Source organism: Brevibacterium sp. W7.2 (assembly GCF_018137945.1).
Taxonomy (GTDB): Bacteria; Actinomycetota; Actinomycetes; order Actinomycetales; family Brevibacteriaceae; genus Brevibacterium; species Brevibacterium sanguinis.
In genome coordinates this window covers 2,181,826-2,297,168 of sequence record NZ_CP073089.1, presented here as the reverse complement: position 1 = coordinate 2,297,168, position 115,343 = coordinate 2,181,826, and the positions used below count along the sequence as shown (strand labels likewise).

Below are 115,343 nucleotides of genomic sequence, written 5' to 3'. Positions count from 1 at the left end.
ATGCCGAGCACGCCGACTACGTCGACCACGATGCGCTCCTCGAATCGATCGACACCCCCAAGGCGCCCGTCGCGTGCCTGCTCATCGACGAGGCGCAGTTCCTCGAACCCGAGCAGATCGACTCCCTCATGCGCATCGCCACCGAGCAGGGCGTGCCGGTGATGTGCTACGGCATCCGCACCGACTTCCGCACCCGAGCGTTCCCGGGGTCGGCCCGTCTCCTCGAGATCGCCCACACCCTCGAAGAGCTCAAGACGATCTGCCGCTGCGGTCGCAAGGCGATGTTCAACGGCCGCCTCGTCGACGGGGAGTTCATCTTCGACGGCGATCAGGTCGCCATCGACGGCAACGCCGTGACCTACGAATCGCTGTGTCCGCGCTGTTACCTCGCCTACTCCGGCGGTAGGCTGTTGGCGTAGAGACCCTCCCGCCGCTGTCCGATGCGGCGGCCGCAGTGCCAGACATCTGCCGATCCCGATTCCGACGATGAGGAGCCCTCATGCGCATCGCCCTCCACGCCTTCAATGACAATCCCGGATCTCCCGCGCTCGTCTTCGGCGATGCGCTGGGCACCCGGACTCCGCTGTGGGCGGCTGTGGCCTCCCGCCTCGTCGACGACCACCAGATCTTCCTCTCCGATCTGCCGGGTCACACGTACCCGGTGTCGAAGGAGGAGCTGAGCCGCGACTTCACGATCTCCGATCTCGCCGCGGGTCTCGTCACCTCGCTCGAGGACAAGGGCATCGAGTCGTTCACCTACTGCGGCGCCTCGATCTCCGGCGGCATCGGACTCACGCTCGCGCTCGAACACGCGCACAAGCTCACCGGGCTCATCGCGTGCGCCACGGCGCCGAAGTTCGGCACCGATGTCTCGTGGGCCGAACGCATCACCGAGGTGGAGAACGACGGCACCGCATCCCTGCTGCCCGACACCGCTGACCGCTGGTTCGCCGCCGGCTTCCTCGAGGAGGACATCGCGACGGGACCGGCGATCCTCACCGATCTCGCCACCGTCGACGATGCTGCCTACATCGCGTGCTGCAGGGCGCTCGCGCTCTACGACCTCGAGGGCAAGCTCGGCGGGATCACGACGCCCACCCTCTTCATGGCCGGCAGCCAGGATCCCGGCTGCACCCCCGAGGAGATGGGGAAGATGCGCGACGCCGTCGAAGGGTCGGAGCTCGCCGTCATCCCGGACTCCGCCCACCTCCTCATGGCCGAGCATCCCGAGTTCGTCGCCGACCGCATCCACTCGTTCATCGCCGGTCTCTGAGGGGGACGCCGAGACCGTGTCCCGGCCGTGACCTCACGGTCGAAGACAACTGTCGTGATTGTCGTTAGGGTGGAGACACAGGCCCCGTCCGCCAGCTCATAGAGGAGCTCACCGTGAACGACACCCCGTCGCCGCAGTCGACAGAGATCGCCGAGCAGTCACCGGGGGAGCGCGCCCCCGGCTTCCCGCTGCGGACGGTAAGAGTGCGGTGGACGGGCTTCTTCCTCGGCCTCATCCTCTGCACCCTCGTCTACGCGATCATGCCCGACACCGTCGAGCACAACGCGAAGCTCACCGCCGCCGTCGCCGTCCTCATGGCCGTGTGGTGGATGACCGAGGCCCTGCCGATCCCCGCGACCTCGCTCGTGCCGCTTGTCGCGTTCCCCGTCTTCGGCGCCGAGGTGGAGATGGCCGATGTCGGCGCCTCCTACGGCAATCCGATCATCTTCCTCTTCCTCGGCGGGTTCCTGATCGCCCTGGCGATGCAGCGGTGGAACCTCCACCGGCGCATCGCCCTCTTCACGCTCAGCCTCATGGGCAACAAGCCGGGTCCGATGATCGCCGGCTTCATGATCGCCACCGGTTTCATGTCGATGTGGGTCTCGAACACGGCGACCGCGGTGATGATGCTGCCGATCGGCATCTCTGTGCTCATGATCGTCGCGAAGGTCGTCGGCTCGGCGATGGTGACAGGGACGACGACCACCGAGGCGGTCCCCGGCGACCGTGAATCCGCGGACGATGCGACCGCCTCGGCGGACGGCACCCCGGACGGTTCCAGCGGAGACGGCGGCACCGGCGAGGTCGGCATCGGCCACGCCGTGAAGTCGAACTTCGGCACCGCGCTCATGCTCGGCATCGCCTACGCCGCCTCGATCGGCTCGCTCGGCACGATCATCGGCACCCCGCCCAACACGTTCCTCGTCGCCTACCTCAAGGACAACCACGACATCTCGATCGGCTTCGGCCAGTGGATGCTCGTCGGCGTGCCCCTGGCCGTCGTCATGATGGCGATCGCATGGTTCCTCCTCGTCAAGGTCCTCTTCAAGCCCGAGATCGACGAGATCCCCGGCGGCCGCGAACTCATCCGCGAGGAGATGGCCAAGCTCGGGCCGATGTCGACGGGCGAGAAGCTCGTCCTCGGGATGTTCATCCTCGCCGCGGTCAGCTGGATCTCGATCCCGCTGATCTTCGAGGACCCGCCGATCAGCGACGAGGGCATCGCGATGGTCATCGGCCTCCTCCTCTTCCTCATCCCCGGCGGCGCCCACCGCGGCGTCCGCCTCCTCGACTGGGAGACCGCGGAGAAGCTGCCGTGGGGCGTCCTCCTCCTCTTCGGCGGCGGACTCGCACTCTCCTCGCAGTTCTCGTCCTCGGGACTCACCGAATGGATCGGCGAGGTCTCGGCCGGGCTCGGCGCGCTGCCGCTCATCCTCATCGTCGCGATCCTCGCTGCGCTCATCCTCTTCCTCACCGAGCTGACCTCGAACACCGCGACCGCGGCGACCTTCATCCCCGTCGTCGGCGGTGTCGCCCTCGGACTCCAGCTCGACCCGCTCATCCTCACGATCCCGGTGGCGCTGGCCGCGACGTGCGCGTTCATGCTCCCGGTCGCGACCCCGCCCAATGCCGTCGCCTACGGTTCGGGCTACGTGACGATCGGGCAGATGGTCAAGGGCGGCATCTGGCTCAACCTCATCGGCATCGTCCTCATCACCGCCACCGTCTACCTGCTCGCCGTCCCGGTGTTCAACATCATGCTGTGAGGACAAGCACCATTGAGGCAGACTGGTGCCCATGGCTGAACTCTTCACCCCGATGACTCTGCGCGGACTGACCGTCGACAACCGGATCTGGCTCGCCCCCATGTGCCAGTACTCGTGCGAGAAGGAGGACGGCATGCCCGGCACGTGGCACCTCGTCCACCTCGGCGCGCGAGCGACCGGCGGCTTCGGACTCATCCTCACCGAGGCCTCCGCCGTCGTCTCCGAGGGCAGAATCTCCCCGCAGGACGCCGGCATCTGGAGCGACGCGCACGCCGAGGCGTGGAAGCCCGTCGTCGACTTCGTCCACTCACAGGGCACCGTGATCGGCATGCAGCTTGCGCATGCGGGCCGGAAGGCGAGCACGTACCGCCCCTTCGACGGCAACCCGCGCGGCACGGTGCCCGCTGCCGAGGGCGGGTGGCAGCCGCTGGGCGCGAGCCCGATCGCCTACCCCGGATACACCGAGCCGACGGAGATGACGGAGGCGGACATCGCCGAGGTGGTCGCCGCCTTCGCGGCGGCTGCGCGCCGGGCGATCGCCGTCGGCTTCGACCTCGTCGAACTTCACGCCGCCCACGGCTACCTGCTCCACTCGTTCCTCTCGCCCCTGTCGAACCAGCGCACCGACGGCTACGGCGGCGATCTCGCCGGCCGGGCCCGGATCCTCTACGAGACCTATGACGCCGTGCGCGAGGCCGTGGGGGAGGACGTTCCCGTGTTCGTGCGGCTCTCGGCGAGCGAGTGGGTGGAGAACGGCTTCGACATCGCCGAGGCGGTCGAGGTCTCCCGTGAGCTCGACGCCCGCGGGGTCGACGTCATCGACGTGTCCTCGGGCGGGAACTTCCCCGTCAAGGTGCCCGTCGGGCCCGGCTACCAGGTGCCGCTGTCGGCGGCGATCCGCGACGCCGGGGCGACGACGGCGACCGTCGGCCTCATCACCGAACCCGGGCAGGCCGAGACGATCCTCGCCTCGGGGCAGGCTGACGCGATCCTGCTCGCCAGGGTGGCGCTCCGCGAACCGGCATGGCCGCAGCGGGCGGCCCATGAGCTCGGCGTCGAGCCGGGACCGTATCCAGCACAGTACGTGAGGGGAAAATGGTGAACACGATCGAGACCGAACACGTCGTCATCCGATGGATCTCCGTCTCCGAGATGGAGAACAACGTCTATCTCATCACCGCCAAGGAGACCGGGGCGCAGGTCCTCATCGACGCCGCCGACGACATCGAGGCGATCGAGAGCCTGCTGGCAGCGGGAGCGGAGGACACGAGTGCCGAGCCGAGCCTGCAGGCGATCATCACGACGCACCGGCACTGGGACCACATCAGGGCGCTGCCGGAAGCGGCGAAGCGGCACCCGGATGCCATGACGATCGCCGGCGCCGCCGACGCCGAGGCGATCACCGAGGCCGAAGGCGTCGAGATCGCCCACACCGTCGATCATCTCGATGTCGGGGACTTCGGGGGATTCGTCCTCCAGGCGATCGCGCTGCGCGGGCACACACCGGGATCGATCGCGCTGCTGCTCCGCGACGGCGGACAGACGATCCTCTTCTCCGGGGACTCGCTCTTCCCCGGTGGTCCGGGCAAGACGTGGAGTCCCGAGGACTTCACCTCACTCATGGACGATCTCGACGAGAGGGTCTTCGAGCAGCTGCCCGATGACACGCAGGTGCTGCCCGGCCACGGTGCCCCGACGACGCTCGGTGCCGAGCGCGGCCAGCTGGGTCAGTGGCGCGAACGCGGGTGGTGACTGACTCCGACAGCGGTGACCGAGGGTCGATCAACATCACCAGCTCGGGACGGCGGTGAAGCCGATGATCGCCCACCCGATCGCGACGGCGAGGACGATGATGACCTCGATGTTCCAGCGCTCGGTGATCGTGCGCTCTCCCCGTGGGTTGGACAGCTGCTCGTCGCCGAGCCCGCGGAAGTGATCGAGCACGCCGTCGACGGCAGGGTTGGGGTTGTCGACGAGGCGCCGCGCGCCGGCGGCATCCTTCTCCATCTTCTTTCCGCGACCGGCGAGCGGCCATGAGGAGAATGTCTTCTCACGCGTCTCGACGCCGAGGCCGAAGTGCGTGTCGAAGCCGTCGACGAGGTTCCACGGCACCGTCACGGTCTTGAGCGGATTGACGAGCACGATCTCCTGGGGCCGCAGCTCGACCCGGGGGAAGCGGTAGAGCATCCACGCGCCGATGAAGAGCAGCACGGGAATCCCCGCGATCGCCAGGCCGCGCAACGTGAGGTCACCGACGACGATCGAGCCGACGCCGATGACGGCGATGATCGCGATGAGACCGAAGAGCACCGTCGATCCCGTGGTTCTCACAATTCGGGTCTCATCGGGTGTCATCTCACTGTCAGCCATCTGAACATCCTATCCATTGAGACTTTCAATTCGATGTATGTGAGCTGTGTCTCGAAACGGTAACGATTCCTCGAACGGCTCAGAATGTGGACTCAGTCACAGAGACCAGTGAATTAACTTTGAGGCAATCCATGTGAAAACATGAACGCGGTCACACTCCCGATGGCGGGACGAGTGGTCGGAACGCATCCCGAAACCGGGATGCGGGCACGATGGGCGCGAGCCCAGAGAACAACAAGGAGAGAACGTGAACAAGCGCTTCCTCGCAGCCGGAGCCTCAGTTGCCGCAGCAGCAATGGTGCTTTCTGCCTGCACCCCTCCCGGTGGCGGTAACGACGACCAGGCCTCGGACAACTCGATTCTCAACATCGGTTGGAACGAGTCCTTCCGCTCGATGAATACTCTGACGGCCAACGGCAATGCCGTCTCGAACGCCATTCTCACCTACATGATGAATGACAACTTCGGGTACTACGACGACAGCCTCGAGGTCCAGGACGGCGCGCTCGGCACGATCGAGAAGGTCTCCGACGATCCGCTCAAGGTCAAGTACACCTTCAACGACACTGCCAAGTGGTCGGACGGCACGCCCGTCGATGCCGCGGACCTCGCCCTGACGTGGGCCGGCACCTCGGCGAACTTCAACACTGTCGAGTCGAACAACAACGACGACGGCACCGTCAAGGAGAACGACGAGAGCACCGTCTACTTCGATTCTGCGACTGCCGGAGCGGGACTGGTCAAGGACTTCCCGGAGATCTCCGAGGACGGCAAGGAAATCACCTTCACGTACTCGAAGCCGTTCGCTGACTGGGCAATTCAGTTCGGCACGGGTGCCGACGGCGTTGGCGTGCCGGCGCATATCGTGGCGAAGAAGGCACTGGGCGAGGAGGACGCTGCCGCAGGCAAACAGGCGATTCTCGACGCGATCGAGAAGAAGGACACCGCTGCGCTGTCGAAGATCTCGAACTTCTGGAACACCGGCTTCGACTTCACCTCGATGCCCGAGGACGAGGATCTGCTCGTCCACAACGGTCCGTACAAGATCACGGACTTCCAGGAGGGGCAGTACATCACCGTCCAGCTCGATGAGAACTACTCGGGTCCGGTCGAGCCGAAGGTCAACACCATCACCGTGCGCTACAACGGCGATCCGATGGCGATGGTCCAGGCAGTCGAGAACGGCGAGGTCGACATGACCCAGCCGCAGGCGACCGCTGACGTCCTCGATGCTGCCGAAGGCATTGACGGCGTGACTGTCGACGCTGCCGATGGTGCGACCTATGAGCACGTCGATTTCACCTTCAACAACAATGGTCCTTTCGATCCGCAGTCGTACGGCGGCGACGAGGAGAAGGCGAAGCAGGTCCGTGAGGCCTTCCTCAAGACCGTCCCGCGTGCGGACATCGTCGACAAGATCATCAAGCCGCTCAATCCAGAGGCGGTCACTCGCGATTCCTTCTCGCAGGTCCCCGGTTCCCCGATGTATGACGGCATCGTCGCTGAGAACGGCATGGACGCCTACAACGCAGTCGACATCGAGGGTGCGAAGCAGCTGCTCGAACAAGTCGGCGGTGAGATCAAGCCGGTCCGCGTCATGTATGACAACACGAACGCCCGTCGCCAGCAGGAGTTCCAGCTCATCAAGGAATCGGCTGAGCAGGCCGGCTTCACGATCGAAGATGTCGGCGATGTCAACTGGGGCACCCGCCTCGGTGACGGCTCGTACGACCTCGCACTCTTCGGCTGGCAGTCGACGGGTACCGGTGTGACCGAGAACGATGCGAACTTCCGCACCGGAGCGCAGAACAACTACGGCGGTTACTCCAACGACAATATGAACGAGATCCTTGACAAGCTTCTCGTGTCGAAGGAAGACGAACAGCAGCAGCTGCTCATCGACATGGAGAAGCAGCTCACCGAGGATGCGTTCGGTGCGCCGATCTTCCAGTTCCCCGAGCTGACAATCTACAACGACAAGGTCAAGAACGTCAGTTCGACCTCTGTGTCGCCGACGATGTTCTGGAACTACTGGGAGTGGGAGACCAACTGATTCGCCTCTGATGCGATCGGCTTTTCACCATCTCAGCTGCTGTGGGGGTCACAACAGTGATCCCCACAGTGGCGTGCTCGCACAGACTGAATCGGACACACCATGATCAAGTTCATTCTCAGGCGCCTGTTGTCGACAGTGCTCGTTCTGCTCGTCGTCACCTTCGTCCTCTACCTGCTGCTCAACGTGGCGCTCGACTTCTTCTGGGACCTGCGCTCGAGCACCTCCCCGAACATCGAAGCGCTCTACGAATCGCGCATTCGCCTCCTCGATCTCGAGACCCCCGCGATCGTCCGCTACTTCAAGTGGCTCGCCGGCGCGAGCGGCTGCCTCGTCGGCCAATGTGATCTCGGCATCGCGTGGAAGAGCGGTCAGGAAGTCACCTACCTGCTCCAGGGCGCGATCGTCAACACCGTCAAGCTCATCACCGCGTCGACGATCGTCGCCATCATCCTCGGCATCGCCGTCGGCATGGTCTCCGCGATCCGCCAGTACTCGGGCTTCGACTACTTCATCACCTTCGTCTCGTTCCTCCTCTACTCGCTGCCCGTCTTCTGGGTCGCGGTGCTGCTCAAGCAGTACGGAGCCATCGAGATCAACAACTTCATCAACGATCCGACGCTGACCAGCTGGTGGCCGATCATCATCGGGTGCCTCGGCATGGGGCTCTTCTGGATGGGCGCCCTCGGTGGAGGCAAGAAGAGACGCATCATCACGTTCCTCGCCGCGACACTCGTCACGTTCGGCACGATCTACTACATCCTCGCGAGCGGATGGCTCCAGCAGCCGACGATCGGCGTCGTCGGGGTCGTGCTCATCGGCGTCGGCGCCGCGATCGTCATGACCTTCCTCTCGACGGGTCTGAAGAACAAGCGCGTGCTCTACGCCTCGCTGACGATCGCCGTCATCGGAGTGCTCCTCTACATGCCTCTCCAGTACCTCTTCTACTACCAGGAGATGAACTGGCTGTGGATGTTCGGCCTGTTCATCGTCACGATCGGCGTGGCGATCGCCGTCGGCCTTGCCTTCCGCGGACCCGATCCGTGGGACACCGCGCGGACGACGGTCTTCACCGCGGTCATCATCGCGGTGACGATCTTCGCCGACCGAGTCCTCCAGGGATGGACGGAATACTCGAACAGTCCCGCGATCAACAACCGCCCGATCGCGACGATCGGTGCCTCGGCGCCGAACGTCGACGGCGATTTCTGGATCACGAACCTCGACACGTTCACCCATCTCCTGCTGCCGTCGATCGCGCTCGTCCTCATCTCCTTCGCGTCGTACACGCGCTATACCCGCGGGTCGATGCTCGAGGTCATGGGACAGGACTACATCCGCACGGCGCGGGCCAAAGGCCTCAATGAGCGCACGGTGATCATGCGCCATGCGCTGCGCAATGCGCTGCTGCCGCTGGCCTCGATCATCCCGGTCGATGTCATCACGATGATCGGCGGTGCCGTGATCACGGAGACGATCTTCGGCTGGAACGGCATGGGCAAGCTCTTCATCGACTCGATGAGGCAGTCCGAGCTCGATCCGATCATGGCCTACATCCTCATCACGGGCATTCTCGCCATCATCGCCAACCTCGTCGCGGACTTCCTCTACGCCGTCCTCGACCCGAGAATTCGAGTGAACGCATGAGCATCGACAACAAGAACCAAGACACGGAGACGGGTCTCGAGCCCGTCGGCGAGAACGCGATCGAGACGAAGGAGACGGAAGGCCTTTCGCAGGGGAAGATCGTCTTCCGCAAGTTCATCCGCCACAAGGGTGCGATGGCGGGTCTCATCGTCCTCATCCTCGTGACGATCTTCGCCTACACGGCCCAGGGCATCGGTCCGATCCCCGGGTGGTGGATCTTCAACCACACGGCATCGGGGCCGATCGTCAATCCGGGTGGCGCCCCGACGTGGAGCCTGTCGAACATCTTCTCTCCCGGTGAGCATCCGTTCGGCCAGGACGAGATCGGCCGCGACAACTTCGCCCGCGTGATGAAGGGCACCCAGATCTCGATCATGGTCATGGTCATCATCGGTGTCGTGGCACTGATCATCGGCACGATCGTCGGGGCGCTGGCCGGCTACTATCGCGGCTGGGTCGATTCGGTGCTCATGCGCATCACCGACGGCTTCATCATCCTGCCCGTCATCGTCGTCGGCGCGATCCTCGGCAAGCTCGTCTCGGGCACCGGGGGAGCGATGCTCGGCCTCGTCCTCGGTGCGATCCTCTGGACCGGTCTCGCCCGACTCGTCCGCGGTGACTTCCTCTCGCTGCGCGAACGCGAGTTCGTCGACTCGGCGCGAGTGGCCGGAGCGAGCGACTTCCGGATCATGTTCAAGCACATGCTCCCGAACGCGATGGGTGTCATCATCGTCAACACGACGCTGCTGATGAGCCAGGCGATCGTCCTCGAGGCCTCGCTGAGCTTCCTCGGCTTCGGCATCGCACCGCCCGACATCTCGCTCGGACAGCTCATCAGCGAATACCAGACCTCGTTCGCGACGCGTCCGTGGCTGTTCTGGTGGCCCGGCTTCTTCATCATCATCATCGCGCTCTGCGTGAACTTCATCGGCGACGGTCTGCGCGACGCATTCGACCCGCGGATGAAGACGATCCCGAGCTGGCGGAAGATGAAGAAGGCCGAGCGCATGGCGAAGAAGGGGGACAAGTGATGACCGCACAGACCACAGCGGAGGCGACCGCCTCGGCGAAATCACCGATCCTCGACGTCACGGACCTGGGTGTGAACTTCTGGGTCAGCGACGAATGGTGGATGGCGGCCGAAGGACTGACCTACACGGTCAACGCGGGCGAAGTGCTCGCGATCGTCGGTGAGTCCGGTTCGGGCAAATCGCAGTCGAGCATGTCCCTGCTCGGTCTGCTGCCGTCGAACGGTCGGGCCACGGGGTCGGCGAAGCTCGGCGACACGGAGCTCATCGGACTGCCGCAGGAGCGCATGCAGCACATCCGCGGCAACGACATCTCTGTGATCTTCCAGGAGCCGATGACCGCGCTCAACCCGGTCTACACGGCAGGCTTCCAGATCGTCGAGACATTGCGCGTGCACATGAACATGGGACCGAAGGAGGCGAAGGAGCGCGCTCTCGAGCTCATGCGCCTCGTCGAGATCCCGGATCCTGAGGAGCGCTTCCACTCGTTCCCGCACCAGCTCTCGGGCGGTCAGCGGCAGCGCATCATGATCGCGCAGGCACTGGCGTGCCAGCCGAAGCTGCTCATCGCCGATGAGCCGACGACGGCGCTCGACGTCACGGTGCAGGCCGAGATCCTCAAGCTCATGCGCGAGCTCAAGTCGAAGCTTGACGCCGGCATCATCCTCATCACGCACGACATGGGCGTGGTGGCGGACATGGCAGACCGCATCATCGTCATGCGGGCGGGCAAAGTCGTCGAGTCGGGCACCGCCGATGAGATCTTCTACAACCCGCAGCATCCGTACACGAAGCAGCTCCTCGACGCGGTGCCCCACCTCGGCACCGAGATCGAGGGAGAGGCCTTCGGCACCGACATCAAGGACGTCGAGGTCGCGATCCACGATCTCGAGGAAGCCGAAGCGGACGAGTCCGCAGGCGACGACCTCGGTGCGGGATCGCTGGCCGATGATGACGCGGAGGCCACGCCCGCCTCGACCGGTGAGGCCGACCACCCTCTGATCGAGATGGACTCGACGGAGACGTACTACCATCCGGGGTCGCAGGCGGACTTCTCGAAGCCCTCTGCCCTCCAGCTGCGCGACGTCGCCATCGAGTACCCGGCGCTCGGGCGGAAGAAGGCCTTCCGGGCCGCCCACCACATCAATCTCTCGATCGCTCCCGGAGAGGTCGTCGGCCTCGTCGGCGAGTCCGGGTCGGGCAAGACGACGATCGGCCGTGCCGCGCTCGGACTCCTGCCCACGGTCGAGGGGGACATGCTCGTCAACGGGAAGAGCATCAAGGGACTCTCGAACAAGCAGCTGCGGCCGCTGCGCAAAGAGGTCGGGATCGTGTTCCAGGATCCCGGCTCCTCGCTCAACCCGCGTCTGCCCGTCGGCGAGTCGATCGGCGAGCCGCTCTACCTCCACGAGGGGATGAAGGGTCCGGCGCTCAACAAGAAGGTCGAAGAGCTCCTCCACGCCGTGGAGCTGCCGACGTCGATGCGCAACCGCTACCCGCACGAGCTCTCGGGCGGTCAGCGCCAGCGCATCGGCATCGCCAGGGCGCTGAGCCTGCGACCCAAGCTGCTCATCGCCGATGAGCCGACCTCGGCGCTCGACGTCTCAGTGCAGGCGAAGGTCCTCGACCTCTTCGAGAGCCTGCAGGCGCTCTACGGGTTCGCGTGCCTGTTCATCAGCCACGACCTCGCCGTCGTCGAACGCATCGCCTCGCGCATCGCGGTGATGCGCCACGGCTACCTCGTCGAGATCGGACAGAGCTCGCAGGTCGTCGCCAACCCCGTCCACCCGTACACGCAGCGCCTGCTCTCCGCGGTTCCGGTTCCGGATCCCAAGGAGCAGCGCAAGCGCCGGGAGGCCAGGGACGCGGTGCTCGAGGCGACGATGGACGCATAAGGGAGACCACCTCGGTGCCGGTGAGGCGGATCCGACGCGATGTCGAACGCGACGTCGCGACGGATCCGCCTCGCTGACTTCGCTGGCGATCTTCTGAACTGCTGGCACACGCCCTTCTGTGCAGATGTCATGCGCCTGTGAATGGGGAAGGGCGGTGGTGCGTATAATTGAGTGTCGGGTCCGTACCGGACCATTCTCCCTACCTTCAAAAGGCTATTGATGACTGAAGCTCCCATGCGCCGGGAAAACCGCCGCAACGTGGCAATCGTCGCCCACGTCGACCACGGCAAGACCACTCTGGTCGACGCCATGCTCCGGCAGACCGGTGTGTTCAACGAGCACGGTGACTTCGCCGAACGCGTGATGGACTCCGGCGACCTCGAGCGGGAGAAGGGGATCACGATCCTCGCGAAGAACACCTCGGTGCTCTACAACGGCCCCTCGGCCGGCGACGAGCCGATCGTCATCAACGTCATCGACACCCCGGGCCACGCCGACTTCGGCGGTGAGGTCGAACGCGGCCTGTCGATGGTCGACGGCGTCGTCCTCCTCGTCGACGCCTCCGAGGGACCGCTGCCGCAGACGCGCTTCGTCCTCCGCAAGGCCCTGGCCGCGAAGCTGCCGGTCATCCTCGTCATCAACAAGACCGACCGCGCCGATGCCCGCATCGACGGCGTCGTCGAGGACTCCCAGGATCTCCTCCTCGGACTCGCCTCCGATCTCGCCGACGAGGTCCCCGACCTCGACGTCGACTCCGTCCTCGACGTGCCCGTCGTCTTCGCCGCCGCGAAGGTCGGCGCCGCCTCGCTCGACCAGCCCGCCGACGGCGAGGCCCCGGACAACCCGGACCTCGAGCCGCTGTTCAAGACGATCATCGAGACGATCCCGGCCCCGGAGATCAACGCCGACGGCATCCTCCAGGCGCACGTGACGAACCTCGACGCCTCGCCGTTCCTCGGCCGTCTCGCCCTGCTGCGCATCTTCGGCGGCACGCTGAAGAAGGGCCAGCAGGTCGCCTGGGCCCGCGGCGATGCGATCAGCTCGGTGAAGATCACCGAACTCCTCGAGACCCAGGGTCTCGACCGGGTTCCCGCCACCGAGGCCTCCGCCGGTGACATCGTCGCCGTCGCCGGCATCCCCGACATCATGATCGGCGACACGCTCACCGACATCGACAACCCGAAGCCGATGCCGGCGATCGTCATCGACGATCCCGCGATCTCGATGACCATCGGCATCAACACCTCGCCGCTGGCCGGTCGCGAGAAGGGCACGAAGGTCACCGCCCGCATGGTCAAGGACCGCCTCGACGCCGAGCTCGTCGGCAACGTCAGCCTCAAGGTGCTGCCCACCGAGCGTCCCGACGCGTGGGAGGTCCAGGGCCGCGGCGAGCTCGCGCTGGCCATCCTCGTCGAGCAGATGCGACGCGAGGGCTTCGAACTCACCGTCGGCAAGCCCCAGGTCGTGACGAAGACCGTCGACGGCAAGGTCCACGAACCCTTCGAGGACCTCACGATCGACGTTCCGGAGGACTACCTCGGCGCCGTCACTCAGCTCATGGCCAGCCGCAAGGGCGTCATGTCGACGATGACGAACCACGGCACCGGCTGGGTGCGCATGGAGTTCACCGTCCCCGCCCGCGGCCTCATCGGCTTCCGCACGCGGTTCCTCACCGAGACCCGCGGCACCGGCATCGCGAACTCGATCTCCGCCGGATACGGTCCGTGGGCCGGGCACATCGAGTTCCGCACGAACGGCTCGCTCGTGGCCGACCGCGCCGGCGCCGTCACCCCGTACGCGATGATCAACCTCCAGGAGCGCGGCTCGTTCTTCGTGCAGCCGACCTCCGAGGTCTACGAGGGCCAGATCGTCGGCGAGAACTCGCGCGCCGATGACATGGACGTCAACATCACGAAGGAGAAGAAGCTGACGAACATGCGCTCGGCCTCCGCGGACTCCTTCGAGAACCTCGTCCCGCCCCGCAAGCTCACGCTTGAGGAGAGCCTCGAATTCGCCCGAGAGGACGAATGCGTCGAGGTCACCCCGAGCGCCGTGCGCATCCGCAAGGTCGAACTCGACCAGAAGGAACGCGCGAAGAACTACGCGAAGCTGCGCCGCCAGAACGCATGAGTGTCACCCCGCGCATCCTCTTCGTGCACGCTCATCCCGATGATGAGACGATCGCGACAGGGGGCACGATCGCCGAACTGGTCGCCGAGGGCGACCAGGTGACAGTGCTGACCGCCACCCGGGGAGAGGGCGGAGAGGTCATCCCGCCCGAACTCCGCGGACTCGAAGGCGATCGGGCCGGCCTCGCCGAGGTGCGGGAGACGGAGATCGCGGCGGCCATGCGCGCGCTCGGCGTCACCGATCACCGGTTCCTCGGCACTCGCCGAGGCGGTGCGGCGACCCTGCCCGAGCGTCGCTTCGAGGATTCGGGGATGGCCTGGGGGAGCGACGGCCACGCCGTTCCCGCCCCGACGATGCCCGCGGGGGCGCTCTGCGCGGCAGCGGTCGATGACGTCGCCGGCTACATCGCGGCCGTCATCGACGAAGTCCGACCGCATGCCGTCATCACGTATGCGGCCAACGGCGGCTACGGCCACCCGGACCATGTCCGCGTCCACGACGCGACGGTGGCCGCCGTCGAGGCGGCGACGTGGACGACGGGTCGTCTCCTCTTCGTCGAGGTCCCCGCCGAGGTGGCCCGTGCCGCTTTCGATCCCGCTCAGCCCGGATTCGCCGAGTCCGGGTTCGCGCCCGCGCAGACGATCCCGACGAAGGCCCCGAGCGGGCCGATCGCCGTCGCCCAGGACGTCACGCGCTCCCGGCCGGCGCAGCAGGCGGCGCTGTCGGCCCACCGCACGCAGGTCAGCGTCGGCGGAGACTTCTATGCGCTGTCCAACGGAGTGGGCACGAAGCTGCCCGACCACGAGTACTACTCGATCGGTGCGGGTACGCCGATCCCCGCCGAGACCGTGCAGGCGGGACCCGCTGTGCACGTGCTCGCCGGGCTCGACCTCGAAGCCATCGAGGACGAGAACGCCCTCGCCGGTCGTCGGCGCCGTCGGGAACCGAAGAAGCCCGGTGTCCTCGCGTTCATCCATGCGGGGCTGCTCGGGCTGCTCATCGGCTTCCTCGGCGGACTCCAGCACCTCAATGTCTCGGTCGTCCGCCTCGGCGAGCAACCGGTCATCCTTCCCTGGGGACTGGCCCTGGCGCTGCTCATGGCGGTCGCCGGGCTCTGGCACCTCAAAACGATGTATCGCAGCACCGGGCCCATGCTCGTCGCTGCGATCGTCATCGCTCTCCTCTCGTACATCCTCGGTCAGCCGCAGTGGCTGCCGGGTGCCGACACCATCGTCACAGGCACCCTGCGGTCAGTTGTCTGGCTGCTCGGCCCCATGATCGTCGCCGCGGTCTTCGCCTTCACCCCTGTGATGGGACGGGAGAAGCGCCGCGCGGGACGCACACGCTGAAGTTGGAAGACTGATGTCCACTCCCACCCTCTCCGGCGGCACCCCCGAATCCGGTGCCGAAACCGATAAGCGACGCAGCCGCCGCCCCTGGCTCATCGCCCTGTTCGTCGTGCTCGGCCTCGCCGTGGTCTACCTCCTCCTCGGGCTCTTCAGCGGCCGCATCGTCGCCCCCGGCACCACCGTGGCCGGGGTCGACATCGGCGGCAAGAGCGCGAGCGATGCGAGCACGACCCTCGAGGACGCTCTCGCCGACCCGATGACGCAGGACATCGAGCTCACCGCCGGCGAGTCGACGGCGACGCTCAAACCCGGGGACGCCGGCATCGGCGTCGATGTCGACGGGACGGTCGCCCGGGTCACCGGATTCACGCTCAACCCCACGATCCTCTGGGACCGGCTCTTCGGCGACGACGAGGTCTCACCCGTCGTCACCGTCGACGAGCAGGCGTTCACCCCCGCCGCGGAGGATGCCGCCCAGGCCCTCAAGGTCGACCCCGCCAACGCCGAGGTCACCTACGACAAGACGACGCCGACGGTCAAGGACGGCGTCGTCGGACAGACCGTCGAACCTGACGCGATCCGCACGGCGATCACCTCGGAGTGGCTGCAGCAGGACGGGCCGCTGGCGGTCGAGGCGACGAACGAGGACCCCGACATCACGACCGCGGAGGCCGAGGAGGTCGCCCAGGGATTCGCCACCGACGCCGTCGCCGGCGACGTCACGGTCAAGGCCGTGCCCGGCAAGGACGCGGACTCCGACGTCAAGGGCGGGGACCTCACGATCGCTCCCGAGACGATCGCGGACACCCTGAGCTTCACCCCGAAGGACTCCGCCCTCGTGCCGGAGTTCGACGCGAAGGAGCTGCAGAAGCAGGCGCTGGACGAGAACACGGAGATCGGCCGCCCCGCCAAGGACGCGACGTATGAGATCGTCGACGGCAAACCGAAGGTCGTCGCATCCGAGACCGGCATCGGCATCAAGGCCGACGACCTCTCGAAGGCCGTCACCGATGCGATCAACGGGGACAGCGCGGCCGCCGAGGTGACCCTGGCCTCCGTCGACCCCGAGTTCACGACCGAGGACGCGGAGAAGGCCGACGTCTCCCAGGTCGTCTCCGAGTTCAGCACCCCCTACGACTCCGACCCGAACCGCGACAACAACCTCCGCGTGGCCTCGAAGGAGGTCTCGGGCACCGTGCTCCAGCCCGGTGAGCAGTTCTCCCTCAACGACACCCTCGGACAGCGCACCGCGGCCAACGGCTACAAGCCCGCCGGAGTGATCTCGGAAGGGCAGATGAAGGAGGACTTCGGCGGGGGGGTCTCACAGGTGTCGACGACGCTGTTCAACGCCGCGTTCTTCGCCGGCTTCTCCCTCGACGAGCACCAGGCGCATTCGCGCTACATCTCGCGCTACCCCGAGGGGCGGGAGACGACGCTCGACTTCTCATCGATCGATCTCAAGTTCACGAACACGTCGAAGACGCCCGTCGTCCTCGACATGTACCTGGCCGACGGCAAGGTGAATGCGAAGGTCTTCGGCGTCAAGACCCTCGATGTCTCCTCCGATTCCTCCGGCCGCTACGCCTTCACCTCTCCGGCGACGGTGACGGAGTCGGGATCCTCGTGCAAGCCGCAGTCTCCGCGTGAGGGCTGGTCGATCAAGATCACCCGCACGATGAAGGAGATCGCCACGGGCAAGACGACGAAGGACTCCTTCGTCACGACCTACCGCCCCGTCAACAAGGTCGAGTGCAAGTAGGCGGGTGACCCGGCGGGTCACTCTGCGGGTCGGCTGAAGCCGGATCCGCGTGTGCCGCGCCTTCCGGCCCGGCTCAGCCGCGGCTGGCGAACCAGTATCGGTGGCGGATGCTCGCCCCGAGGGAGCCGAAGAGCTCGAGCGAGGCCGTGTTGCCCGCTTCGACATCGACGAGGTACGACCGCACTCCGCGCTGGGAGAGCAGCGCGGCGGCCGCCCGGACGACCGCGCGCCCGGCGCCGCGGCGACGCAGGTCGGGGCGCGTGACGAGGTTGGTGATGACGCCCCACTTGCTGCGCTCGACGACCCGGCAGGTCGCGACCATCGTCTGCGAACCGTCGGGGTGCTGAGCCCATGCGGTGACGAACTGGCACGGGTCGTCGGCTTCGATGAGAGCCCGGAGGGCCTCGGCGGAGCCGGGATCGCGCTCACTCGTCCACGCCGCATAGTGCAGCGGACTCGGGGTCTCCGTGACGTCGATGACGAGGCCGGGAGCAGCCGCCTCGGCGGGTCCGGCGGCACCACCGGCCGCCTCGGCGGTGGATCCGGTGAGCAGATGCACGGTCTCCGAGGCGGTGTACCCGCGGTCCGAGAGCAGCGGGCCGAGGCCCGCGCACACCGGGTCGAGGCCGGCGGAGTCATCGGACGAGTAGATCTGGACGACCGGCGGACGGTTCCTGGCGGCATACCACGCTTCGACGGCATCGAGGCCGTCCTCCCAGCTCAGCCCCGTTTCCGAGACGGGCAGGGCGCTGTTGGCCCGCCGGGTCACCGACTCCGAGCTGCGCAGCAGCCAGCCCTTCTGGAGGAGGCCGACGTCATCGCCGTCGTCGCTGCGGGATTCGTTGCGGAGGTTCTCCGCGTTGAGCCACGAGACGTCGGCGGGCAGCCAGGCCGCCGCCGAGATCCGGCGCAGGTCGACGGCGGAGACGATCTCGTGCGTGCGGCCCGACCGGGTCGGTGCCGGGGGGACCTCGTGGACGAGGAGGATCTGGTCGCGGAGGATGCGCACGGGACCGCGCTTCGTGTCGATCTCGACGCGGGACTCATCGGCGGCGGTGACGACGCCGAGCGCATCGGAGGTCGCATGGCTGTCTCCGGGGTCGAGCGAGTAGCGCACGACGACTCTCTTCCCGGGCTGCAGATCGTCCACGGAGTCCCTTCCCTCATCCTGTGATTCCTCAGTCCACCCTAGAGCAGACGGCGGCGGGCCGGGCGCAGGCGTGACCGAGACCACGGGGGTGCGGGGACCTCCCTGGGAGACTGGGCACGTGCTCAGGGCGTATGGTGGACTGGAGAGAACGACTTCAGTTTCCCGAGGAGCGCGAATCCGTGACGTACATCATCGCCCAGCCCTGCGTTGACGTGAAGGACAAGGCCTGCATCGACGAATGTCCGGTCGACTGCATCTACGAGGGGGAGCGCTCCCTCTACATCCACCCCGACGAGTGCGTCGACTGCGGCGCGTGTGAGCCCGTGTGCCCCGTCGAGGCGATCTACTACGAGGACGACGTCCCCGAGGAATGGTCGGAGTACTACAAGGCCAACGTCGAGTTCTTCGATGACATCGGTTCGCCCGGCGGTGCCGCGAAGCTCGGCAACACCGGCAAGGACCACGCGATCATCTCCGTCCTGCCGCCGCAGAACGGCTGAGGTGGACCGCCGCTTCGGGCTCGATCTGCCCGACTATCCGTGGGACAAGCTCACCGCGTACCGGGCTCGCGCCGCCGAGCATCCCGGCGGGGTCTGCGACCTCTCGATCGGCACCCCTGTCGACCCGACGCCGCAGGTCATCGAGGACGCGCTGGCCGCGGCCGGTGATGCCCACGGCTATCCGACGACGACGGGCACCGATGAGCTGCGCGCGGCGATCGCCGGCTGGTACGACACCTGGCACGGCGTCACCGTCGACCCTGCCACCGAGGTGCTCCCGACCATCGGGTCGAAGGAGTTCGTCGCGTGGCTGCCGACCCTGCTCGGCCTGCGGCAGCTGGGTCTGAGCGTCGCGTGCCCGCATGCGGCGTACCCCACCTACGAGATGGGGGCGACGATCGCCGGGGTCGACTGCGTCCGCCTCGACGCCGCTGAGATCCTCGCCGGTGCCTCGCTGGAGGGCATCGGTCTGCTCTGGCTCAACACCCCCGGCAATCCCACCGGTGCCGTCCTCGACCGGGACACCCTCGCCGAGGTGGTCCGCCGTGCCCGCGCAGCCGGAGTCGTCGTCGCCTCCGACGAGTGCTACGGCCTCCTCAACTGGGTCTCCGACGACCCCGCACCGAGCGTGCTGTCGGTGACCGAGGGCGACCACTCCGGGGTGCTCAGCGTCTACTCGATGTCGAAGCAGTCGAATCTCGCCGGCTACCGTGCCGCCTTCGTCGCCGGCGACGCCGACCTCATCGGCGATCTGACGAAGACGCGGAAGCACGCGGGGATGATCGTGCCTGCGCCGATCCAGGCGGCGATGGTCGCCGGACTGCGCGACGTCGACCACGTCGTCGAGCAGAAGGAGCGCTACCGGGCCCGGCGCGATCGGCTGCGTCCGGCGCTCGAGAGCTTCGGATTCCGCATCGACGACTCCGAAGCCGGCCTCTATCTGTGGGCGACGGCCGGGGTCGACTGCTGGGAATCGATCGGCGCACTCGCCGATCTCGGGATCGTCGCCGGACCCGGCGCGTTCTACGGCGATGCCGCAGCCTCGCATGTGCGGATTGCGCTGACGGCGACGGACGAGCGCATCGACGAGGCCGCGCAGAGGCTGCTCGCCGCCGCCGAATGAGGTCGCTCAGGCCGCTCTGATTTCACCCAGCCGCAACATGTCTGACCAGGTAGGACATGTTACCGGTCGGTATGCACTGGGTGCAGTGATTTTTCGAATCCTCAGGGAGTGGGTAGTCTTTGAGGGAACTGTGCAAGACGCCCCAAGAAGTTCTTGGGGTGGGTCGACGGTGAGGAGAACATATGCCGACCGAAGCGAATCTCAGGATTGCCGATACGGACCTGGCACTGCCAGAAGTGCCGGCCACTGAGGGCAACAACGGATATCGCATCGGCTCTCTGCTCAAGGAGACCGGAGCCGTCACCTACGACCCGGGATTCGGCAACACCGCATCGACCTCCTCGGCGATCACCTACATCGACGGCAACGCCGGCGTTCTGCAGTACCGGGGCTACCCGATCGAGCAGCTCGCGGAGAAGTCGAACTTCGTCGAAGTCTGCTACCTCCTCATCCACGGCGACCTGCCCACTCAGGAGCAGTACGATGCCTTCGATTCGCGTCTGCGCAAGCACACGATCGTCCACGAGGATCTGCGTCGGTTCTTCCGTGCGTTCCCCTACGATGCGCACCCGATGCCCATGGTTTCAGCCGCTGTCGCGGCTTTGTCGACTTTCTACCAAGATGACCTCGATGTTTTTGACGAGGAGCAGGTCGACACCTCGTCCTACCGGCTGCTCGCGAAGATGCCGACGATCGCGGCGCTCGCGCACCGGAAGAACATGGGCCTGCCCGTCATCCACCCGGACAACTCGCTCAGCCTCGTGGAGAACTTCCTCCGGGTGAACTTCGGTGTGCCGTCCGAGCCCTACGAGCCGGACCCGCTGGCGGTCAAGGCGATGGATCAGCTCTTCATCCTCCACGCCGATCACGAGCAGAACTGCTCGACGTCGACCGTCCGCCTCGTCGGCTCTGCCCAGGCGAACATCTTCCAGTCGATCTCCGCGGGCATCAACGCCCTGGCCGGCCCCCTGCATGGCGGTGCGAACTCAGCGGTGCTCGAGATGCTCCAGTCGATCGCGGCCTCCGACGACGGTCCGAAGAAGTTCATGGAGCGCGTGAAGAACAAGGAAGAGGGCGTGCGCCTCATGGGCTTCGGCCACCGGGTGTACAAGAACTACGACCCGCGCGCGAAGATCATCAAGAAGACCGCCGACGAGGTGCTCGCCCGCAACGGCGGCGACCCGCTGCTCGAGCTCGCGATGCAGCTCGAGGAGATCGCGCTGGCCGACGATTACTTCGTCGAGCGCAAGCTCTACCCGAACGTCGACTTCTACACCGGCCTGATCTACAAGGCGCTCGGCTTCCCGACGAACATGTTCACGGTGCTCTTCTCCGTCGGTCGCCTCCCGGGCTGGATCGCCCAGTGGCGCGAGATGATCAACGACCCCGAGACACGCATCGGCCGTCCCCGCCAGGTCTACACCGGCGCGGTCTCCCGCGACTACGAGGACATCAGCGAGCGCTGAGTTTCTCTCTCCACTCCAGCAGCCCTCCGGTTGCTCCGCCACCGTCCGTGGCTGAGCAACCGGAGGGCTGCTGTCGTCTGGGGTGATCGCGGTGCCGATCACAACTTGCAGCGCCGCTCACCACCCGGGGCGCCGATCACCACCAGGCACGCTTGAACTCACCGCAATTCCGACCACAACCCTGAGTGCCGCACACAACCTGCAGCGCGAGGCACACCGCGTGGCTCTCTGCACGCACACCCCGGAGTCGCGTCTCCTACGCGTGCACGGGTTGTGTGTGAAGCTCCGGGTGCGGGCTGCCAAAGCGGCTGCCCACTTCGCGCCCCGCAACCCGTTGAACAACCCGGAGTGCGATACACAACGCGTCGCGCGATGCACACCGCGTCGCGCGATGCACACCGCGTCGCGCGATGCACACCGTGGGGCTTCGCACGCACACCCCGGAGTCGCGTCTCCTACGCGTGCACGGGTTGTGTGTGAAGCTCCGGGTGCGGGGCTGCCAAAGCGGCTGCCCACTTCGCGCTCCGCAAGCCGATAAACACCCCAGAGGTCGTTGAACAACCTGCAGCGCGAGGCACACCGCGTAGCTTCGCATGCACACCGCGGAGTCGCTTGTCCTACGCCCGCACGGGTTGTGTGTGAACCTCCGTGTGCGGGGTTGCCAAAGCGGCTGCCGAATTCGCGTCCCGCAAGCCGATAAACAACCCAAAGGTCGTTGAACAACCTGCAGCGCGATTCACACCGCGTGGCTTTGCACGCACACCGCGGAGTCGCTTGTCCTACGCGTGCACGGGTTGTGTGTGAGGCTCCGGGTGCGGGGTTGCCGGAGCGGCCGCCCTCATCCGCGGTCGTTCGTCCTTCCGGCGGCCCGGCCGGGCAGCGCAGCGAAAAAGCCCTCCGGCACCGAGGCGATTGCTCGGTTCCGGAGGGCTGCCCACGAACCCGATCGGCGCGGGTGCGAATCGAGGTGCCGTCTTTCAGCGACCGCCTCAGACCTCAGTGGAGGTCGGGATTGAGCTCGATGCCCTTGGCCGAGCGCGCGATCGCCTCGACGGCACCGGTGACGGAGTTGCGGCGGAAGAGGATGTTGCTCGCTCCGCTGAGCTCGGAGGCCTTGACGACCCGCTCGTCGTCGCCGAGCACGCTCACGCGCGTGCCGGCGGTCAGATAGAGGCCGGCCTCGACGATGCAGTCGTCGCCGATCGAGATGCCGACACCGGAGTTCGCGCCGAGCAGGCTGCCCGTGCCGATCGAGATGCGGTGCGTGCCGCCCCCGGAGAGCGTGCCCATGATCGAGGCCCCGCCGCCGACGTCCGACCCGTCACCGACGACGACGCCCTGCGAGATGCGTCCCTCGACCATCGCCGAACCCAGGGTGCCGGCGTTGAAGTTGACGAAGCCCTCATGCATGACCGTCGTGCCCGGGGCCAGATGTGCCCCGAGGCGGACCCGGTCGGCGTCGCCGATGCGCACACCGGAGGGGATGACGAAGTCCGTCATCCGCGGGAACTTGTCGAGGCCGAAGACCGCGACGGGGCCGTTGGCGAGCAGCTTCGCGCGGGTGGCCTCGAAGCCCTCGGGCGAGCAGGCACCCGCCGAGGTCCACACGACGTTGGCGATGTGACCGAAGATGCCGTCGAGGTTGACGTCGTTGGGCACGACGATGCGGTGGGAGAGCGCGTGGAGGCGGAGGTAGACATCGGCCGCCGAGGCGGGGGCTTCGTCGAGGTCGATCGTCGTCGTCACCACGGTCGTCGTCGTTCCCCGGGCCGGATCCTCTCCGGTCAGCGCGTCGAGTCCGTCCTCGGACGCGAGAGCGGTGGCGGCCGCCTCGGCGTCGGTGAAATCGTCGGCGACGCTCAGGGTCGGGTACCAGACGGAGAGGACGGTGTTCTCATGCTGCGTGGCGAGTCCACGCGCGGAAACGATGCGTTGTGTCATGACCGCAAGCCTAGTCGGTGACCGCGGTACTAGGCTAAGCCGTATGACCGCTCATCCACCTGCTGAGACCACATCCGCCTTCGTTCCCGACGGCGACCTCGGCGAGTATCTGCTCGCCGCGATCGACGATCCGGGTGAGCTCACGGGCCGGCTGTGCGCGATCGAATCCGTCTCCGGCAACGAGGCGGCGATCACCGATGCCGTCGAGGCCGTGCTGCAGGCGATCAGTGCCGGAGACGGCCCTGACCTGGAGATCCTCCGCGACGGCGACACGATCGTCGCCCGCACCCGGCTCGGGCGCAGCGAGCGGATCGTCGTCGCCGGTCACCTCGACACCGTCCCCGTCGAGGGCAACCTCCCGCCCCTGCGCTTCGTCGGCACCGCCGCCGGCCCCGCGGGAGAGAGTGCCGAACCGCACCCCGGCCAGGGCGCACCGGGGACGTCTCCCGCCGAGGCGGCCGCCCCCGCCGAGGACATCGTCTGGGGCCGTGGGGCCTGCGATATGAAGGCGGGCGTGGCGATGCAGCTCGTCACCGCGGCAGCCCTGCGCAACCCGACGCGCGACGTCAGCTGGGTCTTCTACGACCACGAGGAGGTCGACGCCGCGCTCAACGGCCTCGGCCGTGTCGCCCGGAACCACCCGGATTGGTTGGACGGGGACTTCGCGATCCTCGGCGAACCCTCGAACGCGAGCGTCGAGGGCGGCTGCAACGGCACGATCCGCGTCGACGTCACGACCCACGGTGTGCGGGCGCATTCGGCGCGGGCCTTCATGGGCGTCAACGCCATCCACGCCGCCGCCGAGGTGCTCACCCGCCTCGCCGACCACGTGTCCGAGACGGTCACCGTCGACGGACTCGACTACCGCGAATCCCTGTCGGCCGTGGCGATCAGCGGGGGAGTCGCCGGCAACGTCGTCCCCGACGAATGCCGGGTCTCCGTCAACTACCGGTTCGCCCCGTCGAAGTCGGCGGCCGAGGCCGAGGGCTTCCTCCGTGAGCTCTTCACCGGCTTCGACGTCGTCGTCACCGATGCCGCGGAAGGCGCCCGTCCCGGACTCGACCGGCCGATCGCGCAGGACTTCCTCACAGCCCTCGGCGCCGAACCGGCCGCGAAGCTCGGATGGACCGATGTCTCGCGCTTCAGCGCGCTCGGGGTGCCGGCGGTGAATTTCGGCCCGGGCAACCCTCTGTATGCTCACAAGTCAGACGAGCATGTCAGGGTCCGGGAAGTGGAGGACGCGACCCGGGCGCTCGTGAGCTACCTCGAGGAGGGGTGAGACCGATGTCGACACACTCAGACACACCGGCACAGGCGCGATCCGACGCCGGACCGCAGGATGCTGGACCGCAGGAGAGCGCGCCGGCGCAGGACGGCGCACCGGCGCAGGCCGACGCCGCACCACAGGCCGACCCCGCCGCACCCCAGGATGGCGCACCGCAGGCCGCCGGACCGGCGCAGGACGCGGCACCGCCGCAGACCGACCCCGCCGCCCCGCAGAATGACGCACCACCCCAGCCCGAGCCCGGCGAGGACCCGCAGTTCTACAGCAAGGGCCCGCTGCGCCTGCGCGGCTCCCAGGTGCCGACGACGACGACCGATCAGCGTCTCCTCGAATCGCGCGGACCCTCGAACTGGGTCCATGAGGATCCGTGGCGGGTCATGCGCATCCAGGCCGAGTTCGTCGAGGGCTTCGGCTCGCTCGCCGAGGTCGGCCCCGCCGTCTCGATCTTCGGCTCCGCCCGCCTCGGCCCGCAGACGCAGGCCTACAACGACGCCCGGGAGATCGCGCGCCGCCTCGCGGAGAACGGCAATGCGATCATCACCGGCGGGGGACCGGGCATCATGGAGGCCGGCAACCTCGGTGCGATGGAGGCCGGGGGAGTCTCGATCGGCCTCGGCATCGAGCTGCCCTTCGAATCCGGCCTCAACGACTACGTCGAACTCGGCGTGAACTTCCGGTACTTCTTCGTCCGCAAGACGATGTTCCTCAAGTACTCGCGCGGCTTCGTCGTCATGCCCGGCGGCTTCGGCACCCTCGACGAGCTCTTCGAGGCCTTCACCCTCGTCCAGACCGGCAAGGTCACCTCGTTCCCCGTCGTCCTCTTCGGCACCGCGTACTGGTCGGGCCTCGTCGAGTGGATCAGGAGCACGCTGCTGGCCTCGGGCACGATCTCGGACACCGACCTCGACCTCTTCATCCTCACCGACGACATCGACGAGGTCGTCGCCCACATCGGCCCCGGCGGCTCCATCCCCGACGCCCCCGTGGGCGGCGCGGGCCCCGAACAGTGAGGGACCGCGCGCAGGCCCGACCCAGCGGCTCCGCCCGACCGGTCCGTGCCCGCAGCGTCCTCGACGACGCTCGGCCCGGTGCTCCCGTCATCATGGCCGTGGTCAACCGGACGACGGATTCGTTCTACGAATCCGCGGCGACCTTAGACGGTGCGCTGGCCGCCGTCGATGCCGCCGCCGAGGCGGGGGCGCGGATCGTCGACATCGGCGGAGTCCGCGCCGGTCGGGGGAGGGAGATCTCCGTGGCCGAGGAGATCGACCGCGTCGCCCCGGCCGTCACCGCCGTCCGGGAGCGCCATCCCGGCCTCCTCATCAGCGTCGACACGTGGCGCGCCGAGGTGGCCGAGGCCGTGTGCGCGGCCGGCGCGGGCCTCCTCAACGACACCTGGGCCGGCGCCGATCCCCGTGTCGCCGAGGTGGCGGCCGCCTTCGACGTCGGCCTCGTCTGCTCCCACACCGGCGGCCTGACCCCGCGCACCGACGCCCATCGCAGCCGCTACGGCCTCCATGCCGGCGAGGTCGTCACCGACACCGTTGCCGGGGTCGTCGCCCTCGCCGAGGCGGCCCAGCGGGCCGGGGTCGCCCCGGAGCGCATCGTCATCGACCCGACCCCCGACTTCGGGAAGAACACCTATCACTCGCTGCGCCTGCTGCGGGAGCTCACCCGCTTCCGCGACACCGGCTATCCGGTGCTGCTGGCGATCTCCCGGAAGGACTTCATCGGGGAGACGATCGGCGCGGCCGGACCCGCCGACCGACTGCACGGGACGATCGCGGCGACAGCACTGGCGGTCGAACGGGGCGCGGCGGTCATCCGCGCCCACGACGTGGCGGCGACCGCCGACGCGATCGCCGTGACGGTCGCGATCACCGGTGAGGCGCAGCCGCGGCACACGGTCCGCGGCCTCCGCTGAGACCGGCCCGGGCTGAGGACTGCCACTGCGATCGCCGCGGTCGCAGGCCTCCGCTGAGAGGGTTCGCACACGCCGACCTCCGGCGATGCTCAGGGTCGATGTGAAATGATGGGCTCATGCCATTGTGGATTGTCATCGGGGTCGCGGCGGCGATCTTCGTTCTCGTCATCGTCCTTGCCGCATCCTTCGAGCTCTTCAGCTCCGAGGCCGCCGAGGAGACCGATGCTGTGGCCGCCCCGCTGTCCGGCGACTTCACCGTCGAGGACGTCGATGAGCTGAGGTTCCGTCCGGCCCTGCGGGGGTACCGGATGGACGAGGTCGATGCGGCGATCGGCCGGCTGCGCGAGCGCATCAGCGAACTGGAAGCCGCGCACCGTTAAGCGATGAGCAGACCCGCAGACCTCCCCGGCATCACCCTCGTCCCCGAACTCTTCAACTCCTCCCGCCTCCACCGGGCCGGCGTCCTCTTCCTCCAGCTCCCGCTGTGGCTGCAGGCGCTGACCGTCTACGTCGCCTCGCGGATCGTGAGCATCTCGATCTTCGCCGCGGTGCTGCGCCGGCAGGAGGTCGCCGGCTGGTCGTCGAGCCCGGTGACGACGACGCTAGGCGACTTCCTCAACTTCTGGGACTCCGCATGGTACGCGCGCGTCGCAAGCGAGGGGTACCCCGCCACGCTGCCGGTCACCGAGACCGGTGACATCATCCAGAACCAGTGGGCCTTCTATCCTCTCCACCCGGCGATCACCGGGGAGATCGCGCGCCTGACCGGACTGAGCTACGAGGTCATCTCCCCGCTCGTGTCGACGATCGCCGCGGGCCTGGCCTCGATCGTCATCCTCACGCTCTTCCGCAAGTTCGTCCCGCCCGGCCAGGCGCTCACCGCACTCGCATTCGTCATGGTCTTCCCGCCCGCGGCGGTCTTCTCCACCGGCTACGCCGAATCGCTCACCCTCCTGCTCCAGGCCCTGGCCCTCCTCTTCGTCGTCGAACGCCGCTACCTCACCGCGATCCCCGTCGTCATCCTCATGGACCTCTCCCGGCCCATCGGGGTGGCGTTCTCGTTCTTCATGCTCTTCGTGCTCATCGACCGCTTCCTCCGCCGCCGGACCGATCCGTACCCGCTCGGGGAGGTCGTGCGCTCGTGGACGCTCGGCGTGCTCTCGTGCGTCGCGGCTCTTCTCCACCCCGTCCATGCGTGGCTGACGACGGGGTCGATGACGGCCTACACCGACACCGAGGCGGCCTGGCACACCGGGACATCGTCGTACTTCGTCCAATGGCTGGGGGCGGCCAACGGCCTCGTCGGTCCGTTCGGACCGCTCCTCCTCTTCGGCGTCATCGCCGGGATGCTCGCCCTCATCTTCTCGCCCGCGGGTGCGCGGATGGGTCGGACGCTGCAGCTCTTCTGCACCGCCTACGGGCTCTACCTGCTCATCTTCTTCACCCCGCAGACCTCGACCCTGCGCCTGCTGCTGCCGCTCTTCCCGATCGCGCTGACCCTGGCGGCGGTGCGCTCGCGCGGGTACCGCGTCGTCGTCATCGCGGCGTTCATCATGCTCCAGATCGTCTGGGTGGGCTACCTCTGGCACTTCACTCCGCCGTCCGACCTGCCGCCGTGATCTGCGACAATTTCGGCAAGTGTCCCCGTGCGAGTGCGGTTCATGGAATAATCGGACTATCACAGTGGGCTGATCGTGTGATCTGTTCACTCTGTTCAAACAACGAAAGGTTGCGCCCACATGGCAGCTCAGAAACCCCGCACCGGCGACGGACCTCTGGAAGTCACCAAGGAAGGCCGCGGCATGGTCATGCGGCTTCCGGTGGAGGGCGGTGGCCGACTCGTGATCGAGCTCAGCGCTGACGAAGCGACGGCTCTGCACGACACCCTCGCGGAGACCCTGGGCATCTGACCAGCAGCACAGCCCGCACGAGAAGCAGCAGAGACGATTCGTCTCTGCTGCTTCTCTGTCTCTGCCGCTTATCTGCCTATCGGGGAGCCTGGCCCGCGGGTGCGGGAATGGATCAGCGCCACGTCTTCTGCACGGCCAGCAGGCCCTCGCCGATCGGCAGCAGGACGCGTTCGAGGCGCTCCTGGGCAGCCAGCCGGTTGAGCAGACCCCGTGCGGCCTGCGTGCGCGCGGACCGGTCGACCGGGTCGGCGACGCTGCCGGCGAGCAGCGTCTGATTGATGACGAGGAGCCCCTGAGCGTCGAGGAGACGCAGCGCCGGTTCGATCATCCGCTCGAGCCCGACGGGGTCGACGTCGAGGAAGACGAGGTCATAGGCGCTCGGGGCAAGGCGGAGGAGGACATCCTCGGCGCGTCCGCTCATCAGTCGCAGCCGCCCGGGACGGATGCCGGCGAGGTCGATGAGGTCGCGGGCGGCACCCTGCGCGGTGGAGTTCGTGTCGATCGAGGTGAGTATCCCGGCGTTCGGCATGCCGCGCAGCAGTGCGAGCGTCGACGTCCCGGTTCCCGTGCCGACCTCGACTGCGGCGACGGGGCCGAGGAGGCGTGCGAGCAGGGTGAGGGTGGCCGAGGTCGTCTGGGACACCGGGCTGATCCCGTACTCGTGGGAGAGGGTCCGGGCGGCGTCGAGCAGCGCGTCAGGTCCGTTGTACTGCTCGGCGAACGTCACATCACCGGCATGCTCACGTGACAATCGACCCCTCGCTTTCCGCTGCTGCTCAACCGTCAGTCTAACCGCTCCTCCGGGTCTCTTCCGTGGCGCGCCCACAGCGCGTCGAGATCCTCTGGGCTGAGAAACGCCGAGGTGAGCGCCTTCTCCTGGGTGTGAGCGGTGGCTTCGGCCCGCCAGTGGTCCCGGGCGCGTCCGAGCAGCGGTGCCGGCAGCGCACCGGCGGCGTTGACGACGCGCCACCAGGTGACGTTCGCCCCGTACTCCTTCATCACACGGCCCACGTAGCGGGGCGAGCAGGAGGCGACGACGCCGACGGTGCCGTAGCTGACGACGCGACCGGACGGCACGAGTTCGACGATGCGCAGCACGCGTTCGACGACGACCTCGTCCACGGCTTCTCTCCTTGCGAACGGGGACACGACCTGAGAACGAGCATACGTCTCAGCGGCGTTAGAATGGAGATCATGTTTGGCGTCAACGGCACCGAGATGGTCATCCTCGTGATCGTCGCTCTCGTAGTGATCGGCCCCAAACGCCTCCCCGAATACGCCCAGAAGCTGCGCGACCTCGTGCGCCAGCTCCGCCGCATGGCCGAGGGCGCGAAGGACAACGTCAAACGCGACTTCGGCGACGACTTCAAGGACGTCGACTGGCAGAAGCTCGACCCGCGCCAGTACGATCCGCGTCGCATCGTCCGCGAGGCCCTCGTCGAAGAGGATTCGGCGATCCGTGAGGCCAAGCGCCGGGAGGAGCTCGCCGCTCCCGCCGTCCAGGACGACACGGAGAGCTCGGACGGCACGTCCGGTGCGGGCGCCGCGGGGGGAGCTGCAGGCGGGGCTGCCGGTGCCGCCGGGGGCGCTGCCGCAGCGGCATCGCCGATCGAGCGGTTCCAGGCGCAGCATGTGCGCCGCAATCGCGCCGAGGCGGCCCCCTTCGACTCCGAAGCCACCTGAGCCGCCTCGGCGTCACCCCCGAGCCGTTGCTCGCAGGCCGGCTGCTGCCCGCCGACCGTCCGGCGCACGCCGACCGCTGCTGAGCACAGACCAAGGGCCCCGTCACGTCGGTGACGGGGCCATCAGTCTGCGCGCAGCGCGCCCGCGAGCAGCTGATCCTGCACGGCTGACCGCCTCAGCGCCTGACCGGCTGCAGTGCTCCTGCGCGCAGCGCGCCTCAGTTGCGGTGGACGGCGGGATGTTCGGGGTTCGAGCACAGGGCCGTGGAGTACCCCCGGCAGAAGTACTCGGCACCGCTCTCCATCGTCTTCTCCGAGAAGAGATCGGACACGGTCACGGCGTAGAGCCCCTCATCCGCGATGGTCTTGAACACCTCCGGTGCCGCATCGATCGTCGTCGGATGGATCGAGTGCATGAGCACGACCGAGCCGGGCTTCGCCGCGGCGCGGACGGCGTCGACGATCATCGACGCGCTCTTGTGCCGCCAGTCCTCGGTGTCGACGTCCCACATGATCGCCGGATGGTCGATGGCCTTCGCCGAGGCTTTCGACATCGCGCCGTAGGGCGGGCGCATGACGGTGACCTTGCCGCCGCCGGCCTTCTCGATCGCCTTGTCGGTGTCGCCGATCTGCTTCTTCACCGCGTCAGGGCTCTCCTTCGACAGCTGCGGGTGGCTCCACGAGTGGTTGCCGAGCTCGTGTCCGGCCTCGGCCATGCGACCGACGACCCCGGGATTGTGCTCGACGTTCTTGCCGAGGAGGAAGTACGTGAGACGGATCTTCGCGTCCTTCGCATCGGCGAGCAGCTTGTCCTCGATCGACGTCTCTCCCGGACCGTCGTCGTAGGTCAGGGCCACGCACGGCAGCAGGGCGCACGAGTAGTCCGGGTCGCGCTCATCGGCCCCCTGCGGCAGGTTGACGGGGGTGTGCAGCGCTGTCGTCACCGTCCGGCCGAGAGCGGTGAGATCATCGGTGTCCACCGGCTCGCCGCCGACGGTGAGTGCACCGGTCTCATCGGCGCCGATCGCGCCTGGGTCCGTCGTCGTCGTGAAGAGGTCGGCGGCTTCGACGGTCGTGTCCTCGGCGAGGTCCGTGACGAACACCGTCGTCGCTGCGGCCGGCGCCGAGGCGGGCGTCGAGTTCGGGGCGGGCGTCGAGGTGCCCGGGGCGCCGAGCTGCGGGCTCTTCGGTGCGCGGTTCTCCGTCACGGCGCTGACGAGGTAGTCACCGCCGGCGGTGAGGACCCGGTTGCTGTAGTCGACTTCCCCGCCGGTGGTGCCGGGGGTATTCGCCGAGGCGGTCGGCTGCGTCGATGTCGAGGCGGTCGGGTTCGCTGCGGGTGCGGTGAACCTCGAGGCCTCCCACCGCTCGGCGGGGTCGGTGACGACGGGGCTGAAGGCCTTGCGGTCGCCGAACGCGCCGGCGGATTCGAAGCCGCCGAGGACGACCTTCTCCGTGGCAGCGGCCAGGGACTTCGCACCGGGCAGACCGAAGAGGTGCGCATCGGAGCTCGGCGTCGTCTTCGCATCGACGACGGCGTAGCTGCGCAGCGCCGACGTGAGCGTCTGCAGATTGTCCTCGGCGGTCGACCGCTGCGCCTGAGACGCGGACGAGCCGTCGCGGGTGCCGTCGGCGACGACGCAGCCCGACAGGAGGGTGAGGGCAGCGGAGACGGCGGTGAGGGCGGCGAGGGGACGCAGGGCACGGCGACGCGAAGGGAATGTCAAAGAGAGGTCCTAAAAGCGACTGTGGGGGATGCTCGCCGTCCAGTCTAGAGGACCGCCCTGACACGCGAACGACAGCGGCAGTCAGGCCTCTCACCTGCTCTGATGGGTCTCACCAGCACTGACGGGGACGCTGCGGGAGCGTCGTGAGACAGATCTCAGGGCAGAGATCACACCGGAGTTGCACGATTGTGATCACCGATGACGAGCAGTGACAACGATGTGACGTGATCGTCGGCGTGTCGTCACACGGGGCTGAGGCCGAGCGAGCGCCCGGAGAGGCCGCGCGAGCGCTGCGCGAGGCGCTCGGCCAACGAGTCGAACGCCTGCGCGGCAGGGGAGTCGGGACGGCTGAGCACGACGGGCGTGCCCGCATCGGAGCCCTCCCGCACGAGGGTGTCGAGGGGGATCTGCGTGAGCAGCTCCACCTCGGTGTTCGTCGTCGCGGCGAGATTCTCGGCCACGGTCTGCCCGCCGCCGGTGCCGAAGACGTCCATCCGGGTGCCGTCGGGCAGCTCCATCCACGACATGTTCTCGATGACCCCGGCGATCGGCTGGTTCGTCTGCGTGGCGATCGCACCGGCCCGCTCGGCGACCTGCGCCGAGGCCTGCTGCGGGGTGGTGATGACGAGGAGTTCGGAGTTCGGCAGCAGCTGCGCCACGGAGATCGCGATGTCGCCGGTGCCCGGGGGCAGGTCGAGGAGCAGGATGTCGAGGTCGCCCCAGAAGACATCCGTGAGGAACTGCTGGAGGGCGCGGTGGAGCATCGGTCCCCGCCACACGACGGCCTGGTTGCCGGGGACGAACATCCCGATGCTCATCACCTTCACGTCGTGGGCGACCTGGGGGATGATCATGTCGTCGACCCGGGTGGGCTGCCCGGAGAGGCCGAGCATCGTCGGGATCGAGAAGCCGTAGATGTCGGCGTCGACGAGGCCCACGCGCAGACCCTTCGCGGCCAGCGCCGCGGCGAGGTTGGCCGTCACCGAGGACTTGCCGACCCCGCCCTTGCCGGAGGCGACGGCATAGACCTTCGTCAGGGACTCCGGCTTCGCGAACGGCACCTCCCGGGTGCCGCCGGGGCCCTGGAGCTTCTCCCGCATCGCGGTGCGCTGTTCGGGAGTCATCGTCCCGAGCTCGACGACCACCTCGGTGACGCCCTCGAGCCGGCCCACGGCCGCCTCGGTGTCGCGGGTGATCGTGTCCTTGAGCGGGCAGCCGGAGATCGTGAGGAGAACGGTGACGGTGACGGTGCCGCCGTCGACGGCGATGTCGGAGACCATGTCGAGGTCGACGATGTTGCGCCGGATCTCCGGGTCGATGACGGTGGTGAGGGCCTCCCTCACGGCGTCGATGGTCGGGGCGCTACTCATCAGCGGCCTCCCTTCGTGTCGCGCGGGCTGTGATCATCTGCTCCGCCGCTGTCCTTGGCGGCGTCCTCTTCGAGCTCCTTGAGCAGATCCTTGAGCTCGGAGCGGATGAAGTCGCGGGTGGCGACCTCGCGCATCGCGATGCGCAGGGCCGCGACCTCACGGGCGAGGTATTCGGTGTCGGCGAGGTTGCGCTCGGCCCGCTGCCGGTCGTGCTCGAACTCGACGCGGTCGCGGTCGGCGCTGCGGTTCTCGGCGAGCAGGATGAGCGGGGCCGCGTACGAGGCCTGCAGGGAGAGGATGAGGGTGAGCAGGGTGAAGTTGAGCGAACGCGGATCGAACTGCACCGCCTCGGGCAGCAGCGTGTTCCACAGCAGCCACACGGCACAGAACACCGTCATCCCGACGAGGAACGCCGGGGTGCCCATGAACCGGGCGAACGCCTCGGCGCCGCGGCCGAAGGTCTCCGGGGAGATCGCGAACCGGGGCAGCTTGCGCTTCGAGGAGCGGGGGACGTCGAAATCGTCGGTCGGCATGGTTACCCCCTTCTGTGGTCGTCGCGGCCGGTCGTGCGCCAGTCCTCGGGCAGCAGCTCGTCGAGGACGTCATCGACGGTGACGACGCCGATGAGTCGGTCGTTCTCGTCGGTGATCGGCACCGACACCAGATTGTACGCCGCGAGGAACTTCGTCACCTCGGCCAGCGGGGTGTCCGGCGGCATCGGGTCGACCTCGGTGTCGAGCATGATGCCGACCGCCTCGTGCGGCGGATGGCGCAGCATCTCCTGGATGTGGACGAGGCCGAGGTACTTGCCGGTCGGGGTCTCGATGGGCTGGCGGCACACGAAGATCGCCGCGGCGAGCGCCGGCGGGAGGTCCTCGCGGCGGACGTGGGCGAGCGCCTCGGCGACGGTCGTCTCCGGGGTGAGGATGACCGGTTCGGTCGTCATCAGACCACCGGCGGTGTGCTCGTCGTAGGAGAGCAGGGTGCGCACGTCCTCGGCGTCGTCGGGCTCCATGAGCGTGAGGAACCGCTCGGCCTGTTCGTCGGTGAGCTCGCCGAGGAGGTCGGCGGCGTCATCGGGCTCCATCTCCTCGAGGACGACGACGGCTCTCTCCGTGTCGAGGGCGGAGAGGAGTTCGACCTGGGTCTCGTCCGGGAGCTCCTCGATGACGTCGGCGAGGCGTTCGTCGTCGAGGGCGCGCGCGACCTGGAGGCGGCGTTCGGGGGTCATCTCGAAGAGGACGTCGGCGAGGTCGGCCGGCTTCGTGTCCTGGTACGCGGCGATGAGCTGCGTGGCTTCCTGATCGTGGGCGGAGTCCGCGGGATGGTCGGCGTCCGTCCAGGAGATCTGCATCGTCTCCCCGCGCCGGCGGAACGCGGAGAAGGCGCTGCTGCGCTCTTGGACGCGACGGACGAAGAGGCGGGTGACCTCCCAATCGCGGTTGACCTGCTGTTCGATGCCGACGTCCTCGATCTGGACGGGGGAGTCGTCCTCGCGCAGGCGCAGGCGGCGGTCGAGGAGGTCGTTGACGACGAGGGTCTCCGAGCGGCGCTGCTCGAACCGGCGCATGTTGACGAGTCCCGTGGTGATGACCTGACCGGCGTCGATCGAGGTCACCCTCCCCATCGGGACGAACACCCGGCGGCGTCCGGGCACCTCGACGACGAGCCCGATGACGCGCGGGTACTGGCGCATCGTCGTGCGGTAGACGATGACGACGTCGCGCACGCGGCCCACCTGATCGCCGAGGGGGTCGAAGACCGGGGCGGAGATGAGGCGGGCGACGAAGACGCGTTTCGAGGAGCCACTCATATCCTCAAGCCTACTTCGTGGTCACGCCCTGGGCGGCGTCGTCCACATCACGTCCCGGTCGCCAAGTCGTCTTGTCGCCGGACTGCAGGATTCGCCGGCAGCGTCGTCGGACCGTGTCAGCGAGTGCAGGTGTGCCTGATGCGCCGTCCGGCCGTGCCGCCGAGGTGGATCCGGCTCGAGATCCCGCGAGATTTCGAGCGCGATCCACCTCGCTGGCGACCTGACTGGCATGCGGAGGGCGGCAGGCCGGGCGCTGTTGCGGCGATCGCCTGGCCGCTGTCGATGCGGCGTCTGCCCGGGCGCTGCTTCAGGGAATGGCGGCGAAGGCGGCCGTAAACGCGGGCGCGAGGTCGGTCAGGGTCGGCGGCTGGTCCCAGGACGGGTCGACGGGGACGGCGCTGACGGCGGCATCGATCATGGCGAGGGTGATCGCATCGGCCGCGGCCGCGTGGATCGAGACGAGGTCAGGTGTCGCCTCGGCGGCCAACGGCACCGTGCCCGTGCTGATGGCGAACACCGTATCCCCGTCGAAGTGGGTGTGAGAGGGAAGGATCGCCCGCGCGATGCCGGCGTGGCAGCTCGCGGCCATCCGCGTCGCCTGCGCCGGGTCGAGGGCGGCATCGGTCGCGACGACCGCCAGGGTCGTATTCGTCGCCGAGGTGGATGCCCCGGAGTCCGGGGCATCCGCGCTTTCGGGATCTGCCGCGGTCTCCGGAATCGGCAGCCCGGGCACGGGAGGAAGGTCCCACCCGAATGCGCGGAGGAGGGGAGAGGCCCAGAGGGTGCCGTCCGGGGTGCCGATGGTCCCGAGTGCGTTGAGTGCGACGAGGGCTGCGACGGTGTGTCCGCTGGGCAGGCGCAGCGCGAACGACCCGAGGCCGCCGCGCATCGTCTGAAACCCGATCCGCGCCCCGCTGGCCCCGCCGACGCTGCCTCTCACACTGGAGGCGCGGTCCGCGTCGTCACTCGCGCCCGCGCCGTCTGTCGGGTCCGCGCCGCCAGAGCCGCCGGTGCCGGCCGCCGCGAGAGCCGCCCGCACGGCCGCCGCCCCCTCAGCGGGTGTCGGCGGGGCGACGGGACCGGTGCCGCGGCCGAGGTCGTAGAGCGCGGCGGCGGGGACGAGCGGGATGACCGTGCCCGGCAGGTGAGGTGCGGGAAAACCCCGACCCGCCTCGGCGAGGGCCTCCGACACCCCGGCGACGGTGCGCAGACCGATCGCCGATCCGCCGGTGAGGACGATCGCATCGGCACCGTAGGCATGGGTGCCCGGAGCGATGACATCGGTCTCGTGCGTCGCCGGACCTCCGCCGCGCACATCGACGCCGACCGTCGATCCCGGCGGCGGCACAAGTGCGGTGACACCCGAGAGGCGCTGCCGGGTGAAGTCACCGGCATGCCCGAGTCCGATCCCGGGGATCTCGAGGATGCCCCGCCCGCGGATCGGGGTCGGGATCATCGACCCTGGACCCAGGCTTCGATCTCCTCGCGGGTGCGGGGGAACCCGGCGGAGAGGTTCTCCACTCCGTCGGCGGTGACGAGGACATCGTCCTCGACGCGCACGCCGATGCCGCGGAACTCCTCGGGCACGAGGAGGTCGTCGGCCTTGAAGTAGAGGCCGGGTTCGATCGTGAAGACCATGCCGGGTTCGAGCACGCCGTCGAGGTACATCTCCGCCCGTGCCTGCGCACAGTCGTGGACGTCGAGACCGAGGTGGTGGCTTGTGCCGTGGACCATCCACCGGCGGTGCTGCTGACCCTCGGGGGAGAGGGATTCGGCCGCGGAGACCGGGAGGAGACCGAACTCCTCGAGCCTCGCGGCGATGACCTCCATCGCCGCCTCGTGGAGTTCGCGGAAGCGCACGGTGCGCTGCGTGTGCTCGGCGGCCACGGCGAACGCGGCATCGGAGGCGTCGAGGACGGCGTCGTAGATCTTCGCCTGCACCTCGGTGAACGTGCCCGACACCGGCAGGGTGCGGGTGATGTCAGCGGTGTAGAGGGAATCGGCTTCGGCTCCGGCGTCGACGAGGACGAGATCGCCGTCGACGACGGGTCCGTCGTTGCGGATCCAGTGGAGGGTGCACGCATGGTTGCCCGAGGCCGCGATCGTGTCGTAGCCGATGCCGTTGCCGTCGGAGCGGGCGGCGGTCTCGAAGGCGGTTTCGATGACGCGCTCGCCGCGGCGGTGGGCGACGGCCTGGGGCAGGGAGGCGACGACGTTGTCGAAGCCGGCGCGGGTGATCGCGACGGCCTCGCGCATCGCCTCGATCTCGTGGTCGTCCTTGATGAGGCGCAGCTCGGACAGCGCCTGGGCGAGCTCGGCATCCCCGGCCTCCGAGGTCTCGAGGTCGGCCTGGACCTGTGTGCGGGCGAGGTCGATGACCGAGTCGATGCGGGTGTCGGCTGCGCGCACGAGGCGCACGGAGATCGCCCCGAGGTCCTTCGTGATCGCATCGTCGACGGTCGCCGAGTTCGCGGTCGCGATGCCGGTCATCGTCGCCATCGCCTCGAGATCGGCGCGCGGGCCCACCCAGTACTCGCCGTAGCGGGCGTCGGAGAAGAACTCCTCGGTGTCGGCGCCGGCGCGGGGACGGAAGTAGAGGGTGACGGCGTGCTCGTCGCCTTCGGGTTCGAAGACGAGGACGGCGTCGGGTTCGGAATCGGCTTCGAGGCCGGTGAGGTGGATGAACGCCGAATGGGCGCGGAACCGGTAGTCAGTGTCGTTCGACCGGACCTTGAGTCCGCCGGCGGGCACGACGAGGCGCTCCCCGGGGAAGGCCGCGGAGATCTTCGCCCGTCGCTCAGGGGTGAACCCGGCGGCCGCGAGCGCCTCGGCGTTGAGCGGGGTGCGATCCCAGCCCTGCGAGACGAAGTCGCGGAATGCGCGGGAGCTGGGACGGTGCGAGCGGTTGTTGACGCGGTCGTTGATCGGCTGGTCGGTCTCCGTGCTGTCTGTCATGCCTCCATTCTAGGCACGCGGTCAGGACGGCTCCGGCGAGTGGATAGACTTGAGGGCATGGTCATCGATCTCCATGCACACACGGCGTTCTCGGACGGGACACAGAGCCCGTCCGAACTCGTTTCCGAAGCCTCGATGGAGGGCATCGACGTCGTCGGCATCACTGATCATGACACGACCGCAGGATGGGCTCCCGCCGAGGAGGCGGCCCGGGTCTACGGCCTCGGCCTCGTCCGCGGGATGGAGATCTCGTGCCGTCATGAGGGCATCAGCGTCCATCTCCTCTCCTATCTCCACGACCCGTATGACACGGGCCTGGCCAGCGTCGTCGAGGAGACCCGGCGGGCCCGCCTCGACCGGACCCACCTCATCATCGATCGGCTCGCCGAGGACTATCCCATCGACATGGACGCCGTGCTCGCCGTCGCCGGCGAGGACGCGACGATCGGGCGCCCCCACATCGCCGATGCGCTCGTGGCCGCCGGGCTCGTCGAGACCCGCTCGGAGGCGTTCGCCTCGATCCTCTCGAGCCACGGGAAGTACCACGTCACCCTGCCGACGATCGACCCGATCACCGCGATCCGCCTCATCGCCGAGGCGGGGGGTGTGTCCGTCTTCGCCCATCCCCGGGCGGCGATGCGGGGTCTCGTCGTCTCCGATTCCGCGATGGCCGACTTCATCGCCGCGGGACTCGACGGACTCGAGGTCGACCACCGGGACAACCCGCCGAACGAACGCGAGATCATGCGCCGGCTCGCCCACGACCACGACCTCATCGTCACCGGGTCGAGCGACTATCACGGCACGGGCAAGCCCAACCGCCTCGGCGAGCATTCGACGTCCGAGCACATGCTCGCCAAACTCCTCGACCGTGCCGCGGCCAGGCCCGGGGGAGTCGAGTTCATCCAGGGGTGAGCGCGGAGTCAGCGCCCTCGATCAAGCGATAGACGCGTGCACGGCCCGCTGTCCGCACTGCCGCGTGATCGAGCGGGGGTCGACGGGTGCGGGCTTCTTCGGCAGACGACGAACGCCCCGCCGCAGAGGACTGCGGGCGGGGCGCCGGGGGTGCCGGTCTCACTCGGTGCCGGTGTCCGAGGCCTCGGCACGGCTCGTGCGACCGACGGGCTTGCCGCCGCGGGTGCGACGACGCTGCCGGTTGCGGCGGGGCTTCTTCGCATCGGTATCGGTCGCGGAGTCGCCGCCGCGGGAGTCCGAGGAGTCGCCGCGACGGGAATCGGACGGGGATTCGCTCTTCTCCCCGCTGCGCCGACGACGGGCCGGGCGCTTGTCCTCACCGACGTTGTCGGAGGATTCGCCGTGCTTGTGGGGCAGACGCCCCTTCGTGCCCTTCGCGATGCCGAGGTCGGAGAAGAAGTGCGGGGAGGTCGAGTACGTCTCCGCGGGCTCGTCGTGCTCGAGGCCGAGGGCCTTGTTGATGAGCCGCCAGCGGGGCATGTCATCCCAGTCGACGAGCGTCACGGCGGTGCCGGAGTTGCCCGCGCGACCGGTGCGGCCGATGCGGTGGACGTAGGTCTTCTCGTCCTCGGGGGACTGGAAGTTGACGACGTGGGTGACATCGTCGATGTCGATGCCGCGGGCGGCGACGTCGGTGGCGACGAGGACGTCGACGGTGCCGTCGCGGAACGACTTCAGCGCCTTCTCCCGCTGCGCCTGCCCGAGGTCGCCGTGCAGCGCCCGGACGGCGAAGCCGCGGTCGGAGAGTTCGGCGGCGAGCTTGTCGGCGGTGCGCTTCGTGCGGGTGAAGATGATCGTCCGCCCGCGGCCCTCGGCCTGGAGGAGACGGGCGACCATCTCGCTCTTGTCCATCGAATGCGCGCGGTAGACGAACTGCGTCGTGTTCTTGCCCGTGAGCGAGAGGTCCTCGTTGTCATGGGCGCGGATGTGGGTGGGGCGATTCATGTAGCGGCGGGCCAGGGTGATGACGGCGCCGGGCATCGTCGCGGAGAAGAGCATCGTCTGCCGGTTCGCGGGAACGGCGTTGATGATGCGCTCGACGTCGGGGAGGAACCCGAGGTCGAGCATCTCGTCGGCCTCGTCGAGGACGACGGTGCGGACCTTGTTCAGCTTGAGCACCTTGCGGCCGTAGAGGTCGAGGAGGCGTCCGGGGGTGCCGACGACGACGTCGACGCCGGCCTTGAGGGCGTTGATCTGCGGATCGAAGTCCTTGCCGCCGTAGATCGTGATGATGTCGATGTCACGCTGGCTCGACGCGGTGACGAGGTCCTGGGCGACCTGCTTGGCGAGCTCGCGGGTGGGGACGACGACGAGCGCCTGCGGCAGGCGCTGACCGGTGTCGGCCGCGCCGTCCTCGTCCTTGCCGACCACGCGCTGGAGGAGGGGAATGCCGAAGCCGAGCGTCTTGCCCGTTCCGGTCTTCGCCTGCCCGATGATGTCGGCGCCCGAGAGCGCGACGGGAAGCGTCATCGCCTGGATCGGGAACGGGTGGGTGATCCCGGCCGCTGCCAGGGAGGCGACGATCGGTCCCGACACCCCCAGATCAGCGAAATCGGCGTCTGTGTCCGCCATGTCTCAAACTCCTTTTGGCGCCTTCGCGCCCGTGCTGGATGCGAACCGGTACTCTTGAGCTATGCCCGATTCTTACCCCTTGGCCAGTACTGATGCTGCAACGCTTGCGCTGGTCGCGTACGGTGAGCTCACCGCCTTCGAGAGAATGGCGACCAATGCGTCCACGGCTGTGGAGCTCGACGACACGGTGACGCTGTCACGGCTGGCATCGCACTCATTCTCGCACTTCGAAGAGCTTTCGCAGCGCATCAGTGAGTCGGGCCAGGATGTGATCGAACTCTGCAGGATCTTCGAGCCGACATTCTCCGTGCTGGCGGAGAGGACTCGTCCCCGTGACTGGTACGAGAGCCTCATGAAGGGCTTCGTCTTCGACGGGATCATGAACGACTTCTATCGCATGGCGGCCGATAAGCTCGCAGAACCCGAGCACAGCCTGGCAATTGCTGTTCTCGATGATACACGGGCCGCCGACTTCGTCCGCAATCGGCTGACCGCCGACGTCGGCGAGGACACGCAGCTGGCCTCCCGGCTCGCCCTGTGGGGACGCAAACTCGTCGCCGAGACCCTCGGCCGCGCCCGGCACCTGCTCACCGACCCGGTCCTCGGCATCGACGAGGCCGTCATCGTCGAGGCGATCCCCGCGGTCACCGCGAACCATTCCCGCCGCATGTCGGCCCTCGGCCTCGTCGCATAGGTATAGGTGTCGCATTGGCATAGGTGGAGACACGGCAGAGGCCCGGTCACGATGACCGGGCCTCTGCGCTGTCCGACCGCCTCAGGCGACGCCGAAGCCGACGCGTCGGGAGGTCTCGCTGCCGAGTTCGATGTAGCCCAGCGCCGTCGACGGCACGAAGACCTGGCGGCCCTTCGTGTCGGTGAAGGTGAGCAGAGCCTCGGCCTTGACCGCTTCCTCGATGCGCGTGGCGAGGTCCTGGGCGGACTCGTCCGTGTCGAGGACGATCTCACGCGGGGACTGGCGGACGCCGATCTTGATTTCCATTGTTCTCCTTAACGCGGTGGTAGTCGTCCTCAGCTTAACGTTGCCCTCGCCCCGGTTTCTTCCCGCCTCGCAGGGGTCGGCGCTCGGCTCTCAGCGAACGCGAACGACCGCGGGTGGAGCCGACGGGCGCCCTGTGGGAGCATCGCCGGGTCCGCCCACCGTCCCGGTCGGACACCGTGAGCGGTCCTCAGCGGGTGTGGGTCGCGAAGGAGGAGAGTCCGCCCCAGCTCATCTGGGTGAGCAGGTCGACGGTCGCATCGATGTCGAGTTCGTGCGTCGCCTCGATCTGCTTGATGACGACCTCGGCGGTGCCGATGAGCGTGCGGCACAGCAGATCCGCGTCCGCGTCGTCGAGATCGGTGAAGCTCTGGAGCGCACTGACGATGCGGGCGACGGTGCCCTCGCGCATCGTGCGCACACGCTGCTGCGCCTCGGGCTCGTAGACATCGGAGTTGAAGAGGATGACGAACTCCTCGCGATGGGAGATCGCGAAGTCGAAGTACGCCCGGTAGGTCGCGCGGATGCGCTCGCGGGGGTCATCGGTCGAGTTGAGCGCCTGCGCGACCTGTCCGGCCAGGTGCGCGGCCGAGTGGTCGATGAGGGCGAGGTAGAGGTCCTGCTTCGACGCGAAGTGCTGGTAGAGGACCGGCTTCGACACGCCGGCCTCCTCGGCGATCGTGTCCATCGACGTCGTGCGGTATCCCCGATTGGCGAACACGGCGCGCGCCACCCCGACCAACTGGTCACGGCGCTGTTCACGGGGCATTCTCTGCTGCGGACTCGGCATCCCCCAATCCTACGCGAATCCGCCCCGCGACCCGGCAGCGATCACCGTGTCAGAGGTACATGATGGAATACGGGTATGGATGACCTGGCACCCGATCACTCGGCGACGCTGTCCGCGGCGCTGCTCAACCGCGAATCCGCCGCCGTCATCGGACGGCCGGGGACGGGGAAGACGACGCTGCTCGAGGCGGTCTACGGCCGTCTCGTCGAGTCCGTCGATCCCTCGTCGATCCTCGTCCTCACCCCCAACCGCGACCATGCCGACGTCCTGCGCAACACTCTTCCCGTCCCCGCCGAGGCGATCCTCCGGGCCGCTCCGGCCCGCAGCATCTCGTCGTTCGCCTACGGCATCGCCCGCGCCGCCCACGCGACCCGCACCGGGGAGGAGCTCGAGTTCGTCTCGGGTGCCGACCAGGACGTCTTCCTCGCCGATCTCCTCGCCGGCCACGAGGCCGGTCACGGACGCACCCCGAACTGGCCGTCCGACATCACCGCCGAGGTGCGCGCCACCTCGGCGTTCCGCACCGAGATCCGCGACGTCCTCAACCGGGTGATGGAGTTCGACTTCGGGGTCCGGCTGCCGCCTGCCGATGAGCACGGGGAGTACGTCTTCGACGCCGGTCGCAGCGCCTTGGAGCGGGTCCTCGCGACCCACCCCGACCCGCGGTGGGAGGCGGTCGCTGCGGTGCTCGAGGAGTACCTCGGGATCATGAGCATGCCCGGATACGGGGGCATCGATGCGGCGACGGTGCTCGCCCGCGCGGCTTTCGAGATCCTCCGTGAACCCGCCGAGGTGACCGCCGGGCGGCCGTGGTCGTTCTCTCCCGATCGGGTGCCCTCCGTCGTCCTCGCCGACGGGGTCCAGGACTTCCCCGCCGCCAGCTGGGGCGTCCTCGAGCAGCTGCGCGAGCGCGGGACTGCGCTCGCGCTCTTCGGCGCCCCGGAGACGGTGACGGGCCGCTTCCACGGGGCCGACGCCTCGGTGCTCGACCGGGCGGCCTCCGATGCCCGGTTCGAAACTCTCGTCCTCGACCGCGTCGTCGACACCGAGCCCGAGCTCGCGGCCGTCGCCGACGGATTCGGTGCACGGATCACCACCCGGTGGGGACTCGGGCACATGCCGCGTCCGCTCATGTCTGCCGCGGGGGAGGACGGGGTGGGGGAGGACACGGCTGCGCCCGCCGGGTCGGAGCTCACGGCGGACGAGGCCGCGGCGGACGAGGCCGTCGAGACCCATGTCTTCGCCGGTGCCGCGTCGGCTCACCGCTACCTCGCCCGACGCATCGCCGAATTCGTCGCCGCCGGGCACTCCCACTCCGATGTCGCCGTCATCTGCCGCAACGCGTCGACGGCACGAGTGACCGCCGGCGAACTCCGCGCGGCGGGCACGCCGACGGCGACGATCGTCCAGCCCCTCAACGTCGATCCGGCGACCGCGCCCCTGCTCGACCTGCTCACCCAAGCGCCCGGCCTGGGCGACGACGACACCCTCACCCGGGTCGCGCTGTCACTGGCCGGCAGCGTCTACATCCGCCTCGACGCCGTGCAGCTGCGCCGCTTCCGCCGCCTCGTCCGCAGCGCCTATCCGGCCGCCGACAGCACGGCGTCGCTGGCCGCAGCGCTGCGCGACGCCCCAGCGGACTCACCGATCCCGGGACTGTCGACGCTGTCCCGGATGATCAGTGCCGCCGCCGACCACGCCGATGCGGACCCGCACACCGCGCTCTGGGCGATCTGGGAGGCCGCCGGCGTCGCCGAACGCTGGCAGACCGAGGCGCTGCGGGACCCCGACGGGATCTCCGGCGCCCACCTCGACTCCGTGCTGCGCCTCTTCACCCTGGCGGAGAAGATCACCGACCGCGGCGGGTTCACCGCCCGCTCGTTCGCCGGCATCGTCGCCGAGCAGGACATCGCCCAGGACTCGCTCGCCCGCACCTCCGGGTTCGCCGACCACGTCCAGGTCGGCACCCCGGCCTCGCTCGCCCACCTCCGTGTGCCCTGCGTCATCATCACCGACGTCAACGAGGGGGTGTGGCCCAACCCGAAGCTGCGCGGCGGCATCCTCGGACTCGGCGACCTCACTGCGCTCCTCGCCGGCGACGACCCCGTCACCGCGGACCCCGGCTACCATGCGCACGCCAAGCGCACGAACCTGCGCGAGGAAGCCGAGCTCTTCTACACCGCCCTGACGCGGGGCCGCGACCGGATCATCGTCACCGCACTCTCGGACTCCGAGTCCGCGCCCTCGGCGTTCTTCGACGTCATCGCCGCAGCCACGGCACGCGGCACCGCCTCGACCGACGGATACACGCTCACCGACGAGGATGAGCTGCCGCCCCTCGATCTCGCCGAGATCGCCGCGCTGGCCCGCTCCCAGCTCCTCGAGGCCGCCCGCGACGCCGCCGGTGAGGGAGGCGATCCGGCGCCGGCAGCCGCCGCGGACTGGGCGGCCCTGTCAGCGGCGCTGACAGCCGCGGTTCCCGGATTGCGCGCACCCGGACAGTGGCGGGAGGCCGAGGACGTCACCTCGACGGCACCGCTGTTCACACCCGACGACGACGTCACCATCTCCCCGTCGCAGGTCGAGACGTTCTCCGACTGCTCGCTGCGCTGGTTCCTCACCCGCCACGGCGGCGACCGGGGAGGGACGACCGCGCAGAGCATCGGCACGATCCTCCACGCCGCCGCCGAACACCATCCGACCGGTCCGACCTCGACGATCAGGGAGTACGTCGAACGCGAATTCGCCACCCTCGAGTTCGCCACCGACTGGGAGCGCGAGCGGGAGCACACGGCCGCGATGGCCATGGTCGACCGCCTCGGCGAGTACATCGAGGACGCCCCCGGGTCGGTGCTCGGCGTCGAAGCCCAGGTTCATGCCTCCGGTGTCGACGACCTCGGGCAGGAATGGACGATCACCGGTCGGCTCGACCGGGTCGAAGCGACTGCCGACGGGGTGCGCATCGTCGACTTCAAGACGGGGCGGAACGTTCCCGCCGGTGCCGACATGCCCCGGCACGCCCAGCTCGGCGTCTACCAGGAGGCCGTCGACTCCGGGACGCTCACCCTGCCCGACGGCCGGGTCGTCGACGTCGAAGCCGTCGGCGCCGAACTCGTCTTCCTGCGCCGGACGAAGTCGACGAAGCGGCTGCAGGGCGCGGTGAGCGCCGACGAGGACCCGGACTGGGCGCGTGAGCTCATCGGTGAGGTCTCGACGAGGATGCGCTCGGCGGACTTCCCGGCCCGCGTCGACCCGCCGAAGTGCCTGAGCTGTCCCGTGCGATCGTCGTGCCCGGCGATCGGCCCCCACATGCTGGAGGATTCCTGATGAGATTCAGCGCCGACGACCTCGCTCGGCTCACCGCCGCCGATCCGACGCGCGCGTTCGGTCCGAGCCCCGAACAGCAGCGCATCATCGAAGCCGATCCCGCCCAGACGATGAAGGTCACCGCCGGCGCCGGATCGGGCAAGACCACCGTCATCTCCCAGCGCGTCGTCTGGCTCGTCGCCAACGGGCACGTCGCGCCCGAGGAGATCCTCGGCCTCACCTTCACCCGCAAGGCCGTGGGGGAGCTCGGCAGCCGCATCCGGGTGCTGCTCTCGCGCCTGCGGCACAACCTCGGCGAGGGCAGCGACCTCGCTCTGCCGGGACTCGACTATCCGACGGTGTCGACCTACAACTCGTATGCGGCGGCGATCGTCGGCGAGCACGGCGCGAGCATCGGCATCGAACCCGAGACCGTGCTCCTCGACGAGGCGGGTGCCCACGCGATCGCCGCCGAGGTCATCGATGCCGCGTCCGCCGAGGCGGTACCCGGCAGCTATGCGCGGGACACGATGATCGCCGACATCATCGCGTTCGCCGGGGCGATGAACGACCACGGCCGTGATGTCGCGGAGGTGACCGACTACCTTGAGGCGTGCCTGCGGGCGCTCGTGTCGAGCAAGGGCAAACCCGTCGACCCGAGCGGTCGGCGTCGGAAGCTCGAGGAGAAGATCCGCACTGCGGCCCTGGCCGGGGAGTACATGAGTGCGAAGCGCCGTCACCTCGCCATGGACTTCTCCGATCAGGTGCGGTTCGCCCAGCGCATCGTCGACGAGGTGCCCTCAGCCCTGGCGGCGGAGCAGGCGAGGTGGAGGATCGTCCTCCTCGACGAGTTCCAGGACACCTCCGTCGCGCAGCTCACGCTGCTCTCCACCCTGTTCTCGACGACCGCGGTGACCGCCGTCGGCGATCCCCGGCAGGCGATCTACGGCTGGCGCGGCGCCAGTGCCGACAACATGATCCGCTTCGACGCGGACTTCACCGACGTCGAGTCGCTGACCCTGAGCACGAGCTGGCGCAACGACCGGACGATCCTCGACGTCGCCAACCGGGTCGCCGACGGGCTCACCGGCAGCCGGGAGACGCCTCTGACGACCCGCCCCGACGCCGGGGTCGGCGACGTCGTCGTCGACGTCTCCTCCGGCGCACACGACGAGTCGTTCCTCACCGTGGGGCTGCGCTCGCTCACCGAATGGGCGGCCGGACTGCCGGAGGGCGCCTCGACTGCGGTGCTGTGCCGCAAGCGCGCGCACTTCGCCCCCGTCACCGCCGCGCTCGAGACCGCGGGCTTCGCCGTCCACGTCCATGGGTCCTCCGGCCTGCTCAGCGACCCGTACGTCGCCGACCTCCGCGCCGTGCTCAGCGCCGCGGTCGATCCGCTGGCCGGGGACGAGCTCATGCGGCTGCTCAGCGGGCGGCTGCTCGGCCTCGGCGCGACCGACATCGCCGCGCTCTCGGCCTTCACCCGACGCCAGGCGAAGGGTCGGGAGACCGCAGCGAGGTTGCAGGCCGCCGGCGGGGGAGAGCTGCTCGCCGAAGCCATCGACGTGCCGACGATCGTCGAGGGCCTCGACGAACTCATCGACACCCCCGCCGTTCGGGCCACCGGGCTCAGCGACACCGCCCGCGAGCGTCTCGTCCGCTTCGCCCGGGCTCTGCGCGCGGTGCGGGCGGGCACCGGCACACTCACCTCGGTGGTGCGCACCGCGCTGACGGAGACGGGCATCGACTCCGACATCTGGGCGCTCGGCGACGCCCTGCGCCGGGTCCACCGCCAGGCGATCGACGGGTTCCTCTCCGCCGCCGCCCAGTACTCGGCGACCGCCGAGCGGCCGAGTGTGCCCGGCTTCCTCGAATGGCTCTCGCTCATGGAGGTCAAGGACGCGCTCAGCGCCGCCGAGCCGACCGTGGCCCCCGGGGCGATCAACGTCATGACCGTCCACGCCTCGAAGGGACTCGAGTTCGACGCCGTCGCCGTTCCCTCGCTCGTCGTCAAGGACTTTCCGACCGAACCCCGGGACAAGGAGGGGTGGATGGGACGCACCGCCCTGCCCTATCCGCTGCGCGGGGACCGCCGGCACCTCGTCGACTACGACCTGCGCAGCGCCGAGTTCGAGACGAAGAAGGAACTCGACGAATGGGTCAGCGAATTCATCAAGCCAGCCGTGGCCGAGGCGCATGAGCAGGAGGAGCGGCGGCTCGCCTACGTCGCGTTCACCCGCGCCAAGCATCATCTCTGGCTCGGCGCCGAGCTCATGGGATCCCGGTCCACCCCCGACGAGCTCTCCCCGTTCCTCCGTGAGGCCGCCGAGGCCGCAGGGCTCAACCCGGAGATCCCCGACCCCGCGGAGGAGTCCGCGGCGGATCGGATCGAGACGACGGTGTGGCCGGTGCCGCGCAGCGAGCGGGTCGCCATCGCCGAACGCGCCGGGCGCTGGGTGGAGGCCGCCGGTGACATCGACCTCGAGACCGTCGCGCGCGGGGACTCCCCGGTGGCCGTTCTGGCCAGGCGCGCCCAGGCCATCCTCCGCGCCCAGGAGCCGGCGGCGGAGGGACGACTGCCCGACCGCCTGTCGACGACGGACCTCGTGTCGTGGCGGCGGGACCCGGAGGAGTTCCGCACGCAGACGCTGCGTCCCGTGCCCGAACCCCCGAGCCGGGCGGCGGAGATCGGCACGAGCTTCCATGCCTGGGTCGAGCGGCACTTCGGACAGGCGAGCATCGACATCGATGAGCTCGAGACCGTGCGGCCGGCCGACACGGCGCAGCTCACGCGCCTCCAGGAGACGTTCCTCGCCTCGGACTTCGCGCGTCGGCAGGCGGCGGAGATCGAGATGTCCTTCGAGCTCGTCCTCGGCCGGTTCCGGGTGCCCGGGAAGATCGACGCCGTGTTCATCACTGGTGACCATGCCGAGGTCGTCGACTGGAAGACGTCGAAGAGGCCGGACGCGGAGACGCTCGAGGTGATGAAGTGGCAGCTGGCGCTCTATCGGTTCGCCGTCCAGCGGGTCCACCCCGAGGTCACCGAGGTGACCGGGACGTTCTACTTCGTCGGCAGCGACGACGTCGTCAGCTTCTCCGACCTGCCCGAGGAGGATGAGGTGATCGCATGGCTGGCTGCCCACGACTGAGCGCGAGCGGGTGAGTGCGGGCGGACACCACTCGAAATGGGAGCATCGGAGAGCGCCCGAGTGCGCGCGAGTCAGCTCCGCTCGGTGCTGCCTGACCGCTCAGTGCTGCGCGCCTGCGCGGAGTCCCCGGGCCGCTCAGCCGTCGGGGACGCCGTCGCCTCGTCAGCGTCGTCCGCTGACTCGGACTGGGCCGTTGACTCCGCCGCGGGCGTCGACTCCACCGCGGACGTCGACGGACGCCGGCTGCCCGTCGCGTGAGGCTCATCGGCGGTCGACCCGCCCGGACCGGAGGCCGATGACGGCCCGGCGTGCGACCCCTCGGCCACATCGTCCGACGACACCGGCGCCGTCGGCACATCGGAGCCGTCAGGGTGCAGAAGCACCTGATCGAAGGACGTGAGGAGGTCGGCGGCGTCCTGGATCGCCTCCTCGTCGCCGGAGTCGACCGCTTCGAGGAGCCAGTCGAGGACGGCGAACTCGGCGAGGAGTTCGGCCCGGGTGACGATGTGGTCGTCCGCGCGGGGCCGTGAGCTGCGGTACTCGGTGAAGAACGTCGGCACCGCGGCCGGATCGATGAGCGCGGAGGCTGCGGCGAGATCGATCGCCGGATCCGAGACCCGGATCCGTCCGATCTCCGAGAGGGCGAGCACCCGTTCCTCATCGGTGTAGACGCTCGACTCGTCGATGGCGCCGTGGATGGGCGTGGCGAGGAAGTGCCAGAGCGCGACCTTCTCGAACTCCTCCTCCCAATGCTGGAGGAGAGTCGACGGCACCCGTCCGGTGGCCGCGGCCTGATCGAGGCGGTCGAGGATCTGGAACTGGAAGCGGGAGGGCTCCTCGACGGGGAACCCGGCGTCGGAGATCGGCTCCGGGGCGGCCGAGTGGAGCGTCGCCAGCGTCTGCGCCAGCGAGCTCGCCCGCGCGACATCGGCGATCGGCTCGTCACCGACCGGGGCACCGGGAAGCGGATCGGCGAGGGTGACGGTGACCGCCTTCTCGGTCGCGAAGAGCTTCGGTTCGACCTCGGTGATCGCCCGCAGATGCGGCCACGTGAAATCGGCGTGCGGATAGGCGAGATCGTAGATCCGGGCCGCCTCGGCGATCGACCCCGTGTCAGCGGACCGGTCGACGCGGGTGTGCGCCGTCGCCACGTACTCGGTCTGGCCGTCGCCGATGAGAATCCTCACTCCCGCATCGAGGGAGGGCAGCGGTGTCCATGTCGTCGGGGAGAAGTCGTCGAGCATCGTCGCCGCGACCGCTGCCAACTTGAGCGCCTTCGTATCCACCCTTCCCAATCTACCGTCTGCGCCCCGCCCAGGCCGGGGATTGGACCCCTACGCGTGTCCGCCGCGTCAGACCCCTGAGCTATCGTGGAATCCATGGAACCGCTGCCCATGATCACGCCCGTCAGCCTGGCCAGGAACGGCATCGACCGCGATCATCTCACCCGCGGGGCAGACGGCGATCTCACCGAGGTGTGGGCCGGCGGACCGGCCGCGGTGTTCGAGCATCGCGGGTCCCTGCTCGTGGCCGGCGGCGGCCTCTTCCGCGCCGCCCGCGACCTCGTGCCGCATGGTCAGACGGAGATCTACCTCGGCCGGGATGCCGCGGACCAGCGCTACATCGGCATCGGGCTCACCGACGAGGGGCGCAGCGTCCTCGACACCGCCCTGGCCACGGCCCGCGATCGCGACGCCACCGACCTCCTCACCGCCCCCGGTTCCGGCATCGACAGCACCGAACCCGTGTGGCTGCCGCTGCGCGAACTCGCCGACGCCCTCGACGACGTCGACGTGTCCCTGGCCTGCGAACTCGTCGCGCTGAGCAACTGGCACCGCGCGCACACCCATTCCCCGCGCACCGGCACCCCCACCGAGGTGGTCCACGGCGGATGGGTCCGCCGCGATCCGGAGACCGGCAGCGAGCACTTCCCCCGCACCGACCCCGCGATCATCGTCGTCATCGTCCACACCGACCCAGACGGCGTCGAACGGGTCCTCCTCGGCAACAACGCCGCATGGCCCGCCGACCGCTACTCGCTGCTCGCCGGCTTCGTCGAACCCGGAGAGACGCTCGAGAACGCAGTGATCCGCGAGGTCTGGGAGGAGGCGCACGTCACCGTCGTCAATCCCCGCTACCTCGGCTCGCAGCCGTGGCCGTTCCCCTGCTCCCTCATGCTCGGCTTCTCCGCCGAGGCGGAGTCGCTGGACGTCACCGCCGACGAAGCCGAGATCACCTCGCTCAAGTGGTTCACGCGGGAGGAGCTGAAAGCGGACATCGCCGCCGGACGCGTGGGCACCCCCGGCACCGTCTCGATCGCCGGCCAGCTGCTGTGGTCGTGGCTGGAGAGTCGGTGAACGCTCGCGCCGCCGACCTCCTCGCCGCCCTCGACGACGAGCAGCGGGCCGTCGCCACCCATTTCTCCTCCCCGGTCATCGTGCTCGCCGGCGCCGGCACCGGCAAGACCCGGGCGATGACCCACCGGATCGCCTACGGGATCGCCACCGGGGTGTTCCCCGCCAATCACGTCCTCGCCCTCACCTTCACCGCGAAGGCCGCTGGGGAGATGCGCGCCCGTCTGCGCTCCCTCGGCGTACCGGCCGTCCAGGCCCGCACCTTCCACTCCGCGGCTCTGCGCCAGCTGCGGTTCTTCTGGGACCGCTTCGCCACCGGCGACTTCCCCCGGATCATCGAGAACAAGGCGGGAGTCCTCGGCTCGGTCATGCAGGAGCTCGGCCACGAGGTCAGCCGGGAACTCGCCCGCGACGTCGCCGCGGAGATCGAGTTCGCCGCCGCCTCCCTCCTCGGCGTCGCCGACTATGCGACGAAAGCCCAGGCCAGGGACCTGCCCGGTGATCTCAGCGTCGAGGACATGGTCCGCATCGCCGAAGCCTACTCGGAGGCGAAGACCCGCGGTCGCCTCCTCGACTTCGACGACGTCCTCCTCGTCCTCACCGGCGTCCTCGCGGAGTATCCGGCGATCGCCGCCGAAGTCCGCGAGCAGTACCGGCACTTCGTCGTCGACGAGTTCCAGGACGTCTCCCCGCTCCAGTTCGATCTGCTCTCCCGGTGGCTGGGGCCGCGCGACAACCTCTGCGTCGTCGGCGATCCCGCGCAGACGATCTACTCCTTCGCCGGGGCCGACGCGTCCCTGCTCGAGGCCCTGCCGTCGCAGCTGGCGGCACCGGAGACGATCCGGCTCGTGCGCAACTACCGGTCGACGAAGGCGATCGTCGCGACCGCGAACAGCCTGCTCCGCCACACCTCGCGCACCGCCCTGACCCTGCGGACGGACAACGCCGAGGGCACGCAGCCGCGGATGACCGAATATCCCACCGACGACGCCGAATCGCTCGGTGTCGCACGGGCGATCGCCGCCGAGGTGACGGCCGGTCGCCGTCCCCGTGACATCGCCGTCCTCTTCCGCACGAACGGGCAGAGCCCGGCGTATGAGCAGGCGCTGACGGCGGCCGGGATCCCCTACGTCCTGCGCGGCGGGGAGCGCTTCTTCGCCCGCAAGGAGGTCAAGGAGTCGATCCTCATGCTACGGGCCGCGCGCGCCGCCGCGGGAGCGCGACCGCTGCCGGAGATCGTCGCCGAGGTGCTCGTCTCCGCCGGTTACACGCGGACCCCGCCGCCGGCCGGGGCCAGCCGCCAGCGCTGGGAGTCGCTCAAGGCGATCGTCGACCTCGCCGAGACCCATCAGGCCGGCAGCGCGCTGCCGGTGCCGCTCGAGGACTTCCTCGCCGACCTCGCCGATCGTGCCGAACACCAGTTCGCACCCGACATCGAGGGGGTCACGCTCGCCTCGTTCCACGCGGCCAAGGGCCTCGAATGGGACAGCGTCCACCTCGTGGGCCTGAGCGAAGGGCTCATGCCCATCAGCTATGCGCAGACCCCGCGGGCGATCGCCGAGGAGCGCCGTCTCTTCTACGTCGCGCTCACCCGTGCCGGTCGCGACCTGTCGCTGAGCTGGTCGCTGGCGCGGCACGAGTCGAAGCAGAAGCCGCGGCAGGCCTCCCGCTTCCTCGGTGAGCTCGGCCGGCTCGAGGAGGCGCCGGGTCAGGCGCGGCGACCGGCGACCACGGTGCGGACGAACCGGTGCCGGACGTGCGGGAAGGTCCTCGTCTCCCAGGTGGAACGGGCTCTGGGGCGCTGCGCGCACTGTCCCGCCGACGTCGATCTCGAGCTGCTCGATGCCCTGCGCCGCTGGCGGGCGCGCGTCGGACTCGAACAGGGGCTGCCGCCGTATCTCGTGCTCACCGATGCCTCGCTCTCGGCGATCGCCGAACTCCACCCGCGGGACCTCCCCGGACTGGCGCGGATGCCCGGCGTCGGGGCCACGAAGCTCGAACGCTACGGTGAGAGCCTACTGCGCCTCCTCGTCGATTAGGGTCAGCCCGGGTGCGGGGACGCGGCAGTGGCACTGCGGGTGGTAGGAGAGCGCGTCGTCGTCGACGGCGCCGGAGCGCAGATCCACCCGGCGGCGCACCGGCTCCGCCTCGGTGAGGAGGGCGGCCCGGAGCACGAGGACGAGGTGAGCGGCACCGAGCGCGGGAGCGAGCGGATCGGCGAGGTCATCGCGGTCGGTGAGCGCGCGGATGCGCGGGTACTGGTCGAACCACCCCTCATCGGCGTCACGGAGGAGCAGGCACGCACAGACGGTGCACGGGGTCGCGCCGGGACGGACGAGCCCGGTGATCTCGACGGAGAACTCACCGGCCACGACCTGACAGTGGTCGACCTCCCGATCGACGAGCCACGTCGCAGTGTGGAGATCGGGAACGAGATGCGACGTCGTCACGACGATCGGATCGGCAGTGAGATCGAGCTCGTCGATGCGGGTTGCGGGAGTGACGGCGAATCCCGCTCGCGACAGCTGCTGGACGACCGCGACGCGCAGCGGGCCGAACACGCCGAGCGGTCGGGCCGCCAGCGCCGCGGCGGCCTGATCGGGGGAGCGGCCGAAGAGGCGAGCGGTGGCGAGGAGATTCGTCCCGCGCCGCACGGCAGCGGCGTCGGAGTCCTCGGGAATGAGCACCCCCGCCTCGTCGAGCAGGGTGAGCAGTGACGTCGCCCGGGCGAGGTCGACGCCGAGGTCCTGGGCCCGGGTGTGGAACTGGCCCGATCCCAGACCCATCCGCAGGTCGTCGATGAGGGAGGCATCGGCGGGGAGGAGGCCGTCGATGAGCACCGGGTCCTCGACACCGAACTGCAGGCACGCGGCGCTCCGCCATGTGATCGGAACACTGGGACAGATCCGCAGCATCATCCACCTCGCCTCCGTGTCGGGAGACCCAGACTAGTGAATGGAGGCAGGCCGCGCCACGGTGTGCGCAGATCTGTGGAAAACCTTGTGGAAAAACGGTTGAGGACAGGCCGAAAACGCTGTCCGACTTGCCCTCAACCGCATAGTGCCCCAGGCGCTCGCGGTGACTCGTGCGGCTTCCCCTTCCGCACGCATCTCCGGGTTTTCCGGGGTCAAACATAGAACCTATTCCCCATTCGCGGCCCCGTCAATGGCGCTCCGCGCCGCGCTTCGGCCCCATCCTGTGGATAACGTGTGGACAGGTGTCGCTCGTCTGTGGAGGAGGCGCGGATCCGGCGTCGCGGCCGATGTGCCGAGGAGGCGATGAATGCGTAGGTCACTTGAGATTCGAGTGATGATCCGGCGGCGTCGGCGTCTGTGGACGAACGCCGACCGGTCCCGAAAAGCGATACTCAGGAAACTCACAAGTAATCTCGTGTCCGTGGTGTTTCCTATCATGGTGGGATGACTGAGCGGGAGCGGTGGACGGAAGACGGCGTGCTGCGGGCGATCGCCCGGGGAGAGATCGTGGTGCGCCGCTCGGCGCGACGGAAGAAGACGATTGCGGTGTCGAAGGAGATCGACACGTACGTGCTCAGCGCGCCGACGCGCTACAGCGTCGAGTCGAACATCGCCTCCCTCACCGACCTCTTCAATCGGCTGGCGGCGAAGGACCATTCCTCGGCCGCCGACCTCGCGGAGATCGCCGAGGAGCTCAGCTGCCGGTACTTCGGCGGGCGACTGCGTCCTGCCTCGATCAGGTGGGTGACGAACCAGAACCTCAGCCGGTGGGCCTCGACGACGACGTCATCGGGGGACATCCGGATCTCCCACCGCCTGCAGTCCGTGCCGCGCTGGGTCCTCGAGACCGTCATCGTCCACGAGCTCGCCCACCTGCAGATCGGGCCGCACTCGAAGGAGTTCCATGCTCTCGCCGACCGGCATCCGCGGCAGGCGGAGGCGAAGCTCTACCTCGACGGCTTCAGCGCAGGGGAGCGGTTCAGCCGCGGCCGGTGATCACTCAGCGGCCGTCTGCGGCGTGCGCCGCGACGGTCGCGCGGTAGAGCTGCGGCAGCCGGGTGACGAGGTCGGGCATGAGGGCGGCGGGCAGCTCGGCGATGGGGAACCACGCGACGTCGAGTGACTCAGCGGAGACGGCCGGGTTCTGCCCGGCCGAGGCGACCGCGCCGTAGACGACGTCGAAGTGCCGCCGGCACGTGCCGAAATCACCGGCGAGATCGTGGACGTGGAGCTCGAGCGGGACAGGGGAGACCCACTTGAACCGCTCGAGGCCGCTCTCCTCGATCGCCTCCCGCCGGGCGGCGTCGCGCAGGCTGACATCGCCGGATTCGAGATGGCCGCCGAACTGCATCCAGGCGCCGGCCCGGCGGTGATGGTTGAGCAGGACCGCCTCGGTGTCGGGGTCGACGACGAGGCAGCTCGCGGTGACGTGCTCGCTCGTGCCCGCGCGCACGAGCGCCGAGGCGCCGCGGGACTCGAAGAGCCCGGCGAACGCCTCGGCGAATCCACTCGTGTGCGCGGTGCGCGCGACCTCGTCACGCGCCGTGGAGAGCGCGATCATTCACTTCTCGTCGCGGTCGGTGTCGTTAGTCCCGTTGGGCCCGGGGCCGTCGGAGTCCGCGTCGGATCCCTCCTCGGCCTCGGAGGACGCTTCCCGCTTCGACGCGGACGTGTCATCCGTCTCCTCGTCACTCGACGTCGGGTCCGCCGAGGCGGCGGAGCCGGCTGCCGAGGAGTCGGTGCCGGCTTCCTCCTGCGAGTCGGAGTTCGTGCCTGCCTCACCGGCCGACGACGGGGTCGCACCGTCGGTGCCTTCGGCGAGGATGCGACTGAGCGCCTCGTCGAGCGTCGAGTCGCCCGCCCATTCGGCCTGACGGCGTTCGCTGTAGCCGAGCGGATCGTCGAGGTCCTCGGTCGTCGGCAGCAGGTCGGGGTGGGTGAAGACGTTGTCGCGCGCCTCGGCGCCGCCCTGCGATTCGAGGTAGGCGAAGAGAGCGGCGGCATCGCGGAGCCGACGCGGATTGAGCTGAAGGCCCACGAGCGTCGAGAAGGTCTTCTCCGCCGGTCCGGCCGTCGCCCGTCGCCTCCGCAGCGCTTCGCGGATCTGCTCGCGGGCCGGCAGCTTGTCGCTCGCGGCGAAGACGACGACGTCGACCCAGCCGGCGATGACGGCGAGGAGGTTCTCCAGCGTCGTCAGCGCCCGCTTCTGCTCATCGGTCGTCGGCGGGTTGAAGAGTCCCTGGCGGATGTTGTCGCTGAGATCCGAGATGTTCGAGGGATCGATCGACGAGGCCATCTCCTCGATCTGCGAGGTGTCGACCTTGAGCCCCTGCGCGTACCTCGTCAGCGCGGTCTCCACCTGGGCGGCGAGCCACGGGGCGCGTTCGAAGAGGGCGAGATGGGCGAGCTCCTGGGCGGCGAGGTAGATGCGGACCTGGGAGATGTCGACGTCGATCTCCTCGGCGAAGGCGGCGATGTTCGCCTCGACGAGCACGGCCTGATCGTGGGGGAGGAGGGGCAGGCCCACCTCGGTGCCGGTGAGCACGCTCTCCGACAGGGCGCCGACGGCCTGGCCGATCTGCATCGCGAACATCGAATCGCTCATCGTCGAGAACATCGACGAGGCACCGGCGAGGATGCTCTTCATCTCCTCGGGCACCTGCGTCTGCAGGGTGTCGGTGAGCGCCGTCGACATGTTCTCCTTGATCGGGAGGACGAACTTCTGCCATCCGGGCATCGTCCGCTTGACCCAGTCGGCGCGGGTCAGGGTCGCAGTCGCGCGGTTGGCCACGGACAGGTCGGTCGCCTCGGCGAGCCAGAGTTCGGAGAGGCGGAACGCATCCGTCGCGGCATGCGCGGCGTCATCGCTGACCGCGGGATCCGGCGAGGGCACGCTGCGCAGCGCGATCTGCGTCGCCTGCGCGCTCGGGTCGGCTCCCTGGCCGAAGAGACCCTGCATCTGGCTCATGATCGTCGCCATCATCGCCGGGTCGATGTTGAAACCCTGCGGACCGGAGGCGCCCTGGCCGGGACCGCCCGGATTGCCGGGACCGCCCTGACCGAAGAGCATTCCGAAGATCTGCTCGAACGGGTTCTGCTCGTTGCTGTTGTCGTTGGACTTGTCGTCGCTCATGGTCTCACGCGCCTTCGAGAATCGTAGTCATCACCACGTTAACCTCGGGACATGTGCGAAGCTTCCCAATCGCGCGAAGTTTCGCTCCATGTTCGCACCCGGCGAAAGGGGTGCGTGTTCGCACCGGGCGTAAGGAGTCTGAGAAGTCGCGCGTCACCTTTCAACTAGACTGGTGACGCGGTGCACCGAAAGGAATCCATGTCAGAGAATGCCCCCCGAGCGGTGCCTGTCCAGGCACCCGCCCCACGGAGCCGATCCCGTCGACGCTCGCCCCGTTTCGCCACCTCGGCGGGGGTCATGACCTACCTGCTCATCGCGCTGGCCGTGCTCATCCCGATTCCCTACATGCTGCAGCTGCCCGGGCCGGTGTTCAACACCCTCGGCGACTACCAGGGCAAGCCCATGATCAGCGTCTCCGGTGCCCAGACCTACCCGACGAGCGGTGAGATCGACATGCTCACAGTGGCCGTCAGCGGCGGTCCCGGTCGCGACACGTACGCGACCCAGGCCCTCGGCGCGCTCATCGACGGTGAGGAGACGGTCGTGCCCACCGAGGCGTACTACCCGCTCGACACGACGCGCGAACAGGTCACCGAGGCGAACACGGTGGAGATGACATCGAGCCAGGACGTCGCCGTCGCCGCGGCCATGGGCGAACTCGACATGCCCTACACCGTCGACCTCCTCGTCGACGACGTCACGCCCGGATCCCCGGCCGAGGGCAAGCTGAACAAGGGCGACCGCCTCGTCTCCGTCAACGGGACCTCGCTCGAGAACGACTCGGCGGCTCCTGCGACGATGAGCGCGACCGTGCAGGACTCCGACACCGTCGATCTCGTCGTCGAGCGCGACGGCTCCGAGGTCGATCTCAGCCTCGACCCGGCGACCATCGACGGCCGCAATGCCATCGGCATCATGATGCGGCAGCAGTTCGACTTCCCGGTCGACGTGTCCTTCAACGTCGAGGGGATCGGCGGGCCCTCGGCCGGGACGATGTTCGCCCTGGCGATCGTCGACGAGCTCACCCCCGGCTCGATGACCGGCGGCAAGCACGTCGCCGGCACCGGCGAGATCGATCCCGCCGGCACCGTCGGCCCCATCGGCGGGGCCCGGCAGAAGGTCGCCGCCGCCACCGCGAAGGGCGCCACGCTCTTCCTCTCACCCGCCGAGAACTGCGCCGAGGTGATCGGGGCCGCCGACCAGTCGCAGATCACCGTCGCCCGCATCGACACCCTCGACGACGCCCGCTCCGCCGTCGAAAGCTATGCCACCGGAGACACGTCCCAACTGAAGTCGTGCACGTCCGGTGACACCACCAACGAGAAAGGTCAGCAGTGAGCACCACGTCCTCACCCTCCTCCGCGAAGATGCCCGGATCAGGATCACGGCGGTCGCCACTGCTGCTGACACTGGTGTCGGTGGCGATCCTCCTCGTCGCCTTCATCGCGTTCACCCAGGTCTACACCGAGGTCCTGTGGTTCGGTCAGCTCGGCGCCTCCGAGGTCTTCCGCACGATGTGGTTCACCCGCGGCATCACGTTCGCCGCCGGCTTCCTCGTCATGGCCGTGCCGGTGTGGCTGAGCCTCCACCTGGCCTACCGCAACCGTCCCGTCTACGCCCCCACGACACCGCGGCAGGAGAACCTCGACCGCTACCGTGAGGCCATCGAGCCCCTGCGTCGGGTCGCGACCCTGGCGATCCCCGCCGTCGTCGGCATCCTCGCCGGCATCACCGCCTCGGCGCAGTGGAACGTCGTCCTCGAATGGATGAACTCGTCGTCCTTCGGGGAGACCGATCCGCAGTTCGGCATCGACAAGTCCTTCTATGTCTTCGTGCTGCCCGGCCTGCGCCTCGTCGGCGATCAGCTCGGCATGGCGCTCGTCCTCTCGCTCATCGCCGCTCTCGTCGCCCACTACCTCTTCGGCGGCATCCGGCCCGGCGAGCAGCGCGGGGTCATCCTGACGAAGACCGCGCAGTGGCAGATCGGCATCACCGTGGCCGTGCTCGTCCTCGTCCAGGCGGGACGTCTGTGGCTGAGCCGCTACGACCGGCTCACCGGGTCCGGTGGCATCGTGCCCGGCGCGACCTACGTCGACGACAGGGCGGCGCTGCCGGCGATGGCGATCGTCGCGATCGCGGCCGTGCTCGTCGCGCTCCTCTTCGTCTACACCGCGTGGAAGGGCAACTGGCGGATCTCGATCATCGCCACCCTCACCCTCCTCGTCCTCGGCGGCGTGTCGATCATCGCCTACCCGGCGCTCCTGCAGCAGTTCCAGGTCAACCCCTCGCAGCAGAGCCTCGAGTCCGAGTACATCCAGCGCAACATCGACGCCACCCGTGAGGCCTTCGACTTCAACGACATCGAGGTGACGCCGTACGAGCCGAGCACGAGCGGCGAGGCGGGCGCCCTGCGCGCCGATGCCGAGACCGCGGCCTCGATCCGTCTGCTCGATCCCAACCTCGTCTCCGACACCTTCCGCCAGCTGCAGCAGGTCCGGCCCTACTACTCGTTCCCCGCGCAGCTCGACGTCGACCGCTACAACATCGACGGGCAGATGCGCGACACCGTCATCGCGGTGCGCGAACTCAGCCCGAGTTCGGTGAACAACCAGAGCTGGTACAACCGGGCGATCGTCTACACGCACGGCTTCGGTGTCGTCGCCGCCAACGGCAACCAGCGCAACCCCGACGGCGAACCGACCTTCATGGAGTCCGACATTCCGCCGCGCGGTGACTTCCCCGAGTACGAGCCGCGGGTGTACTTCGGTGAGAGCTCCCCGGAGTACTCGATCGTCGGCGGTCCGGAGGGATCGACCCCGCGCGAGCTCGACTACCCGTCCGATGAGGACAGCGGCTCCGGTCAGGTCAACAACACCTTCCAAGGCGACGGCGGCCCGTCGGTCGGCAGCATCTTCAACCGCCTCGCCTACGCCCTGAAGTACCAGGACGAGCAGATCCTCCTCTCCGACGCGGTCAACGCCGATTCGCAGATCCTCTACGAACGCCACCCGCGCTCGCGTGTGGAGAAGCTCGCCCCGTTCCTCAAGATCGACGGCGACCCCTACCCGGCGGTCGTCGACGGGAAGATCAAGTGGATCCTCGACGGCTACACGACGGCGAAGGACTACCCGTACTCGACCCCGCAGCCCCTCCAGGAGGCGACCGAGGACTCGACGACCGCCTCGGCGCCGGGAACCGTGGCCACTCTGCCGGACGAAGAGGTCAACTACATCCGGAACTCCGTGAAGATCACCGTCGACGCCTACGACGGTTCGGTCGACATGTACCAGTGGGATGAGAACGATCCCGTGCTCAAGACGTGGATGAAGATCTTCCCGGGCCTCATCAAGCCGGCCTCGGACATGTCCGGTGACCTCATGAGCCATGTGCGGTACCCGGAGGACCTCTTCAAGGTCCAGCGCGAGCTGCTCACCCGCTACCACGTGACCTCCGCGAGCGAGTTCTACACCGGCCAGGACTTCTGGGCCCTGCCGACCGATCCGACGCGCCGGGCCAACAGCGGACTGACCCAGCCGCCGTTCTACATGACTCTGCAGATGCCGGGTCAGGAATCCCCGTCGTTCTCGCTCACCAGCTCCTACATCCCCGCGCAGTCCTCGGAGGGCCAGTCGCGGAACAACCTCACGGGCTTCCTGTCCGCGGATGCGGATGCGGGGTCGACGCCGGGTGACATCGCGGAGAGCTACGGCAAGCTCAGGCTCCTCCAGCTGCCGCGCAACACCACTGTGCCCGGTCCCGGCCAGGCGCAGAACAACTTCAACACCGCCCCTGATGTCCAGCGCAGCCTCAACCTGCTGCGGCAGGGCGAGTCGCAGGTCCAGAACGGCAACCTGCTCACGCTTCCGCTCGGCGGCGGTCTGCTCTACGTCCAGCCGGTCTACGTCCGGTCGGCCGGTGACACGTCCTACCCGCTGCTCCAGCACGTGCTCGTCGCCTTCGGTGAGAACATCGGGTTCGCCCCGACCCTCGACGAGGCGCTCGACCAGGTGTTCGGCGGTGACTCCGGCGCACAGGCCGGTGACGCCGGCACCGAGGGCGGAGGCGGGACCTCCGGCTCCTCGGGCGGCGACGGCGGCGGTGGCGGACAGCCCACCGACCAGGGCCTCAACGAAGCCCTGCAGGAGGCGCGCCAGGCCATGGAGGACTCCGACGCCGCACTCAAGGCCGGAGACTTCGAGGCCTACGGCGAAGCACAGGACCGCCTCAAGCAGGCGATCGACGATGCGATCGCCGCCGATCCCTCGCTCGCCGAGGACGGCGGGGCGACGGCACCGCCCGAATCGCCGGCACCCGATCAGGGAGGCAACTGACCCGACGCGGGAGTGAGCCCGCAGCTCGGCTGACACGACGGCCCCGGAAGGAGACATCCTTCCGGGGCCGTCGTCGTCGGGGGACTGGCTGCGGGGGACCAGCTGCGCGGACCGCTGCTGCGGGGAGCCGGTTGGGAGAACCGGCTGGGTCGGGGACCGCTACTGTGCGAGGTATCCGTCGAGGTCCTCGACGACCTGCTTGGCCCCGATCGGCCCGAGTCCGAGGAACCACACGTCGTCATCGACGCGGTAGGCTCTGCCGTCCCTGACCGCCGGCAGGTTCGTCCACTGGCTCGTCTGCAGCGCCTCGGTCTCCCCGGTGGCGCCGGGTTCGCCGTAGCTCGAGTAGAAGATGACGTCACCGTCGGCCTCGTCGAGCTTCTCGGGGGAGATCTCGACGGCGAGTTCATCGACGTTCTGGGTCTCGGGACGCGCGAGGCCGGCATCGGCGAGGATGACGCCGATGAGAGAGGCATTGCCGTAGAGGCGCAGCTTCCCGGGCATGAACCGGACGAGGGAGATCGTCGGATCGCCGGTCACGGAGTCGCCCAGGGCCTTGACCTCACGTCCGTACTCGTTGAGCTCGGCCGTCGCCTCCTCTTCGAGGCCGAGGGCGTCGCCGACGAGGAGGAAGTTCTCCTTCCAGGGGAACCCGGGGCGGATGGAGAAGACCGTCGGCGCAATCGCCTCGAGCTCGTCGTAGAGCTTCTCCGCACGCAGCTGGCTGCCGAGGATGAGGTCCGGTTCGAGCGAGGCGATCTTCTCGAGGTCGAGTTCGCTGATCGTTCCGACCGTCTCCACGCCCTGCGTCTCCTCGGCGAGGTAGGAGGGGACGGGCTGTGCGCCCTCGGTCGTCACCATGCCCACGGGGGTGATGCCGAGGGCGAGGACATCATCGAGTTCTCCGGTGTCGAGGACGACGACGCGTTCGGGCCGCTTCTCGATCTCCGTGGTCCCGAGCGCATGGTCGACGGTGCGCGGGAACTCGCCGGGCGCGGCGTCGCTGCCGAGTGCGGCGGTCTTCTCATCGGCGGTGCCGAACTCCTTGCCGCCCGCCGCGACGTCGGTGCTGCCGGCGGAGTCGCCCGCGGAATCGTCGGCCGCCGCGCAGCCGGAGGCGAGGAGGGTCAGAGTGAGCAGAGCGGCCGCAGCGGAGAGCGCGCGGGAATGCTTGGAAGTTTTCACCAGGTTAGTCTAACCTCACCTCGCTGGGGCGTGCGTGAATGAGAAGAACCCCCAGCCAGATGAACTGACTGGGGGTTCTGCCACTGTGGTGGCGGGGGGAGGATTTGAACCTCCGACCTCCGGGTTATGAGCCCGGCGAGCTACCGAACTGCTCCACCCCGCGGCGTGGTCTCAACATTACACGAGCGTAATTCCTGCGCAAAATTCTCGTCGCGTGACCTTTGCCACAAGGTAACCTTGGGTTCACTCGTCCGCCCGAGGGTGAGGGGAGGTCTGCGGGGTCGCTCACGCTGCGGCGCGCAGAGCTTGTATATAGTTGAAAACTGAACTATAGTCATCCGCGTACTTCAAATTTCAACCATAAGGAGAAGCAGAGATCATGACCGCACTTCCCAAGGGACTCACCGCCGGCACCTGGAACATCGATCCGAACCACTCCGAGTTCACCTTCACCGCCCGCCATGCCGGCGTGTCGAAGGTCCGCGGCAACTTCGAGGACATCTCCGGCACCGTTGAGGTCGGCGACTCCCTCGAGGACAGCTCGGTGACTGCCGAGGCCGTCGTCGAGTCGATCAACACCCGCAACGAGCAGCGCGACCAGCACCTGAAGACGAGCGACTTCTTCGCCGCCGACGAGCACCCGAAGCTCACCTTCAAGTCGACCGGAGTCAAGGCCGAATCGGGCGAGGACTTCGAGCTCGAAGGCGAACTGACGATGCGCGGCGTGACCAAGCAGGTCGCGTTCGACAGCGAGTTCCACGGTGTCGCAACCGACCCGATGGGCAACGAGGTGGCCGGTCTCACGGCGTCGGCGACCGTCGACCGCAAGGAGTTCGGCATGGAGTTCTCGGCCGTCCTCGGCGGCGGCGAGCTCCTCGTCTCCGACAAGATCAAGATCGTCCTCGACCTCGAGCTGACGAAGGCCTGATCGCTGCCTGCGACAGTGCCGACCGCATGACGAAGGCGGACCGCTGAGGCGGTCCGCCTTCGTCGCGTCCGGGACCGGTGAATGGACATCGAGGGCGGAGGCGCTGCGACCCTCCACCGGCGGACGGTCGCTGGACAAGGATGGCAGAACTGCCGGGCGGCCGGACGAGGGAACTTGCGCGTCAGCGGCGCAGCAGGTCCGGATCCGTCCGCAGTGCCGCGGCCAGCAGGGCGATGCGCCGGGCACCCTCGTCGACGTCGGTCGGGGACTTGCAGAACGAATACCGGATCGCACTGCGGTACGTCTGTGCGGCAGTCGATCCCGGCCGGCAGAGCGCCGGCACGGGGATGCCGACGACCCCGTGCTCCCGTGCGAGCAGATCATTGAGGGCGAACGCATCGAGCTCGGTGAGCGCGGCGAAGTCGACGACCGTGAAGTACCCGGCCGCCGGAGTCGACACGGCAGCGCCCGGCACGCTCGCACACGCGGGAACGAGCACCTCGGCGCGGGCCCGCAGCGATTCCCGATTCATCGCTGTGAACCCGCTGCCGGACTCGAGAACGCGAGCGAGGCCGATCTGCATCGGCCCGCCCCCGGTGAAGGTGAGGAACTGCTTGACCGCCTGGATCGCCTCCCGCACCGGCTGCTCGGCGATGACCCAGCCGAGCTTCCACCCGGTGATGTTCCAGCTCTTGCCCGCCGAGGAGACGGTGACGACACGGGAAGGATCGCTCACCGCGACGGCCGGGGGAACATGGTCGGCGGGGGCGAGGATGAGCTCCTCGTAGACCTCATCGGTGAGGATCCACGCGTCCGCGGCCGTCGCCGCGTCCCCGATGCGCGCGAGGTCGGCAGCGTCGAAGACGAAGCCGGTCGGGTTGTGGGGCGTGTTGACGATGATGAGGGACACCGGGGGAGCGGAGGTCATGACGCGGTCGAAATCCTCCCAATCCGGGTGGAATCCGCCGTTCCCATCAGGGAGGATGGGCACCGTCGAGAGCTCTGCGCCGGCCGCGGCGACGGCCGCAGGATATCCGTCGTAGAACGGCTCGAACGTCACGGCACGACCCCTGCGGGGGACGAGGGCGAGCACCGCCGCCGTCAGCCCCTCGGTGGCTCCGCAGGTGATGAGCACGTCAGCGGGGTCGACTGACTGGCCGAAGTCCCGGGCCCGCTGTGCGGCGACGGCCTCCCGCAGAACCGAGTGGCCCTGACCGGGGGCGTACTGGTTGAACCCCTCGTCCATCGCCGCGGTCGTGGCGGCGATGAGCTCCGGTGGAGCGTCGGTGCCCGGCGCGCCCTGACCGAGGTTGACCGCGCCGGTGGCCGCCGCCAGTGCCGTCATCTGGCCGTAGATCGTCTCGGCGATCGCGCCGTCGCTGCCGATGAGGCCGGCGGCTGCGGCCATCTCCCGCCACAGCGGCGCACGGTCGAGGTTCGGCCTCGTCCGATCCCGGTCCATGTCAGAATCCCTCCGGAGCCACGCGGCCGAGGGCGTCGAGGACGGTCTCGTGGAGGAGGCCGTTCGTTGCGACCGCATTGCCGCCGAACGGTCCCGTCACGCCCGTCGTGCTCGTGAAGGTGCCGCCGGCTTCGATGACGATCGGGACGAGCGCCCCCATGTCGTAGAGCGCGAGCTCGGGTTCGCACGCGATGTCGACCGCGCCCTCGGCGACGAGCATATAGGAGAGGAAGTCCCCGTATCCGCGGGTGCGCCACAGCCGGTCGGTCAGCGCGATGAATTCCTCGCGGACACCGAGGTCGCGCCAGCCGCCCAGCGACGCGAAGGAGAGAGACGCATCGGCGAGGTCCCCGACCTCGGAGACCGTGATGCGACGGGCCGGGCCCCCGATCGCCGAGGCGAAGGCCCCCGAGCCGGCGGCCGCCCACCACCGCCTGCCGAGCGCTGGAGCAGAGACGACGCCGACGAGCGGAGTCTCACCGTCGTAGAGGGAGATGAGGGTCGCCCACACGGGCACCCCGCGCACATAGTTCTTCGTGCCGTCGATGGGATCGATGATCCAGCGGCGCGAGGAGGTCCCGTGCGACCCGAACTCCTCACCGAGGACGCTGTCGTCGGGACGGGTCAGGCGCAGGCGGTCGACGATCGCCTCTTCGACGGCCCGATCGCATTCGGTGACGGGGGTGAGGTCCGGTTTCGTCTCGACCGTGAAGTCGGCGGCGACGAAGCGGGAGAGGCTCAGGGAGTCAGCGAGGTCGGCGAGGTCGAGTGCGAGGTCGAGGTCGTTCATCCCTCCACTCTAGCCAGCGTTCGACAGCAGCCGGCGCAGCGACTCCAGCCGTGAGACCCCGCCCGGCCCGGCCCGGCCCTCGGCCACCCACGAGTCGAGGCGGCACCCGGGGGCGTCGGCGAGATGGGTGCAGCCGCGCGGGCACTCGGTGGTCGCCTCGGTGAGCTCCGGGAACGCCGCGATGAGACCGTCGCGGTCGACGTGGGCGAGTCCGAAGCTGCGCACGCCGGGGGTGTCGATGAGCCAGCCGCCGGTCGTCAGGGGCAGGCACACGGCCGACGACGACGTGTGCCGACCGCGGCCGGTGACGTCGTTGACGTGGCCGGTGGCGCGATCGGCGGCGGGCACGAGCGCGTTCGTCAGCGTCGACTTGCCGACCCCGGAATGGCCGACGAGGACGCTGATGTGATCGGCGAGGCGACCGGCGACGGCGTCATCGGAGAGCGTGCCGTCCTCGCGCAGCCCCGAGGAGACGATGTCGACGTCGGCCATCGAGAAGCGGCGCTCGATGTCCGCGGCGGGGGCGAGGTCGGTCTTCGTCACGACGATGAGCGGGGTGATCCCCGCATCGATCGCCGCGGCCAGAGCGCGGTCGATGAGGCCGTAGGAGGGCTCGGGATCAACCGTAGCGGTGACGATGCCCATGATGTCGACGTTGGCGACGATGACGCGCTCGGTCGGGTCGGTGTCGTCGGCGCTGCGGCGCAGCAGGGTGCGGCGCGGAGTGATCTCGACGAGGCGCGCGAGCGTGCCTTCGTCGCCCGAGGTATCGCCGACGACCTTGACGATGTCACCGGGCACGACGGCCTGACGGCGCAGATGCGATGCCCGCACGGCGGTGACGGCCCGGCCGTCCTCGGGAAAGGCGCCGGCGTCGTCGGCCAGGACGATCCGATAGCGTCCCCGGTCGACGGCGGTGACGAGGCCGAGCGCCGCGGAGTCGTGGCTCGGACGGTTCTTCGTCCGCGGCCGCGACCCTTTGCGGTTGGGCCGCGGACGATAGTCCTCGTCACGGAAGATGCGCGCCATCTCAGGCCCCGTGGCCCAGCATGTCCTCCCACAGGAGGGTGAACTCCGGCAGCGTCTTCGCCACGGTGCCGGCATTCTCGATGACGATGCCCTCGGCGACGAGCGCGAGGACGGCCCCGGCCATGACCATGCGGTGGTCGTGGTACGTGTGCCAGGTGCCCGCACCCGGGCGGGCGCCCGTGATCGTCAGCGCCGCGGGCTCCTCGTCGACTCCCACGCCGAGGGCGGTGAGCTCCCGGGTCAGCGCCGCGAGCCGGTCGGTCTCATGGCCGCGCAGATGCCCGATCCCGGACAGGTGCGAGGTGCCGGGGGCCACCGCGGCGACAGCGGCGACGACCGGGGTGAGCTCGCCGACGGCGGAGAGATCGAGATCGACGGGACGCAGGCGCTGGGGACCGCGCACCCGCAGACCGTGCCGATCGAGGTCGACGGCGGCGCCGAACGCCTCGGCGATGCGGCGGAAATCATCACCGGCCTGGGTCGTGTGCGCCGGCCACCCGGTGATCGTCACCTCACCGCCGGTGACGAGGGCAGCGGCGAGGAAGGCCGCCGCGTTCGACAGATCCGGTTCGACGACGACGTCGAGGCCGCGCGGCAGGCCGGGTTCGACGACCCAGTGCTCGTCCTCGGGTTCGCTGACGTCGACGCCGGCATCGGCGAGGACCTCCAGCGTCATGTCGACGTGAGGGCGGCTCGGCACGGCCTGCCCGGTGTTGCGCAGCTCGAGTCCCAGCGGCATCGCCGGAGCCGCGAGCAGGAGACCGGAGACGAACTGGCTCGACGCGCCCGCGGCGATCTCGAGGTGACCGCCGCGCAGGGCGGAACCGGCATGGATCGTCAGCGGCAGCGAGTCTCCGGTCGCGGTGATGTCCGCGCCGAGGCGGGTGAGCGAATCGATCGTCACGCCCATCGGCCGCACCCTGGCCTGCTCGTCGCCGTCGATGACGACCTCACGACCGGTGGCCGCCGCGATCGGGGGCACGAAGCGCATGACGGTGCCGGCCAGGCCGCAGTCGACGACCGCAGGCCCGGCATCGGCCGCGGCGGAGAAGTCGATGGGAGTCACGTGGAGCGCCCCGTCGACCTCGGTGATCTGCGCGCCGAGGCTGCCGAGCGCGGCGATCATCAGCTGCGTGTCCCGGCTGGCGAGCCAGCCGCGGATGACGGAGTCGGACTCCGCGAGCGCGGCGAGGACGAGATAGCGGTTGGTCAGCGACTTCGAACCGGGGACCGTGACGACGGCGCTGACCGCGTCGGGCGCCCGCGGCGGACGCCAGTCACCGGTGACGGGCAGGGGAGGCTCAGTCGACGCCAAGGGCACTCATTGCCTGCTTCGACGTGTTCTCGACTGAGGACCAGAGGTCCTCGGCGGCATGCTGCGTGCGCCACCACAGGCCCGGCTTGCCGTCGGTGTCGACGCTGGCGAGCAGCGCGCCGCCGAGCATCGAGGTGCGGGTGAGCGTGCGTTCGAGGCGCTCGCGCTTCTCCTCCTTCGACGTCGCCTTCTCCGCGGCGATGCGCTCACCGATGGTGTCGAGCAGGTAGGTGCCGACGAGCACCGAGGCGCTGAGCCGGGGGAAGCGTCCGATCGCCAGCAGCGAGCCGGCGGCGACCTGGGCGGCGCCGGTGGCTCGCGCGACCGTCGTGGCGTCGAAGGGGATGTCGACGCGCTTGCGCGCCTGGGCGAGCAGCGGGCCGATCGAGGCGGTGGCCGCTTCGGGGTGCCGGAGACGGCTGATGCCGTTGCTGATGTAGCCGGCGGCGAGCATGGGGCGGGCGATGAGACGAATGGGAGACACAGGGTTCCTTTCTGCGACTGTTGTCGGGCATCTCACCCGCAAGCATAGCCGCTGTCGGGGAATATCGGGACAGCGCCGAAACGTTGACAGGACAATGCGAATGACCGGTCGAGCGCCGTGGCCCACCAGGGGTCCGCGGGTGCTGTCACACAGGCCGGGTGAGGAGGACTTTCGTGAGTGCCACTGCCGTGTTGGAGAGAACGGGCGTACCATTGTCGGTGATGACCGAATCAGTCAAAGAAGTCGACGAAACCGAGGCCGAGCGCTCGGCCCGTTTCGAGCGCGACGCTCTCGAATACCTCAACCAGCTCTACGCCGCGGCCCTGAGGATGACACGGAATCCCGCCGATGCCGAAGACCTCGTGCAGGAGGCGTATGCGAAGGCCTACGCCGCCTTCCACCAGTACACTCCCGGCACGAATCTCAAGGCGTGGCTCTACCGGATCCTCACCAACACCTTCATCAACAACTACCGCAAGAAGCAGCGCCAGCCGCAGGAGCACGGCAGCGAGGACATCGAGGACTGGCAGATCGCCCAGGCCGCGAGCCACACCTCCTCCGAGGGCCGCTCGGCCGAGCTCGAAGCCCTCGACCACCTGCCCGACTCCGACATCAAGGACGCCCTCTCGGCCCTGCCCGAGGACTTCCGCATGGTCGTCTACTACGCCGATGTCGAAGGCCTGCCGTACAAGGAGATCGCGGAGATCATGGACACCCCGATCGGCACCGTGATGTCGCGCCTGCACCGCGGCCGCCGGCAGCTGCGCGAGATGCTCGCGGAATACGCCGCCGATCGCGGCTTCGGCACCAAGGACGCCGAGGGAGGTGCGAAGTGAACAACGGAGACTGCTGCGAGAGCATGCGGGCTGAATCCCTCATGCGCATCTACCATTACCTCGACGGGGAGCTGACGACGACCGAGATCCGCGAGATCTCGATCCATCTCGAGCACTGCCCGGCCTGCCACGACGAGTACGAGATCGAAGCGATGCTCAAGGAGGTCGTGCGCCGGTCCTGCGGTCGGGAGGAGGCTCCTCTGGGACTCAAGGAGAAGATCCGGCGGCGCATCGCCGTCGAGCAGGTGCGCTGGCAGCGCTGAGCGCACCGAGAACGAAGGCGGGGAGAGTCATGATGACTCTCCCCGCCTTCGTCGTGCACCCGGTGGTGCACTCACTTCTCAGCTGTTCGGACGCTTGCCGTGGTTGGCATTCGAACGACGGCGATCGCGGCGCTTGCGGCCTCGCTTGCTCATAGCGGTTCTCCTTCGATTGGACGGTTCATTGTTTCACGTTCCCGTGACCGGGACCAAGTCCACGGCACGCGTGTGCGCACCGGATGCCCGGGAGGCGACGACTGCCCGTCCGGCCCGGACTCAGGCCCGGTCTCTCAGGCGTCGTCGCCGATGACGTCGCGCACACCCAGCCACGGGAACCAGCCGCGATGGAGGACGAGCCAGGCGAGCAGCCCGTACCCCTCCTGGGCGGGCAGCCGGTCGTGGGACGAGGCGAGCTCGCGCTGCCACACGGGATGACCGTGGAGCGGCGTGAACGTGTCGACGTAGGCGATGCCGCGGCGCTTCGCGACATCGGAGAAGCTCGTGTTGAGTTCGGCGATCCCGCGGTTGCGGTCGGAGCCGTGGTCCGGGGGAGGGCCGATGACGAACGCGGAGACCTTCCGCGACAGCGCCTCGTCGAGGACATTGGCGACATCGAGGCGGGCCCGGGCGACCGAGCGCCCGGAATCGAGGTCACCGGTGCCGAGGGCGAGGACGAGGCGATTGTCGCCCTCGGGGCTGAAGCGCAGGGATGCCTCGGCCATCGCCCGCGAGTGGAGGCCCGCGGAGTCCTCGCTGCCGACGGCCAACGGGTAGACGCGCAGGCCGGGCAGACTCGGCAGGGTCCGTGCGGTGACTCTGCCGACCCAGCCGAGACCGCGGCCATCGCCGTGGCCGGCGACCAGGGGGCCACCGACCACGGCGATCGTCGTCGAGGTCTCCGAGCTCACTTCTGGAGGACCCGCCCGACGACCTCCTGCTGCTGGAGTTCGTGCACGTTCTTCAGACCCGTCGCCGTCGACGCCGAGGCGGGACGGGAGACGAGGGTGAGATCGCGCCCACCGAGGAGGGGAGTGAGGTTGAGGGCCATGAACGGCCACGCACCCTGGTTCTCCGGCTCCTCCTGCGCCCACACGAGCTGGGCATCGGCCGGGTAGCGGTCGAGGACCGCGGTGATCGCCTCGTCGTCGAGCGGGTAGAGCTGCTCGACGCGCACGAGCGCGGTCGTGTCGTCGCCGTTCTTCTCCCGCTGCGCCAGCAGCTCCCAGTAGAGCTTGCCGGAGACGAGCACGATCTTCTTCACCTTGTCCGCGTCGACGGCCGGGTCGTCGATGATCGCCTCGAACTTCCCGGAGGTGAAGTCCTCGGGCGAGTTCGCCGCCGCTTTGAGGCGCAGCATCGACTTCGGGGTGAAGACGATGAGCGGCCGCTTGTTCGGCGTCAGCGCGTGACGGCGCATGAGGTGGAAGTACGAGGCACCCGAGGACGGGTAGGCCACGGTCATGTTCGACTCCGCGCACAGCTGCAGGTAGCGCTCGATGCGCGCCGAGGAGTGGTCGGGTCCCTGACCCTCGTAGCCGTGGGGCAGGAGCATGACGACACCGGAGTTCTGCTGCCACTTCTGCTCGGAGGAGGAGATGAACTCGTCGATGACCGACTGCGCCCCCTGGGCGAAGTCGCCGAACTGCGCCTCCCACGCCACGAGGGCGTCCTTGCGCTCGACCGAGTAGCCGTACTCGAAGCCCACGGCCGCGTACTCGCTCAGCAGCGAATCATAGACGTAGAAGCGGGCCTGGTCGTCGCTGAGGTTCTGCAGCGGCGTCCACTCGTTGCCGTTGACGGAGTCGATGAGCACCGAGTGGCGCTGGACGAACGTGCCGCGGCGCGAATCCTGGCCGGCCAGACGGACGGGGACGCCGTCCATGAGGAGCGAGCCGAAGGTGATGAGCTCGGCGAAGCCCCAGTCGATGCCGCCGTGCAGCGCCATCTCCTTGCGCTTCTCGAGGAGCGCGCGCAGCTTCTTGTGGACCGTGAAGCCCTCGGGGATGTCGACGAAGGCATCGCCGATGCGGGTCAGGGTCTCCGCGCTGATCGCCGTCGAGACGTCGTTGAGCGCTTCGATGTCGCTGGGCTGATGCGGGGCGTTGAACGCCGTGCCCTTGCCCGAGCCGGACTCCGCGGCCTTCGTCTCGGCGAACGCGGACTCCAGCTTCGACTGGTAGTCCTTGAGCGCCTCGGCGGCCTCATCGTCGGTGATGCACTTCCTGCCGACGAGGGATTCGGTGTAGAGCTTGCGCACCGACCCCTTCTTCTCGATGAGGGAGTACATGAGCGGCTGGGTCATCGACGGATCGTCGCCCTCGTTGTGGCCGCGGCGGCGGTAGCAGACGAGGTCGATGACGACGTCGCGGTTGAACTCCTGGCGGTACTCGAAGGCGAGGCGGGCCGCGCGGACCACGGCTTCGGGGTCGTCCCCGTTGACGTGGAGGATCGGGGCGTTGATCGACTTCGCGATGTCCGTGCAGTAGAACGACGAGCGCGCCGAGGCGGGCGGCGTCGTGAACCCGACCTGGTTGTTGATGATGATGTGGATCGTCCCGCCCGTGCGGTAGCCGCGCAGCTCGGAGAGGTTGAGCGTCTCGGCGACGACTCCCTGACCGGCGAAGGCGGCATCGCCGTGGACGAGGACGGGGAGCACGGTGAAGCCGGACTCGCCCTGGTCGATGACGTCCTGCTTGGCGCGCACGATGCCTTCGAGGACGGGGTCGACCGTCTCGAGGTGGCTGGGGTTCGCGGCGACGTAGACGTTCGTCGAGTTGCCCGAGGGCGAGGTGAACGAGCCCTGCGTGCCGAGGTGGTACTTGACGTCGCCGGAGCCCTGGACGCTGTCGGGCGACATCGTGCCGTCGAACTCGCGGAACATCTGGGCGTAGGACTTGCCGGCGATGTTGGTGAGCACGTTGAGCCGACCGCGGTGGGCCATGCCGATCGCGACTTCCTCGAGCCCGGCGTCGGCGGACTGGTTGAGGACCTCGTCGAGGAGGACGATCGCGGACTCGCCGCCTTCGAGGCTGAAGCGCTTCTGCCCGATGTACTTCGTCTGCAGGAACGTCTCGAACGCCTCGGCGGCGTTGAGGCGACCGAGGATGTGGCCCTGCTCCGACCGGGTGAACTCCTGGTGGGGGACCTCGATCTTCGCCTGGAACCAGCGGCGCTGCAGCGGGTCGGCGATGTGCATGTACTCGAAGCCGATCGTGCGGCAGTAGCTCTCGCGCAGCAGGCCGAGGATGTTGCGGAAGGGCATCATCGGCTTGGCGCCGAATCCGCCGGTGGGGAACTCGCGCTCGAGGTCCCACAGGGTCAGGCCGTGCTGATTGATGTCGAGATCCGGATGCGAGCGCTGCCGGTAGACGAGCGGATCGATGTTGGCCATGAGGTGGCCGCGGGTCCGGTAGGCGTCGATGAGCTCGATGACGCGGGCGGTCTTGTTGACGTCGTCCTGGTCCTCGGCGGAGACGTCGGGCACCCAGCGCACCGGCTCGTACGGCAGGCGCAGGGACTCGAAGACGTCGTCGTAGAAGCCGTCCTCGCCGAGCAGGTAGCCGTGGACGAGCTTGAGGAACTCGCCGGAGCCGGCGCCCTGGATGACGCGGTGGTCGTACGTCGAGGTCAGGGTCAGCACCTTCGAGACGGCGAGGTCGTTGATCGTGCGCTGGCTCGCGCCCTGGAACTCGGCCGGGTAGTCGAGTGCGCCGACGCCGATGATCGCGCCCTGGCCCTTGGTCAGGCGGGGTATCGAGTGGACGGTGCCGATGCCGCCGGGGTTCGTCAGGGACACCGTGGTCCCGGCGAAGTCGTCAGCGGTGAGCTTGCCCTTGCGGGCCTTGTCGACGAGGCCGTCGTAGGCGTCGACGAACTGGCGGAACGTCAGGGTCTCGGCGGCCTTGACGTTGGGGACGAGCAGCGAGCGCGTGCCGTCCTTCTTCGGCACGTCGATCGCGAGGCCGAAGTTGACGTGGGCCGGGGAGACCATCGCCGGCTTGCCGTCGCGCACGTCGTAGGAGACGTTCATGCTCGGGAAGTTCTTCAGCGCCCGGATCACGGCGAAGCCGATGAGGTGGGTGAAGGACACCTTGCCGCCGCGGGTGCGCTTGAGGTGCGAGTTGATGACGATGCGGTTGTCGATGAGCGCCTTGGCCGGCAGCGCGCGCACCGAGGTCGCCGTCGGCACTTCGAGCGACTCCTCCATGTTCTTCGCGATGAGCTTCGCGGGGCCGCGCAGCGGGGTGATCGTCTCTTCGGGGGCGGGCTGGGGCTCGAGGTCCTTCGTCGTGACCTTGGGAACGGACTTCGTCTCCGCCTTGAGCGTCTCGGTCTCCGCCGAGGAGGGCGAGACCCCGCGCGAGGTCTCCTTGTTCGCGGGCACTGAGTCGGGGCGTTCGGCGGTGGCGGCCTCGGTGCTCTGCGGTGCGGCAGCGGCATCCCCGGCCTTCTTCTCCGCCCGCGGCGCGGACTTCTCATCCGTCTTCGCCGTGGAGCTCGTGGACTGGGGTGCGGAATCCGCAGCCGAGGAGGATGCGGAGGAGGTCGTCTGCGCCGACTCCGCTCCGTTCGCCTTCTCGTACTCGTCGAAGAACGGCCACCAGGACTTGTCCACAGAGTTCTTGTCTGACTTAAACTGTTCGTACAGTTCCTCGACCAACCACTCGTTCGACCCGAAGTCGTCGACGGTGCGGTTCGGAGTATTGACGGACACGGCGTTGATCGCCTACTTCCTGTTCAAGAATTGCTGCAATACGACACACACCAGCGTAACGCGATGTGCCTGCGAATGTGCACATAGGGGACAATAGTGTTATGCGTTTCATTTCACACCAACCAGAACACGATCTCACGTATTCCGACGTGTTCCTTGTCCCCAATTCCTCGTCGCTGACCTCGCGTTTCGACGTCGACCTCACCTCCACCGATCCGACAGGGTCCCCGACCCCCATCGTGGCCGCCAACATGACCGCCGTGTCGGGGCGGCGGATGGCGGAGACGATGGCCCGCCGAGGCGGTCTGGCAGTGCTTCCCCAGGACATCCCCCTGACCGCGGCCGAGGACACGATCCGCTGGGTCAAGAGCCGTGATCGGATCTTCGAATCCGCGCTCCGCTTCTCACCCGAGGACACCGTGCTCTCCGCGCTCCACGTGCTCGGCAAGCGCGCCCACGGATTCGGCGCCGTCGTCGACGGATCCGGTTCCCTCGTCGGCGTCATCGACGCCGCGAACCTCCGCGACGTCGACCGGTTCACCGCTGTCGGCGAACTCACCGAGACCTCCCCGCAGGTGATCAGGGCCGACGAGATCGACTGGGCCGACGCCCACGCGCTCGAAACGCTGTTCGAGACGATGAACGACGCGCGGACCTCCTACGCCGCGGTCGTCGACGACGCCGGGCAGCTCCTCGGCGCGCTGACGCCGAAGTCGCTCCTGCGCTCCTCGATCTACACCCCCAACCTCGACGCGGACGGAAATCTTCGGATCGCCGCGGCGATCGGCGTCAACGGCAATGCCGCCCAGCGCGCCGAGGCGCTCGTCGCCGCCGGCGCCGACGTCCTCGTCGTCGACACCGCCCACGGCCATCAGGCCAAGATGCTCGACGTGCTCACCGCCGTCGCCGACGCCGACCTCGGGGTGCCGATCGTCGCGGGCAACGTCGTCACCGCCGATGGGGTGCGCGATCTCGTCTCCGCCGGGGCCCAGATCGTCAAGGTCGGCGTCGGGCCGGGCGCGATGTGCACGACGCGGATGATGACCGCCGTCGGCCGCCCCCAGTTCTCCGCCGTCGCCGAATGCGCCGCGGCCGCCGCCGAGCTCGGCGCGCACGTGTGGGCCGACGGGGGAGTGCGCTACCCGCGCGACGTCGCGCTGGCGCTGGCCGCCGGGGCCTCCCAGGTGATGATCGGCTCGTGGTTCGCCGGCACCCACGAATCCCCGGGCGACCTCCTCGTCGACGGCGAGGGACGCCGGTACAAGGAGAGCTTCGGCATGGCCTCGGCGCGTGCGGTGGCGAACCGGACGCGGACGGAATCGGCGTTCTCCCGGGCCCGCAAGGGACTGTTCGAAGAGGGCATCTCCTCGTCGACGATGTACATCGACCCTGCCTCACCCGGCGTCGAGGACCTCCTCGACTCGATCACCTCGGGGGTGCGCAGCTCGTTCACCTACGCCGGTGCGCAGAGCCTCACCGAGTTCGCCGAGCGGGCGAGCGTCGGCGTCCAGAGCGCTGCCGGGTACGAAGAGGGTCGACCGCTGGCGGGAAGTTGGTAAGATCGGTCCATGCTCAGTGACAGTCCCCGCCGGCGGGAAGCCGGCGCCCCAGACGACGATCCTCCTCTGACAAGGGTCGTTGGCAGAGTTGACACTCGCATCGAGGTCTCGTCACGCGGGGCTCGTCACTGATGGAATGGCTGTACCTGGCCCTCGCCCTCCTTCTCATCTGCGGCACGGGCATCTTCGTCGCCGCCGAATTCTCCCTCCTCACCCTCGACCGGCACACCGCTGACAAGGCCGTGGCCGACGGGGTCGTCGGCGCGAAGACCCTGCGGCAGTCGATGACGCATCTGTCGACGCAGCTCTCGGCCGCTCAGGTCGGCATCACGATCACCACGCTGCTCACCGGCTACCTCATGGAGCCCTCGCTCGGGCGGATGCTCTCACCGGTCTTCGAGTCGTGGGGTGCGGGCCCGGGACTGGCCGAGCCGATCGCCCTGGCGATCGCCCTCATCATCTCCACGGTGCTGTCGATGATCTTCGGCGAACTCGTGCCGAAGAACCTCGCGATCGCGATTCCGCTCGCCACCGGGCGCATCGCCGCCCCCATGCAGTACGTCTTCTCCGTCGTCCTCAAGCCCGTCATCGCGTTCCTCAACGGCACGGCGAACAAGATCCTGCGGGCGATGGGCATCGAGCCGCAGGAGGAGGGCACGGTCGGTCGCTCCCCGGAGGAGCTGACCTCGCTCGTGCGCCACTCCGCCGAGGAGGGAGTGCTCGACGAGCAGACCGCTGACCTGCTCGAGCGCACCCTGTCGTTCTCCGAGCGCACCGCCGAGGACGTCATGACCCCGCGCACCCGGATGTCCTCGGTGACGAAGGACACGACGGCGCGCCAGATCATCGAACAGGCCCGGGCCACCGGGTACTCGCGGTTCCCCGTCGCCGGCGAGGACAAGGACCACATCCTCGGCGTCGTCCACGTCAAACAGGCCTTCGCAGTGCCCCCGGCCAACCGCGACGACGCCTACGCCGGGGGACTGATGACCGAGGTCACCGAGATCCCCGAGACCCTGCGCCTCGACCCGCTGCTCATGGAGCTGCGCGGCAAGGGCATGCAGATGGCCGTCGTCGTCGACGAGTTCGGCGGCACCGCCGGGGTCGTCACCCTCGAGGACGTCGTCGAGGAGCTCGTCGGGGAGGTCGCCGACGAACACGACCGGATGCGGGTGGCCGCGAGGCCGGTCCGCGACGGTTCGTGGATCGTTCCCGGGCAGCTGCGGCCCGATGAGATCGAGACGACGATCGGGCTGACGATCCCCGAGGACTCCGACTACGAGACGATCGCCGGCTTCGTGCTCAAGGAGCTCGGCCGGATCCCGGAGCCCGGCGACGAGGTGCGCACACCCGATGCCCTCATCCGGGTCGAGCGGATGCACGGGCGCCGCATCGAGCGGCTGCGTGTGGTGATGCGCGCCACCGACGCCGAGGCCTACGACGCCGCCGACCCCCGGACCCGCGAGGCGAGCGACGCCGCCGAATCCCAGTCCACCGAGGCGACCGACGCTCGTCATCAGGACGCCCGCCACCGCGCAGCGGGAGGTCGGAAGCATGAGCTCTGATTGGCTCGGACTCGTCTGGCTCGTCGTCCTGCTGCTCGGCAACGCGTTCTTCGTCGCCTCGGAGTTCGCGATCGTCGCCGCCAAGCGCTCCCAGGTGGAGCCGCGCGCAGCCGCCGGGTCGGGGGCCGCGAAGACGGCGCTCTATGCGATGGAGCACGTCTCGCTCATGCTCGCGATCTGCCAGCTCGGCATCACCGTGTGCTCGCTGCTGCTCGGCAACGTCTCCGAGCCGGCGATCCACCATCTGCTCGCCGGACCGCTCGCCGGACTCGGGATCCCCGAATCCGCGGCGTCGACGATCTCGTTCATCCTCTCCCTCGGCATCGTCACCTACCTCCACGTCGTCATCGGCGAGATGGTGCCGAAGAACATCGCGCTGGCGACCTCGGGCCGGGCCGTCATGCTGCTCGCCCCGCCGCTCGTCTTCCTCGCCCGGATCTTCGGCTTCGTCATCAAGCCGCTCAACGGTCTCGCGAACGGGGTGCTGCGCCTCATCGGCATCCAGCCGCGTGACGAGGTCAATGAGGCCTTCACGATCGAGCAGGTCGAATCGATCGTCGCGGAGTCCAAGCGCGAGGGCCTGCTCAACGACGAGACCGGACTGCTCAAGGGCGCTCTCGAGTTCAGCGACAAGACCGCCGCCGACATCATGGTGCCGATGTCCGATCTCATCACGATCAGCGCCGAAGTGACCCCCGACGAACTCGTCACCCTCGTCGGGCGCACGGGGTACTCCCGCTACTTCGTCGTCGACGAGGACGGGTATCCCGGGCACTACCTCCACATCAAGGACGTGCTCTACTCCGAGCGCGACACCGAGCCGGTGCCGGCGAAGCGGTTCCGTCCCCTCTTCACGGTCATGGCCGACGACGAGGTCGAGGAGGCGCTCGCGCAGATGCAGAAGGTCGGCATCCACGTCGCCCGCGTCCTCGACGCCGACGGCGAGGTGCTCGGCGTGCTCTTCCTCGAGGACGTCCTCGAGGAGCTCGTCGGCGAGGTCCAGGACGCGATGCAGCGGGGACGGTTCGGCAGCTGAGGTGAGCTTCGTCTCACGCGGTGGCCGAGGTCACGGCCGAGGCGTGGTCTGTGTAACGAAATGTAACGAACAGGGTGTGCCGGGTAACATCCCGGGTGCTGTCCGGCCGCTCCGACACGGTCATCGGTGCAGGTCACACCCGAGAAAGTGGAATTAAATGACATTCTGTAACAATGCCGTTATAGTGTTGTGACATAAGCTTTTCTCTCGTTGCGCAGGCGACGGGCATGCAGCACAGCAGACGACAGTATGGAGTGATATGTCGAGTGATTCCTCGACCGCAGTGGCACCGGTCCGCCGGCGCGATCTGCGCAAACAGCACACCGCTTCGAGCGCCTTCTCCCGCGACACCCCGTCGCAGCCCCGGGCAGCAGCCCCGTCCACCACTCTCTCTCCGCGCCGCGCCGCGATGGCCGCCGAGGCCAAGGCCGCGGCCGGATCCCCGCGCCGGGCGGCCATGGCCGCCGAATCGCGCGGCACCGGCACCCTCGCCGCGTCCCTGAGCGACCGCGGCTCGGACGGAGCGCTCCTGCGCTCGGTCCGCCGCAAGCGGGTGACCACCGCCTCGGCGCTGGCCACCGTCTCCGTCACCGGCACCGCGATCGCCGCGGTGATGATCGCCGGCAACATGAGCGGTTCGCAGGAGGTCAAGGTCGACACCTCCGCGGCCGAGGCGCAGACGCGCAGCATCAACGCCGAATCGGTCTCCGCGGACATCCCGGAGACCGATGAGACGACGAGCATCGAGATCGGCGCGCCCAGCGCGAAGCAGAACAAGGCCGAGGCCGCGTCCCGCGCGATCGAGAAGACCGTCCTGCCCGGCTGCTCCGGTGAGGCGCCGTCGGGCACCCCGTCGAATGGCGAGCTGCCCGAGGAGTGGCTGTGCAGCGTCGGCGTCGGCGATCACAAGCTGCGCTCGGACGCCGCCGTCGCCTTCGCGGAGATGAACGCCGCGTTCAAGAAGGAGACCGGCAAGGACATCGGCATCACCGACTCCTACCGCTCGCTCGAGGGTCAGATCTCCGTGGCCGCGCGCAAGCCCGGCTTCGCCGCGCGCCCGGGCACCTCCAACCACGGGTGGGGCCTGGCGCTCGACCTCGACACCTCGAACTACGCGTGGCTCGAGGCCAACGCCGGCAAGTACGGCTGGGAGAACCCGGACTGGGCCAAGGCGAACTCCTACGAGCTCTGGCACTGGGAGTACGTGCCCGGTCGCAAGGACATGAAGGGCTCCTGAGCCCTCACCCGCTCCGCCGCCCGACACCGTCGGGCGGCGTTTTGGGTTCACCTCGCAGTCGGTGATAGCATGACATGCGTTGCCCGCGTAGCTCAGTGGATAGAGCGTCTGCCTCCGGAGCAGAAGGTCGTAGGTTCGAATCCTGTCGCGGGCACAGCGATCCGCCCATCTCAGTCGCTGAGGTGGGCGGTTTCTCGTTCTCCCCTCCGGTCAGCCAGACGATGAGGACAGTGATGACGACGACAACCGACACCGAGGTGGTGCTGCGGGCCCGCGGCCTGCGCAAGAGCTTCGGCCGCGACGACACCGCGGTGACCGCGCTCGATGACATCAGCGTCGACTTCGACTCCGGTCGGCTCACCGCGATCATGGGTCCCTCCGGGTCGGGCAAGTCGACGTTCATGCACGTCCTCGCCGGACTCGACCGCGTCGACTCGGGCGAGATCCTCATGCGCGGTGAGGACATCACCGCGCTCAACGACCGCGAACTCACCCAGCTGCGCCGCGACCGGGTCGGCTTCATCTTCCAGGCCTTCAACCTCGTGCCCACGCTCAACGCCGAGCAGAACATAGATCTGCCCGTGTCCCTGGCCCGCGGCACCATCGACACCGCCTGGAAGGCGGAGATCGTCGAGCGCCTCGGCATCGGCGACCGGCTCAAGCACCGTCCGCATGAGCTCTCCGGCGGTCAGCAGCAGCGCGTCGCCGTCGCCCGTGCGCTGCTCACCCGCCCCGACGTCGTCTTCGCCGACGAACCGACGGGCAATCTCGACTCCCTCTCCGGCGCCGAGGTGCTCGACCTCCTCCACGCCGCCGCCTCCCAGTACGGGCAGACGATCATCCTCGTCACCCACGATCCCGCCGCCGCCGCTCACGCCGACCGGGTCGTCCTCCTCAAGGACGGACGCGTCGGGGGAGAGATCACCTCGCCGACCCCGCAGGCGGTCGCCACCGGACTGAGCGAGCTGAGCGGACAGTGATCGCCGTCGCCTTCGCGCAGATCCGAGTCCACTTCGCGCGGTTCACCGCGATCGGGCTCGGCATCGCGTTGGCGGCGGGCTTCGTCTCCGCGACCCTCATCATCAGCGCCTCGCTCGATGCCAGCGTGCGCGACGGCATCAGCCAGTCGTACGCCAACGCCGACCTCGTGCTCATGCCCGAGACGGGAGCCGACCTCGACCCCTCCGCGGTCGCCGCCTTCAGCGACGACCTCGCCGCGCAGCCGGGGATCGGCGCCGTCGACGTCGCGGCGAGCGCGATCGCCTCGGGCCGCAGCGACGCCTTCGCCGACACGGATTTCGCGATCTCTCCGACCCCGGTCGATCCGGGTCTCGACACCTTCGCCGTGCGCGAGGGAACCCGGCCGCAGGCACCGACCGACCTCGTCGTCGACTCCGGAACGGCCGCCGACCTCGGACTGGGCGTCGGTGACGTCGTGCGCTTCTCCACCGCCTCGGCGCGCATCGACACCGACGCCGAGGAGATGCCGATCTACCGCGCCCCGCGCAGCGCCGTGACCGACTTCACGGTCGTCGGCATCGCCGAGATGGGGGAGGACCCGACGCTCGCCGGCCTGCCCCGGGCCCTGACGACGGCGGCGAGCTACCGCGAGCACTTCGCCCAGATCGGCCGGGTCTCGGCGATCCAGATCGACCTCGACGCGGATGGCGTCGACCCCGCGGCGGTGCGCACCGGGGTCGATGCGTTCCTCGCCGACTCCGCCCTGCGCGGGCAGCTGCAGACGCTCAGCGTCGACGAGGCGATCGACCGGCAGGTCGCGGAGTTCTCCCAGGGCAGCAGCTTCATCGCGTGGATGCTGCTCGGCTGCGCGGGGATCTCCGTCGTCGTCGCCGTCCTCGTCGTCTCGAACACGTTCTCCGTCATCGTCGCCGGCCGCCGCCGCGAGCTCGCCCTGCTGCGCTGCCTCGGCGCCTCCCGGCGGCAGCTCTACGGGTCGGTGCTCGTCGAGGGACTCGTCGTCGGCCTCGCCGGGTCGGTCGTCGGCGTCATCGCGGGGATCGGGGTCAGTGCCGCGCTCATCGCCGTGGCGCGGCGCTTCTGGGAGAGCGAGTTCGCCTACGTCTCGCTCTCGGTGCCCGGCTGGGCGCTCGTCGTCGGCGTCGTCGTCGGCGTCATCCTCACCCTGGCCGCGACCGTCCGGCCGGCCCGCAGCGCGATCGCCGTGACGCCCCTCGAGGCGCTTCAGCCCTTCGATGTCACGGGCGCCCCGACCCGCCAGTCACGGGCCCGCGGGGCGGCCGGCTGGGGGAGCATCGCGATCGGGGCGGTGAGCATCGTCGCCGCACTGATCTTCGCCGCCGGGTCGAGTGCCTGGATCGTCGTCGGCGCCGTGGGCGGCGCCCTCGTCGTCGTCGGGATCGTCCTCTGCTCGGGTCAGATCATCCCGCCCGTCGTCTCGTGGATCGGGGATCTCGCCGTCACCCCGTGGGGGCTGCCGGGCCAGCTCGCGACGCTCAACACGCTGCGCAACCGCCGTCGCACCGGCTCGACCGCCGCGGCCCTCGTCATCGGCGTCACCCTCGTGTCCACCCTCGTCGTCGGCGGCATGTCGACGAAGGCGACGCTGAGCGCGGGACTCGAACAGCACTTCCCGATCGACGTCGCGGTGTCGCTGGGCAACGGCACCGATGCGACGACGCTGAGCGACATCAGGGACATCGACGGCGTCGACACGGCGGTGCTCGCCTATCACGGGCAGGTCGTCGACGACGAGGCCGAGCTCTACATCCTCGATCCCGGATCCGCCGAGGCGCTCCTCGGCGACGCCGCCCCGCCTCTCGTGCCCGGCCGGGTCACCGTGCCCGCCGACTATCCGCGCGACACCGTCGTCGTCCGCGGCCTCACCGACGCCGCATTTCCCGTCGAACGCGCCGGCGAGTCGACCCGGGCGTACTTCACGACCGCCGACGTCGGCAACGCCATCGGGATCTCCCCGGCCGCGACCGCCGTGCTCATCACGCTCACCCCCGACCAGAGCGTCACCGACATCCTGCGGATCCGGCAGGACGTCGCCGAGGCGCTCGATGTCCCCACCGACGAGGTCATCGGCTCAGCCGTCGACCGCGGACTCTTCTCCCAGGTCATCGACGTGCTGCTCCTCATGGCCGTCGGCGTCCTCTTCGTCGCCGTCCTCATCGCCCTCATCGGGGTGTCGAACACGATCAGCCTCTCGGTCATCGAACGGCGGCGGGAGAACTCGCTGCTGCGGGCGCTCGGATTGAGCCTCGCCCAGCTGCGCGCCCTGCTCGCGTTCGAGGCCGTGCTCATCTCCGTCGTCGCCGCACTCATCGGCCTCGCCCTCGGCGGGGCCCTCGGCATCGTCGCCACCCGGCTCATCACCGCCGACTTCTCGAACGCCTTCGTCGTCGACTGGTCGCTGCTGGCCTCGGCGGGCATCCTCGTCGTCGCCATGCTCGCCGGCATCCTCTCCGCCCTCGCTCCGGCCCGACGCGCGGCCCGGCTCTCTCCCGTCGAGGGCCTCAAGCAGGAGAACTGAGTCCGCTGGACGGCCGGCACGACGTGACCCCGCTGGGCGGTCGGCGGCAGGGACAGTGGTAGAACGGCCTCTATGAGGGCTGCCTGGACGACCGCGATCATCCTGCTCGGCATCGTCGTCGCCGCCTTCAACCTCCGTCCCGGTGTCACGGGTCTCTCGCCGCTGCTCGATCTCATGGGCACCGAGATCCCGCTGAGCGCCGCGTTCCTCGCGATCATCGGGATGCTGCCACCGCTCCTCTACGGGGTCGGCGGGTTCCTCGCCCCGCGGCTCGTCTCCCGGTATTCGGCGATCACCGTCAGCCTCGTCGCGATGATCATGATCGCCCTCGGCCTCGGTGCCCGCGCCCTCGTGTCCTCCCCGACGCTCTTCCTCCTCCTCAGCGTCGTCGCGCTCCTCGGCATGGGATTCGGCAATGTCGTCGTGCCCCCGATCGTCAAGTCGCACTTCCCCGACCGGGTCGCTCTCATGTCGACCGTCCACGTCGGTCTGCTCCAGCTCGGCACATTCCTCCCGCCGCTCGTCGCGGTCCCGCTGGCCAGACAGTTCGACTGGCGGGGCTCGCTGCTCGTGTGGGTCGCGTGTGCGCTCGTCGCCGTCGCCGTGTGGGCGGTCATCGCCGTGCGCAGGCCCCCGGCCCGGGCGACCGTGACCGCGACCGTCGTCGGCGGCGCCGAGCTGCGCCGCCTGCTGCGGACCCCGCGGGCCTGGGCGCTGATGACGATGACGGGGATGACGTCGTTCAACAACTTCATCCTCTTCACCTGGCTGCCCCCGCTGCTCACCCGCGCGGGATTCGACTCCGCCTTCGCCGGGGCCATGCTCGCCCTCGTCACCGCCGTGCCCCTCGTCCTCGGCTTCGTCCTCCCGGCGCTCACGGCGCGCCTGCGCAGCGCCGCCCCGATCGTCATCGCCTTCTGCTTCAGCCTCGCGGCGGGCTACATCGGTCTCTGGCTCGCCCCGCAGGCGGCCCCGGTGCTGTGGACGGTGCTCCTCGGCATCGGCATCTCGACGTTCCCTCTCGCTCTCACCCTCATCACCCTGCGCTCGGCGACCCCGGGGGCCTCGGCGGCCCTCGCCGGCTTCGTCCAGGGCGGCGGCTACCTCATGGCCGCCACCGGGCCGCTGCTCTTCGCCCTCCTCGTCGAGAGCTTCGACACCCTCACCCCCGCGATCGTCCTCGTCCTCGCCTCCGTCGTCCTCAAGCTCGGCGTCACCATCCCGGCGAGCCGACCCGGGCACATCTGAGCATGCGGACGATTCGGCCGGTGTCCGCCGCCCCGAGTACGCTGGGGACGTGACCCCGGAACAGCTGCACGTCGTCCTCGCCGAGGCGGCTCTGTCGACGCTGCGCCCCGCGGAGGATCCGGCCCCCACCGGCACAGATGCTCTGCCGTCCGACGGGTCGTCACCCGGCAACGCGCCGGCACCAGGCGCAGTGCCGACCGGCACTGTGCTGCGACGCGGCGGTGACGTCGCCGCGGGGGACTGGCAGTCCAATCTGCCCCTGCGCCTGGGCACGCGAGAGCCGCTGTCGACGGCGGAGTCCATCGCCGAGGCTGTCGCCTCCCACCCGGACATCGCGTCGGTCACGGTCACCGGTCCGGGATTCCTCCGCATCGTGCTGGAGACCCCCGCCCTGCTCGGCACCGTCGCGCAGGTCGCCGCGGGCCGTCACCTCGGCGATCCCGGTTCCGGAGCGACCCTCGCCTCGTCAGACCGCCTGATGGAGCCGGCCAGTCTTGGAGTCCTCGACGCCGATGCCCTCCGCTACGGGTCCGCCCGCTCGCGGACCGCGACCGTCCTCGCCCGTGACGTCGAGCTGCTTCGCACGGCCGCTCCAGCCAACCCGCTCCACCGCGTCCAGCACGCCCATGCCACCGGGCGTCGCCTGCTCCGCCGCGCCGCTGCGGCGGGAATCCGCGTCGCCGCGGGACTCGCTGTGGACGAGGCAGAGCATCGCACGCCGGACGTCACCCTCGCTCCCGCCGACCGTCAGCTCGCGCTGCGGATCACCGAGGCCGCAGGAGTCCTCGCCCGGGCGACCGGAACTGCGACGACCGCATCAGCCGCGACCGGCGGGCACGCCGATACCGGATCCCAGCCGGACGGCCCACAGCCGACCGGCAGACACGCCGACACTCGATCCCAGTCGGACAGCCCGCAGCCGACCGGCAGGTACGACGGTGCCGGCAGGCACGCCGACACCGGCAGGCGGCCGGGGGAGTCCCTGCGCTCGGTGACCGCCGTCCTCGAGGACCTCGCCGCGGCCCTCACCGCATGGTCGGCGGCCGAGCGCGCCATCGTTCCGACACTCGATGCCGACATCACCGCCGTCCACGCAGCTCGCTGCGTGCTCGCGGCCGGTGCGACCACGGTCCTCGCCACAGGACTGCGACTGCTGGGCGTCACCGCCCCGGAGAGGATATGAATGCCCGCCCACATCGCCGGTCAGCTCCATGCGACCCCCGCACCCGTGTGGCTGCCCTACCCCGACGACGTCAACGCCGTCATGCCGAGCCTCTGGTCGGACAACGTGGCCAAGGGCGACGACGGTGTGCTCACGATCGCCGGGCACCCGGTGACCGAGCTCGCCGAGCGCTTCGGCACCCCGACCTTCGTCTTCGACGTCGATGACTTCCGCTCCCGTGCCGGGCTCTACCGCGATGCCTACGCGGCGGCGTTCGCCCCGGAGAAGGGCCTGTCCGGCGTCGACGTCTTCTACGCCGGCAAGGCCTTCCTCTGCACCGCCGTCGCCAAGTGGGTGCACGAGGCCGGTCTCGGGCTCGACACGTGCTCGCTCGGGGAGATGATGATCGCCCACGCCGCCGGCGTGCCGGGGGAGAGCATCGGTCTGCACGGGAACAACAAGTCGCTCGCCGAACTCGAGTACGCCCTCGACTACGGCGTCGGACGGATCATCGTCGACAGCCTCGACGAGGTCGATCGGCTCGAAGCCGTGGCCGCGGCCAAGGGCGTCATCGCCCCCGTCATGCTCCGCGTCACCGTCGGCGTCGAAGCCCACACCCACGACTTCATCGCCACGGCGCACGAAGACCAGAAGTTCGGTCTCTCCGTCGCCGCCGGCAAGGCCGCCGAGGCCGCCGCCCGCGTCGTCGACTCCGCGCACCTGCGCCTCGACGGCCTCCACTCGCACATCGGCTCCCAGATCTTCGACATCTCCGGATTCCAGGTCGCGGCCGCGCGGGTGCTCGCGCTGCGGGCCCAGATCATGTCCGACCACGGCGTCGACCTGCCCGACGTCGACCTCGGCGGCGGCTTCGGCATCCGCTACACCTCGCAGGACACGCCCATCCCCGTCGCGGAGATGGCCACCGCCCTCGCCGAGGTGGTGGCCAAGGAGTGCCGCGGGCTCGGGACGAACGTGCCGCGGATCTCCATCGAGCCCGGCCGCGCGATCGTCTCCCCGGCGGTCTTCACCCTCTACGCGGTCGGCACCGTCAAGGAGGTCGTCACCGACTCCGGCGTGCGCACGTACGTCGCCGTCGACGGCGGCATGAGCGACAACATTCGGACAGCTCTCTACGACGCCGACTATTCGTGTACCTTGGCCAATCGGAACTCCGATGCCGCCCCCGCCGTCGTCCGCGTCGTCGGGAAGCACTGCGAGTCCGGCGACATCATCGTCCGCGACGAGTACATGGGCGCCGACGTCGCCCCCGGCGACCTCGTCGCCGTTCCCGGCACCGGAGCCTACTGCCGCGCCCTGTCGAGCAACTACAATCATGTCGCCCGACCGGGGGTGCTGGCCGTGACACCGGATAGGGTGGACTGGATCGTCACTCCCGAGACGTACTCGCAGCTCTTTGCGAACGACCCCGGGATGGCCGACGCCACCCGGCAGTGACGATGACGCAGCCCCCACCTGTGCAGAGACCGAAGAACAGAGAGTGAGCCATGCAGCCATTGAAAGTCGCGATGCTCGGAAGCGGAGTCGTCGGCACCGAGGTCGCCGCGCGCATCCAGTCCCGCTCCGAGGCGCTGGCGGAGCGGATCGGCGCCCCCCTCGAGCTCACCGCCGTCGTCGTCCGTGACCTCGGCAAGGACCGGCCCGGGATCGACCCCGGCCTGCTCACCACCGACGCCGAGGCGGCGATCACCGGGGCCGACATCGTCATCGAGCTGATGGGCGGGATCGAACCGGCGAAGACGCTCATCATGCAGGCGCTCGCGCAGGGATCCTCGGTCGTCACCGCGAACAAGGCGCTGCTCGCGGCCTCCTACGGCGAGCTCATGGCCGCCGCCGACGACACCGAGGTCCGCCTCGAGCACGAAGCCGCGGTGGCCGGTGCCATCCCGATCATCCGGCCCGTCGGCGACTCGCTCGCCGGTGACCGCATCGACCGGATCATGGGCATCGTCAACGGGACGACGAACTACATCCTCGACCAGATGGACACCGAGGGCTGGGACTTCGCCGACGCGCTGGCCTCGGCCCAGGAGCTCGGATACGCCGAGGCGGACCCGACGGCCGACATCGGCGGACACGACGCGGCCGCGAAGGCCGCGATCCTCTCCTCGCTCGCCTTCCACGCCCCGATGACGATCGCCGACGTCCACGTCGAGGGGATCACCGGCATCACCGCCGACATGGTCGCCACGGCCAAGGAGCAGGGCTTCGTCATCAAGCTGCTCGCGGTGTGCGAACGCGTCGCCGACTCACCGGCCGGACCCGGCCTCTCGGCCCGCGTCTACCCCGCGCTGCTGCCGCGCACGCATCCGCTGGCCTCGGTCCACGGGGCGTTCAACGCGGTCTTCGTCGAGGCCGAAGCAGCCGGCTCCCTGATGTTCTACGGTCAGGGCGCCGGGGGAGCGCCGACGGCCTCGGCGGTCCTCGGCGACGTCGTCTCCGTGGCGCGGCGCCGCGTGCTCGGCGGTCGCGGACAGTACGAGCGTCCCTTCCACCCCGAGACGACCCTGCTGCCGATCTCGGCGATCACCACGCGCTATCACATCACCCTCGACGTCGTCGACCGTCCCGGCGTGCTCGCCGCGGTCTCCGAGGTCTTCGCCGCCGAGGGCGCCTCGATCGAGCTCATGCGCCAGACGATCGGCGAGATCGACGACGACGGAGTCCAGCACGCCAAGCTCGTGCTCGCGACCCACGAGAACACCGACGCCGCGCTGTCGCGGACGGTCGAGCGCCTCGGCGAACTGCCCGTCGTCCGCTCCGTCGTCTCCGTCATCCGCGCCGAAGGCCAGTGACCTAACCAACCCGCATGCGACACAAGAGAAGGACGAACATCGCGTGAGCACTTACCCCAGGCACCAGTGGCAGGGCGTCATCGACGAATACCGCAGCCTCATCGACATCGGGGAGACCACTCCGTCGGTCAGCCTCGGCGAGGGCGGAACGCCGCTCATCCGCGCCGAGCGCCTCAGTGAGCGCACCGGCGCCGAGGTGTGGGTGAAGTACGAAGGCCTCAACCCGACCGGCTCCTTCAAGGACCGGGGGATGACGATGGCGATCACCCAGGCCAAAGCGCAGGGCGCGAAGGCCGTGATCTGCGCGTCGACGGGCAACACCTCGGCCTCGGCCGCGGCCTACGCGACGAAGGCCGGGCTCACCTGCGCCGTGCTCGTGCCCGCCGGCAAGATCTCCCCGGGGAAGATGAGCCAGGCCGTCGCCCACGGTGCGACCCTGCTCGAGGTCGACGGCAACTTCGACGACTGCCTCACCCTGTGCCGGAAGCTCGCGGAGTCCTACCCCGTCCATCTCGTCAACTCCGTCAACCCCGACCGCATCGAAGGTCAGAAGACGGCGTCGTTCGAGGTCGTCGACGTCCTCGGCGACGCCCCCGACATCCACGTGCTGCCCGTCGGCAACGCCGGCAACATCACCGCGTACTGGAAGGGCTACAACGACTACCGGGCCGCCGGCGTCTCGACGCGGCTGCCGCAGATGTGGGGCTTCCAGGCCGCCGGCGCCGCGCCGCTCGTCCTCGGCCACCCGGTCACCGACCCGGACACGATCGCCACCGCGATCCGCATCGGCAACCCCGCCAGCTGGGAGCGGGCGATCGCTGCGCGCGACGACTCCGGAGGACTCATCGACTCGGTCACGGACGACGAGATCCTCGCCGCACACAAGGTGCTCTCGCGCGAAGAGGGCATCTTCGTCGAACCCGGATCGGCCGCCTCGGTGGCAGGTCTGCTGAAGATGTCCGAGGCCGGTCGCGTGCCGGCCGGCGCGACGATCGCGGTGACCGTGACCGGGCACGGGCTCAAGGATCCGCAGTGGGCCCTGCACACCGCCGACGGCGCCGACCTCGAACCCGTCCGCGTGCCCGTCGACGCCGTCTCCGCCGCCCGCGAGCTCGGACTCGAGGACCGGTGAGCCGGGTCTTCCGGCTCGAGGTGCCGGCCACCTCGGCGAACATCGGACCCGGTTACGACTCGCTGGGCCTGGCGCTGCGCCTCGTCGACACGCTCGTCCTCACCCTCGGGGACGCGCCGGTCGACCCGGACGCTGCGGTGACCGTGCGCGGGGAGGGCGCTGAGGATGTGCCCACCGACCATTCCCACCTCATCATGCGGGTGCTGTGGGACGTGCTCGCGCAGCTGCAGGGCGAGAGCGCTGCGGCGATCATGACCCGGCTCAGCCTCGACTGCACGAACCGGATCCCCCATTCGCGGGGCCTCGGATCGTCGGCGGCCGCAGTCGTCGCCGGCATCGCCCTGGCCGGTGCCGTCTCCGAGTCCCTCGGCGGGCCGGGGCTGACTCGGGAGCGGATGCTCGAGCTCGCCGCAGACCTCGAGGGCCACCCCGACAATGCGGCGCCGGCGATCTTCGGCGGACTGACGATCGCGCTGCCGGAGCCGGCCCGCGCCTGGACGGTTCCCGTCCGCACCGTTGAGAAGGTCACGGTCCTCATCCCCGCTGTGAGACTCGACACACTCACCGCGCGCGGTCTCATTCCGGCAACGATCGCCCACGCGGTCGCGGCGGAGAACTCCGCGCGCACGGGACTGCTCGTCCACGCCCTGAGCACGGACGCGACCGCGCTGCTCGAGGCCACCGACGACCGCCTCCACCAGGAGTTCCGCCGCAGCGCGTACCCTGAGTCGATGGCGCTCGTCGACGATCTCCGGGCCCGGGGGATTCCCGCGGTGATCTCCGGCGCGGGACCGACCGTGCTCGCTCTCACCGGGGACGTGCCCGCCGAGGCGGTGCCCCCGGGAGTGCGGGCTGTGCCTGTGGCGATCGATGAGGAGGGATTCCGGCTCGAATTCGCGTGATCGGGCCGGAGGAAGTAAACTGGTGAGTGTTCCACCAGTGAACGGGCTTGGCGGTGTCACCGCGAACCCCATCTCAACTTCACGAATCCTGGAACATCTCCTGCACTCTTCAAGCAGGATGTCTTTCACAATGCACCGTCAAGGGTGTTTCCGTCGCCGTGGGATTACGGCTCTTTGCCGCACGGCCGAATGAGGGAGAAGGACCTTCGTGTCTGAAACCACAACCCCGGATTCCACACCGCGCACCGGCAGTCTGACCGCTCTGCGCCTTCCCCAGCTGCAGGAAATGGCAGCGGGAATGGGAATCAAAGGATACCGTCGACTTCGCAAGGGCGAACTCATCGACGCCATCAACAACCAGGGCGGATCGGGCGCCGGCACGGCTCCCGCCCCCACCACCGCGGCGCCGGCCGAAACCGCTGACTCCTCGGCCTCCGAGGGCAAGCGCGGCCGCCGGCCCGCCCGTCGCAGCGCGGCTGCGACTGCTCGCGAGGACTCCGCGGCCCGCGAGGGCGCCGAGACCAGCGCGCCTGAGACCACCGCCGCCGAGACTCCCGCTCCCGAGGCTGCTGCGGCACCCGCCGCCGAGACCGCCGGTGACGAGCAGGCCGGCCAGGAGCGCCAGCGCAATCGCCGCGGCCGCTCGCGTTCGCGCGGCGGTGACGCCGACACCGATCAGGGCGGCGACGAGGCCGCGAACCGTCGCAGCCGTCAGGGCGACGCCGACGAGCGCCGGTCCGACCGCAAGGACCGCGAGGACCGCAAGTCCGACCGCGACGATCGCGGCAATGACCGTCGCGACGATCGCAAGTCCGACCGTGACGACCGCGGGAACGACCGCAAGTCCGATCGTGACGACCGCGGCAACGACCGCAAGTCCGATCGCGACGACCGTCGTTCCGATCGCCGCAGCCGCCAGGGCGACGGCGACGACAACCGTCGCGACAACGACAACCGTCGGGACAACGACCGCCGGAACCGCAACGGGTCCGACGACGACGAGCGCGGCGGCCGCCGCGGTCGCGGCCGTGACCGCAAGCGTCGCGGACGCGGGGGTGACGAGCCGGAGCTGCGCAGCGACGACGTCCTCATCCCCGTCGGCGGCATCCTCGATGTCCACGACAACTACGCGTTCCTCCGCACCTCGGGCTACCTGCCCGGGCCCAACGACGTCTACGTCTCGGCGTCGATGGTCCGCAAGAACGGTCTGCGCAAGGGCGACGCCGTCGCCGGTGCGATCCGACAGCCGCGTGAGGGCGAGCGGGGCGGCAAGCGCGAGAAGTTCGACGCGCTCGTCCGCCTCGACTCCGTCAACGGACTGAGCGTCGACGATGCGAAGAACCGCGTCGAGTTCTCGAAGCTCACCCCGCTCTACCCGCAGGAGCGCCTGCGCCTCGAGACCACCTCGAAGCTGCAGTCGACCCGCCTCATCGACCTCGTCACCCCGATCGGCAAGGGCCAGCGCGGACTCATCGTCGCGCCCCCGAAGGCCGGCAAGACGACGATCATGCAACAGGTCGCCAACGCGATCACGGAGAACAACCCCGAAGTCCACCTCATGGTCGTCCTCGTCGACGAACGTCCCGAAGAGGTCACGGACATGCAGCGCGCGGTCGCCGGAGAGGTCATCGCCTCGACCTTCGACCGTCCCGCCGACGATCACACGACGATCGCCGAACTCGCGATCGAGCGGGCCAAGCGCCTCGTGGAGATGGGCTCCGATGTCGTCGTCCTCCTCGACAACATCACCCGCCTCGGCCGCGCCTACAACATCGCGCAGCCGGCCTCGGGACGGATCCTCTCCGGTGGTGTCGACGCGAACGCGCTCTACCCGCCGAAGAAGTTCTTCGGCGCCGCCCGCAACATCGAAGGCGGCGGCTCCCTGACGATCCTCGCCACCGCCCTCGTCGAGACGGGATCGAAGATGGACGAGGTGATCTTCGAGGAGTTCAAGGGCACCGGCAACATGGAGCTGCGCCTGTCGCGCCAGCTCGCCGACAAGCGCATCTTCCCGGCCGTCGACGTCAACGCCTCGTCGACGCGTCGTGAGGAGATGCTCATGACGCCGGAGGAGACGAAGGTCATGTGGCGTCTGCGCCGTCTGCTCTCGGGTCTCGAGCAGCAGCAGGCCGTCGAACTCCTCATGTCGAAGCTCAAGGAGACCGGCTCGAACGCGGAGTTCCTCATGCAGGTGCAGAAGACGACGCCGCTGCCGAAGTCCTCGACCGACGACCACTGAGATGAGCAGTGACAGCCTCACGGCCGGCCTCGCCGTGCTCGTCGACGAGCACACGAGGCTGTCCGAGGAGCTCTCCGACCCGGCCGTGCACGCTGATGCCGGCCGGGCTCGGAAGCTGTCGCGCCGCTATGCCGAACTCGACCGCATCGTCGTCGCGGCCCGTCGCGTCGACGAGTTGCGCGACGATCTCGCAGCGGCCGAGGAGCTCGGCGACGACGATCCCGAGTTCGCCGCCGAGGCGACGCGCCTGAGCGCCGAGCTCGAGGCGGCCGACGCCGAACTCCGCGACCTCCTCATCCCGCGCGATCCCGATGACGCCCGGGATGCGATCGTCGAGATCAAGGCGGGGGAGGGCGGCGACGAGTCGGCGCTCTTCGCCGGTGACCTTCTGCGCATGTACGAGCGCTGGATCGCCTCCCACGGGTGGTCGTCCCAGGTGCTCACCGCCACGCACTCCGACCTCGGCGGCTTCAAGGACGTGACGATCGCCGTCAAGGCCGGTGCCGACGGCGCGTACGGCTGGCTGAAGTTCGAAGGCGGCGTCCACCGGGTCCAGCGCGTCCCGGTCACCGAATCCCAGGGCCGCATCCACACCTCGGCCGCCGGCGTCCTCGTCTTCCCGGAGGTCGACGAACCCGAGGAGATCCACCTCGAGGACAAGGATCTGCGCATCGACGTCTACCGGTCCTCGGGCCCCGGCGGACAGTCGGTCAACACGACGGACTCGGCGGTGCGGATCACGCACCTGCCCACCGGGATCACCGCGAGCTGCCAGAACGAGAAGTCACAGCTGCAGAACAAGGAAGCGGCGCTGCGCATGCTCCGCGCCCGCATCCTCGCCAAACAGGCCGAGGAGGCCGCCGCCGAAGCCGCCGACATCCGCCGCTCCCAGGTGCGCACCGTCGACCGCTCGGAGCGGATCCGCACGTACAACTTCCCGGAGAACCGGATCACCGACCACCGCACGGGGTTCAAGGCCTACAACCTCGATCAGGTGCTCGCCGGCGACCTCGACGCCGTCATCGGCTCGAACCGCGACGCCGACCGCGCGGCACGCCTCGAGGCACTGGGGGACTGAGCTGGACCCGACCACGATGGACGTCCCCACTCTGCTGCGGGCGGGTGCCCGTGTGCTAGCCGAGGCGGGGGTGCCCTCTCCCGAGACCGACGTCTCCGCTCTGCTGGCCCATGCATGGGACATCGACGCGTCGACCCTGGCCCGTCGCCGGCTCTTCGCCGAGGCGGTCCCGGCCGCAGTCGCCGACCGGTTCGCCCGCCTCCTCGACGAGCGCAGCCGCCGCATGCCGCTCCAGCACCTCACCGGTGTCGCGCACTTCCGCCGTCTCGATCTCGCGGTCGGTCCCGGCGTGTTCGTGCCCCGACCCGAGACCGAACTCCTCGTCACCGAGGTCCTCGATCACCTCGCGCGCCGGGACACCGCGGCGCACTCCGACACCGCCCCGCTCGTGCTCGATCTCTGCTCGGGCTCGGGGGCGATCGCCCTGTCGGTCGCCCTCGAGCGTCCGGGCACCCGCGTCATCGGCATCGAGCGCGAAGCCGCGGCCCTGGCGTGGTCACGGACGAACCTCGCTCGCCTCGACCTCGGCGCCTCCGACGTCGACCTCATCGCCGGCGATGCGACGACCGCGGCCAGCGACCATCCGGAGCTCGTCGACACCGTCGACGTCGTCGTGACGAACCCGCCGTACGTGCCCGATGCGGCCGTGCCGAAGGACCCCGAGGTGCGCGACCACGATCCCGCCGCCGCGCTCTACGGCGGCGTCTCCGGACTCGAGGTCCCCGCCCTCATCCTCGCTCAGGCGGCGCTCCTGCTCCGTCCCGGCGGACTCGTCATCATGGAGCACGCCGAGGATCAGGGCGCCGGGGTCCGCGAGATCATCGCCGGTGTGGCGGGTCTGGCAGCTGCGACCACGTTCCCGGACTACACTGGACGCGACCGCTACACGGTGGCCGCGGCGACCGCTCCGCGCACCCACCCGACGAGCTGACAGCAGGAAAAGAGATTCAGTGTCCCGACGATTCGACGTCACGCAGGCCGACATCCGCGATCTCGTCCTCGACGAGTGCGCGCGCGTCGTCGAGGCGGGCAACCTCCTCGTCATTCCCACCGACACGGTCTACGGCATCGCGGCCGACGCCTTCAACGCGTCGGCGGTTGCGGCGCTCCTCACGGCCAAGGGCCGGGGGAGGAACATGCCGCCGCCGGTGCTCGTCCCCCGTGCGGAGACGGTCTTCGGGCTCGTCGACGGCGTCGACGAGACGGTGCTCGCGCTCACCGCGAAGTTCTGGCCGGGACCGCTGACGATCATCGCGAATGCCCAGCCCTCCCTCGACTGGGACCTCGGGGACACCCACGGCACCGTGGCCGTGCGGATGCCCGACGACGAGTACGCGCTCGCGCTGCTCGGCCGGACGGGTCCGCTCGCCGTCTCGAGTGCGAACACCACGGGAGAGTCGGCGGCCACCTCGGCGGATGCGGCCCAGGACATGCTCGGATCCGATGTCGAGATCTACCTCGACGGCGGCGGGCGCGACTCCGGTCAGTCCTCGACGATCATCGACCTCTCCGGCGACGTCCCCCGCATCGTCCGCAACGGGCCGATCACCGCAGAGCAGCTGCGGGAGATCGTGCCCGACCTTCGCGACCTGGACGGCTGAGTGCGCGCCTACCTCTTCATCCTCGTCGTCTCCGCGCTGGTGGCGTACCTGCTCACGCCCATGGTCAAGCGGGTCGCCGAGCGCGGGCTCATCTTCTCCCCGCTGCGCGAACGCGACGTCCACTCCGTGCCGACGCCGAGGCTGGGCGGAGTCGCGATGTTCGGGGCCGTCATCGTCGGACTTCTCTTCGCCTCCCAGACGCCGTTCCTCCAGCGGATCTTCGTCGAGATGGGCCCGATCATCGGCATCGCCGGGGCCGCCGGACTGCTCTGTCTGCTCGGGATCATCGACGACATCTGGGACCTCCACTGGATTACGAAGCTCGCCGGCCAGGCACTGGCGGCGGGCTTCATGGCGATCAACGGCGTCGCCCTGCTCTCGATCCCCTTCGGCGGGGTGATCATCGGCAGCCCGCGGATGTCGATCATCGTCACGATCCTCGTCGTCCTCGTGACGATCAACGCCGTGAACTTCGTCGACGGACTCGACGGGCTGGCCGCCGGGGTCGTCGCGATCGGCGGCAGCGCCTTCTTCATGTACTCGTACTGGCTCGCCCGCGACGCCTCCCCGGACTCGTATGCGAACCTCGCCTCGCTCATCATCGCGATCCTCGTCGGGGCCTGCCTCGGCTTCCTGCCGCACAATTTCAACCCGGCCCGCATCTTCATGGGCGACTCCGGCTCGATGCTCATCGGTCTGCTGCTCGCCGCCTCGACGATCCGGGTCACCGGTCAGGTCGATCCCGCCCTCATCGGACAGGAGCGGGTCTTTGCTACGTACCTGCCGATCATCCTGCCCATCGCCGTGATGTTCCTGCCGCTGCTCGACCTCGGGCTCGCCGTCGTCCGCCGGCTCATGGCCGGGCAGTCGCCGTTCTCCGCCGACGCCAAGCACCTCCACCACCGGATGCTCCGGCTCGGGCACTCCCACGCCCGGGCCGTCCTCATCCTCTACACGTGGACGGCGCTCATCGCCTTCGGCTCCGTCATGCTCCTGCTCGTCCCGGCCGTCTCCGTCGTCATCGTCGTCGGCCTGCTCTTCGCCGTCACCCTCGTCTTCACCTTCTACCCGCTGCGCGCCCGCCGCCATGCCAGAGAGGAAATCTCGTGACCGACCCTCAGCCGACCTCGGAGACCGCCGTCCAGGCCGCCTGGACCCGCGTGTGGAGGACGATGCTCATCCGCGGGGCGATCCTCGTCCTCGTCGTCGCCGCCGCCGGCATGGGCGTCGGCTGGCTCGTCTCGGGCAGCGCCGGGCTCATCGGCGGGGCGATCGGCGGGGGACTGGCCGCTGTCTTCATCATCGTCACGCTCATCATCATGTACCTCGGACGCAATCTCGGGCTCACCGCGATCGCGGGGTTCCTCGGGCTCGGCTTCCTCTTCAAGGCGTTCATCTTCATGATCGTCATCTGGCGGCTCAAGGACGCCGTGTGGCTCGACGGCACGGTGGCCTTCTTCACGATCGTCGCCGCCGTCATCGGCTCCTCACTCGTCGAGGCGATCACCGTCGTCAAGGCGCGGGTGCCCTACGTCGATCCCGAAGCGGGACGGTCCCGCTGATCCGTCCATATGCCGAGCATCCACCGCTGCCAGGATTCGCTCAGCCAAGCCGCAAGGATTTGTCGGCAGCTCTCTACCGTTGGTAGAGTAGTTCCGGTGCTGGAGCCGTGTCGCTCCAAGTCGCTCCTGATCTTGATCCCCGCGCTCCTCGCGCGGCCGAAGGCCAGGCCATTTCCGGCCGATGACCATGGGAGAGAAACGTAAACGTGGGTAAACTCAACGCCGCGCACACACTGATCCAAGCCGCTGAAGGCGGATTCCACGCCCCGTCGATGGCGGAGTTCTTTCCCGCACCGTTCGCATTCGCCGGCACGCCGTTCGAGATGAACCGCGTGATGCTCATCCGCATCATCGCCACGATCGCCGTCGTCGTCGTCCTCGCCATCTGGGCGAAGCGGATGAAGCTCATCCCGAGCCGCTTCCAGTCGGCCATGGAGCTCGCCATGGAGTTCGTCACCGTCGGCATCGCCGAGGACACCATGGGCAAGGAGAAGGCGAAGAAGTTCATGCCGCTCATCGTGGCGATCTTCTTCGGCGTCCTCTTCTGGAACGTCACGAAGCTCATCCCGTTCTTCAACATGCCGGCCACCGGCGTCATCGGACTGCCGCTCGTGCTCACGCTGGTCGTCTACGTCACCTACCACTGGGCGGGCATCGCCGAGAAGGGCCTCGGCGGCTACCTCAAGTCGGCGCTCATCCTCCCGGGTGTGCCGTGGCCGATGCACATCCTCCTCATCCCCATCGAGTTCATCACGAAGTTCGTCACGCAGCCGTTCACGCTCGCGATCCGACTCTTCGCGAACATGATGGTCGGCCACCTCCTCCTCGTCCTCTGCTTCTCCGCGACGAGCTTCTTCCTCTTCGACGCCAGCAACGGCTTCCAGTTCTTCTCGATCCTCACCTTCGCCGGCGGCTTCTTCGTCTTCCTCCTCGAGATGCTGGTCGTCGTCCTCCAGGCCTACATCTTCGCTCTGCTCTCGTGCGTCTACATCAACGCCGCCATCTCGGACGACCACTGAGTCGTCCCCACAGTCTGTAACCACGTGTTGCAAGGCCGGGCCAACCCCCCGGCCGACATATGAAAGGAAAGCATTCAATGGATATGCTCGCTGAAGTCACCGGCAGTATCAGCACCGTCGGATACGGCCTTGCCGCCATCGGCCCCGGTATCGGCGTCGGTATCGTCATCGGCAAGACCATCGAGGGAACCGCTCGCCAGCCCGAGATGGCCGGTGCACTCCGCGGAAACATGTTCCTCGGTATCGCTCTGATCGAGGCCCTTGCCCTCATCGGCATCGCGACCCCGTTCTTCCTTACTCAGTGAGGCAATGAGACATGACTCCGGTGCAAATTCTCGCAGCCGCAGAGGGGGAAGCGACCAACCCGCTTCTTCCCGCGCTGTATGACATCGTCTGGAGTGCCGTCTGCCTAGCGATCGTCTTCCTGGTTGTCTGGAAGTACGTCCTGCCCGCCTTCAACAAGACACTCGACGAGCGCGCTGAGCGCATCCAGGGTGGCATCGAGAAGGCCGAGAAGGTGCAGGCCGAAGCCGATCAGGCTCTGGCCGAGTACCAGAAGCAGCTCGCCGACGGTCGTGCGGAAGCCGCACGACTGCGTGCCGAGGCTCAGGAAGAGGGCGCTCAGATCATCGCCGAGATGAAGGCGCAGGCTCACTCCGAGGCTGATCGCATCATCGCCCAGGCGCAGGTCCAGATCGACGCGGAACGCCAGTCCGCCATGGTGCAGCTGCGCGGTGAGGTGGGCACGCTCGCCACCGATCTCGCCTCCCGCATCGTCGGCGAATCGCTCACCGATGACACCCGGTCCGCCGGAGTCGTCGATCGCTTCATCGCCGATCTCGAAACGCAGTCGTCCGGCCAGCCGGTCAAGGGGGCGTGATGCTCCAGTCGAGCAGGCTGTCCCTGCAGGCCGTCCTCGAGGCCGCGAACGCTGAGATCGCCACCGGCAACGCCCGCGAGATCGGCCAGTCGCTGCTCGGCGTCGTCGGCGTGCTCGCCGACAACCTCGGCCTGCGCAAGGCACTCGCGGACTCCTCGGAGTCTGCGGAGAAGAAGCAGGGCCTGCTGCGCGCCGTCTTCGGCGCTCAGGTGCCCGAATCCGCTCTCACGATCGCCTCGGTGGCGGTCGGCCAGCGGTGGGCGCGCACGCAGGACTTCGTCACGAGTCTCGAGGTCGCCGGAGTCACGGCGATCGCGGCCGCGGCTCAGGAGCTCGGCCAGCTCGGTCAGGTGGAGGAGGAGATCTTCCGCTTCGCCCGACTGCTCGAGAGCGATCATGAGCTCTCGCGGGCGCTCGACTCCGATGCCGGGGCCGACGCCAAGCGCGCACTCGTGGAGAACCTGCTCGCAGGCAAGGCCTCGCCGGACACGATCACGCTCGTCGAGCACGCTGCGGTCCACCCACGCGGGCTGCGCGTGGCGATCGCCCTCGACCACTTCAGCGACATCCTCGCCGCGCGCCAGCAGCGGTCCGTCGCCGATGTCACTGTGGCCAAGCCGCTGACGCCCGCGCAGACCGAACGCCTCGCTGCGGCGCTGGCTGCCAACTACGGTCGTGAGCTCGTGCTCAACGTCCAGGTCGATCCCGAGGTCCTCGGGGGAGTCCGGGTGCAGGTCGGCGACGAGGTCATGAACTCGACCGTCGCGGACCGTCTGGCAGAGGTCCACCGCAAACTCGCAAGCTGATCACGCTCGCCGGCAGATCCGGCGGCACAGGCGGCCCACCGGTCGTCGGACACACGTTCTGAGTAAAAGGAAGCAGGGAAACCACAATGGCGGAACTGACAATTCGCCCGGAGGAGATCCGGGACGCTCTGGGGAAGTTCGTTGAGTCGTACAACCCCGAGAGCTCGGAGAAGACTGAGGTCGGAAAGGTCGTCACCGCAGGTGACGGCATCGCCCACGTCTCAGGTCTGCCGGGCACCATGGCCAACGAGCTCCTCCGTTTCGAAGACGGCACCCTGGGTCTGGCCCAGAACCTCGACGAGCGCGAGATCGGCGTCGTCGTCCTCGGCGACTTCGCGGGCATCGCGGAGGAGCAGGACGTCTACCGCACCGGTGAGGTCCTCTCGATCCCCGTCGGCGACGGCTACCTCGGTCGCGTCGTCGACCCGCTCGGTCGCCCGCTCGACGGCCTCGGCGAGGTCGAGACCGACGGCCGTCGCGAGCTCGAGCTCCAGGCCCCCGGCGTCATGGACCGCCAGGAAGTGCGCCAGCCGCTGCAGACCGGATACAAGGCCGTCGACGCGATGATCCCCGTCGGCCGCGGCCAGCGTCAGCTCATCATCGGCGACCGCAAGACCGGCAAGACGGCTCTCGCGATCGACACGATCATCAACCAGCGCGACGCCTGGGCGACCGGTGACCCCGAGCAGCAGGTCCGCTGCATCTACGTTGCCGTCGGCCAGAAGGGCTCGACCGTGGCGAACGTGCGCCGTTCGCTCGAAGAGAACGGTGCGCTCGAGTACACGACGATCGTCTCGGCCCCTGCTTCCGATCCCGCGGGCTTCAAGTACCTCGCGCCCTACTCGGGTTCGGCCATCGGCCAGCACTGGATGTACAACGGCAAGCACGTCCTCATCGTCTTCGATGACCTCTCGAAGCAGGCCGAGGCCTACCGCGCCGTCTCCCTTCTGCTCCGCCGCCCGCCGGGCCGCGAAGCCTACCCGGGTGACGTCTTCTACCTCCACTCGCGCCTCCTCGAGCGCTGCGCGAAGCTCTCCGACGCCCTCGGCGCCGGCTCGATGACCGGTCTGCCGATCATCGAGACCAAGGCCAACGACGTCGGAGCGTTCATCCCGACGAACGTCATCTCGATCACCGACGGACAGATCTTCCTCCAGTCGGATCTGTTCAACTCCGGTCAGCGTCCTGCCGTCGACGTCGGCGTCTCGGTCTCCCGAGTCGGCGGTGCCGCGCAGACGAAGGCGCTCAAGAGCGTCTCCGGTACGCTCAAGCTCTCGCTCGCGCAGTACCGGTCGCTCGAGGCCTTCGCGATGTTCGCCTCGGACCTCGACGATGCGACCAAGCGCGACCTCGCTCGCGGTGCTCGCCTCATGGAGATGCTCAAGCAGCCGCAGTTCGACCCGATGCCGTTCGAGAAGCAGACCGTGTCGATCTTCGCCGGCACCAACGGCTACCTCGACGATGTCGCCGTCTCCGACGTGCTGCGCTGGGAAGCCGAGATGCTCGACACCGTCGAGCGCAAGACCGAGATCCTCACCGTCATCCGCGAGACGCAGAAGCTCGAGGACGACGTCCGCGAGCAGCTCGAGAAGGCGCTTGACGAGTTCAACAAGAACTGGGTCGCTGACGAGAACGACGGCAGCAAGGCCGGCGCTGAGGACTCGTCCGTCGCCTCCTCCGATGACGTCGAGCAGGAGCAGATCGTTCGGCAGAAGCGTTGAACCTGATCTGTAACGGCGAAAGGAAGAACTGATGGGAGCCCAGCAGAGGGTCTTCAAACAGAAGATCCGCTCGACTCAGTCCTTGAGGAAGATCTTCAAGGCCATGGAGCTCATCGCCGCGTCCCGGATTCAGAAGGCGATCGCGCGTTCGCAGGCGGCCAGCCCGTATGCCAACGCCCTGACCCGCGCTGTCTCCGCTGTCGCGAGCGAATCGAACGTCGACCATGTGCTGACCTCGGAGCCGGACCATGTCACCCGCGCCGCGGTGCTCGTCATCGGTCCGGACCGGGGCTTCGCCGGAGCCTACTCCGCCAACCTCATCCGGGAGTCCGAGGAACTCGTCCGCCTGCTCAAGCAGGAGGGCAAGGAGGTCGCGCTCTACACGGTCGGCGGCAAGGCCGAGAGCTACTACACGTTCCGCGATCGTCCGATCGTCGAGGCGTGGACCGGGTTCTCGGAGAACCCGACCGCCGAAGACGCCCGGAAGATCGGCGAGGCGCTGCTCAAGGCCTTCGAGACCGACGCCGGCGACGGCGGGGTCCAGGAGATCTACATGGTCTTCACGCGGTTCGTCTCCTCGGTCAAGCACGATCCCGAGTACCGGCGCCTGCTGCCGCTCGAAGTCGTCGACGCCGACGAGGCGACGACCTCGGGCAGCACCGGAGGCGGCGGGTCGGATGCCGGCACGATGCCGCTCTACGAGTTCGAACCGAGTGCGGAGGCCGTCCTCGACGCCCTCCTGCCGCGGTACATCGACTCGCGCATCCTCTCGGCACTGCTGTCCGCCTCGGCGTCCGAACAGGCCTCGCGTCAGGCGGCGATGAAGACGGCGACGGACAACGCCGACGACCTCATCAAGACCTACACCCGGCTGGCCAACTCGGCCCGTCAGGCGGAAATCACCCAGGAACTCACCGAGATCGTCGGTGGGGCCGACGCCCTTGCGGCATCGGCAGCCGGCGACTGACCGGTACGAGCAGAGAAGAAAGAGACCATGACTGCCACAGTTACGGATAACTCCCCGGCACAGGGCACAGCCCTCGGTCGCATTTCCCGGGTCATCGGCCCGGTCGTCGACGTCGAGTTCCCGCTCGATTCCGTGCCGGAGATCTACAACGCACTGACCACGACGGTTGAGCTCTCGGAGGGCACGCGCAAGCTCACCTTCGAGACCAGCCTCCACCTCGGCAACGGCATCGTCCGCGCCGTGTCCCTGCAGCCGACCGACGGCCTCGTCCGCGGCCAGGAAGTCGTCGACACCGGCGCGCCGATCTCGGTGCCCGTCGGCGACGTCACCAAGGGCCACGTGTGGAACACCACCGGTGACTGCCTCAACCTCGCCCCCGGCGAAGAGCTCGACATCACCGAGCGCTGGCCGATCCACCGTCCGGCTCCGGCCTTCGACGAACTCGAGTCGAAGCAGGAGGTCCTCGAGACCGGCATCAAGAGCATCGACCTGCTCACCCCGTACGTCCAGGGTGGAAAGATCGGCCTCTTCGGCGGCGCGGGTGTGGGCAAGACCGTCCTCATCCAGGAGATGATCTACCGCATCGCGCACAACCACAACGGCACCTCGGTGTTCGCCGGTGTGGGTGAGCGCACCCGTGAGGGCAACGACCTCATCTTCGAGATGGACGAAGCCGGCGTCTTCGGCGACACCGCCCTCGTCTTCGGTCAGATGGACGAGCCGCCGGGCACGCGTCTGCGCGTGGCCCTGGCCGGGCTGACGATGGCGGAGTACTTCCGCGATGTCGCGAACCAGGACGTCCTCCTGTTCATCGACAACATCTTCCGCTTCACCCAGGCCGGTTCCGAGGTCTCGACGCTGCTCGGCCGCATGCCCTCGGCTGTGGGCTACCAGCCCAACCTCGCCGATGAGATGGGTGTGCTCCAGGAGCGCATCACCTCGACGCGCGGTCACTCGATCACCTCGATGCAGGCGATCTACGTGCCGGCCGACGACTACACCGACCCGGCTCCGGCGACGACGTTCGCGCACCTCGATGCGACGACCGAGCTCAACCGCGACATCGCCTCGCGTGGTCTCTACCCCGCGATCGACCCGCTGACCTCGTCCTCGCGCATCCTCGACCCGCTGGTCGTCGGCGAGGAGCACTACCGCGTGGCCAACGAGGTCAAGGCGATCCTGCAGAAGAACAAGGAGCTGCAGGACATCATCGCGATCCTCGGCGTCGACGAGCTCTCGGAAGAGGACAAGCTCGTCGTCCACCGTGCCCGCCGCATCGAGCAGTTCCTCTCGCAGAACACGTACACTGCTGAGAAGTTCACCGGTGTTCCGGGTTCGACCGTTCCCGTGGCCGACACCGTCGCGGGCTTCGCGAAGATCGTCTCCGGTGAGGTCGACTACATTCCGGAGCAGTGCTTCTTCAACGTCGGCGGCATGGACGATGTCATGCGCAACTACGAAGAACTGCAGAAGAAGTAAGCCATGGCAGTCCTCGATGTCAACGTCGTCGCAGCCGACCAGGAGGTGTGGGTCGGTGAGGCCAAGCGCGTCATCGCCCGCACCCTGGACGGCGAGATCGGCATCCTGCCCGGTCACGAACCCGTTCTCGGTGTCGTGGCCGATGGTGAGGCGAGGATTCTCACGACCTCGGACGAGACCGTCCGAGTGCAGGCCGACGGGGGATTCCTCTCGGTCGAGAACAATCGCGTCATCATTGCGGCTGATCAGGCCGAACTTCTCTGATCAGTCAATTACACTTGGCAACCGTGAACCCTTCCGTCCTGCTCATCGTTCTGCTTTCGCTGGTGGGACTGGCTCTTGCCCTCATCGTCGTCGTGACGATCCGGCGCAGGTCGATCTCGAAGTTGTCGGGTGCCTTTGACTGTTCGATCAACGTGGGCGAGGAATCCAGTTCCCGCCCACGTTGGCGTTTGGGCGTCGCGGTGTTCGCCGTCAGCTCGCTTGACTGGTATCCCGTGTTCGCTCTCAACCGGCGCGCGGCAGTGCGTCTGCCGCGCGCCGACCTCGACATCCTCGTGCGGCGCAAGCCCACCTCGGGGGAGCAGTACTCGGTGCTCCCCGACGCGGTCGTCGTCGACTGCTCGTACGGCAAGGCCGACGGGCGCCCGCGCAATGTCTCCCTGGCGATGGACACCGAGTCGCTGTCGACGATGGCCTCGTGGCTCGAGTCCTCGCCCCCCGGCTTCAATCCGACGATGGGACGGTTCACCTGATGGAAGTCTTCCGCCTCACCGGCCCCACGCAGCTCCGCGGCACCGTCGACGTGCGCGGTGCGAAGAACAGCGTCCTCAAGCTCATGGCGGCGAGTCTGCTCGCCGTCGGCAAGACGATGATCACGAACGTTCCCGCGATCCTCGACGTGCGGATCATGGTCGAGCTCCTCAGCCGCCTCGGATGCACCGTCGACTACGATGCCGAAGCCGGAATCGTCAGCATCGACGTCCCCGCCGAGGTGGGGATCCAAGCCGACTACGAACTCGTCCGCGCGATGCGGGCCTCGATCTCCGTCCTCGGACCGCTGACGGCGCGGATGCATTCGGCGCATGTGGCGCTGCCCGGCGGCGATGCGATCGGCTCCCGCGGCCTCGACATGCACCAGGCCGGACTCGAAGCCCTCGGCGCCCATGTGCGGCTCGAACACGGCTACTTCGTCGCCGAGGCCCCCGGCGGCCTGACCGGCACGGACATCGCCCTCGATTTCCCCTCCGTGGGAGCCACGGAGAACCTCGTCATGGCAGCGACCCTGGCCTCGGGCGTGACGACGATCGCGAACGCGGCGAAGGAGCCGGAGATCGTCGACATCTGCCTCATGCTCGTCGAGATGGGCGCCCGGATCGAGGGGATCGGCACCGCCGATCTCACGATCACCGGCGTCGACGCCCTGCATCCGGTCGAGCACCGCACCGTCGGCGACCGCATCGTCGCCGGCACCTACGCGTTCGCCGCGGCGCTGAGCGGGGGAGACGTCACGGTGCGCGGAGTCGGCCTCGACATCATGCCCAACGTCGCGATCAAACTCCGCGACACCGGCGCCACGGTCGACGACGTCGGCGACATCACCCTGGGTGACGGCACGCAGGGCCGGGGCTTCCGCGTCATCGGTCCCGAGCGTCCCCACGCGATCCGCGTTGCGACGATGCCGTTCCCGGGCTTCCCGACCGATCTCCAGCCCTTCGTCATTGCGCTCAATTCGGTCTCCGACGGGGTCGGGCTGCTCTCGGAGAACCTCTTCGAGGCGCGCTGGCGCTTCGTCCAGGAGGTCGCCCGCCTCGGCGCGAAGGTCCGCGTCGACGGCAATCATGCTCTCATCACCGGGGTCGATGAGCTCTCCGGCGCCGAGGTGGAGGCCTCCGACATCCGCGCCGGTGCCGGTCTCGTCCTCGCCGGTCTGCGGGCGGCCGGGATCACCGAGGTCTCCGGCGTCGATCACATCGACCGCGGCTACGAGGGCTTCGTGCAGAAGCTCCAGGCGCTCGGCGCCGACATCGTCCGCGTCAGCCGCGCCGACCGCCTCAGCTTCGACTGAGCTCCCACCCGCACGGTGCGGCGACTCATCGGTCGTCGCTCAAGCCGCCCGTCGGTCAAGCCCGCCAGCACGTCTCGAGACTTCCCGCACATCCGCGAGCTCACTCCAGGCTGAGCGCGGATCGCTGGTGTTGCACGCCTGGCCATCCGCGCCACGCCGTGACCGACACCTCCCGGGCGCTCACTCCAGGCTGAGCGCGGATCGCCGGAGTTGCACGCCTGGCTATCCGCGCCACGCCGTGACCGACACCACCGGCGTACTCGTGCCGGTTGACTGTCCACAGGCGCGTTCGCCGCTCGGCAGTTATCCACAGGGCATTTTGATGCTCTTGCGGTTCGGATGCGTTCTGTTCCATGCTCGATTGCATGTTTGCGTGCTTGGAGACTTCGGATCTGGTGGCGGCGGGCTGGAACACCCATCAGATCAGATCTGCCGTCGATTGCTGCCTGCGGCGACTCCGGCGGGGACGATACGTCGTCACGCGTGCGTGCGACAATCCGTCGCACGCTTTCGTCGCAGCGATCGCGGAGGCGGAGGAGACCGCGTTGCCCCATGAGACCGCAGGGATGCTCAAGCGCGGAGAGGATCTGAGGATTCTCGTCCGGTCATTCGTCCCCGACCTGCCGCATGACGCAGTGTTCTCCCATCGCAGTGCGCTGCTCGTCCACGGCCTGTCCGTGCCGTATGTCGATAAGGGTGAGGTGTACGTCGAAGTCGCGAGCCCTCGCAGCTCGGTCCGCCAGAGGGATCTCGTGGTCCGCCGACGGTCCCTGCAGCCCGACACTATCGAGATCGTCGACGGGATTCCGGTGACGACGGTGGTGCAGACGCTCCTCGATGTCGCCAGGGATTGTCCGTTGGCGTTCGCCGTGGCTGTTGCGGATGCCGCGGTGCGCTTGGGGCGGGTGTCTCTCGAGGAGTTCCGAGCGCACCAGTTGGCGCATCCTGTGCGGACCCGCCAGTCGCGGATCTCAGCGGTGCTGGAGAACATCGACGGACGGCGTGAAACGGTGGCGGAGTCGATCTGCGCCGTTCGATTCGTCGAGTATTCGATACCGGGGTTCGAGCCGCAACTCGTCGTCTGCGACGCCGATGGTCGCTTCCTCGCTCGGTCCGACTTCGGCAACGAAGCGGTCAAAGTCATTGCCGAGTTCGATGGTGCCGGTAAGTACTATATCGATGACGGTGATCCGCACCGAGCCTTCGAACGCGAACGGAAGCGGGAGTACGCCCTGCGGAACGAGGGGTGGATGGTCTTCCGCATTCGATGGGCCGATCTCTTCAGCGCAGGCCTCTTCCTCAGGATCAAAGAGGCGGTGCGGATCCGCGAGACGGAGATCGCCGCGCGAGACCGACTCGCAGGCCCGATTCACGGCGCGAATTGAGGGCGATCCAGTCGTCGGTCAAGCCGCAGCGCGGATAGCGGGGCGTGCACGGCCCGCCATCCGCACTCCCGCTTGATCGATAGGAAATGGGCGCCGAGGCGGTCAGAAGAGGCGCGTCTCCGGGTCGTCCATCCCGCGCAGGGCGTCGTAGTCGAGGACGACGCAGCGGATGCCTCGGTCCTCGGCGAGGGTGCGCGCCTGCGGCTTGATCTCCTGCGCGGCGAAGACGCCGGTGACCGGCGAGAGCAGCGGGTCGCGATTCATCAGCTCGAGGTAGCGGGTGAGCTGTTCGACGCCGTCGATGTCGCCGCGGCGCTTGATCTCGACGGCGACGGACTTCTGCGCCTCGTCGCGCGCGAGGATGTCGACCGGCCCGATGGCCGTCATGTACTCGCGGCGGACCAGGCTGTAGCCCGTGCCGAGGGTGTGGATGTGCTCGGCGAGGAGCTCCTGGAGGTGGGCCTCGACGCCGTCCTTGACGAGTCCGGGGTCGACGCCGAGGTCGTGGCTGGAATCCGAGAGGACCTCGGCGACGGAGATGACGAGGCGGTCCCCGGTCTTCGCCTGCGCGACCGTCCACACTTCGCGCAGTCCTGCCTCGGCCTGTTCCTCGGTCGCCGGTGCGATCTGGACCGAGCACGGGGGAGTCATCCAGTTGAGCGGCTTGTACGATCCGCCGTCGGAGTGGATGAGGATCGAACCATCGGCCTTGAGCATGATGAGGCGGGTGGCCATGGGCAGATGGGCGGTCAGACGACCGGCATAGTCAACAGAGCATTCAGCTATCACGAGGCGCACCCGTCACACACTACGTGAGAGAATCGGCTTATGCCACGATCGAACTCCTCGCGTCGCCGGAACAAGTGGAGCAGTCCCGGCCGGGACCTCTCGGAGTCCGTCGGCGGGCTGCGTCGCAGCCGTGAGCTGCCCGACGGCACGTGGTCGGTCCAGCAGGTCGCAGGCAATGCCAGCGGCAAGGTCTACGTCTGTCCCGGGTGCGGTCAGAGCGTGTCCGCGGCGACGGCGCACATCGTCGCGTGGCGGCAGAGCGCCCCTCACGGCATCGACATCGGCGTCGACGCCCGCCGGCACTGGCACACCCGCTGCTTCGAGAAGTTCCGCTGACGGCAGCACGCCGGACACGCGAAAGGGGACCCACCGCAGTGGGTCCCCTTTCGCGTGTCCTCGTCTCACTCAGGCGCGTGAGCGCACTGAGACGAGAGGAGGCTCAGCGCAGAGAGTTGCGCGTGCGCGCGGCCTTCGACCGTCCCGCGCCGTCGTTCGCCGAGGCGGCACCGCCCGAACCCTGCGTCCCCGGCGTGGTGCCGGAGACCTGGGCGTCGATGGCGATCGTCTCGGCATCGGTGGCGCCGTTGGGCAGCTCCGAGGTGTCGACATCGGCCTCGACCGATTCAGTCGTCGCCTCGTCGACGGTCGTCTTCTGGGCAGCTGTCGCACCGCTCTGGTCGGCACCGGCCTTGTCAGCCGAGCCCTTGTCCGCGGAGCTCTTCTCGGCTATGCCCTTGTCCGCCGAACCTGCCGCAGCGGCTCCCTTGGCGGAGCCTGCCTTGGCGTCGGCGCCCTTCTTCGCGGCGTCCTGCTCCTCAGCGGCGTCGGCGGCGAGGAGATCGGCGAGCGTCTCCCCGTCGGCGATCTGCTCGGTCGCGTGCGTCGCGGCTTCGGCCTTCGCCGGATCGACGGCGTCGCCGCCCATCACACCGGGCATCGCGAAGAGGGAGCGGAGCTGGTCGAGCTGCGCGGTGATCGTCTTGCGCTGCTTCGTCAGCAGATCGACCTGCGACTGCGCCGAGGCGACGTTGCGCTTGGCCTCGGCCGCCGACTCCTCGATCGTCGCCTCGGCCGTGGCGCGAGCCTCGGAGATGAGCGTCTGCGCCCGGGCCTTGCCGTCGGCGATGATCTCGTCGGCCTTCTTCACGGCATCGGCGCGCGTGGTCTCGGCGCGCTCGGCCGCCGTCTTCGCATCGGTGTCGGCCTTGGCCGCGCGGGCCTGGGCCTCCTCGATGAGCTTCTTGTTCTCCGTCTGCGCGGCGTCGTAGCGCTTCTTCCGCTCGGCCTCGGCGTCCTTGCGCTTGGCGGCGAGTTCGACCTCGAGGTCGTTCGCGGCCTTCTTCGACGCCTCGTCGCGGGACTTCGCGGCGGCGAGGAGCTCATCGGCCTGGGCCTGTGCGGCGGCGATGGTCTCATCGGCCTGGGTCTTGGCCTCGGCGCGGAGGTCGGTGGCCTCCTTCTCCGCGGCGGCGCGGAGTTCGGCGATCTCGTGCTCGAGGCTCTCGCGGGCCTCCTTCGACGCGGCGTCGTTGGCCTCCTTGGACTGGAGGGACTCGCGCTCGGCGGTGGCCTTGAGTTCGGCGGCGCGATTCTCCGCGGCCTTCACGGCCTCCTCGGCGCGCAGCTCCGCGGAGCTGATGATCGCATCGGCCTCGGAGCGGGCGCTGCTGAGGGTGTCGTTGCTCTCGGTGTGCATCCGCGCGCGGGCGGACGCCGCCTCGGCGCGGGCCTTGTTGCGGATCGTCTCGGCATCGGAGTTCGCCTGGGCGAGCGTCTCGCGGGCCTGGGATTCGGCGATCTTGAGGAGATGGTCGATGCGGGATCCGGGAGGACCGGCCGCCTCGGCGTTCTCATTGGCCGCCTTCTTCAGCTGTGCCTTCGCCTCGGACAGCTCACCGGCGATCTGGAGCTTCGCTCGATCGGCGTTGATGACCTGACTGCGGGCATCCGACAGCGCCTTTCGCACGGATTCGATCTCCGTGCGCAGCTGCTGCAGTCGGGAATCGACTTCGCTCTTCTCGTACCCGCGCATCGCTGTGCGGAATTCTTCGGTGGGCGTCACTGAAGCTGACTCCTGTCGTCTCAAGGGGATGTTGTCGTGCCTGCGCGCTCCCCACTCTATCGGACTCAAGATGAGTGTTGTGTCCGAATCCGGCGGTCGGAACGGGACTGTGCACCGGTGCGGTGACCCCGCGCACAACAGCTGCAGCGAGTGGACCGCGGGGCCGCCTCGGCGAACAGGAACGATGCCCCACCGAGGCGGAATCCGGGGTCGCACGCCCTCGCGGCACCCCAGTGATCAGTGCCACAGAGGGCTCGGTTACCCTGGGAGCAAGCAGCTCACCGCCGTGCAGCACCTGCCCGGGGCGAGGACATCCTTGATCAAGGAGGAAACATGACTGAAGCAGTGATCGTCTCAGGCGCGCGCACACCGTTCGGCAAGCTCTCGGGAGCCCTGGGATCGCAGACCGCGGTCGACCTCGGGGCCGCCGCGATCAAGGGTGCCCTCGACCGCGCGGGCATCTCCGGTGATGAGGTCGAATACGTCATCATGGGACAGGTCCTCCAGGCCGGCCTCGGCCAGGGCCCGGCACGTCAGGCCGCGGCCCAGGCGGGCATCCCGATGAGCGTGCCCGCGATCACGATCAACAAGCTCTGCCTCTCGGGCATCAACGCGATCACGCAGGCCGCGCAGCTCGTCCGCGCCGGGGAGTACGACGTCGTCGTCGCCGGCGGACAGGAGTCGATGACGCTGGCCCCGCACCTGCTCGAGAAGTCGCGGGCAGGGTACAAGTACGGCGATGTCGTCGTCAAGGACCATATGGACTACGACGGCCTCTGGGACGCGTTCACCGACCAGGCGATGGGCGGGCTGACCGAGGAGGCGAACAAGGGCGATTCCGAGTTCAGTCGCCAGCAGCAGGACGCGTTCGCCGCGCAGTCGCACCAGCGCGCCGCGGCCGGGTGGGAGTCCGGAGTCTTCGAGAACGAGGTCGTGCCCGTGACTATCACCAGCCGCAAGGGCGAGACGACGGTGACCGACGACGAGGGCGTGCGCCCGGACACGACGCCCGAGTCGATGGCGAAGCTGCGTCCGGCCTTCCGCAAGGACGGGGCGATCACCGCGGGCAACGCCTCGCAGATCTCCGACGGTGCGGCCGCCGTCGTCGTCATGTCGAAGGAGAAGGCCGAGGAGCTCGGGGCGCCGATCCTCGCCGAGATCCGCGCGCACGGATGGACCGCCGGTCCGGACTCGACGCTCCAGCACCAGCCCTCGCAGGCGATCCGCGCGGCCGCCGAGAAGGAGGGCGTCGCCCCCGACTCGTTCGACCTCTACGAGATCAACGAGGCGTTCGCCGCCGTCGGACTCGCGAGCACGCAGGACCTCGGCATCGATCCCGAGAAGGTCAACGTCAACGGCGGTGCGATCGCGCTCGGCCACCCGATCGGGGCCTCCGGGGCCCGCATCGTCCTCACGCTCGCCCTCGAACTCCAGCGCCGAGGCGGCGGCACCGGTGTCGCGGCGCTGTGCGGCGGCGGCGGCCAGGGCGATTCGCTCATCATCACCGTTCCCGCCCAGAGCTGAGGTCCGATGGCGGCGGCGCGGGTGGTGAGTGTCAGCAGCGACGCGGAGCATGCGTTCTCGAAGCCTGTCCGCGACGCGATCGACCTCGTCGAGGGCATCGGCGTGCGCGGTGACGCGCACGCCGGCGTCACCGTCCAGCATCGCTCCCGTCTCGCCCGCACGCCCTCGGCGCCGAACCTCCGTCAGGTCCATCTTCTCCACGCGGAGCTCTTCGACCGCCTCGGTGCCGCCGGGTTCACCGTCGGCCCCGGGCAACTGGGCGAGAACATCACGACGCTCGGCCTCGATCTCCTCGCGCTGCCCGTGGGCACGCGCCTGGGCATCGGGGACGCCGTCGTCACGCTCACCGGTCTGCGCAATCCGTGTGCGCAGATCGACGGACTGATCCCCGGACTGCTGGGGCAGGTCGTCTTCCGCGACGACGAGGGCCAGACCGTGCGCCTGGCAGGTGTCATGGGCATCGTCTCGACCAGCGGCACGGTGCGACCCGGGGACGCGGTGACCGTCGAGCTGCCGGACGGCGAGCCCCACGCCTTGGCGCCCGTCTGACCCACCTCGGCGAGCTGACCGGAGCACCGCCGCAGCGTTTCCTCGGCCCCGAACTGACGACACCGGACACGACAGCAGACCAGCGACATCAACAGGAAGGCACCACCATGCTTCTCGCATTCTCCGTCGCCCCCTCGGGCACCGGCCGCAGCGACGGCTCCGTCCACGAGGCCGTCGCCGCAGCCGTCGAGGTCGTCCGCGCCTCCGGGCTGCCCAACCGCACGACGAGCATGTTCACCGAGATCGAGGGCGAATGGGACGAGGTCTTCGACGTCGTCAAGCGCGCCACCGAGGCGGTCGCACCGTTCGGCTCGCGCATCTCCCTGGTCATCAAGGCCGACATCCGCCCTGGTCATGACGGGGAGATCGAGGCGAAGGTCGACCGCCTCGAGGACGCTCTCGAGGCGCGGAGGAAACTTTCCGACGAGTAAGCGGTGACAGGCGCGCCGAACGGGTCTATCGTCGGATTCAGGAAGAAGGAGGATGACCCATGAACAACGGATCCGCGTATTTCACCACAGCCACTGCTCTGACCATGATCGCCCTGCTCGGGTTCATGGTCGCCGGCTTCTTTCCGCTCGCGGCCGAAGTGGCCTTCGGCGTCGAAGCCCTCGCCGTCATCCTCGCCCTGACCGGCGTCGTCATCCTGGCGTTCGTCACGGTGCGCAAGGCGCTCGAGAAGGCCGGCAGCACGCACTGAACTGACGACACCTCAGCGGTCCCGCACCCTCGACCCGGTCATCTGACCAGGCGGGGGAGTGCGGGGCCTCTTTCGTCTGCCCGGCGGCGATCGGTTACGATGTGGGGGCCTCCGTAGCTCAGTCGGATAGAGCAACCGCCTTCTAAGCGGTAGGTCGCGGGTTCGAGCCCCGCCGGGGGCGCACAGTCCAGGGCAATTGTCGCTCGTCACGGCGTGCCTGGTGGAGCTCAGCTGTGAAAACGTGGAAAGTGGATGCGTGATGACAGACAGCGGAAATGCCGTGACGCCACCCGTGGGCGGAGCTCTCGCCGATATCGCGAAGAGGATCTCCGAGACCCGCTTCACCCTGCAGACCGACGACGCGGCCGAGGGCCGCCGTCTGCTCGGATCGCTCTCGGCTGAGATGACCGACTTCATCCTCCCGCGGATCAACCGCGCTCCCGCACCGTTCCTCATCGCCGTCGGCGGGTCCACCGGGGCCGGCAAATCGACACTCGTCAACTCGCTCATCGGGCGCGCGGTCAGCCCCGCCGGAGTGCGCCGTCCGACGACGGCGAACCCGATCGTCATCCACAACCCCGCCGACGCGAAGCACTTCGAGGCCCAGACCTTCCTCGCGGACCTGCCGCGCAGCACCGACCCGGCCTCGCCGACCCCGGCGCTCGTCCTCATCCCCGATGCCGACATCGCGCCGGGCACCGCGATCCTCGACTGCCCCGACATCGACTCGATCGCCGAGGCGAACCGGGATCTCGCCCGCCGCATCCTCATGTGCGCGGACCTCTGGCTCTTCGTCACCACGGCCAACCGCTACGCCGACGCCGCGCCGTGGACCCTGCTGCGCGATGCGGCGCAGCGGAGCACCTCGGTGGCCATCGTCCTCGACCGGGTGCCGCCGGAGGCGAACCGCGAAGTCCGCCACCACCTCTCCCATCTCCTCTCCGAGGCGGGACTCGCCCAGTCGCCGATCTTCTCCGTCGCCGAGCTCCCGCTCGAGGACGGGCTGCTCCCGCACACGGCCGTCTACCCGATCCGCTCGTGGATCCAGGAGGTCAGCTCGGAAGCCGAATCCCGGAACCGGATCCGGCGGCGCACCCTGACCGGGTCGATCGCCGCGCTCCCGGCCCGCGTCGACACCCTCGCCTCCTGCGCCGAGTCCCAGGAGGAGGCGCACGCCCAGCTCGCCCGCATCGTCGACGAGCGCTTCCGCGCCGCCCACGACGGGCTTTCCACAGTCGTCTCCGACGGCCGGATCCTCCAGGGGGCGGTCAACGCCCGATGGCAGGACTTCGTCGGCACCGGACAGCTCTTCCGCGGTCTCGAACCGACGATGGCCCGCATGCGCGACCGGATCTCCGCCGCCGTGACGGGCAAGCACGATGCCGCCTCGCCTCTGCACATCGCGATCCTGCGCAGTGCCGCGATCTCCCTGCGCGAAGCCGCCGTCGACGTCGTCGACGGGGTCGTCGACGACTGGGGCCGCACCCCGGCCGGTGCCGCTCTCGTCGAATCCGATCCTGGCCTGCGCGCCCCGACGAGCGAACTCGAGGACCGGGTCAAGGAGGCGGTGAGCGGCTGGTCGAACGAGGTCAACGCCCTCGTCCGCGACATCGGTCAGGGGAAGAAGTCGAAGGCGCGGATCCTCTCCTTCGGCGTCAACGGCGTGTGCGCGGTCCTCGAATATGCGACCTTCTGGGACCCCCAGCACGCCCGGGCCGCGGACGCGCAGGCCGCCGGTCCCGGGGTCGCCCTCAACCTTGCGGGAACGATCTTCGGCGAACAGGAGGCCGTCAGCCTCATCGCCTCGATCAGGGACCGCTTCCTCACCGCGGCCGCCGGCATCGTCGGCGACTGCCGCGTCCCATTCGACAGCGCACTACGACTGACAGCGGTGCCCACGCGGCAGTCCGGAGCCCTCCGGACCGCCGGTGCCCGCCTCGAGGAGGCATTGTGAACGATTCGGCACAGTCCGAGATCCGCCGGCTGGCCGAGGGCATCCGCCACTCGCTCGCGCTCGACCCCGACAAGGTCAGCCCCGA

General features: G+C 68.7%; 98 protein-coding genes and 3 tRNA genes (2 of these 101 only partly in view). 72 read left to right on the top strand and 29 right to left on the bottom strand.

Features of this window, described 5'->3' with window-relative positions:
* From J9315_RS10325 to J9315_RS10305, 5 genes are all read left to right on the top strand, one after another.
* Positions 1–419: the 3' portion of a thymidine kinase gene (locus J9315_RS10325; RefSeq protein WP_198498532.1), read on the top strand. The gene continues 214 nt to the left of window position 1, outside the view; the window shows 419 of its 633 coding nt (coding positions 215–633); its start codon lies off the left edge, out of view; it ends in the stop codon at positions 417–419.
* 80 nt (positions 420–499) lie between these two features.
* The gene (locus J9315_RS10320; RefSeq protein ID WP_198498533.1) at positions 500–1,273 is read left to right on the top strand and encodes an alpha/beta fold hydrolase; all 774 of its coding nucleotides are present in this window, start codon (positions 500–502) and stop codon (positions 1,271–1,273) included.
* Positions 1,274–1,386: 113 nt separating this feature from the next.
* The gene (locus tag J9315_RS10315; protein WP_211977813.1) at positions 1,387–3,039 is read left to right on the top strand and encodes a DASS family sodium-coupled anion symporter; all 1,653 of its coding nucleotides are present in this window, start codon (positions 1,387–1,389) and stop codon (positions 3,037–3,039) included.
* Between the two features lie 31 nt (positions 3,040–3,070).
* Positions 3,071–4,141, top strand: coding sequence for an NADH:flavin oxidoreductase/NADH oxidase (locus J9315_RS10310; protein WP_211977812.1), 1,071 nt, complete (start codon positions 3,071–3,073; stop codon positions 4,139–4,141).
* Positions 4,135–4,791 carry an MBL fold metallo-hydrolase gene (locus tag J9315_RS10305; RefSeq protein WP_211977811.1) on the top strand — a complete coding sequence of 219 codons (657 nt, stop codon included), beginning with the start codon at positions 4,135–4,137 and terminating at the stop codon, positions 4,789–4,791. Before J9315_RS10310 ends, J9315_RS10305 begins: the two co-directional genes overlap by 7 nt.
* A gap of 36 nt (positions 4,792–4,827) precedes the next feature.
* Here J9315_RS10305 and J9315_RS10300 read toward each other — a convergent pair whose 3' ends face one another.
* Positions 4,828–5,409, bottom strand: a complete 582-nt coding sequence (locus J9315_RS10300; protein WP_211977810.1) for a hypothetical protein — start codon at positions 5,407–5,409, stop codon at positions 4,828–4,830.
* A gap of 394 nt (positions 5,410–5,803) precedes the next feature.
* Between J9315_RS10300 and J9315_RS10295 the strand changes: the two genes are divergently transcribed.
* From J9315_RS10295 to J9315_RS10265, 7 genes are all read left to right on the top strand, one after another.
* Positions 5,804–7,462, top strand: coding sequence for an ABC transporter family substrate-binding protein (locus J9315_RS10295; protein ID WP_249120882.1), 1,659 nt, complete (start codon positions 5,804–5,806; stop codon positions 7,460–7,462).
* A 102-nt stretch (positions 7,463–7,564) separates the two neighbouring features.
* A complete protein-coding gene (locus J9315_RS10290) occupies positions 7,565–9,109 on the top strand; it encodes an ABC transporter permease (protein WP_211977808.1) in 1,545 nt (514 codons plus the stop codon).
* A complete protein-coding gene (locus J9315_RS10285) occupies positions 9,106–10,140 on the top strand; it encodes an ABC transporter permease (protein ID WP_211977807.1) in 1,035 nt (344 codons plus the stop codon). Before J9315_RS10290 ends, J9315_RS10285 begins: the two co-directional genes overlap by 4 nt.
* A complete protein-coding gene (locus J9315_RS10280) occupies positions 10,140–12,032 on the top strand; it encodes an ABC transporter ATP-binding protein (protein WP_211977806.1) in 1,893 nt (630 codons plus the stop codon). Before J9315_RS10285 ends, J9315_RS10280 begins: the two co-directional genes overlap by 1 nt.
* Positions 12,033–12,251: 219 nt before the next feature.
* Positions 12,252–14,162, top strand: coding sequence for a translational GTPase TypA (gene typA / locus J9315_RS10275; RefSeq protein WP_198498542.1), 1,911 nt, complete (start codon positions 12,252–12,254; stop codon positions 14,160–14,162).
* On the top strand, positions 14,159–15,511 hold the full coding sequence (locus tag J9315_RS10270; RefSeq protein ID WP_211977805.1) for a PIG-L family deacetylase: 1,353 nt from the start codon (positions 14,159–14,161) through the stop codon (positions 15,509–15,511). The genes typA and J9315_RS10270 overlap by 4 nt, the downstream gene beginning before the upstream one ends.
* Positions 15,512–15,524: 13 nt before the next feature.
* A complete protein-coding gene (locus J9315_RS10265; protein ID WP_198498544.1) occupies positions 15,525–17,270 on the top strand; it encodes a VanW family protein in 1,746 nt (581 codons plus the stop codon).
* 73 nt (positions 17,271–17,343) lie between these two features.
* On the opposite strand, the gene J9315_RS10260 is transcribed toward J9315_RS10265, so the two are convergent.
* A complete protein-coding gene (locus J9315_RS10260) occupies positions 17,344–18,420 on the bottom strand; it encodes a GNAT family N-acetyltransferase (protein WP_211977804.1) in 1,077 nt (358 codons plus the stop codon).
* A 179-nt stretch (positions 18,421–18,599) separates the two neighbouring features.
* Here J9315_RS10260 and fdxA point away from each other — a divergent pair, with 179 nt between their 5' ends.
* The 3 genes from fdxA to J9315_RS10245 all read left to right on the top strand — a co-directional run bounded on the left by fdxA (position 18,600) and on the right by J9315_RS10245 (position 21,509).
* The gene (fdxA, locus tag J9315_RS10255; protein ID WP_009375174.1) at positions 18,600–18,920 is read left to right on the top strand and encodes a ferredoxin; all 321 of its coding nucleotides are present in this window, start codon (positions 18,600–18,602) and stop codon (positions 18,918–18,920) included.
* Between the two features lies 1 nt (position 18,921).
* Entirely contained in the window at positions 18,922–20,043 is a 1,122-nt protein-coding gene (gene dapC / locus J9315_RS10250) for a succinyldiaminopimelate transaminase (protein WP_249120881.1), read from the top strand.
* Positions 20,044–20,225: 182 nt separating this feature from the next.
* Positions 20,226–21,509, top strand: coding sequence for a citrate synthase (locus tag J9315_RS10245; protein ID WP_211977802.1), 1,284 nt, complete (start codon positions 20,226–20,228; stop codon positions 21,507–21,509).
* Positions 21,510–22,505: 996 nt separating this feature from the next.
* Here J9315_RS10245 and dapD read toward each other — a convergent pair.
* A complete protein-coding gene (gene dapD / locus J9315_RS10240; RefSeq protein WP_211977801.1) occupies positions 22,506–23,450 on the bottom strand; it encodes a 2,3,4,5-tetrahydropyridine-2,6-dicarboxylate N-succinyltransferase in 945 nt (314 codons plus the stop codon).
* A 43-nt stretch (positions 23,451–23,493) separates the two neighbouring features.
* Between dapD and dapE the strand changes: the two genes are divergently transcribed.
* The 6 genes from dapE (at position 23,494) to J9315_RS10210 (ending at position 28,569) form a co-directional block, all read left to right on the top strand.
* The gene (gene dapE, locus J9315_RS10235) at positions 23,494–24,729 is read left to right on the top strand and encodes a succinyl-diaminopimelate desuccinylase (protein ID WP_211977800.1); all 1,236 of its coding nucleotides are present in this window, start codon (positions 23,494–23,496) and stop codon (positions 24,727–24,729) included.
* 281 nt (positions 24,730–25,010) lie between these two features.
* Positions 25,011–25,745, top strand: coding sequence for a TIGR00730 family Rossman fold protein (locus tag J9315_RS10230; protein ID WP_211979301.1), 735 nt, complete (start codon positions 25,011–25,013; stop codon positions 25,743–25,745).
* Entirely contained in the window at positions 25,742–26,659 is a 918-nt protein-coding gene (folP, locus tag J9315_RS10225) for a dihydropteroate synthase (RefSeq protein WP_249120880.1), read from the top strand. Before J9315_RS10230 ends, folP begins: the two co-directional genes overlap by 4 nt.
* Before the next feature lie 116 nt (positions 26,660–26,775).
* Positions 26,776–27,039, top strand: coding sequence for a DivIVA domain-containing protein (locus J9315_RS10220; RefSeq protein WP_198498549.1), 264 nt, complete (start codon positions 26,776–26,778; stop codon positions 27,037–27,039).
* A gap of 3 nt (positions 27,040–27,042) precedes the next feature.
* On the top strand, positions 27,043–28,278 hold the full coding sequence (locus J9315_RS10215) for a hypothetical protein (RefSeq protein WP_198498550.1): 1,236 nt from the start codon (positions 27,043–27,045) through the stop codon (positions 28,276–28,278).
* Positions 28,279–28,398: 120 nt separating this feature from the next.
* On the top strand, positions 28,399–28,569 hold the full coding sequence (locus J9315_RS10210) for a DUF3117 domain-containing protein (protein ID WP_009375197.1): 171 nt from the start codon (positions 28,399–28,401) through the stop codon (positions 28,567–28,569).
* A gap of 112 nt (positions 28,570–28,681) precedes the next feature.
* Here the strand turns inward: J9315_RS10210 and J9315_RS10205 are convergent, their stop codons facing one another.
* Complete coding sequence (locus tag J9315_RS10205; RefSeq protein ID WP_211977799.1) at positions 28,682–29,320, bottom strand: class I SAM-dependent methyltransferase; 639 nt, start codon at positions 29,318–29,320, stop codon at positions 28,682–28,684.
* Positions 29,321–29,352: 32 nt separating this feature from the next.
* The gene (locus J9315_RS10200) at positions 29,353–29,691 is read right to left on the bottom strand and encodes an MGMT family protein (RefSeq protein WP_198498552.1); all 339 of its coding nucleotides are present in this window, start codon (positions 29,689–29,691) and stop codon (positions 29,353–29,355) included.
* Between the two features lie 72 nt (positions 29,692–29,763).
* Here J9315_RS10200 and J9315_RS10195 point away from each other — a divergent pair, with 72 nt between their 5' ends.
* Positions 29,764–30,252 (top strand): twin-arginine translocase TatA/TatE family subunit, encoded by a 489-nt coding sequence (locus tag J9315_RS10195; RefSeq protein WP_211977798.1) that lies wholly within the window; start codon positions 29,764–29,766, stop codon positions 30,250–30,252.
* Between the two features lie 217 nt (positions 30,253–30,469).
* Here the strand turns inward: J9315_RS10195 and J9315_RS10190 are convergent, their stop codons facing one another.
* The 6 genes from J9315_RS10190 to J9315_RS10165 all read right to left on the bottom strand — a co-directional run bounded on the left by J9315_RS10190 (position 30,470) and on the right by J9315_RS10165 (position 38,116).
* On the bottom strand, positions 30,470–31,978 hold the full coding sequence (locus tag J9315_RS10190) for a polysaccharide deacetylase family protein (RefSeq protein WP_211977797.1): 1,509 nt from the start codon (positions 31,976–31,978) through the stop codon (positions 30,470–30,472).
* Between the two features lie 242 nt (positions 31,979–32,220).
* Positions 32,221–33,348 (bottom strand): Mrp/NBP35 family ATP-binding protein, encoded by a 1,128-nt coding sequence (locus J9315_RS10185; protein WP_211977796.1) that lies wholly within the window; start codon positions 33,346–33,348, stop codon positions 32,221–32,223.
* The gene (locus tag J9315_RS10180; protein ID WP_198498556.1) at positions 33,348–33,881 is read right to left on the bottom strand and encodes a DUF1003 domain-containing protein; all 534 of its coding nucleotides are present in this window, start codon (positions 33,879–33,881) and stop codon (positions 33,348–33,350) included. The genes J9315_RS10185 and J9315_RS10180 overlap by 1 nt, the downstream gene beginning before the upstream one ends.
* 2 nt (positions 33,882–33,883) lie before the next feature.
* The gene (locus J9315_RS10175) at positions 33,884–35,161 is read right to left on the bottom strand and encodes a CBS domain-containing protein (RefSeq protein ID WP_198498557.1); all 1,278 of its coding nucleotides are present in this window, start codon (positions 35,159–35,161) and stop codon (positions 33,884–33,886) included.
* A gap of 307 nt (positions 35,162–35,468) precedes the next feature.
* Complete coding sequence (locus J9315_RS10170) at positions 35,469–36,617, bottom strand: P1 family peptidase (RefSeq protein ID WP_211977795.1); 1,149 nt, start codon at positions 36,615–36,617, stop codon at positions 35,469–35,471.
* Positions 36,614–38,116 (bottom strand): aminopeptidase P family protein, encoded by a 1,503-nt coding sequence (locus tag J9315_RS10165; RefSeq protein WP_211977794.1) that lies wholly within the window; start codon positions 38,114–38,116, stop codon positions 36,614–36,616. Before J9315_RS10165 ends, J9315_RS10170 begins: the two co-directional genes overlap by 4 nt.
* Before the next feature lie 57 nt (positions 38,117–38,173).
* Between J9315_RS10165 and J9315_RS10160 the strand changes: the two genes are divergently transcribed.
* A complete protein-coding gene (locus J9315_RS10160) occupies positions 38,174–39,031 on the top strand; it encodes a PHP domain-containing protein (RefSeq protein WP_211977793.1) in 858 nt (285 codons plus the stop codon).
* Between the two features lie 159 nt (positions 39,032–39,190).
* On the opposite strand, the gene J9315_RS10155 is transcribed toward J9315_RS10160, so the two are convergent.
* The gene (locus J9315_RS10155) at positions 39,191–40,663 is read right to left on the bottom strand and encodes a DEAD/DEAH box helicase (RefSeq protein WP_211977792.1); all 1,473 of its coding nucleotides are present in this window, start codon (positions 40,661–40,663) and stop codon (positions 39,191–39,193) included.
* Between the two features lie 61 nt (positions 40,664–40,724).
* Between J9315_RS10155 and J9315_RS10150 the strand changes: the two genes are divergently transcribed.
* The gene (locus J9315_RS10150; protein WP_140955187.1) at positions 40,725–41,357 is read left to right on the top strand and encodes a ferritin-like fold-containing protein; all 633 of its coding nucleotides are present in this window, start codon (positions 40,725–40,727) and stop codon (positions 41,355–41,357) included.
* 81 nt (positions 41,358–41,438) lie between these two features.
* On the opposite strand, the gene J9315_RS10145 is transcribed toward J9315_RS10150, so the two are convergent.
* Both J9315_RS10145 and J9315_RS10140 read right to left on the bottom strand, forming a co-directional pair.
* Entirely contained in the window at positions 41,439–41,663 is a 225-nt protein-coding gene (locus J9315_RS10145) for a DUF3107 domain-containing protein (RefSeq protein ID WP_198498562.1), read from the bottom strand.
* Positions 41,664–41,850: 187 nt separating this feature from the next.
* Positions 41,851–42,450: a TetR/AcrR family transcriptional regulator gene (locus J9315_RS10140; protein ID WP_232623565.1), complete on the bottom strand. Its 600-nt coding sequence runs from the start codon at positions 42,448–42,450 to the stop codon at positions 41,851–41,853.
* A 75-nt stretch (positions 42,451–42,525) separates the two neighbouring features.
* Between J9315_RS10140 and J9315_RS10135 the strand changes: the two genes are divergently transcribed.
* Positions 42,526–45,777, top strand: coding sequence for a UrvD/REP family ATP-dependent DNA helicase (locus J9315_RS10135; protein WP_211977791.1), 3,252 nt, complete (start codon positions 42,526–42,528; stop codon positions 45,775–45,777).
* Positions 45,777–48,905, top strand: coding sequence for an ATP-dependent DNA helicase (locus tag J9315_RS10130; RefSeq protein ID WP_211977790.1), 3,129 nt, complete (start codon positions 45,777–45,779; stop codon positions 48,903–48,905). Before J9315_RS10135 ends, J9315_RS10130 begins: the two co-directional genes overlap by 1 nt.
* Positions 48,906–48,976: 71 nt before the next feature.
* Here J9315_RS10130 and J9315_RS10125 read toward each other — a convergent pair whose 3' ends face one another.
* Entirely contained in the window at positions 48,977–50,191 is a 1,215-nt protein-coding gene (locus tag J9315_RS10125) for an aminoglycoside phosphotransferase (protein WP_249120879.1), read from the bottom strand.
* Positions 50,192–50,284: 93 nt separating this feature from the next.
* Between J9315_RS10125 and nudC the strand changes: the two genes are divergently transcribed.
* Positions 50,285–51,262: an NAD(+) diphosphatase gene (nudC, locus tag J9315_RS10120; protein WP_211977789.1), complete on the top strand. Its 978-nt coding sequence runs from the start codon at positions 50,285–50,287 to the stop codon at positions 51,260–51,262.
* Complete coding sequence (locus J9315_RS10115; protein WP_211977788.1) at positions 51,259–53,298, top strand: ATP-dependent DNA helicase UvrD2; 2,040 nt, start codon at positions 51,259–51,261, stop codon at positions 53,296–53,298. Before nudC ends, J9315_RS10115 begins: the two co-directional genes overlap by 4 nt.
* On the opposite strand, the gene J9315_RS10110 is transcribed toward J9315_RS10115, so the two are convergent.
* On the bottom strand, positions 53,275–54,177 hold the full coding sequence (locus tag J9315_RS10110) for a hypothetical protein (RefSeq protein ID WP_249120878.1): 903 nt from the start codon (positions 54,175–54,177) through the stop codon (positions 53,275–53,277). The genes J9315_RS10115 and J9315_RS10110 overlap by 24 nt on opposite strands.
* 501 nt (positions 54,178–54,678) lie before the next feature.
* On the opposite strand from J9315_RS10110, the gene J9315_RS10105 reads away from it, so the two are divergent.
* Positions 54,679–55,230, top strand: coding sequence for a M48 family metallopeptidase (locus J9315_RS10105; protein ID WP_211977787.1), 552 nt, complete (start codon positions 54,679–54,681; stop codon positions 55,228–55,230).
* A gap of 4 nt (positions 55,231–55,234) precedes the next feature.
* On the opposite strand, the gene J9315_RS10100 is transcribed toward J9315_RS10105, so the two are convergent.
* Both J9315_RS10100 and J9315_RS10095 read right to left on the bottom strand, forming a co-directional pair.
* Positions 55,235–55,795, bottom strand: a complete 561-nt coding sequence (locus J9315_RS10100; protein ID WP_211977786.1) for an NUDIX domain-containing protein — start codon at positions 55,793–55,795, stop codon at positions 55,235–55,237.
* Positions 55,796–57,367: a zinc-dependent metalloprotease gene (locus J9315_RS10095; RefSeq protein ID WP_211977785.1), complete on the bottom strand. Its 1,572-nt coding sequence runs from the start codon at positions 57,365–57,367 to the stop codon at positions 55,796–55,798. It abuts the gene before it with no gap.
* Between the two features lie 297 nt (positions 57,368–57,664).
* Between J9315_RS10095 and J9315_RS10090 the strand changes: the two genes are divergently transcribed.
* Positions 57,665–58,705: a S16 family serine protease gene (locus tag J9315_RS10090; protein WP_249120877.1), complete on the top strand. Its 1,041-nt coding sequence runs from the start codon at positions 57,665–57,667 to the stop codon at positions 58,703–58,705.
* Positions 58,706–58,734: 29 nt separating this feature from the next.
* Positions 58,735–61,698, top strand: coding sequence for a UPF0182 family protein (locus J9315_RS10085; RefSeq protein ID WP_249121080.1), 2,964 nt, complete (start codon positions 58,735–58,737; stop codon positions 61,696–61,698).
* 159 nt (positions 61,699–61,857) lie between these two features.
* On the opposite strand, the gene J9315_RS10080 is transcribed toward J9315_RS10085, so the two are convergent.
* Together J9315_RS10080 and J9315_RS10075 are read right to left on the bottom strand one after the other, a co-directional pair.
* A complete protein-coding gene (locus J9315_RS10080) occupies positions 61,858–62,883 on the bottom strand; it encodes an iron-siderophore ABC transporter substrate-binding protein (RefSeq protein WP_249120876.1) in 1,026 nt (341 codons plus the stop codon).
* A gap of 86 nt (positions 62,884–62,969) precedes the next feature.
* Positions 62,970–63,046: transfer RNA gene (locus J9315_RS10075), tRNA-Met, on the bottom strand.
* Positions 63,047–63,262: 216 nt separating this feature from the next.
* Here J9315_RS10075 and J9315_RS10070 point away from each other — a divergent pair.
* Entirely contained in the window at positions 63,263–63,811 is a 549-nt protein-coding gene (locus tag J9315_RS10070) for a YceI family protein (protein ID WP_211977782.1), read from the top strand.
* A gap of 181 nt (positions 63,812–63,992) precedes the next feature.
* Here the strand turns inward: J9315_RS10070 and J9315_RS10065 are convergent, their stop codons facing one another.
* The 5 genes from J9315_RS10065 to J9315_RS10045 are packed head-to-tail and all read right to left on the bottom strand — an operon-like array spanning position 63,993 to position 68,891.
* Positions 63,993–65,273, bottom strand: a complete 1,281-nt coding sequence (locus J9315_RS10065; protein ID WP_211977781.1) for an aminotransferase class I/II-fold pyridoxal phosphate-dependent enzyme — start codon at positions 65,271–65,273, stop codon at positions 63,993–63,995.
* Position 65,274: 1 nt separating this feature from the next.
* A complete protein-coding gene (gene hisN / locus J9315_RS10060; RefSeq protein WP_211977780.1) occupies positions 65,275–66,063 on the bottom strand; it encodes a histidinol-phosphatase in 789 nt (262 codons plus the stop codon).
* A gap of 9 nt (positions 66,064–66,072) precedes the next feature.
* On the bottom strand, positions 66,073–67,092 hold the full coding sequence (rsgA, locus tag J9315_RS10055) for a ribosome small subunit-dependent GTPase A (protein WP_211977779.1): 1,020 nt from the start codon (positions 67,090–67,092) through the stop codon (positions 66,073–66,075).
* A gap of 1 nt (position 67,093) precedes the next feature.
* Positions 67,094–68,386: a 3-phosphoshikimate 1-carboxyvinyltransferase gene (aroA, locus tag J9315_RS10050; protein WP_211979297.1), complete on the bottom strand. Its 1,293-nt coding sequence runs from the start codon at positions 68,384–68,386 to the stop codon at positions 67,094–67,096.
* Positions 68,387–68,393: 7 nt separating this feature from the next.
* A complete protein-coding gene (locus J9315_RS10045; RefSeq protein WP_137827017.1) occupies positions 68,394–68,891 on the bottom strand; it encodes a DoxX family protein in 498 nt (165 codons plus the stop codon).
* Between the two features lie 221 nt (positions 68,892–69,112).
* Here J9315_RS10045 and J9315_RS10040 point away from each other — a divergent pair, with 221 nt between their 5' ends.
* Together J9315_RS10040 and rsrA are read left to right on the top strand one after the other, a co-directional pair.
* The gene (locus J9315_RS10040) at positions 69,113–69,727 is read left to right on the top strand and encodes a sigma-70 family RNA polymerase sigma factor (protein ID WP_137827018.1); all 615 of its coding nucleotides are present in this window, start codon (positions 69,113–69,115) and stop codon (positions 69,725–69,727) included.
* Between the two features lie 23 nt (positions 69,728–69,750).
* Positions 69,751–69,990, top strand: a complete 240-nt coding sequence (gene rsrA / locus J9315_RS10035; RefSeq protein WP_211977778.1) for a mycothiol system anti-sigma-R factor — start codon at positions 69,751–69,753, stop codon at positions 69,988–69,990.
* A 287-nt stretch (positions 69,991–70,277) separates the two neighbouring features.
* Here the strand turns inward: rsrA and J9315_RS10030 are convergent, their stop codons facing one another.
* Together J9315_RS10030 and J9315_RS10025 are read right to left on the bottom strand one after the other, a co-directional pair.
* Positions 70,278–70,895 carry a GDSL-type esterase/lipase family protein gene (locus tag J9315_RS10030; protein ID WP_137827020.1) on the bottom strand — a complete coding sequence of 206 codons (618 nt, stop codon included), beginning with the start codon at positions 70,893–70,895 and terminating at the stop codon, positions 70,278–70,280.
* Positions 70,892–74,701: a multifunctional oxoglutarate decarboxylase/oxoglutarate dehydrogenase thiamine pyrophosphate-binding subunit/dihydrolipoyllysine-residue succinyltransferase subunit gene (locus tag J9315_RS10025; protein ID WP_211977777.1), complete on the bottom strand. Its 3,810-nt coding sequence runs from the start codon at positions 74,699–74,701 to the stop codon at positions 70,892–70,894. Before J9315_RS10025 ends, J9315_RS10030 begins: the two co-directional genes overlap by 4 nt.
* Positions 74,702–74,802: 101 nt before the next feature.
* Here J9315_RS10025 and J9315_RS10020 point away from each other — a divergent pair, with 101 nt between their 5' ends.
* The 30 genes from J9315_RS10020 to J9315_RS09875 all read left to right on the top strand — a co-directional run bounded on the left by J9315_RS10020 (position 74,803) and on the right by J9315_RS09875 (position 107,680).
* Positions 74,803–76,260: a GuaB1 family IMP dehydrogenase-related protein gene (locus tag J9315_RS10020; protein WP_211977776.1), complete on the top strand. Its 1,458-nt coding sequence runs from the start codon at positions 74,803–74,805 to the stop codon at positions 76,258–76,260.
* A 131-nt stretch (positions 76,261–76,391) separates the two neighbouring features.
* A complete protein-coding gene (locus J9315_RS10015; protein WP_249120875.1) occupies positions 76,392–77,825 on the top strand; it encodes a hemolysin family protein in 1,434 nt (477 codons plus the stop codon).
* Positions 77,815–78,861, top strand: a complete 1,047-nt coding sequence (locus tag J9315_RS10010; RefSeq protein ID WP_211977775.1) for a hemolysin family protein — start codon at positions 77,815–77,817, stop codon at positions 78,859–78,861. The genes J9315_RS10015 and J9315_RS10010 overlap by 11 nt, the downstream gene beginning before the upstream one ends.
* A gap of 259 nt (positions 78,862–79,120) precedes the next feature.
* On the top strand, positions 79,121–80,098 hold the full coding sequence (locus tag J9315_RS10005; protein WP_198498582.1) for a M15 family metallopeptidase: 978 nt from the start codon (positions 79,121–79,123) through the stop codon (positions 80,096–80,098).
* Between the two features lie 81 nt (positions 80,099–80,179).
* Positions 80,180–80,252 (top strand) — tRNA-Arg (locus J9315_RS10000).
* A 79-nt stretch (positions 80,253–80,331) separates the two neighbouring features.
* Positions 80,332–81,078 (top strand): ABC transporter ATP-binding protein, encoded by a 747-nt coding sequence (locus J9315_RS09995; protein ID WP_198498583.1) that lies wholly within the window; start codon positions 80,332–80,334, stop codon positions 81,076–81,078.
* Positions 81,075–83,615: an FtsX-like permease family protein gene (locus tag J9315_RS09990; RefSeq protein WP_211977774.1), complete on the top strand. Its 2,541-nt coding sequence runs from the start codon at positions 81,075–81,077 to the stop codon at positions 83,613–83,615. Before J9315_RS09995 ends, J9315_RS09990 begins: the two co-directional genes overlap by 4 nt.
* Before the next feature lie 72 nt (positions 83,616–83,687).
* Entirely contained in the window at positions 83,688–84,863 is a 1,176-nt protein-coding gene (locus J9315_RS09985) for an MFS transporter (protein WP_211977773.1), read from the top strand.
* Positions 84,864–84,912: 49 nt separating this feature from the next.
* Positions 84,913–86,046: a DALR anticodon-binding domain-containing protein gene (locus J9315_RS09980; RefSeq protein ID WP_211977772.1), complete on the top strand. Its 1,134-nt coding sequence runs from the start codon at positions 84,913–84,915 to the stop codon at positions 86,044–86,046.
* Complete coding sequence (gene lysA, locus J9315_RS09975) at positions 86,047–87,483, top strand: diaminopimelate decarboxylase (RefSeq protein ID WP_211977771.1); 1,437 nt, start codon at positions 86,047–86,049, stop codon at positions 87,481–87,483.
* Between the two features lie 50 nt (positions 87,484–87,533).
* Positions 87,534–88,841 carry a homoserine dehydrogenase gene (locus J9315_RS09970; protein ID WP_198498588.1) on the top strand — a complete coding sequence of 436 codons (1,308 nt, stop codon included), beginning with the start codon at positions 87,534–87,536 and terminating at the stop codon, positions 88,839–88,841.
* 43 nt (positions 88,842–88,884) lie between these two features.
* On the top strand, positions 88,885–89,973 hold the full coding sequence (gene thrC / locus J9315_RS09965; RefSeq protein ID WP_137825922.1) for a threonine synthase: 1,089 nt from the start codon (positions 88,885–88,887) through the stop codon (positions 89,971–89,973).
* Positions 89,970–90,875, top strand: coding sequence for a homoserine kinase (gene thrB, locus J9315_RS09960; protein WP_211977770.1), 906 nt, complete (start codon positions 89,970–89,972; stop codon positions 90,873–90,875). The genes thrC and thrB overlap by 4 nt, the downstream gene beginning before the upstream one ends.
* A 208-nt stretch (positions 90,876–91,083) precedes the next feature.
* Positions 91,084–93,114, top strand: a complete 2,031-nt coding sequence (gene rho / locus J9315_RS09955; protein ID WP_211977769.1) for a transcription termination factor Rho — start codon at positions 91,084–91,086, stop codon at positions 93,112–93,114.
* Position 93,115: 1 nt separating this feature from the next.
* Positions 93,116–94,192: a peptide chain release factor 1 gene (prfA, locus tag J9315_RS09950; RefSeq protein WP_211977768.1), complete on the top strand. Its 1,077-nt coding sequence runs from the start codon at positions 93,116–93,118 to the stop codon at positions 94,190–94,192.
* A 16-nt stretch (positions 94,193–94,208) separates the two neighbouring features.
* Positions 94,209–95,123, top strand: a complete 915-nt coding sequence (prmC, locus tag J9315_RS09945) for a peptide chain release factor N(5)-glutamine methyltransferase (RefSeq protein WP_211977767.1) — start codon at positions 94,209–94,211, stop codon at positions 95,121–95,123.
* 19 nt (positions 95,124–95,142) lie between these two features.
* A complete protein-coding gene (locus tag J9315_RS09940; RefSeq protein WP_211977766.1) occupies positions 95,143–95,793 on the top strand; it encodes an L-threonylcarbamoyladenylate synthase in 651 nt (216 codons plus the stop codon).
* Positions 95,794–96,903, top strand: a complete 1,110-nt coding sequence (locus J9315_RS09935) for an MraY family glycosyltransferase (protein ID WP_198498593.1) — start codon at positions 95,794–95,796, stop codon at positions 96,901–96,903.
* Entirely contained in the window at positions 96,900–97,355 is a 456-nt protein-coding gene (locus tag J9315_RS09930; protein WP_211977765.1) for a hypothetical protein, read from the top strand. The genes J9315_RS09935 and J9315_RS09930 overlap by 4 nt, the downstream gene beginning before the upstream one ends.
* 206 nt (positions 97,356–97,561) lie before the next feature.
* Entirely contained in the window at positions 97,562–98,374 is an 813-nt protein-coding gene (gene atpB, locus J9315_RS09925; protein WP_249120874.1) for a F0F1 ATP synthase subunit A, read from the top strand.
* 77 nt (positions 98,375–98,451) lie between these two features.
* Entirely contained in the window at positions 98,452–98,679 is a 228-nt protein-coding gene (gene atpE / locus J9315_RS09920; protein ID WP_096146441.1) for a F0F1 ATP synthase subunit C, read from the top strand.
* Between the two features lie 11 nt (positions 98,680–98,690).
* The gene (locus J9315_RS09915; protein WP_211977764.1) at positions 98,691–99,254 is read left to right on the top strand and encodes a F0F1 ATP synthase subunit B; all 564 of its coding nucleotides are present in this window, start codon (positions 98,691–98,693) and stop codon (positions 99,252–99,254) included.
* Positions 99,254–100,060, top strand: a complete 807-nt coding sequence (locus tag J9315_RS09910; protein ID WP_211977763.1) for a F0F1 ATP synthase subunit delta — start codon at positions 99,254–99,256, stop codon at positions 100,058–100,060. The genes J9315_RS09915 and J9315_RS09910 overlap by 1 nt, the downstream gene beginning before the upstream one ends.
* Before the next feature lie 86 nt (positions 100,061–100,146).
* Positions 100,147–101,781 (top strand): F0F1 ATP synthase subunit alpha, encoded by a 1,635-nt coding sequence (gene atpA, locus J9315_RS09905; protein WP_198498598.1) that lies wholly within the window; start codon positions 100,147–100,149, stop codon positions 101,779–101,781.
* A 31-nt stretch (positions 101,782–101,812) separates the two neighbouring features.
* Positions 101,813–102,748 carry a F0F1 ATP synthase subunit gamma gene (locus J9315_RS09900; protein ID WP_140955141.1) on the top strand — a complete coding sequence of 312 codons (936 nt, stop codon included), beginning with the start codon at positions 101,813–101,815 and terminating at the stop codon, positions 102,746–102,748.
* 27 nt (positions 102,749–102,775) lie between these two features.
* Entirely contained in the window at positions 102,776–104,227 is a 1,452-nt protein-coding gene (atpD, locus tag J9315_RS09895; protein WP_140955140.1) for a F0F1 ATP synthase subunit beta, read from the top strand.
* Between the two features lie 3 nt (positions 104,228–104,230).
* Complete coding sequence (locus J9315_RS09890; RefSeq protein ID WP_137825936.1) at positions 104,231–104,491, top strand: F0F1 ATP synthase subunit epsilon; 261 nt, start codon at positions 104,231–104,233, stop codon at positions 104,489–104,491.
* 23 nt (positions 104,492–104,514) lie between these two features.
* Positions 104,515–104,982 carry a DUF2550 domain-containing protein gene (locus tag J9315_RS09885; RefSeq protein ID WP_137825948.1) on the top strand — a complete coding sequence of 156 codons (468 nt, stop codon included), beginning with the start codon at positions 104,515–104,517 and terminating at the stop codon, positions 104,980–104,982.
* A complete protein-coding gene (gene murA / locus J9315_RS09880; RefSeq protein WP_211977762.1) occupies positions 104,982–106,295 on the top strand; it encodes a UDP-N-acetylglucosamine 1-carboxyvinyltransferase in 1,314 nt (437 codons plus the stop codon). The genes J9315_RS09885 and murA overlap by 1 nt, the downstream gene beginning before the upstream one ends.
* A gap of 377 nt (positions 106,296–106,672) precedes the next feature.
* The gene (locus J9315_RS09875) at positions 106,673–107,680 is read left to right on the top strand and encodes a hypothetical protein (RefSeq protein ID WP_211977761.1); all 1,008 of its coding nucleotides are present in this window, start codon (positions 106,673–106,675) and stop codon (positions 107,678–107,680) included.
* Positions 107,681–107,782: 102 nt separating this feature from the next.
* Here the strand turns inward: J9315_RS09875 and nucS are convergent, their stop codons facing one another.
* Positions 107,783–108,478 carry an endonuclease NucS gene (nucS, locus tag J9315_RS09870; RefSeq protein ID WP_211977760.1) on the bottom strand — a complete coding sequence of 232 codons (696 nt, stop codon included), beginning with the start codon at positions 108,476–108,478 and terminating at the stop codon, positions 107,783–107,785.
* A 30-nt stretch (positions 108,479–108,508) separates the two neighbouring features.
* On the opposite strand from nucS, the gene J9315_RS09865 reads away from it, so the two are divergent.
* Complete coding sequence (locus J9315_RS09865) at positions 108,509–108,805, top strand: hypothetical protein (protein WP_249120873.1); 297 nt, start codon at positions 108,509–108,511, stop codon at positions 108,803–108,805.
* A gap of 103 nt (positions 108,806–108,908) precedes the next feature.
* Here the strand turns inward: J9315_RS09865 and J9315_RS09860 are convergent, their stop codons facing one another.
* Positions 108,909–110,531 carry a cell division protein gene (locus J9315_RS09860; protein WP_211977759.1) on the bottom strand — a complete coding sequence of 541 codons (1,623 nt, stop codon included), beginning with the start codon at positions 110,529–110,531 and terminating at the stop codon, positions 108,909–108,911.
* 333 nt (positions 110,532–110,864) lie between these two features.
* Here J9315_RS09860 and J9315_RS09855 point away from each other — a divergent pair, with 333 nt between their 5' ends.
* The 7 genes from J9315_RS09855 to J9315_RS09825 all read left to right on the top strand — a co-directional run.
* Positions 110,865–112,055, top strand: a complete 1,191-nt coding sequence (locus J9315_RS09855) for an acetyl-CoA C-acetyltransferase (protein WP_211977758.1) — start codon at positions 110,865–110,867, stop codon at positions 112,053–112,055.
* 6 nt (positions 112,056–112,061) lie between these two features.
* Positions 112,062–112,604, top strand: coding sequence for an MOSC domain-containing protein (locus J9315_RS09850; protein WP_211977757.1), 543 nt, complete (start codon positions 112,062–112,064; stop codon positions 112,602–112,604).
* Between the two features lie 107 nt (positions 112,605–112,711).
* Positions 112,712–113,035, top strand: a complete 324-nt coding sequence (locus J9315_RS09845) for a thiamine-binding protein (RefSeq protein ID WP_137825943.1) — start codon at positions 112,712–112,714, stop codon at positions 113,033–113,035.
* Positions 113,036–113,094: 59 nt separating this feature from the next.
* Positions 113,095–113,304, top strand: a complete 210-nt coding sequence (locus J9315_RS09840; RefSeq protein WP_211977756.1) for a hypothetical protein — start codon at positions 113,095–113,097, stop codon at positions 113,302–113,304.
* Between the two features lie 107 nt (positions 113,305–113,411).
* Positions 113,412–113,485, top strand: a tRNA-Arg gene (locus tag J9315_RS09835).
* Between the two features lie 78 nt (positions 113,486–113,563).
* Positions 113,564–115,258 carry a dynamin family protein gene (locus J9315_RS09830; RefSeq protein WP_249120872.1) on the top strand — a complete coding sequence of 565 codons (1,695 nt, stop codon included), beginning with the start codon at positions 113,564–113,566 and terminating at the stop codon, positions 115,256–115,258.
* Positions 115,255–115,343, top strand: the 5' end (the start) of a protein-coding gene (locus tag J9315_RS09825) for a GTPase (RefSeq protein WP_211977755.1). The gene runs 1,492 nt beyond the window's last position; the window shows 89 of its 1,581 coding nt (coding positions 1–89); it begins with the start codon at positions 115,255–115,257; its stop codon lies beyond the right edge, outside the window. The genes J9315_RS09830 and J9315_RS09825 overlap by 4 nt, the downstream gene beginning before the upstream one ends.

Bases quoted from the DNA above. Each gene is read 5' to 3' on its own strand.
- J9315_RS10310 (WP_211977812.1), top strand. From the start codon at position 3,071: ATGGCTGAACTCTTCACCCCGATGACTCTGCGCGGACTGACCGTCGAC.
- J9315_RS10175 (WP_198498557.1), bottom strand. From the start codon at position 35,161: ATGAGTGGCTCCTCGAAACGCGTCTTCGTCGCCCGCCTCATCTCCGCC.
- J9315_RS10285 (WP_211977807.1), top strand. From the start codon at position 9,106: ATGAGCATCGACAACAAGAACCAAGACACGGAGACGGGTCTCGAGCCC.
- J9315_RS09830 (WP_249120872.1), top strand. From the start codon at position 113,564: ATGACAGACAGCGGAAATGCCGTGACGCCACCCGTGGGCGGAGCTCTC.
- hisN (WP_211977780.1), bottom strand. From the start codon at position 66,063: ATGAACGACCTCGACCTCGCACTCGACCTCGCCGACCTCGCTGACTCC.
- J9315_RS09900 (WP_140955141.1), top strand. From the start codon at position 101,813: ATGGGAGCCCAGCAGAGGGTCTTCAAACAGAAGATCCGCTCGACTCAG.
- rsrA (WP_211977778.1), top strand. From the start codon at position 69,751: ATGCGGGCTGAATCCCTCATGCGCATCTACCATTACCTCGACGGGGAG.
- J9315_RS09840 (WP_211977756.1), top strand. From the start codon at position 113,095: ATGAACAACGGATCCGCGTATTTCACCACAGCCACTGCTCTGACCATG.
- J9315_RS10095 (WP_211977785.1), bottom strand. From the start codon at position 57,367: ATGAGCGACGACAAGTCCAACGACAACAGCAACGAGCAGAACCCGTTC.
- J9315_RS09890 (WP_137825936.1), top strand. From the start codon at position 104,231: ATGGCAGTCCTCGATGTCAACGTCGTCGCAGCCGACCAGGAGGTGTGG.
- J9315_RS09855 (WP_211977758.1), top strand. From the start codon at position 110,865: ATGACTGAAGCAGTGATCGTCTCAGGCGCGCGCACACCGTTCGGCAAG.
- J9315_RS10300 (WP_211977810.1), bottom strand. From the start codon at position 5,409: ATGGCTGACAGTGAGATGACACCCGATGAGACCCGAATTGTGAGAACC.
- J9315_RS10090 (WP_249120877.1), top strand. From the start codon at position 57,665: ATGACCTACCTGCTCATCGCGCTGGCCGTGCTCATCCCGATTCCCTAC.
- nudC (WP_211977789.1), top strand. From the start codon at position 50,285: ATGGAACCGCTGCCCATGATCACGCCCGTCAGCCTGGCCAGGAACGGC.
- J9315_RS10185 (WP_211977796.1), bottom strand. From the start codon at position 33,348: ATGAGTAGCGCCCCGACCATCGACGCCGTGAGGGAGGCCCTCACCACC.
- J9315_RS09865 (WP_249120873.1), top strand. From the start codon at position 108,509: ATGCCACGATCGAACTCCTCGCGTCGCCGGAACAAGTGGAGCAGTCCC.
- J9315_RS10015 (WP_249120875.1), top strand. From the start codon at position 76,392: ATGGAATGGCTGTACCTGGCCCTCGCCCTCCTTCTCATCTGCGGCACG.
- typA (WP_198498542.1), top strand. From the start codon at position 12,252: ATGACTGAAGCTCCCATGCGCCGGGAAAACCGCCGCAACGTGGCAATC.
- J9315_RS10070 (WP_211977782.1), top strand. From the start codon at position 63,263: ATGACCGCACTTCCCAAGGGACTCACCGCCGGCACCTGGAACATCGAT.
- J9315_RS09850 (WP_211977757.1), top strand. From the start codon at position 112,062: ATGGCGGCGGCGCGGGTGGTGAGTGTCAGCAGCGACGCGGAGCATGCG.
- atpA (WP_198498598.1), top strand. From the start codon at position 100,147: ATGGCGGAACTGACAATTCGCCCGGAGGAGATCCGGGACGCTCTGGGG.
- J9315_RS10220 (WP_198498549.1), top strand. From the start codon at position 26,776: ATGCCATTGTGGATTGTCATCGGGGTCGCGGCGGCGATCTTCGTTCTC.
- prfA (WP_211977768.1), top strand. From the start codon at position 93,116: ATGAGCAGTGACAGCCTCACGGCCGGCCTCGCCGTGCTCGTCGACGAG.
- lysA (WP_211977771.1), top strand. From the start codon at position 86,047: ATGCCCGCCCACATCGCCGGTCAGCTCCATGCGACCCCCGCACCCGTG.
- rsgA (WP_211977779.1), bottom strand. From the start codon at position 67,092: ATGGCGCGCATCTTCCGTGACGAGGACTATCGTCCGCGGCCCAACCGC.
- J9315_RS10165 (WP_211977794.1), bottom strand. From the start codon at position 38,116: ATGACAGACAGCACGGAGACCGACCAGCCGATCAACGACCGCGTCAAC.
- J9315_RS10135 (WP_211977791.1), top strand. From the start codon at position 42,526: ATGGATGACCTGGCACCCGATCACTCGGCGACGCTGTCCGCGGCGCTG.
- J9315_RS10195 (WP_211977798.1), top strand. From the start codon at position 29,764: ATGTTTGGCGTCAACGGCACCGAGATGGTCATCCTCGTGATCGTCGCT.
- J9315_RS10100 (WP_211977786.1), bottom strand. From the start codon at position 55,795: ATGATCGCGCTCTCCACGGCGCGTGACGAGGTCGCGCGCACCGCGCAC.
- J9315_RS10020 (WP_211977776.1), top strand. From the start codon at position 74,803: ATGCGTTTCATTTCACACCAACCAGAACACGATCTCACGTATTCCGAC.
- J9315_RS10105 (WP_211977787.1), top strand. From the start codon at position 54,679: ATGACTGAGCGGGAGCGGTGGACGGAAGACGGCGTGCTGCGGGCGATC.
- J9315_RS10130 (WP_211977790.1), top strand. From the start codon at position 45,777: ATGAGATTCAGCGCCGACGACCTCGCTCGGCTCACCGCCGCCGATCCG.
- J9315_RS10290 (WP_211977808.1), top strand. From the start codon at position 7,565: ATGATCAAGTTCATTCTCAGGCGCCTGTTGTCGACAGTGCTCGTTCTG.
- J9315_RS10170 (WP_211977795.1), bottom strand. From the start codon at position 36,617: ATGATCCCGACCCCGATCCGCGGGCGGGGCATCCTCGAGATCCCCGGG.
- J9315_RS10210 (WP_009375197.1), top strand. From the start codon at position 28,399: ATGGCAGCTCAGAAACCCCGCACCGGCGACGGACCTCTGGAAGTCACC.
- J9315_RS09970 (WP_198498588.1), top strand. From the start codon at position 87,534: ATGCAGCCATTGAAAGTCGCGATGCTCGGAAGCGGAGTCGTCGGCACC.
- J9315_RS10150 (WP_140955187.1), top strand. From the start codon at position 40,725: ATGCCCGATTCTTACCCCTTGGCCAGTACTGATGCTGCAACGCTTGCG.
- J9315_RS09915 (WP_211977764.1), top strand. From the start codon at position 98,691: ATGACTCCGGTGCAAATTCTCGCAGCCGCAGAGGGGGAAGCGACCAAC.
- J9315_RS10005 (WP_198498582.1), top strand. From the start codon at position 79,121: ATGTCGAGTGATTCCTCGACCGCAGTGGCACCGGTCCGCCGGCGCGAT.
- J9315_RS10155 (WP_211977792.1), bottom strand. From the start codon at position 40,663: ATGGCGGACACAGACGCCGATTTCGCTGATCTGGGGGTGTCGGGACCG.
- J9315_RS10305 (WP_211977811.1), top strand. From the start codon at position 4,135: ATGGTGAACACGATCGAGACCGAACACGTCGTCATCCGATGGATCTCC.
- J9315_RS10140 (WP_232623565.1), bottom strand. From the start codon at position 42,450: ATGCCGAGTCCGCAGCAGAGAATGCCCCGTGAACAGCGCCGTGACCAG.
- J9315_RS10215 (WP_198498550.1), top strand. From the start codon at position 27,043: ATGAGCAGACCCGCAGACCTCCCCGGCATCACCCTCGTCCCCGAACTC.
- dapD (WP_211977801.1), bottom strand. From the start codon at position 23,450: ATGACACAACGCATCGTTTCCGCGCGTGGACTCGCCACGCAGCATGAG.
- J9315_RS10245 (WP_211977802.1), top strand. From the start codon at position 20,226: ATGCCGACCGAAGCGAATCTCAGGATTGCCGATACGGACCTGGCACTG.
- J9315_RS10040 (WP_137827018.1), top strand. From the start codon at position 69,113: ATGACCGAATCAGTCAAAGAAGTCGACGAAACCGAGGCCGAGCGCTCG.
- J9315_RS10265 (WP_198498544.1), top strand. From the start codon at position 15,525: ATGTCCACTCCCACCCTCTCCGGCGGCACCCCCGAATCCGGTGCCGAA.
- J9315_RS10065 (WP_211977781.1), bottom strand. From the start codon at position 65,273: ATGGACCGGGATCGGACGAGGCCGAACCTCGACCGTGCGCCGCTGTGG.
- prmC (WP_211977767.1), top strand. From the start codon at position 94,209: ATGGACGTCCCCACTCTGCTGCGGGCGGGTGCCCGTGTGCTAGCCGAG.
- dapE (WP_211977800.1), top strand. From the start codon at position 23,494: ATGACCGCTCATCCACCTGCTGAGACCACATCCGCCTTCGTTCCCGAC.
- J9315_RS09910 (WP_211977763.1), top strand. From the start codon at position 99,254: ATGCTCCAGTCGAGCAGGCTGTCCCTGCAGGCCGTCCTCGAGGCCGCG.
- J9315_RS09985 (WP_211977773.1), top strand. From the start codon at position 83,688: ATGAGGGCTGCCTGGACGACCGCGATCATCCTGCTCGGCATCGTCGTC.
- atpD (WP_140955140.1), top strand. From the start codon at position 102,776: ATGACTGCCACAGTTACGGATAACTCCCCGGCACAGGGCACAGCCCTC.
- J9315_RS09995 (WP_198498583.1), top strand. From the start codon at position 80,332: ATGACGACGACAACCGACACCGAGGTGGTGCTGCGGGCCCGCGGCCTG.
- J9315_RS10160 (WP_211977793.1), top strand. From the start codon at position 38,174: ATGGTCATCGATCTCCATGCACACACGGCGTTCTCGGACGGGACACAG.
- J9315_RS10110 (WP_249120878.1), bottom strand. From the start codon at position 54,177: ATGATGCTGCGGATCTGTCCCAGTGTTCCGATCACATGGCGGAGCGCC.
- J9315_RS10270 (WP_211977805.1), top strand. From the start codon at position 14,159: ATGAGTGTCACCCCGCGCATCCTCTTCGTGCACGCTCATCCCGATGAT.
- J9315_RS09845 (WP_137825943.1), top strand. From the start codon at position 112,712: ATGCTTCTCGCATTCTCCGTCGCCCCCTCGGGCACCGGCCGCAGCGAC.
- murA (WP_211977762.1), top strand. From the start codon at position 104,982: ATGGAAGTCTTCCGCCTCACCGGCCCCACGCAGCTCCGCGGCACCGTC.
- J9315_RS10320 (WP_198498533.1), top strand. From the start codon at position 500: ATGCGCATCGCCCTCCACGCCTTCAATGACAATCCCGGATCTCCCGCG.
- J9315_RS10280 (WP_211977806.1), top strand. From the start codon at position 10,140: ATGACCGCACAGACCACAGCGGAGGCGACCGCCTCGGCGAAATCACCG.
- J9315_RS10010 (WP_211977775.1), top strand. From the start codon at position 77,815: ATGAGCTCTGATTGGCTCGGACTCGTCTGGCTCGTCGTCCTGCTGCTC.
- J9315_RS10295 (WP_249120882.1), top strand. From the start codon at position 5,804: ATGAATACTCTGACGGCCAACGGCAATGCCGTCTCGAACGCCATTCTC.
- J9315_RS10085 (WP_249121080.1), top strand. From the start codon at position 58,735: ATGCCCGGATCAGGATCACGGCGGTCGCCACTGCTGCTGACACTGGTG.
- J9315_RS10145 (WP_198498562.1), bottom strand. From the start codon at position 41,663: ATGGAAATCAAGATCGGCGTCCGCCAGTCCCCGCGTGAGATCGTCCTC.
- atpE (WP_096146441.1), top strand. From the start codon at position 98,452: ATGGATATGCTCGCTGAAGTCACCGGCAGTATCAGCACCGTCGGATAC.
- J9315_RS10180 (WP_198498556.1), bottom strand. From the start codon at position 33,881: ATGCCGACCGACGATTTCGACGTCCCCCGCTCCTCGAAGCGCAAGCTG.